This is a genomic window from Fibrobacter sp. UWOV1, from assembly GCF_900142495.1.
Lineage (GTDB): Bacteria > Fibrobacterota > Fibrobacteria > Fibrobacterales > Fibrobacteraceae > Fibrobacter.
The window spans coordinates 54,327-169,669 of sequence record NZ_FRBA01000001.1 but is presented as its reverse complement, the minus strand read 5'-3'; the positions used below and the strand labels follow the sequence as shown (position 1 = coordinate 169,669).

The window sequence follows — 115,343 nt, the reverse complement described above, 5'->3', positions numbered from 1 at the left end:
ACCATGGCTTGTGTTCCTGATGTTCGGTTGCACCCTGGTGGTGTACGTGGCCGGCCGCTTTATTTCGGCTCCGGGGGCTTCTAAACTGCAACGGAATCTGGCACTGGGGGCCGCTATTGCAGTGAACCTCGGGGCGCTTGCTTACTTTAAGTATTACATGTTCGGCATGGGCATCGTGAACGATGTCATTACAAAGCTCGGTTGTGAACCGTTCTCTGTCATGACGGTGCTCTTGCCGGTGGGTATTTCGTTCTATTCGTTCCAGTCCATGAGTTACGCGATTGACGTGTGGCGCGGGACTGCTCCTCCGGTAAAGGACTTTGCGACATTTGCTTGCTACGTGGCCTTGTTCCCGCAGTTGGTGGCGGGCCCGATTGTCCGTTACAATACCGTGGCCGAGGAACTTGCGACCCGTACGCATACGCTCGAAAATTTTGTGCGCGGCATATCGTTTTTCTGTTTTGGCTTTGCCGAAAAGATATTCCTTGCAAACCAGGTGGGCATTATTGCGGACCGCGTGTTTGCGGCCGATGCTCCCGGCGTGCTGAACAGCTGGTGGGGTTCGCTTGCGTACATGTTCCAGATTTACTTTGATTTTTCGGCGTATTCGAACATGGCGATTGGCCTTGGGCTCATGCTCGGGTTCCACTTTCCGCGTAATTTTAACGGCCCGTACCGTTCCAAGAGCATTACCGAGTTCTGGAAGTTCTGGCATATTTCGCTCACGAGCTGGTTCCGCGATTACCTGTACATTCCGCTGGGCGGCAACCGCGTGGGCACAGCCCGCCTGTACTTTAACCTGTTCCTGGTGATGTTCGTGAGCGGTGTGTGGCACGGTGCCAACTGGACGTTTGTTTGCTGGGGCCTGTACCATGCCTTCTTTATGATCGTGGAACGCGCAAACAACAAGAACGCTTTTTATTACAAGGCGCCCAAGCTGGTGCAGGTCCTGATTACGCAGGTGATTGTGCTGTTTGGCTGGGTGCTGTTCCGTGCCGACAGCATTGGCGAGGCCTGGCGCATGTGGAAGAGCATGCTTGGGTTCAATGCGGTGAGTTCTGCCGATGCGATTCTGTCGGCTGAAATCTTTACGCCGACGTGTCTGTTCTTTATGGCTCTTGCGGCCTTGCTTTCGTTCTGGAAGTTCCGTAGCTTTGATTGGTGCAGCAAGGTTTCGCCGGTTCGTATGGCGGTGGCCTTGGCCATCTTTATCGTGGCCATTCTCGCTTTGTTTACACAAAGCTACAATCCGTTCCTTTATTTCCAATTCTAGGATTGCGGCTTTAGAAAAAAGCCTGATTGAAAGTAAAAGAATGTTGTTTGAGTGGGCGGCGGGCTCGGTTTTTTCTAAATTTAGCCCCGATGAATAAAATTATCCGTTCTCTGCTGACTGTTTGTGCATGCTCGTTCTTTTGCTTGACGGGCTGCGATGTTCCATTTTCCAAGGAAGACCCGGTTGTGGTTTCGGTGGGCGAAACCAAACTCCGTCAGGCCGAACTTTACCGTCTTGTCCCTGAATGGGATTACATGACGGACCGCGAAAAGCTGACGTTCCTGGAACATTGGATTGATGAAGAAACCATTTACCAGGAAGCCATGGCCAAGGGCTTCTGGAAGGACCCCGCCGTTCAGGAACAGGTAAGACGTACCGAACGCAAGATCACGGTGGACTATTACTTGCAGACGTTTGCCGACACCATGATGCTTGGCGATACCGAAAAGCTGGATTACTACCATGCCCATCCGGAATTGTTTGTGCGCGGCAGGAACTTGCTGACTGGTGCCGTGATTTACTTTAAGGATTGGCAGATGGCTGAAATGTACTATAAGGGACATAAGAAGCTGACTTATGAAACTTATCCGGCTGCAAGCTGGATGGTGAAGCGCATTGAACGCTTTGATACGGTTGCCGTTAGCCCCGATAGCTGCATTTTGCCGTCGTTTACCGATGTGGAATTCGGCAAGCTTTCGCAGGTTAAGCTTTGCGGTGGCCAGCTCAAGGCTGTCGTTGTGCTGTCGAGACTCGATTCTGCCGATGTGTTGCCCTATGCCGAAGTCGCCGAAGATGTGGCTGCCCGCGCCTGGGTCGAACACCAGAAGACCGTGTTTGCCCGCCTGAAGAAGGAATGGAAGAAGGCACGCCCGATTTTCTCGCAGATGAATGTGTTTAGCGAAAAGGAAAAGTAATGAAGTTTCCTGTTGCAGTGAAACAATTTGTTATTTCGTTGAGTGCGTTAGCCGCATTTGCCATGGCTGAACCCGTGTTGATGGAAGGGGTTGCGGCCGTGGTCGATGGCAAGCCGATTATGCGTTCGGAATTCTTGAACAACTTGTACCGTTTTCAGGAAACGCCCGAAGGTTCTGCGATGTCCGAAGCGGACCAGCGCAAGTATGTGCTTGACCAGATGATTGAAGAAAAGGTCTTGCTGAGCCGCATTGACCGCGATTCTATTGTGATTACCGATGCCGAAGTCGACCAGCGCGTGAACGCCCACTTGTCGCAGCTTGCCGCAAGCCAGAATACGGACCTTGCGACGCTCGAAAAGGCGATTCGTGCCCAGCTCGGCATTAGCATGGCGCAGTACCGCGACCAACTTTCGAAGCAGATTCGCAACCACATTGAAATGGCCCGTGTGCGTCAGCGCCATGTCGGTTCTGTTACGCCGACCAAAAAAGAAGTGGATGCCTTTTTTGCAAATTACAAGGATTCTATTCCGCAGCAGTTCAATTGCGTGCTGTTGAGCCATATTCAGTTGCCGATTGAACCGGATTCCATGATTGTGGATTCGGTAAAACGTATCGCGGATGCCTTGATCGACACCTTGAACCTGGGGATGAGCTTCGAACTGTTGGCGAAGGCCCATTCGCAGGATACTTCTGCTGCCAAGGGTGGTGACTTGGGATATTTTAAGCGTGGACAGCTGGACCCTGCCTTTGAACGTGCCTTGGATTTGCTGAAGAACGGTCAGTATTCTTCTAACCCGGTGAAGACGAAGCTTGGCTGGCATATTGCCCGCGTGCTTGGCCGTAAAGAAGACGGTGTGCGTTCTGCCCAGATTTTGCTTCGCACGATTCCGACGGCGAAGGATTCTGCCGCGGTTCTTGCCCGTGCCGATTCTTTGAGAAAAGCTATCAAGACGACAGAAGGCTTTGCCGCTGCCGCCAAGAAGTTTAGCGAAGACAAGTCCAGCAACTTTGCCGGCGGCCGCCTCGGTTGGTTCCAGCGCAACGAAATGGAACCGGCCTATGTGGAACCAGTTGCGAACTTGAACGTGGGCGAAATTTCGGAACCTGTTCTGATTGATGGCGCCTACCACTTGTTCCGTCTGGATGATTCTCGCCAGATTCGTGATTTGACTCTGGAAGAAGACTACGGTAAGATTGAACAGATGGCTGCAACCCATCTTGAAAATCAGAAGCTCGAAGCGCTGGTAAAGAAGTGGCGTGACGAAGTCCATATCGAAATCCGCATGACGGAATAATAACGTCATTGCGAGCGCAGCGAAGCAATCCATTGTTTAAAAGGCTCTTATGATTCATTTTAACCACGTCACTAAATCTTACGAGGATAACTGGAAGGCTCTTTCCAATGTGACGTTGCGTATTCATAAGGGTGAATTCGTGTTCTTGACGGGGCATTCTGGTGCTGGTAAGTCGACGCTCTTGAAGCTGATTTACATGGACGAACGCCCCGACGAAGAACGTGGCGGCCAGGTGATGGTGAAGTTTACGGGCGACTGCCTGTACGACAGCAAGAATACGCCGGATAGCAAAATCCAGTCGCTTCGCCGCAAGATGGGAATTATTTTCCAGGACTTTAAGTTGTTGCCGGACCGCAATGTTTTCGAGAATGTGGCACTTGCGCTCCGCATTGTGGGTACTCCGAGCAGCAAGATTAATGCGGCTGTGTTCGATGCTTTAGCCCTTGTGGGCATTAGCCAGAAACGCTTTGCCATGCCCTATACGCTTTCGGGCGGTGAACAGCAGCGTGTGGCGATTGCGCGCGCCATGGTGCATAACCCGTACTTGCTGTTGGCGGACGAACCGACCGGTAACCTTGACCCGAAAAACGCCGAAGAAGTCTTCAAGATTTTCAAGGAAATCAATGCCCGCGGAACAACCGTCGTGATGGCGACGCATAACCCGGACTTTTACCTGAATAGCCCCTTCCGCCGCCTGGTTCTTGACCACGGCGAACTCTTGAACAGAGACCTTATTTAGACCTGAACGGTGCGGATTTCGCCTGGCTTTAAATCGCCCAGCGTATACTTGTCGAACTGGATGCGTACGAGGCGCATGACTTCGTAGCCGAGGTGGGCGAGCATGCGGCGGATTTCGCGGTTCTTGCCTTCGGATAACGTAATTTCTAACCAGCAGTTCTTTTCGCCTTCGTTGTGGAGTAGTGCGCGCTCCGCGTGCATGAATTCTTCGCTTTCGCCGAAGACGCGGGGCGGGACGCTGAAGCCGGATTCCATTTTCGTAAGGTCGTCGGCAGTGGGGTGGCCTTTGACCTGCACGCGGTAGATTTTCAAGTGGGATTGCTTGTGGATTCTATCGCCTGCGGCTCCAGAATGACAGCGGGTTTGATTCAGCAGTGTGTCGGCCCATTGCGTGTCGTTCGTAAAAAGCAGCAGGCCTTCGCTGGCAGCGTCGAGGCGGCCTACGGGTGCAATGTGCGGCATAGGCTTGCCGGGAAACATCTTGGCGTACTCTTCGCGGAACAAGTCCATCACGGTCTTGCGGCCCTTCTCGTCGCTTGCGGTGGTGACGATTCCGCGGGGCTTGTTCATGGCGAAGTAGACGAAATCGCTTGCGGTAACGGGCCTGCCGTCTATGAGAATTTCGTCGTTTTCGTAGGCGGGCGTTTCGGGGTCGCGCACAGGCTTGCCTCGGAGAATTACGTGGCCTTCGCGTACCAGCTTTTCGGCTTGGCTGCGGCTACAATAGCCGCGTTTGGAAATCACGCGGGCAACGCCGTGGGCGCCTTGCTTTTGTGGCTTGCGGTTATTGAAAGCCATGGAGCTCCGTGAGCAAGTGGAACAGTTTCTCATTCAATGCGTTGTTGAGCGCGTCTGCCGCGGCGGTGTCTTCGAATCCCATGTCGCGGGCGCGTTCTCCGCAAATGTCAATTCCCAAAATTTTTCTGTTTTCGGCGAGAACTTTGAGTGTCTTGGCGAGTTGTTCAAAGGTGAGTGAACCTTGATCCCAGTTGGTCGCTGCTTCTGCTGTAGAAAGGGCGTCCTTGTCGATAGAAATGTAGACGGGTGTGGAGTGTGATGTGAGATGGACCCTATCGGGGCTAAACCCCTCCAGGGTGACAGCGGATAGTTCGCTTTCGCGGATGAAGGTGACGCGGTTCAGAATTTCGGCGGCGCTTGCCTGCGAAAGGTCTTCGCGGATTTCTTCGACGAGATGGTCGGCGACTCCGGTAACGATGACGTTCTGTACAAATTTATTGTGGTCGAGAACTTCTTTAATCCAGCCTCCGCAACTGAGGATTCCTTCGAAACGAGGCGGTTGCATATCGGGATGGTGGTCAAATACGACAAGGTCGAACGGTTCTTGAACGCGGTCCGTCCAGAGCATACTCATGTAGTGGTAATTGCCGTTATCGAAGAAGTGGATGCCGGGGGTGCTTGTAGCAGAAGTATTCGTAGCGGTTGCGACGGCTTCGTCCATCATCTTGTTGAGGGCATCTTGCGCTTCGTCATCGCAGTAGCAGTCTGTACCTTCAATCTTAGTGCAGTCCAGCCAATGAATGTCGCCGTTAGATGCAGCCAATTCCCGCAGCCCTTGCATGAAGGGCTGCTCGGCGTAAACGCCAGTGAAATCTTGAATGGTGACTATCGGCATCTTGACTCAAATATAAACTTATTTGCCGAAGCGCTTGCAGAAAGTGCAATTCTGACAAAACGGATGGCGTAATTCGTGCTTGTCGAAGCCTTCGCGTAGGTTGCGGGCGAGGGGAGTCTTCAGGATTTCGGCAAGGCTCTGGTCGGCGATGTTCCCGAGGGTGATTTGTCCGCTATAATCTAAGCAGCAGGCTACAACGCGTCCGTCATGGAGAATTGCAACATGGGTGTCGAGTGCGCGGCATGTTCCTTGAATGTAATTTTTTTTAGAATTGTCAATTCTGAATTCCGAATTCTGAATTCTGAGTTGTTCAGGCCATTCAAAGCGGCTGTCCTGGTGCAGGTAGATGCGTCCGGTGACATTGAAACTCTTGTGGCGGCTACAGAAATGACCTAGTTCAACATTGGTGCCGAAAGTCTCGTTCACCTTGGCAAGCATCGTCTCGTTCCAAGAATTGCTGGTTGCATCGCCTACATTCCAGAGCCTCAAATTGATGTACATGTCGGGACGCACTGCATTCGCCATCTTGCAAAAGTCAAGGACGTCTTGCAAGTGTGCGAGTGCCGGTTCCTGCGGCAGTTCCGCATACGCATGCGTCGAAATGTTCACCTGGCGCACGGCGGGGGATTTCAAGAGGCGCTCCGAAACTCGTGCTATGGTGGTGCCGTTGGTGGTCAAGTTCAGCTTGAGCGGAGTTTGCTCTAGTCTTTTGAGGAATAGCCCAAAACCAGGATGCAGCGTAGGTTCGCCCAGCACATGAAAGTAGACGCTTTCGGCAACGGTCGCCGCTTCTGCAATGCAGCGTTCAAATAGCTCCGTGCTCATGAATTCGCGAGGCTTTTTTGATGCGGTATTTTGGGGCGAAATCGTTGATGTCTGCGAAACTGCCTTGCCGCAAGGGCAAAAGCTGCAATTCAAGTTGCATACATCCGTAATTTCGATATAGACCGCGTTCATGATTCTACGTCAACTACTTGAGTCTCAATTTTTTCTGCGCATAGATGCTTTGTCCGCCGTTGCAAACAAAGGCGACTACGCAAACGATAAAGAATGCGGGCAAGGTGTCAAAACCGAAAATTTCTGCGCCGATAAAGATGGGGGCCAAGAGCGTGTTTGTCGCACCACCAAAGACGGCCGCATAACCGAGGGCTGCTGCAAGCGGCAAGGGAACGCCTACCATGGCGGCTACCCAAGTGCCGAATGTAGCCCCGATGGCAAATAACGGTGTGATTTCGCCGCCCTTGAATCCGACTGCAATCGTTGCAATCGTGAGTGCGAATTTCAGAATCCAGTCGCAGGCGAAAACTGTTGCAGCGACTCCCGCGACATTTACATTTGCGGCCTTCGGGTTTGCAAAGCAGAGGTCAATCAGGTTCGTACCGAGGCCTGCATAGCGGCCCTGCCAGAAAAGGAGAAGCAAAAGGCTGAGGGCGATACCTACGAAGGTGATCCGCTTGACTGCATTTGGCAACTTGTTTGCGAAAAGTTTCTTGGCAATCGAAAGCATCTTGGCAAAGCCGCCGCCTACGATACCGAATAAAACACCAAGCAGGGCAAGCTTTAGTACGAATTGAATGTCAAGTCCGTTTTCATTCCACAGGAGTCCGGCGACGTTTGAATCCGGGAAAAGCGTGTGCAAGTCAACGGAGAACTTTTCGAGCCCGAGCATCTCGGAAACCTTGTAGGCGGTAAATGCAGCGGCTGTTGCCGGGAGCAAAGCGGACAGATTCAAGTAGCCCACCAGCAGAACTTCAAGCGCAAGCGCTATGGCGGCAAGCGGTGTCTGGAAAAGTCCTGCAAAACCTGCAGCCATGCCTGCAATGAGCAAAATTTTGCCGGCGTTTTCCATAGGAATTTTTTTGCTGATGTTGTGCCCGAGCGTCGCACCAATCTGCATCGCGACTCCTTCGCGGCCGGCACTACCGCCGAATAAATGCGTAAGCCATGTGCTTACCGCAACCATCGGGATCATGCGCAGCGGAATTTCGTTTTCTTTGCCGTGGGCGACACCGAATACCATGTCCATGCCGCGCTCGGTGCCCTTGCCGAATTTCTTGTAACCAAGTACAATCGCAATACCGATCAAGGCAAGTCCCGGAATCCAGTAAAGCGGATTGGCGTCGCGTACCGCACTGACCGCCAGGAGCACCTGCCCAAAGAAAGCCGTAAGGGCTCCGACAAGAGCGCCCAAGGCGATTGCTGCAATCGTCAAAATCGGGAGTGATAGCCACTTTTGAACAAATGCACTGAATCTAGCCTTCATTTGTTCCTTCGCCATACGCATCATTTGCTCCTTCATTTCGGGCGACATGCCGGCGAATTGTTCCTTGAACTGGTTGTATTTGCCAAAATCTCTGAAATTCATGGATAATCCTTGATTGCGCGGTAAATTTAGAAATTTAGCTTGAAAAGCAGATTTAGTATATTTGAATTATGAAATTAGATTCCCGCGCTAAAAAATCTTTGACAAAAATTTCTTTGGCGATGCTTTCGTCGTCGCTTTTGGTGATAGCACTTTCTTCTTGTGCTTCGAATAAACCGGATGCAAATGTGCCTCAGGCCGAGAATGTGTCTGCAGAGCGCCCGGCGGCATTGCCGCCTCAGCCTTCGACGCCGGTGACCGTGTTCGAAATGAAGTTCATTAGCGCCGATAAGCAGGTGCGCGTGGTTAAAAAGCCTACTCTTGCCGCCCTCGATTTTGCGGCGTATTTCAATAACCCGATTCGTTTGGCGGGCAAAGAAGAAAAACCTGAAAACTATACGGGCAAAATGGCTCAGGCAAAGCTTGCAGAATATCCGTTCCCGATGCTGGAATCCCTTTCGGAATACGAGCCTGCCGCCATTGCGGGCCGCCAGCCGTTGGCATGGGAACCGCTTGCCAAGATTCTTTATGCGCAAACCGGAAACGATTCGCTTTCGCAGTTGTTGAATTCCGTTGAAGCGGTCAAGTGGAATGAACCCGAAGTGTTCCGCGCTTTCCAGACGGTGACTCGCATGTGGGGCGTTCCTCTGAGCGATGGTTCCGTGGACTGGTGGGTCGAGGTGATGCCTGCCCCGTGGACGGGCCGCTCCGTGTTTTACGGAAAGTTGAAGTTTAGCTCTACGGGTGAAACTGCAGAAATCTTGAATTACTATTTGACCGGCGAAATGAACATTGACGATGTCATGAACTGGGCTCGTACTTTGTCATCTTACTGGTATCCGACTTTGAATACAGACTTGGAACCGCATACGGCAGGGGCTCCGTGGGAAGGTGACGCCAATAGGCCTTTTGCCGTGATGCGCGGAAACCCCATGGGGACGCCGATGTGGATCGCTTTTGAAGTGCCTGCATTCCGCTTGAGCGACGAAGCCTTGCGCGCCAAGCGTACGGCGGATTCCTTGGCCGAAGCGGGTGAGGTAGTGCCGGTGAATCGCACGCTCGATACAAGTTCCGCTTTCAGGCTTGAAACGCTAGCATCGCTCGAAGGCTCTTGCCCGGCAAATGATGCTACGAAAAAATTCCGCGATGCCCTTTCAAAAAAACTCAAGAAGCTCCCGAAGGAACAGAATGCCTGGGCTGGTGGCGACATGCTCTGGTTTAGACGCAACGCCAATTACTTGCTTGCAGATAAAATTACCAAGCAGGATTCCTTGCACAATCCGCTCCCGCGCCTGCTGGAACTCAAGAAGTACTTGGATTCCCTGAATGTGCAGCTCTTGGTGGTGCCGGTTCCGGTAAAAGAAGAAATTTATGGAGAACGCCTGGTTGAAGGCACGGCTGCCGACCTTTGCGTGAACCCCGCCGGCCGCGAATTCACTCGCGAAATGCTTGCCGCAGGGCTCGACGTGCTTGACCTTTATCCGGCCTTGATGGCCGCGAAGTCGGGCGATGAACCTCCGCATTACAGCTACCAGCGCTATGATACGCACTGGTCCTTGCCCGGCATGCTTGCCTCCATGGAACTCTTGGCTAGCCGCGTGACGCAGTATTCTTGGTACGCCGAATCGGGAGCACAACCTGGTTCGCTTAACCTGCAAGAAACGAAAACGGTACGTGAAGGCGACCTTGTGGCTCATTTGCCCGATGCTGAAAAGTCAAAGTATGCTGCAGATACTTTGCCTGCAATGAAAATCTTCAAGGGCACTGAAGCCTACAAGGGCGGCAAGAATTCGCCGATTCTCTTGATGGGTGATTCCTTTACGGGAGTGTTTGAATCGGTCGACCAGAAATCGGGCGGCCCGGGCTCGCTGCTGGCTTATGCGACAGGGCTCGACGTGCAGGTGCTTACAAGTTGGGGCGGCGGCCCGGGCGTGTACCACCGCATGATGAAAATGAAGAAGGATATGCAGAGCAAGCGCCTCGTGATTTACATGATGACGGCTCGTGACTTCTGGCAATCGCCCATGGAATGGGATGGTTTATAGACGAAAGAACGGCACTTTGTGCCTACAGACGAAAGACGAGAGAGGATATATTATAAAATGAAAAGTATTTTATTTCTCTCGTCTCTCATCTCTCGTCTCTCGTCTAGGTTCTTCTGGCCGGTGCTGATTGTCGTCTTTGCGGCGTCACTTACGTTGCTGCTTTGGAGCGGGCGAGCCGAGACGATGAATTTTAGGGATGCGGCCTGTACCTTTGAAGACCGCTTGCCGGGATGCCTTGATTCTCTTGAATCGTGGAACGGTGGACTTGCTTATTTCGACAGTTCGCTTGCGATGACTGGTGATACCTTGTGGAGCCTGAAAAGTTTGCTGTGGACTTATTGGGGCCTTGAATTTGCGGGCGCAGGCGATGCGGCCGTTACGGCCGAAGCGATACTCCCATTGCATGTGTTGCAAATGAAAAAGTCCGGCTGCATGGGCCTTTCTTGGCTTGCGATGATGGTTGCCGAGGCGCGAAACTTGCCGCTTTCGGTTATCATGCTCCCAGGGCATGTGTTCTTGCGCTATGGGGCAGACTCTTCGACCGCGATTAATCTGGAGCCAAATCGCGAAGGCTATAGCTATTCAGACCAAGAATACCGTGAAAAATACAAGGCGGGGCCTTGGACGGGGTTGGAATTCAAACCTCTTACGCCCACACAGTTCGTGGGGCTTGCGGCTTTCAATATGGGAAACCTGTACTTGGATAGCGACTTGCGCCGCGCTTTGACCTGGTACCGCATGGCCGAAGAGTTTTTTGCGGAATATCCGGGCATCAAGGCGAACCAGGAAATTGCTAAAAGCCGTTTACCGGACCACCTGTAATCGTGAATTTGGCCCTAAATTGCTATTTTTAGCAAATGCGGGTTATTTTACTTTCTTTAATATCGCTCCTGTTTTTTGCTTGCGCCGATGTGAATCCTACATCCGATTATGTTTATCTTGGAGTTTCAAAAGATAAACTGGACGGCATGATTCGTGTGACGGCTTATAATGCGACAGCGATTCTTGGAACGAACGATACTGCTGCAAAGCTGGAAGAATACCCCCAAATGAAAGTCAAGGTTGACTATTCATTTTCCATGGGCAAGCACGAAGTCACTTGTGGCGAATTCAATAAGTTGATGAAACCTCAGGGACTCAAACTTTCTTGCATAAACAAGAATCTCCCTGCGACAGACATGACATATTACGATGCTGTCTTGTTTGCCAACGAAAAAAGCAAGGCGGAAAATTTCGATACGGTGTATTCGTACTCGAGTAAACAGATCGATAGCGATGGACATTGTACGTTCCTTGAAGGATTTTATTTTCATACCGATGTAGATGGCTATCGTTTGCCGACCGAAGCGGAATGGGTCGTAGTAGCTGGCCGTAACTGGAATCCGCGGGCGAGCTGGAATGCCGAAAATTCGGGAATTCAGCTGCATGAGGTTTGTACTCGAATTTCTGATTCTACGGATTTTTGCGATATGGCGGGCAACGCCATGGAATGGGTCAATGACTGGCTCGGATTCTTTAGGGATACGACCATCTACAATTACACGGGGTCGCCAGATGGCGGCAACATGGGTAAGCGAATCGTGAAGGGCGGTAGCTATCGCCAGCTAGGAAGTGCAATCAATTTGTACAGCCGTACCGACGTGTATACGATTACCTCGTCAACTCGTGCGGAATATGTCGGTTTCCGCTTGGCATTTGGTCAAATTCCTGACGCGGTGTGGATGGACTATGACGGCATTCCCAATTCCAAGCGCGTGATTTCGTTAGTGAACCAGCGCACGTTAAAGAATCATTTGGATGCATATAAGGTTGTCCTTGCATTCCGCAACAACTTGACTGGTAATCTGGCCTACGTGAACTATTCGGACGGCACCATTTATACGGCCGAAATCAAGGATACTTTGGAAGTGTACCATCCGGATGTTTCGCCAAACGGACGTTTTGTCGCCTTCTCTACAGGGCTTGAAGGCGTTTCGGGCAAATCCGAAGTGTATGTCAGAACGCTTTCGCTGGGCTATGTTAAAATATTCAAGCTGAAGGTCGATAACGCATCGATTCCCCGTTGGAGAGTTCTTCCGAATGGCGATACGGTGATTGTCTATGTGACGGATGCCGGCGACAACAGGAATGACGGCTCGTTCAAGCGTTTGGAGACTTGGCAGGTGAAGTTCCAGAAAGAACGGTTCGGTAGACCGCAAAAGCTTTTTAATGGCGCATACCATGACGGAATCAGCGGTGACGAACGCTTGGCCGTGACTGGGGCCAGGCTGCTACGTGCAAAGGTGGCTCAGGGAACCTCGACGTTGGAATCCAAGGCCAGCGATACCGTGTGGTATAATGGCGAGCAGGCTTGCAATGTATCGCTTGCAACCGATGGCTCCAAGAAGACCTTGTTCCTTGATTTTAGCGGAGAAACGGGCCGAAAATTTGTGGGCGAGTCTTACGGCGTTCATGAACGCATTCTGGTCATGGACAGCACGGGTAAACTGATAAGCTCCATAAAGGCGCCTTTGGGCTATTCCTTTGATCATACGGAATGGGTGCGCGGCCGTTCGGACTATGCCGTAGCTACTCTTACGGAAGCAAGCGGAATGCACAGGAAGATCGTGCTCGTCAATATGCAAGACAGCAGCATGACCGATTTGGTCGAAGGCGATGACTTGTGGCAACCGTGCCTCTGGATTCCGGATGCTTTGGATAAATCCAAGTTCGAAGTCGATGGCGATAGCGCGGGCGTCTACATGCATGCCGGCGAAAATTTTGAAGGCATTTTGATGCGCTACAATATGGAATTGATCTGGCGTTACCGCGATACGGCAAATGTCGTGATTGTCGGTTCGTCGCGTCCCTTGCATTCCGTGTCGCCCAGGTACCTGGTTCAGCCGTTCTATGCGATCAATCTCGCCCAGACGCCTAATTCCATATACATGTCGAAGGATTTCTTGGACTTCTACATCTATCCGCATTTCAAAAAGCTGAAATACATTGTGATTTCTCTGGATATCGATTTCTGGTACAAGACGGAAAAAGGCCCCAATAGCGACAATTTCTTCAACGATAATTACAAGAACTATGCCGGGTTCGTGTACGACAAGAATCACAATTACTGGCAAGACGGGTATCCGGAAGGCTTGTTGGAATATACTGAGAATTACATGACGATTGAAGGCGACTACGCCTTCTTGGATGACCGCGGTCGTATGCTTGGAACAGGTTGTAAGCCCTGGAGCAAGAATCCCGATATAGAAATGGATTCCCTTTACTATGACAATCATCCGGAAACGCTTGAGAATTCTATGAAAGTATTCAAGAAAATTCTTGAAAAGGCTGAAGAGAGGGGCGTTAGCGTCGTAGGTGTTATTTTCCCGCAAAATCCGGCATACAGAAAAACGGGTGCATTTGGTCGTTATGGCTTGCGCAGGAGCCGTGCTAAAGAACTCATTGATGACTTGAAGGCTTTGGAAAAAACATATCCGCATTTCAGGCTGCTGGATGAAAACAAGATGGGAAAACATGATTATGACGAATATTCCGCTGCTGATGAAGACCATCTTTGCGCAAGAGCGGCACCCCAAATTACAAAACGGATTGAAGCGGTATTGAAGGAATTGAGGTAAGAAATGTGTCGGATTTTATTGTTGCTGCTGAGTGTCGCTTTTTATGCTTGCTCAAACTCGGAATACATTTATTCGCAGCAAAATGTTGATTCTGCATTTGAATCTGACTCGCTAGATAACATGGTTGCGGTCAAGCATGACAAGAAAGAAGTGATGCTTGGTACCAATGACAGTGTTGCTATGGTTAGTGAACGCCCGCAAATGCAGGTGTCCCTGAATTACGATTTTTCGATAGGCAAGTCCGAGGTGACTTGTGCCGAATTCAATTCGCTCATGAAGTCTTCGAAGATTTCGGTCCCTTGCGAAAAGGATGCTTATCCGGCGACGAATTTGACGTATTACGATGCAGTTCTCTTTGCTAATGCCCGCAGTAAAAAAGAGGGCTTTGATACGGCGTATACCTACAGTAAAGTTGAACTGAATTCTGAAAATCATTGCGTGAATCTAGATGAATTTGTGTTCCACCCCGAGGTAAATGCGTACCGCTTGCCGACCGAGGCGGAATGGGTCTTTGTCGCGAGCCGTTTCTGGAATGCAAAAAATGCCTGGACAGCGGATAATTCGGATTACCAATTGCATCCTGTTTGCTCCAAGACATCGAATGAGCAAATCTGTGACATGCTCGGAAACGCCATGGAATGGATGAATGATTGGCTCGGCAATTTCCGCGATACGGTTGTGACGAACTATGTGGGCGCCCCTGATGGCGGGTCTCTAGGTCAGCGCGTCGTGAAAGGCGGCAGCTACAGGACTCCTGCTGAATCCATTACGCTTTTTGGCCGCGGCGACGTGTATACGGTGACGTCTTCTACCCGTGCAGACTATGTGGGCTTTCGCTTGGCGTTTGGAGCAATTCCAGATGCTGTGTGGATGAATTCCGACGGTAAAGCCGTGAACAGCCGCGTGATTCCGCATGCCAGTTCCTCGACGCTTCGCGATATCTTTGGGACTTACAAGATGAAGCTTGTGTTCCGAAATGATTTGTCGGGGAATCTGTCTTTTGTGGATTATTCTTACGGCACGCCACTTTCGGTGATTGAAATCGAGGATTCCTTGAATGTGTTCCATCCGGATATTTCTCCGGACGGAAAGAAGGTCGCGTTTAGCACCGGGCTTGAGGGCGTTTCTGGCAAGTCGGCTGTTTATGTGCGCAACCTGAATGCCGAAGGTTCTGGTCTTGTCAAGCTGGATGTTGAATCGGCCGCCATTCCGCGCTGGCGAGTGCTTGAAAACGGTGATACGGTCATTGTGTATGTAACCGATGCTGGCAACAATAAAGATGATGCGACCTTCAAGTCGACTTCTACATGGCAGGTGAAATTCTCGAAGGGAAAATTTGGCGAAACGAAAAAGCTCTTTGATGGCGCTTACCATGGTGGCATTTCGGAAGATGAAAAACTGGCTGTAACGGGTGCACGCTTGCTGCGAGCCCGTGTAGGTTCTGAATCTGAATTGTGGTACGATGGCGAACAGGCTTGCAATGCCTCTCTAGCTCAAGATAGCAGCAAACGCACCTTGTTTCTCGATTTTGCCGGCAAGACAGGTCGAAAATTTGTCGGCTCCAAGTACGGGACACATGAACGCATTCTTGTCGTAGATAGTACAGGCAAGTTGATTCAATCGGTGGGAGCTCCGAAGGGATATTCTTTTGACCACAGCGAATGGGTCCCGGGTAACCATAATAAGGCGGTTGCTACGCTTACGAACGCAAACGGTGCCCATACAAAAATCGTTATGGTAGACCTTTCGGACTCTAGCATTGTGGATTTGGCTGAAGGAAATGAACTTTGGCACCCCGCGTTTTGGGTGAATGAGGTCTTTACGGGCTACGATGGTTCGTTGAACTTGGACAGCGCCGGCATTTACTATGACGAAGGCCTTGATGTCGAAACGGAAAAGTACCGAATAAAGATGGAACTCTACTGGAAGAATCTCGATGTAACCGAAGTTCTTTTGGTCGGGAGTTCTAGAATGGAAATGGGGCTTGATCCGGATGCGTACCCGGAATGGAACATGCTGAATACGGCTGTTTCTGGAATTGACGGAAACCGCGATATGTATTTCGTTGAAAATTATGCGTTGAACCATGCCGACAACTTGAAAGCGATTGTGATGTCCCTAGATTTGGACAATTGGAGCGGAAGGGAAGACCACTTGAGTTTGATTCATATGGGTGTTCCCGGTTACGATTACGATGCCCATCACGACTTCTGGAAATCGGGATTGCCCAATGGTTTTGTCGAGGCGGTTGAAAATGCGTACCCGGCAAGTCAGGGCTGGATTCAGCGTTATTCCGCCCGCGGAGGACTTGATGATGAATGCCGCAGTTGGGGTGTTGACGGAACCGACGTGCTGATGGATTCTGTATTCTCGACGCAAGAGGAACGCTATCTGGATGCAAGATTGAACGAACTGGCCGAAATCGTAGATAGTGCGGCCGCCAAGAATATCTATGTTATCGGGATCATTTTCCCGATGGCCCCCCAGTACAAAAAGACGGGAAGCTTTGGTACTTACGGTCTGCAGCGCAGTAAGTATCCCGAAAAAAAGAAAAAGCTGGATGCGCTTGCCAAGGCAAACCGATATTTCATCTTGATGGATGAAAATAAGTTCGGCGATCATGATTATCCCGATCAAATGGCTTTTAACCGTGACCACCTCTGTGTTGCTGGTAAAAAGCAGTTGACAGACCGCCTGGATTCTGTTCTGAAAACATTGAAATGGTAATTGCTGTATTTGTCATTCTGTTCGCGATTTTTCCGCTGACCGATACCGACATCTGGTGGCATTTGGCTTGTGCTCGCGAATGGGTGACTACGTGGACACCTGTCCGCACGCCCGTTGTGAACGTGCATGAATATTTTCAACTGGCGGTAGGCTTTGTCTACGGTTTGGGTGGCGCTCCGCTCTTGGTGGCTTTCAAGGCGATTCTTTGGGGCGTCGTGTTTGCACTTTTCTTGTTGCCTGAAAATCCTAAATGTCATTGCGAGGTCCGAAGGACCGCGGCAATCTCTAGTTGTATGAGGCGGTCTCTAGTTGCAGTTGTTCTGCTTTTTGTATTCCGCTATCATTTTGAAATGCGTCCGGTGCTGTTTTCGCTATTGTTTCTCGGGATTTATTGGAATGTCTTGCCGAGGTTGTTTGCGAACAGTCGCTTGACCCCGGTGAACACGCTTTTTGCGGTTCTTATTCTTGCCATACAGTGGACTTGGTGCAAAACGCAGGGCCTGTACATTTTGGGCCCGCTGTTTGCGGTGCTTGTGTTGACTGCCGGAATTTGGAATTCGCGTAAGTCGGGTGATAAGTTTTCTCGGAAGGCGTTTGCGTTGCGGGGAGCTTTTGTTGTTGCATTGTTTGCGATGCCGTTCTTGCATCGCGAGGGCCTCGCGTTATTCCTGTACCCGTTTGGACTCTTGGACCGTTTGCTTGGACTTTCGCCCTCGGCGGCAATCTTTGCAAGCGAAATCGCCGAGAACCGTTCTCCGTTCACGCTTTTGATGGAGGGGGAGAATACACTGGAATGTGTGCTGATGATTTTGCTCTGCCTAGCAGGAATGGGACTTGCCATTTGGCGCTTGTATAAGAATCGCAGGCCCGGTGTTTTGAATGTCTCTCTCTTGGCGACAGCAATCCTTGTCCTTATTGCCGAACGTAATTTCGTATTGTTCCTGCCGGTACTTTTAGCGACATTGCCTAATTTCCCATTTCACACTCCACATTTCACATCCTGCCGCCTACTGTCTACTGTCTACTTCCTACTTCCTACTTTTTTTATCTTCGGTCTCTGGGTTCGTTCACTTTCTGCTTACGACATCTCCATGGTCGCTTACCAGCGTGTGCCGGTTGATGCGACAGACTGGATGCAGAAACATCCGCATAAGGGTAAGCTTTTTAACGATGATCGTGCCGGCGGTTACCTGGCTTTAATGAACCCGACTGATTCCATCTACATCGATGGCAGGTTTATCCTTAAGACGGCGGATTTCTTTGAACGGTATCTGAATTACGCCAAAGACCCCGCCCTGTTTATGCATGACGCCGATTCCATAGGCATAGACCGCGCCCTATTCCCGCTGCAGTACTATGCCCGCTGGGATACACTTCTGCGTGCTTTGCAGCAAGATTCCCGCTGGCACCTGGCATATCGCGACGAATACTTCGCCGTATTCGATAAAATGATCAAATAGAGCCGAACGGTAATAACTGTGAGCCATAAGCTCCATGCGTTAAGCAGGAGCGATGGCGAGAGTGAGGCGACATCACATTCTTGTTTTGAGATAGAGCCGAACGGTATAAAAAAGGCCCGACCCATAAAAGGCCGGACCCCTTTCTCTCTCGTTTGATTGGATTTACTTAATCTGAATTGCCCGCACCATGTTCGTTCCGTTTCCGCGAACCTTCGCAACGTACATGCCGACAGGGAGTTTGGCGAGCGAAAGCGTGCCACTCACGTTATCGACAGCCATGAGCTTGTTGCCCTTGGTGCTAAAGATTTCGACCGTCATGGGGGAACCTGCAATGTGCAAGGCGTTGCCCGAGAAGGTCACGTTGAAATTCAAATTGGTCTGCATGAAAATGGCGGTGTTGTTGTTGCCATTTTGGTTGTTGTTTTGATTGTTGTTGCCTTGGTTGTTGTTTTCGTTTTGATTCTGATTATTGTTGCCGTCGCCCTGACTTTGATTGTTGTTGCTGTTGGCTGCGCACTTGGTGTAGCTGTCGGGGTTGGTAGAAAGGTAGCCCTTCACCAGGTTACCCGAGGTGGTGTACTGGAGCGAAGTCTTGGTTGAGGATCCTTCAAATGCTGCGGTACCTTCGCTGATCTTGGATGCAGACCAGTTCGCCCAAGAAAGCTGATACTTGTTCACGTATTCCTGCCAGCTTTGGTTGCGGCCTTGATCCGGAGTTCCCTTGCCGTCGGCGTTGCCGGTTCCCCATTCCGAAATAAACACGGAGAGCCCTGCTTTGATAGCCTTTTCGCCTTTGACGCCTTCGCTTTCGCCGCCCCAGCTGTAATTGCCTTCCCAGTTATGGCTGTTGGCGTAGTAGTGCAGGGTGTAAGCGGTGTTTTTCTTGGGGTCGTTTACTTCGTTGCCGATTGCGTCAGACGGATTCTGGTCCCAGGAGGGGTTGCCCACGAGCACCAGGTTGTCGGAATACTGGCGGATCACTTCGATGACTTGGTTTGCGTAGTTCTTGACATCGCTCCAAGGAATCTGCTGCGGTTCGTTGTAGACTTCGAAAATGACGTTGTCGTATTTACCATATGCCTCGGCCATTTCCTTGAAAAAGCCCTTTGCCGCATCGGTCTGCTTGTGGGCTTCGTGGGAATGCCAGTCGATAATCACGTAAATATCGTTCTTGATTGCCGCTTCGACAACCGTCTTCATAAATTGTTTCTGGTTGTTGGGGTCGCTGGCGTAGCCCTTGAGCTGGATTCCGTTCCATTCGCCTTTCCAGTCTTCGTTGCCGGTAGCCATGGCGGCGCGCACGATTTGTATCTTCATGTCGTTCACCATGGTGGAAATGCCTTCTTCGCTCCAGAATTCCAGAGCCTGGGGCATTAAGCTCCAGTAAAGGCTCATGCCGCGCACCTGCACTTCGGCACCGTCCTTGACGCCTTCACAACTGCCGTAAATGCGGCCCTGACCTTGCGAGTTCTTGCCGGTCATCAGCTGACCATACTGGCTGACAGGCCCTACGCGGGTGGGGGTAATGTCTTGGGCGGTGGCAAGCGTTGCGCACAGTGCCAAAGACGACAAAAATGCGGATATGGTTAAAGTTTTCATAGAACATCCCTTTTTTTCCGGAAAATAGGTTTTGGAATACGAAAACGGCGAAAATCGGAACCTTTTTCTGTTTACACCTGTATAATGGGCGAAAATCGCTTTTTTTACAGCTTTTTAGTGTGATTTTAAACACGAAACGCAAAAATAAAAGTTGATTTTTTGCAAAAATCCATTATCTTTGAGGGTAGAGAAAAAAGGAGTATATATATGGGATGTAAAGTTTGGGCCGCGTCCTTGGCGTTGGCGTTTGGTCTTTCGCAGGCGACGGTAAATTTCCCGTTCCCCCAAATGTCCGATTACGGTGGAAATGCAACCTTGCTGAGTGACAAGGCTGCTGCTTCGGAACAGCTGAAAAAGCAGTTCCTGTACTGGAAACAGGCCATGTACAACGAATCGGGCGATATCGCAGGCATACGTTCTGACCCCGGTTCTGATGCGTATTTTTCGGAAGGTGTCGGCTACGGCATGCTTCTGATGGTCTACTTTAGCGACAACACGACGAGCTATCAGGCCGAATTCGACAAAATCTGGAATTTTTACAAAAAGTTCCAGAACGAAAACGGACTCATGATCTGGAAAATCGGTAACCTTTCGGAATCTTGGGATGCGGGCAACGGTGCCGCTCTCGATGGCGATATCGATGCCGCTGCCGCCCTTGTGATGGCGTACTACCAATTTGGCGACGAAAAGTACAAGGAAGATGCCAAGAAACTCATCCAGGCCATGAAAAAGTCCGAGTTTGAAAGCAATGGCTTGCATATGCCTGGCGACAAGTGGGGAGATGCCGCTTATAACCGCAAGAATCCGGGTTACTTCGATCCGGCTTACATGCCCTTGTTTGCCGCAATCGATGAAGAAAATGCCGAATTCTGGAGTAAGACAGCCTACGATGCGAATATGAAGTTGTACGAATCGAGCTCTGACGAAGTCTCGACGGGCCTGGTGGATGACTGGACCGACAAAAACGGCAAGAGCGAAGACGATTATTATAGCTACGATGCCTCGCGCGCCCCGTGGCGTAACGCGAAGGCCGTGTGCTGGCATGGCGACCAGCGTGCGCTCGCCATCGACAAGAAGATGGCGGAGTTCGTGTCTAAGGTGAATGCTTCGGACATGAAGGGCCCCGTGATTCGTTCTTCGGGCAGTCTCGGCAATGACCACAACAGTACATTCGTGACCTCTCTGATGACAGCACTCATCTCTGATGCGAAGTACCAGTCCAAGCTTGACGAATACTGGAAAGAAGCAGTGGCACTCGGCGATGAAAACTACTTTAACCAGTCGCTCAAGCTCTTGAACGGACTCCTGGTTTCGGGCAACATGCCGAACCTCATGAACGCAAATTCCGGCATGACCGGCATCGCGAAGTCCAAAGTTGCAAACGCTCCGGCGGTTTCGCTGCAGGGCCGCACGCTCCAAGTCCGCACCGACGGTGCCGCTCGCGTTGACGTGTTCAATGTGGCGGGCCATGCGGTCAAGACGCAGGCGGGGAGTCAGGCAATGGACCTCCAGGGAATTCCGGCAGGTGTCTATATGGTTCGCATTCAGGCTAAAAATGCGACTGTGATGCAAAAGATTCGCTTGCAATAAAGCGTTCTATTGTGTGTTTTTGCGAAAAACGCAGGTGCCCGCTGGGTGCTTGCGTTTATTTTTTCGTATCTTTAGGGCATGAATAAGTTTGTGAAGTTTTGTGCCTGTGCCGCTTTTGGCGTGACCTCGGTTTTTGCCCAGCAAGGGGCTCCGACGGGTGCCGCCGTTGATCCTACCGCTGACGAACAGAAGGCTCTCGATGCCCTGAAGGGTAAGCTCGAGGGGGCTATTGTGTGGGCCACGAGTCGCGCGAATAGCCATCATGACATTTGGATCATGAACGCAGACGGTACGAACGCCCGTGCCCTTACGCAGGGTGACAATGTAGACTGGTTCCCGCGCATTTCTCCGGATGGCTCGACGGTGCTCTTTAACCGCAGCAAGGGCGGCTGGGTGCCTGAAAACGATGCCAACTACCCGGAAAAGTGGGACTTGTGGATGGTCGACATTTCGGGCGAAAATTCCCTTGGTGTTAATCCACGCAAGGTGGTGGACAATGCGACGTGGGGCACTTGGAGACCCGACGGCAAGTCGATTGTATTTAGCCGCGCAGGCAAAGTGTTTACGATGGACCTCGCCAGCAAAAAAGAGACTCTCGTGCTCGATGGCGAAAAGGCTTTCAACAAGTCCGGCGTGATTCTGCAGGAACCGAACATGAGCCCCGATGGCAAGCACTTGGCCATTACGCTCCGCGGCTCTATGCGCGAAACGGGCGTGTGGGATTTGACTAAGAACGCTTGGACCAAGTCTGGCGACGGTTGCCAGATTGACTGGAACTTTGACGGCAGCAAGCTTTACCGCGTGAACCCGACGGGTAACGGTGGCACGGCTGCTCCGAGTGAAATCCTGTGGTTCAGTGCCAAGGACGGCAAGCAGATTGAGAAGGTGGGCTTCTTCGGTATTCCGAAGAACGTGAAGTTGATGGACCTGCCTGGCCGCCGCAGTCATGAATATTTCCCGCGTCTTTCTCCCGATGGCAAGTGGCTCGTATGGGGTGCAACCGACAAGGGCCACGACCACGACCTGTTCGACTACGAACTCTATATCTGGAAGATTGGCGAACCGGTAGAAACCGCAACGCGCATTACCTATCATAGCGGCAATGACCGCTGGCCGGATATCTGGCTCGGCAAGGTTCCTGTAAAGGAACCTGCAAAGCCTGTTGCTCAGGCTGCCGCGACTGCCGCAAGTGTGCCCGCCGCTGTTGCCGGTGGTGTGAGCGAAGCCAAGATGGATGAACTCATCAAGGCCATCGATCGCTTGACGGACGCCGTAAAGAATTTGGCAAAATAATCTAGTCCTCGCAAAGTTCTTGCCTGCTCGCTATCCGGGAGTTACCGGAACCGCTCGCTTGTCAAGAACATTTTGCTCGGATTATTGCTTGCTGTTGTTATCCGAACGAATCTTAAAGCACATAATGGCAAATGCTCCGGCGACGTTCATGCTCGCCTTGCGGCCAGCCATCGGAATAGTCACCTTCATAGTCGCCTCCGCCATGAGCTCGGGGGCGATTCCTAATTCTTCGTTGCCGAGGATGATGAGGCCTTTTTCGGGCCACTTGACATCGTTGATGCTCGGAATGTCTTCGCCGGTTTCGAGAGCGATAATTTCGTAGCCGTTTTCTTTATGCCACTTGACGCAGTCGAATGGCGATTCCCAACGCTTGATGGGAATCCATTCCTGGCAGCCGCGGGCGGCGCTCTTGACCGTCACGTGGTCGGGCCCGCAGCTGTAGCCGCTGAGGTGGACTCCTTCGAGCCCGAAACAGTCCGTGCTGCGAATGATGGAGCCCACATTGAAGGCGCTGCGCAGGTTATGTACGAGTACGGCGAACGGGAGCGGTGCTTCGTTTGCGACTTCGCGGTCGCCCGGCTCTTGTTCCAGGTAAACATCGCGTTCAAAGCCGAGCCCGGCCCGAGTGCGGAACGTCTTGTACAGGTCGATCATCTGGGCTTGATTTTTTCCGGTAAGGCGCTCGCTTTCGGGGAGCTTCATCCATTCGGCGTAAGTCTCGAATTCACGTTTGGCGCGGGGCACGTCGTCGCCCAGCTGCAAAATGATGACACGCAAAAGTTCGGCCATGCGCTTGGCCTTGGAGGTCTCTTTGGTAGCGAGGAATTTCTTTTCGGAAAACATGGCCATAATGTAGAAAAATGTATATTTACGCCTATGATTCGCTCGTTGTACTTGCTTGCTCTAGGCTTGTTGATCGCTTTGTTTGGGTGTTCGAATTCTGAATATGCTCCCGGTGCGGGCGAAAATGATTATTTAGCGTCCCTCGGGTTAAAAGATTTTGTCGTTATCCGTTCCAAGGGAAAGACCGTAACTCTCGGAACCGACGAAGAATCGGCATCCATCAAAGACCGGCCAAGCATGAAATCGTATTTTGATTACGATTTCCTCATCGGCAAGCATGAAGTTACCTGCAAAGAAATGAAACTGGATTGCGATGATTCCTTGCCTGCGACCGATGTGACTTATTTTGATGCCATTCTCTATGCAAACAAAAAAAGCAAGGCTGAAGGCTTTGATACGGCCTATTCCTATACGAACCTGATGTTTGACGCGAATCATTCATGCATCGGTATCGACGGACTTATTTTCCGCCCCCTTGTAAATGCGTACCGCTTGCCGACCGAGGCTGAATGGATTTATGTGGCGAACATGGGGTGGAAACCGGAGCAGGCTTGGCATAACGGTAATTCCGATTTTAAACTGCATGCGGTCTGCTCGGCATTTACGGACAGAAATGGTGTCTGCGATATGGCGGGGAATGCCATGGAATGGGTGTACGATTTGTGGGTGCCCTTCCATACCGTCGATGTGGTGGACTATGTGGGCGGCAAGGCTAGCGAAGGCGTAGAAGAACGTGTGCTGAAGGGTGGTAGCTACAATAACGACCCGGCGTCGCTTCATGTGTATAACCGTGGCGATGTTTACATGGTGGCCTCTTCGACAAAGGCGAACTATGTCGGATTCCGTTTGGCGTTCGGTGCAATTCCAAACCCGCTTTATCTAGATAAACAGGGCAAGGAAGTTCTGCAGAAATACACCGTGATGGTCAGGACGAATACGGTCAAGCAGTTTATTGACAAGCCGCTTTCTAAAATGGTCTTTAGGGACGATTCTCGTGATGTTTTGGTCTATGTGGATTTTAATGACGCGTCTGCTCCGGTTCTTGAACTGAATACGGGCGTGTCGGCGTATCATCCGGATATTTCGCCCGATGGTAAGTTTGTTGCCTTCTGCACCGGTGTCGAGGGAATTTCTGGCAAGTCAAAGGTCTACGTGACGCGCTTGGACGAAAGCGATTCTTCCTTGATTGAACTTCCGGCAGAATCGGCTGCGATTCCTAGATTCCGAGTCCTGGAAAATGGCGATACGGTGATTGTCTATGTGAACGATGCCGGCAGCAATAAAGAAGAGGATGCCTTTGCCAAACAAGAAACTTGGCAAGTCCGATTCTCGAAAGGCAAGTTCGGGAAACCCGAAAAACTTTTTGACGGCGGGTATCATGGCGGCGTGTCCAAGAACGATCGCTTGGCAGTTTCGGGCGCACGCCTTTTGCGTGCCAATGTGAATGGTCAACCTGAAATCTGGTACAACCAAAATCAGGCCTGTAACGTATCGCTGAGTCAGGGTGGCGAAAACAAGACGCTGTTCCTTGATTTTGGCGGCAAGACGGGGCGCAAGTTCGTGGGAGAGTCTTATGGAACGCATGAACGTGCGCTGATTGCCGATAGCACCGGAAAACTATTGACCTCAGTTGCTTCGCCCGAGGGCTTTAGTTTTGACCATACGGAATGGATTCTTGCTTCCGATTCATTCTTTGTGGCAACGATCACCGACATGAACGGTAGTCATAAAAAAGTCGTGCTGGTTAATTCCTATACGGGAGAAATGCTGTCTCTTGTTGAAGGCGAAGAACTTTGGCATCCTGTATTCTGGGCCCACGATCGCGACAAGAATTCTCGCTGGGATTACGATAGCCTGGGGCTTTACTATTCCGAAAGTGGCCAGGCGACGCATTACCTGACGCAAAAGATGCCTGTGCTGTGGACATTCCGCGATTCAGCCGAGGTCGTGGCCTTAGGCAATTCGCACATGCAGGCTGCGGTGGCGCCGGATTTGTTGAGCATGCCCGCCATTAATCTTTCGACAATTCCTTGCGATATGCACTGCATTGAAAATCTTTATGAAACATATATTTCGACGCATTTTTCGCATTTGAAATATCTTGTTGTAGGCATCGATTTTGACTTGTGGGACGAATACGAACCGGGCGAAAGCATGGCGCTTAATTTTGGCGACGCTCCTGGATTCAGGTATGATTACAACCACGATTACTGGCGTGGCGAAATCGATAGCGCTTTTGTAGAAAGGGCGGTCGAAGTGGCTGAAGCTTATAAGATGCAGTCCGATATTATCGATCCTCGTGGCTGGATGCGTACGGAATGTATTTCGGATTGGGGTAGTGACGGCAAGGAATTTGCAGACGTGGTTGTCGATAGCACTTGGAGCGATGATAGCCGCCGCTATGAATTGAACTATGCCCAGTTGGACAAAATTCTAAAAATTGCTGAACAGCACGACGTGATGGTTATCGGCTTGATTACCCCGGTGAGCCCGTATTACAAAAAGACAGGTAGTTATGGTCGTCACGGAATGCGTCGTTCTGACGCAGAAATCTTGATTGAACGGTTAAAAACGGTTGAGTCGAAAACAAAGAATTTCGTGTTGATGGATGAAAACAAAATGGGCAATCATGATTACTTGGGCGATGTCGCTTATGACTACGATCATTTGTGCTGGACCGGTGCAGAAAAATTGACCGCGCGCCTTGATTCCTTGTTGATTAAGCTAGAGTCTAAAAGATGAAGCTTTTTTACTGCATAATTGCATTGCTTGCTTTGATCAGCATTGAAGGCTGTTCCAATTCGGAATACGTTTCGATTCCGCATGATGAAACCAGTGCCTTAGACTCTTTGGATTTGAAAGATTTTGCTCTCTTGCATTCGAACGGGAAAATCGTGATTCTGGGGACAGATGAATCCTCGGCATCGGTTAAAGATGGCCCGGCGATGAAGGTCTCGTTTGATTACGATTTCATGATAGGTAGGCATGAAGTCACTTGCAATGAAATGGGACTTGATTGCGGTGACTTGCCTGTAACCGATGTCACGTTCTTTGATGCAGTGCTTTATGCCAATAAGCGCAGCAAGGAAGAAGGCTTTGATACGGTTTATACTTATTCAAAAGCTGTGTTTGACGATGACAGCTCTTGTATTGGGCTAGAATCGCTTAAGCCCCATTGGGATATACTCGGGTATCGCTTGCCGACAGAGGCGGAATGGGTCTTTGTGACGACTCGCGGTTGGGAACCGAAGGAGTCCTGGACGAGTGCCAATTCTGACTACCTGTTGCATGATGTTTGTACGTCGTATTACACGCTCGATAGTATTTGCGACATGGCCGGCAATGCCATGGAATGGGTGGGGGACTACCTGGTTTCGTTTACAGAAGAAGAATGGGTAGACTTTGTCGGCGGCGTAAGGGATTACGGCCCCGATGAACGTGTCGTGAAGGGCGGCAGTTTCCGCAACGCTCCTGAAACCATTAAGCCGTACACACGCGGCGATATCTATCTGGTGACGGCTTCGACGAAGGCGGAATATATCGGCTTCCGTCTTGCTTTAGGAACAATTCCTCATGCTTCGCAAATCGGAAATGTGGAGCGCGAAACGGATTCGGACGTTTCGGTGTCGGTGAACTCGAAAAAGTTCAAATCGCTTGCTGCTACGAATAAGGGAAAACTTGTGTTCCGCGAAGATAAAAGCGGCAACCTGTATTATGTAGATTTTAGTAAAAATGAATTGGTCGCCAAAGAATTGAGTGCAAACGTTCCTGCGTATCATCCGGATATATCGCCCGACGGCAAGTGGGTCGCCTTCTGTACAGGGATTGAAGGCGTTGCGGATGGTTCTGAACTTTACGTGCGCAAAATAGATGCGTCCGACAAATCTTTAATCAAGCTGGATGTAAAATCGGCGGTGATTCCGCGCTGGCGTGTGCTTGCTAGTGGCGACACCGTGATTGTCTATGTGACAAGTGCGGCGAATAACAAGAACGACGAATCTTTTGCGCAGACATCGACGTGGCAGGTCAAGTTCTCGAAAGGAAAATTCGGAACGCCCCAGAAACTTTTTGATGGCGCTTATCATGGAGGCGTGTCCGATGACAACCGCTTGACGGTAACGGGGGCGCGGCTCCTGCGAGCCAATCGCAATGGGCATTCTGAAATTTGGTACAATGGTGAACAGGCTTGCAATGTGTCGTTGAACAGGAATAACAAGATGACCTTGTTCCTGGATTTTGGCGGCAAGACGGGGCGCCAGTTTGTCCGCAGCAATTACGAAACGCACAAGAGGATTTTCTTTGCCGACAGTACCGGTAATCTGGTGCGCTCGCTTGAGGCTCCAGAAGGATATACGTTTGATCATCCGGAATGGGTTCCTCTAGTGGATTCCTTGATTGTGGCAACGCTCGTGAATAGCGAAGGCGCTCATCGCAAATTGATTCTTGCAAACGTGTACACGGAGCGCTGGGTCGAACTTGCGCAGGGTACTGAACTTTGGCACCCGGCGCTATGGCTCGATGTCGATGAACGAGTCTTTGTGCCGCCGCTTTTGGATATTGATAGCGCTGGCGTTTACTATACCGATCAAATGGAATCGTATGCGCTCGATTTGCGTGTCAAGATGGAGTGGTTCTGGAAATCCCACGACACCGCGACAGCTGTTGTTCTCGGTTCTTCGAGAGTGCTGTTTGGAATCAATGCTTCGTTTATCCATTCTGAAAGCGTTTTGAACATGGGATTTCCTTCGGGCGATATTCATGCGATTTCATTCTTGACTCTCAACTATGTCTTGAAGCATATGCCGAAATTGAAGTTCGCGGTGCTGGAGTTCTCGCCAGATTTCATGTGGGATAAGGAAGCTCTCTTCTGGTCGCCGGTTTACAAGAAATCGCCTGGCTTTAAATACGACAAGACGCATGATTTCTGGAAGGATTCCATTCCGAAAGGTTTTGTGGAACTTGTAGAAGAATCGTACAAGCCGATTGCAGAACAGACTCAGCCCTACAGTTACGACGAATTCCTGATGCCCTCGAATGGGTGGGGGCGTGCTACGGTTGTGCATGATACGATGAAGTATGAGCTGGATGATGACGATGTGGATTATAACATGGCTTTGTACAAATTTGTCATCAATTCCCTAGTTGAAAAAGGTGCCCAGGTGATATTGGTCGTGCCCCCTCAAAATCCGGGTTACGCCAAGACGGGGGCGTTCGGCATATATGCCGGAAGACGGTCGCATGCAGAGGAATTGCTGAAGCGTGCTGCGAAACTGAATGCAGTCATGATGGACGAAAATAAGATGGGCAAACACGATTATACTTCATCGATGGCGTACAATACAGACCACTTGAGTAGGGAGGGTGCAAAACAACTCTCGGAACGCCTTGATTCGCTGTTTGTAGACCTCCAAAAGTAGATTTTAGAACTTCGTCGGCAGTTGGCTTAACTGATTTGAATGGGCTTGTAAACGCCATAAAATCTAAGTTCTAAGCTCTAAATTCTGTGCACTATTTTCTATCTTTTATCTTACATGCAAGACTATCCGAAGACACGTGTCCTCATCGCAAACGATGATGGAATCCAGAGTGGCTATATGCTCGCTTTGGCGTGTGCGCTTGTTCCTTATGCGGACGTGTGCGTTTTTGCGCCCGAAGTGGAGCAGAGCGGGGTAGGGCACGCCTTTACAGTTCGGCGTGGGCTTTCGGTCAAAAAAGTGGAAATCGCAGAAAATTCGGCCATCGAGGCGTATTCCATGTCGGGAACTCCGGCCGATTGCGTCAAGTTTGCGTTAGGCCATTTTGCTACCCACGGGCTTACTACCGAGGGGGCCGGTCCGGGTGCTTTTGACGTGTGCTTTTCGGGTGTGAATCTCGGCGAAAATTCGGGCGTATCGTCGCTTTATTCGGGCACGGTCGCAGGAGCTCGTGAAGCGGCTCTTTGGGGTGTGCCGGGCATTGCGCTTTCGCTCCGCGGTACAACCGCGAACATGCTCGAAACCGCAAAAGAATTTGCCGTGAAGGTGGTCAAGGATCGCCTGTTCGAGCGGATTCCCGTAGGTGTATTCTGGAACGTGAATTTTCCAAAGGCTACCGCCGAAACCTTCAAGGGGTTCAAGGCAACCAGGATGGCTCTTGGAATGTTTACGGACCACTATTCCCACGAAAATGGACTGTGGCAACTGGATGGCGATAAACTGTGGGACGAACAGCCCAAGGATAGTGACGACTATCTGCTGAATCAGGGCTACGCGACGATAACGCCCCACCGTATCGACCAGACCGACGAAGAAAGTTTAGAAGTAATAAATGAAATGTTAGCGGGAGGTGAATGGTAGATTTGCGCTTTGAGCTATGAGGTCGCTCGTAAACTCGCTTTGAGGTTGTGCTTTGCACTTTGAGCATTCTAACGCCGTAGGCGTGATTAATGAAAGCTCAAAGGCCCCCAACGGGACCGTGCTCATACCTCAGAGGGAACCGTAGGTGACCGACCTCAAACCTTCCTACTGTCTACTTCCTACTGTCTACTAAATATTGAGGAAAAAGAATGTCAGAAGAATTGGTACCAGGTTCGCAAATCAGGTCCTTGATTGAAAAGGACATGCAGGATTGCTACTTGCGCTATTCCATGAGCGTGATTGTGGCTCGTGCACTCCCTGATGCGCGTGACGGCTTTAAGCCGGTGCACCGCCGCGTGATGTACAGTATGCATAAGCTCGGCGTGGTGCCGAACAAGCCGACGGTGAAGTCCGCCCGTATCGTGGGTGACGTGATCGGTAAGTACCACCCGCATGGCGACTCCGCCGTGTACGAAACCTTGGTGCGTATGGCTCAGGACTTCTCGCTGCGCTACCCGCTGGTGTTCGGTCAGGGAAACTTCGGTTCTATCGACGGTGACGGTGCTGCCGCAATGCGTTATACCGAAGCCAAGATGAACAACATGGGTGCGCTCATGTTGGAAGACTTGGAAAAAGATACCGTGGACATGGGCCCGAACTTCGACGAATCTTTGGAAGAACCGAAGGTTTTGCCGTCTGCACTCCCGAACATGCTCGTGAACGGTACTACCGGTATCGCTGTGGGTATGGCGACTTCCATGGCTCCGCACAACCTCCGCGAAATTGCGAACGCCATTCATGCAGTGGCTGAAAATCCGGACATTTCTGGCGAAGACCTTTTGCAGTACGTGTCCGGTCCGGACTTCCCGACCGGCGGCGTGATTTGTGGCCGCGCTGGCATTCGCGATGCTTATTTGACGGGTCATGGCCGCGTGCGTGTGCGTGCCCGTACCGAAATCGATGTCGATAGCCGCGGTAAGCCGCGCATTGTCGTGAGCGAAATTCCTTACATGGTCAACAAGGCCGAACTCTGTAAGAAGATTGCGGAACTCGTGAAAGATAAGCGCGTTGACGGCATTACGGACATTCGTGACGAATCTAGCCGCGAAGGTATGCGCATCGTGATCGAAATGCGCAAGGATGTGGTCGCCGAAGTCGTTTTGAATAATTTGTTCAAAAACACGCAACTGCAGACCACCTTCAGCATTTACAACTTGGCGCTCGTCAATAATCTGCCGAAGCTCCTGACGCTCAAGGACCTTATCCAGGTTTATGTGGATCACCGCTTGGAAGTGATTACACGTTCCACGCAGTTTGACTTGAACAAGGCCGAAGCCCGCTTGCACATTATCGAAGGCCTGCGCATAGCAACGCAGAACATTGACGAAGTGGTGCAGATTATCAAGTCGAGCCCGACGACCGAAGCCGCAAAGACTGCTTTGCAGGACCGCTTCAACCTGGACGACATTCAGTCCCAGGCTATCGTGGACATGCGTCTTGCCCAGCTCACGGGCCTGAACTTGGAAAAGTTGGAAAACGAATACAACGAGCTCGTTGCTACCGTTGCCGACTTGAAGGATATTCTGGAAAAGCGCGAACGCCGCGTGAAGATTATGCTCGACCGTCTCGACGCCATCGTGGACAAGTGTGGCGATGACCGCCGTACTTCTATCGAAGACGCTGTCGACGACTACGATTACGAAGACCTGATTGCCGAAGAAGAACAGGTGATTACGCTCAGCCGCGAAGGCTACATCAAGCGCTTGCCGATCGATACCTTCAAGGCTCAGAACCGTGGCGGCAAGGGCATTATCGGCGCAACTCTCAAGGAAGAAGACAACGTCGAACAGATCTTTACCGCAAGCACGCACAGCTACTTGCTGGTGTTCACGAACAAGGGTCGTGCTTACTGGACCAAGGTTTACCGCTTGCCCGAAGGTACTCGCAACGGCAAGGGCCGCCCGATTATCAACTTCATCGGTCTTACCGAAGGCGAAAAGGTGCAGGCGATTGTGCCGGTGCGTAAGTTCGGTGGCTATTTCTGCCTCGTATTTGCAACCAAGAAGGGTGTCATCAACAAGATGGACCTCACCTTGTTCAGCCGTCCGCGCAAGGCCGGCGTGAATGCCATCAGCTTGGACGAAGACGATGAACTGGTGAAGGTGCAGCTCGTGGGCATGTCTGCCGAAGACTTCAAGGCTAGCCAGGCTGCCGAAGGCGAAGACGCTGATGCCGAAGCCGAAACACAGGCTGCCGAGGCCGCCATCGCCGAGGAATCCGAAGATGCCGAAGATATCGAAGGTCGTCCGATTCCGAAGGACTTGCTGATGCTTGCGACCAAGAACGGTCAGGCCGTGACCTTCCCGATCAGCTGCTTCCGCGCCATGGGCCGCGGCACGCACGGCGTGAAGGGCATTACCTTGGCCGAAGGCGACGAAGTGATTTCTCTGTTGTGGCTCAAGGCCGGCAACAAGATCGTGACCATTACCGAAAACGGCTACGGCAAGCGCAGCGAACCCTCGACCTACCGCATTACCCGTCGCGGAAGCAAGGGCGTGCGCAACCTGAATGTGACCGACAAGGTGGGCGCCGCCGTGTTCGTGGAAAGCGTCGCCGATGACTACGACTTGATCATTACCAGCCGCGAAGGCCAGGTGATTCGTATCAAGGCTGCCGATATCCGCCTCACGGGCCGTAACGCCCAGGGTGTCAAGGCGATTAGCCTGCGCGAAGGCGATGTGGTGCAAGATGCTACCGCACTTCCGAGCGTCGAAGATATCGAACAGGATAGCGCCGAGGCGAAGGAAACCTTCGACAAGGTGGAAGGCGTCGAAGTTGACGACGATTCTGTCGAAAAGATCGAAGACAAGCCGGAACAGCAGATTGGAGTTCCTTCTTCTGACGAAGAATAGCTCCAAATTCCGCTAAATAAAGCCGTTTTCGGCACTTTGTAAATCTTTTGCCGTTGTTTCTAGGAACAACGGCAATTCTTATATATAAAGAATGATTTGTTGAGGCTGGATATATTTTTGAAGCTAGAGGATCTTTTGATAGGAGACTGAAATGAAAACTCTATTCAAATCTGGCGTCAAAGTTGGTTTGGCTTTGACTTTGGGTGTAGCTGGGGCATATGCACAGGATTTCTGTAGCAATGCACAGCATTCTGGCCAAAAAGTAACGATTACTTCGAACCAGACCGGTAAAATCGGCGATATCGGTTACGAACTCTGGGATGAAAACGGTCATGGCGGTAGCGCTACCTTCTATAGTGACGGTTCCATGGACTGCACTATCACAGGTGCCAAGGACTATCTTTGCCGTGCGGGCCTTTCTCTCGGCAGTACTCAGACCTACAAGGAACTTGGCGGCGACATGATTGCCGAATTCAAGCTTGTGAAAAGTGGTGCAAGCAATGTGGGTTACTCCTATATCGGTATCTACGGCTGGATGGAACAAGTTGCTGGTGCTCCGAGCAACCTCGTCGAATACTACGTGATTGACAATACCCTCGCCAATGACATGCCGGGTAGCTGGATTGGTAATGAAAGAAAGGGTACCATTACGGTTGACGGCGGTACCTATACCGTTTATCGCAACACCCGTACCGGTCCGGCTATTAAGACTTCCGGCAACGTGACGTTCTATCAGTATTTTAGCGTCCGTGACAGGCCTCGTGATTGTGGTACCATCAATATTTCCGAACACATGAGACAGTGGGAAAAGATGGGCATGACCATGGGTAAGCTTTATGAAGCCAAGGTGCTTGGTGAAGCCGGTAACGTCAATGGTCAAGTTAATGGAGGCCATATGGACTTCCCGCATGCCAAGGTGTATGTGTCTAAGAGTGGCGCAACGTCTTCTGCTTCTAACCCGACCTCCAGTTCTTCGGGAACCTCTGCTAAGTCTAGCTCTTCTAAGGGTGGCTCAAATGTTTCGGGCACAATTGATGCCTGTAAGGATAAGATGGGCCATGAAGGCAAGGAAACGAGGACCCAGGGCCAGAACAACTCGAGCGTGACGGGTAATGTCGGCAGCTCTCCGTACCACTATGAAATCTGGTACCAGGGCGGCAACAACTCCATGACGTTCTACGACAACGGTACGTACAAGGCCAGTTGGAACGGCACCAACGACTTCCTTGCCCGTGTCGGCTTCAAGTATGACGAAAAATCGACATACAGTGATGTTGGCCCCATCGATGCATACTTCAATTGGAGTAAGCAGGGTAATGCCGGTGGCTACAACTACATCGGTATCTATGGTTGGACGGTTGATCCGCTTGTAGAATACTACATCGTGGACGACTGGTTCAGCGAACCGGGTCCGAACCTCTTGGGTTCCAAGAAGGGCGAGTTCACGGTTGATGGCGCTACCTATGAAGTTTATCAGAACATGCGCTACAACGCCCCCTCTATCAAGGGTGACCAGACCTTCCCGCAGTTCTTCAGCAAGCGTAAGGGAGCTCGTTCTTGCGGCCATATCGATATTACCGCTCACTTCAAGAAGTGGGAAGAACTCGGCATGAAGATGGGTAAGATGTACGAAGCCAAGGTGCTCGTTGAAGCCGGTGGCGGTTCGGGTTCGTTCGACGTCTCCTACTTCAAGATGACCGACAAGAAGCATCCTCTTGAAGTTGCCGTGGAAGAATCCAGCTCTTCTGAAACTCCGAAGTCCAGCTCCAGCAAGGAAGAAAAGAAGTCTAGCTCTAGCAACGGCAACAACCCCACCAGCTCTACTACGGCTCTGTACGCTCAGACTTTGGCTGTCCAGGGCATGAGTGGTACCTTCCAGGTGCTCGATATGCAGGGCCGCTACCTGGGTTCTGTGGAAATGCAGGCCGGCAGCAACATGAAGGATGTGCTGTTCGCCAAGTTCCACAAGCCGGGCGTGTACATGGTCAAGCAGGGTAACTACTTGAACACGGTTAGGGTCAACCGCTAAAAAGTTTCCACAATTTCAAGGAAAATCCTGAAAATTACTCCAAATTTTGTGGAAAAAGGCGCCTCACACATGCTGTGGGGCGTTTTTTGTATTCGGCCGGAATTTTGACGTTTAACCTTGAAAAAGGGCTTTTTTTGTGTAAAAATTGTGAATTCGGTGTTGTTTTTTACAACAACGCCATTTATATGGGCTCTATTCCAAATTAGACCAAATAGATATAACTTTAGGTTAAAGGTTAAACGGGATTTTCTTAAGGAGTATATTATGAAAACCAATCTTTTAGTTAAAACGGGCTTGGTGCTTGCCTTTGGTATGTCCGGAGCGTTTGCTCAGGATTTCTGCAGCAATGCATCTCATTCCGGCCAGAAAGTGACGATTACTTCGAACCAGACTGGTAAAATCGGCGATATCGGTTACGAACTCTGGGACGAAAACGGCCATGGTGGCAGTGCTACGTTCTATAGCGATGGTTCCATGGATTGTTCCATTACGGGAGCCAAGGACTATCTCTGCCGCGCCGGTCTTTCCCTTGGTAGTAACAAGACTTATAAGCAGCTTGATGGCGACATGATTGCCGAATTCAAGCTCGTGAAGTCTCCGGCACAAAATGTGGGTTACTCCTACATTGGTGTGTACGGCTGGATGGAAGGCGTTTCTGGAACGGCCAGCAGATTGGTCGAATACTACGTGATCGATAACACCCTCGCTAACGATATGCCGGGTAGCTGGATCGGTAACGAAAGAAAGGGTACCATTACAGTTGATGGCGGTACTTATACGGTTTACCGCAATACCCGTACGGGTCCGGCTATTAAGAACAGCGGCAACGTGCAGTTCTACCAGTACTTCAGTGTCCGTACTTCTCCGCGTGACTGCGGCTCCATCAATATTTCCGAACACATGAGACAGTGGGAAAAGATGGGCATGGAAATGGGCGTGCTCTATGAAGCCAAGGTGCTTGGTGAAGCGGGCAACGTCAATGGCGAAGTTCGCAATGGCCGTATGGACTTCCCCCATGCTCGCGTTTATGTGGGCGAATATGTTCCGCCTGAACCGCCGAAGCCGATTGAACGCAAGGCGTTTGGTGGTACCCCGGCTTCTATTCCGGGTATTGTCGAAGCTGAAAACTTTGACGAAGGTAACCAGGATTCTACCTATGGCAACTCCAGTGTAAGTTCGAGTGCTGAAGTCGATAAGGATTACCGTGGTTCCGATTACAGCAATATCGGTATTGTGAACAGCGGTACTGGCAAGGCTATCGGTTATACGAGTGCCGACCAGTGGATGGAATATACCGTGAATGTTGCTGAAGATGGTGAATACGATATCGTGGCTTCTGTTTCGAATGGTTCCGGTGCTGGCAAGTTGAACCTCGCTATCGATGGCAAGCAGATTGCTTCGCTCTCCTTCACGGGTACAAGCAACGACTGGGATGCCTATGAAGACGCTACCGGTAAGGCTACGCTTACCAAGGGTCAGCATGTTCTTCGCATCACGATTGCCAACGACAACACCAACGTTGACTACGTGAAGTTCAGCAAGGAAGGTGGTGAACCGCAGGCTATCGCTGCTGACCTCCGCCTGAACGCTACTGGCAAGACCTACCAGGTGTTCGACATGCAGGGTCGCGCTCTCGGCAAGGTTGAAGTTGTCGCCGGCGCATCCATCTCTGACGCTCTCTTTGCTAAGTTCCAGCAGACCGGTGTCTACATGGTGAAGCAGGGTAGCAAGCTGACTCAGGTGCGTGTGACTCGCTAATACTTAACATCCAAATGCTCCTATATTGTGGATGATGAGGAACGTCTCGCGAAAGCGAGACGTTTCTTTATGTAGGCAAAACAATCTTTTTTATATGCGGGAGGGCGGACAGCACTTAGCACTTTTAGTGCTTAGTGCGCATGGTCTTCGTAAGGAGAGACCCCAGCTCGGAGTGGACGCTATGCGTCCGTGGCTGCATTCGGTCATATCGGCAAGTAAACTTGCCGCTGCGACACTCATTTGCGCACTTTTGCGAAGGCTTTCTTGGCCGACACTTTTCAGGACAGGCTTCGGTCAGCATCAGCATTGTTTGCCTACTGTCATGCTGACGAAAGTCAGCATCGGCTTCTCGTATATGCTATATTTAACCCTGAGGTTTTACTATGAAATTCTTTGTGACAGGTGTGGGTGGCCAGCTGGGCCACGATGTAATGAATGAACTTGCAAAGCGCGGCCATACGGGTGTGGGCTCCGATATGGCACCTGCCTACAGCGGTGTGGCTGACGGATCTGCCGTTACAACGATGCCTTATGTGCAGCTCGACATTACGGACTCTGTCGCCGTCGACAAGGCTCTTTTTGAGATCAAGCCCGATGCCGTGATCCACTGTGCCGCATGGACTGCAGTCGACATGGCCGAAGACGATGCCAACGTGGCGAAGGTCCGCGCGGTAAATGCCGGCGGTACGCAGAACATTGCCGATGCCTGCAAGCGCCTGGGCTGCAAGATGACCTATATTAGCACCGACTACGTGTTCAACGGTCAGGGCACGGAACCTTGGCAGCCCGACTGCAAGGATTACAAGCCTCTCAACGTTTATGGCCAGACCAAGCTCGAAGGTGAACTTGCAGTCGCAAATACCCTCAGCAAGTACTTTATTGTGCGAATCGCTTGGGTGTTCGGCCTCAATGGCAAGAATTTTATCAAGACCATGCTGAACGTGGGCAAGAATCACGATACCGTGCGCGTGGTGAATGACCAGATCGGCACGCCCACCTACACGCTGGACCTTTCGCGCCTGCTCGTGGACATGAACGAAACTGAAAAGTACGGCTACTACCACGCCACCAACGAAGGCGGATTCATCAGCTGGTACGACTTTACCTGCGAAATCTACAAACAAGCGGGCCTCTCCACCAAGGTGGTTCCGGTAACTACCGCCGAATATGGCTTAAGCAAGGCTGCGCGCCCGTTTAACAGCCGCCTCGACAAGAGCAAACTTGTTGCAAACGGTTTCAAGCCGCTCCCGACGTGGCAAGACGCCTTGGCCCGTTACCTCAAGGAAATCGGAGAATAATATGGCTGAAAAAGAAACGTACCGCGAAGTCATGCCGGGCGAACTCCCGTGCGAAGTGTCGGAATGCGATGGCGTGATGGTCGTCGACCCCGATAATAGCTACAAGCTGACTTGCGACAAGTGCGGACATATTAAAGAATGAGTAATGATTAATGTGGAATGAGTAATTAATAATTAAACATTTCACATTTCACATTACACATCTCACATCAAGCATGTCCTTGCAGAACTTGAAAATCGAATACCCGGAACTTCCTGTTGTTGAACATCGGGAAGAATTTTTTGAGTTGCTTGAAAAGCACCAGGTGGTGATTGTCAAAGCGGATACTGGGTCCGGTAAGTCGACGCAGTTGCCGAAATTTCTGCTGGAGTGGTATGCTAAAAAAGTAGACTGCAGGAAGTCGGAAGTAGGAAGAGACGTTTCGGAATCTCAGACATCAGAGCGCGAAGCGCGTCCTCAGAACCCCTTTAAAATCGGTGTGACGGAGCCGAGGCGCCTGGCGGCGATTTCTATTGCGGACCGCCTGCGCGAAGAACTCAAGGACGAAACGCTCGTCAGCACCAAGATTCGCTTTTGGGAGCAGGGCCAGAGTGATGCCCCCATCAAGGTCATGACCGACGGTATCCTGTTGCAGGAATTCCGTCGCGATAGACTCTTCCGCCAGTATTCGGCGATTGTGATTGACGAAGCGCATGAACGCTCGCTGAATATCGATATCCTGCTTGGCATTTTCAAGACGGTGCTGAAAGAACGCGCCGACTTCAAGTTGATTGTAGCGTCTGCGACGCTGGATGCCAAGCTTTTCGAAGAATTCTATGACAATAGCTGCGTGATGGAAGCCGAGGGGCGCACGTTCCCGGTGGATGTGGAATATTATTTTAATTCGGAATTCGGAATTCAGAATTCGGAATTGAGAGATGCCAGCGGGAAAGGTGACTCAGGATTATTAGATGAAGCGCGGGATGCGATTCTCGACCTGGAAACTCGCCACCGCGACCATCTGCTTTGTTTTTTGCCGACCGAGCGCGACATTCAGGATTTAGCGGGGGAGCTTGCCCACGAACTGGATTCGGCGAGTTTCGATATCTTGCCGCTTTATGGCCGCATGAGCCCCGATGAACAGCGCCGCATTTTCAAGCATACGGGCAAAACCCGCGTGGTGCTCGCGACAAACATTGCCGAAACTTCCCTCACGATTCCGGGGATTGCCTACGTGGTCGATACGGGCATGGCCCGCATCTCGCGCTACAACGCGCAGTCGCGTATCCAGGGGCTCCCGGTCGAAGAAATTTCAAAAGCGTCTGCGCGGCAGCGCACAGGGCGCGCGGGGCGTGTAAAGCCTGGCGTGTGTATTCGACTTTATTCGCCCGAAGAATTCGAGAAGCGAGACGAGTTTACGGAGCCGGAAATCCGGCGTAGTAATCTCGCGAACGTCGTTTTGCAACTCAGAAGCCTCGGGCTTGAACTCGAAAATTTCCCGTTCCTGCAGTCGCCGCCGCATTCGGCATTCCGCGGCGCGTACAAGACGCTTTTCGAACTCGGCGCGTTGACTGCGGACAATTCCAGCGGCCATGTGACGAAGCTTGGCCGCGAAATGACTCGCTTGCCTATGGATGTGGCGCTTTCGGCGGTGCTTTTGCGGGCCCGAGAAGCGGGCGTCTTGCAGCCGGCGCTCATCGTCTGCTCGGCCCTTAGCATCCAGGACCCGCGCGTGGTGCCGAGCGAAGAGCCGGAGCGCACCCGTATCCGCCAGCTGCATCGCAAGTTTGCGGGGCACAAGAGCGACTTTCTCACCTACATTTGCATGTGGAACGCCTTCTGCGCCGAATGGGACGGAAAATCCTGGAACAAGTTGCGCAAATTCTGCGACAAGTTCAGCTTCCATTTTTTGCGTTGCCGCGAATGGATTGATTTGTACGAGCAATTCGGCCGCATTCTCGACGTGAAATACGAAAACCGCGTCTGCCCGCTCGACAGTTTCCACGCCGACAACTTGCACATCGCGCTCCTTTCGGGATTCCTCGGAGGCATTGCCCGCCGCGATATCGAAAACGGCTGCTACCGACTGGTGAGCGGCCGCGAAACGCATGTGTTCCCCGGCAGCGATTTGTATGGCAAGAGTGTGGAATGGCTCTTTAGCGCCGAAGTCCGCGAAACAAGCCGCATTTTTTTGAACAAGGGTGCCGAAATCAAGCCCGAATGGATTATGCAGGTGGCAGAACCCTTCTGTACCCGCCGCTGGTTTATGCCGACCTGGAATCAGGAACGCGGCTTTGTCGAGGCCGTCGAAGAAGTGAGCTTCAGGGGGCTTGTCATCAGTCGCGGACACCGAGTGGATTACGCCCGCGTGAACCCGGACGAGTGTGCCGAAATTTTCTGGCGCGAGGCCGTGGTGCTTGGACAAATGGCCCGCCCCTTCGCCTTCATGACCCACAACGAGCGCGTGGTCGAAGACCTGCATGGGCTTGAGGCCCGCAAGCGCCAATTCGGGCTTGCTCCCAGCGAAGACGCCCTGGTGGATTACTACGTGCGCATTGCCCCGCGGGTCAATTCCATCAAGACTCTTAAGGATTACATTCGGGAGCACACCGACCAGTTCCTGAAATTTGATGCTAAGTTCTGGCTGGAGCAGTTAGACGAGAGAACGGGCGCAGCCCTACAGACGAGAGACGAGAGAGGTCGAAATACATTGGGCGATTTTTTGACCCGAAACTCGAACCTCAAACCCCATACCTCAAAGGCGCAACGCGCCGACCTCGAGCCCACTCTCGGCGGTTCTATCGAGCAGTTCCGCATTGAAGGACTCGACGGTTCTAGCCGCATGGTTACGGGCGAGATGGTTTTTGACGCGACCAAGGAATACGACGGCATTACTCTCGACTTGCCTTACGACTTGATTCCGCAACTGACTCCTGCGAAACTTGCGTTTTCGATCCACCAGTGGCGCGAGTGGATGATTGAATCCATCGTGCGCGAAATGCCCAAGGCCGCAAAAAAACAGCTCGAAAATCGCCGGACCTTTATCGACGACGCTTTCTGTGATTGTCTGAAGGCCGCTCCGCACAAGTCGCCCATGGTCTCGCTGTACGAGGTATTTGCCGGAATCAAGCAAATCGATTGCGATATTCCGACGGTGACGCCCGAAAAAGAGAACCACCTGCGCCTGCATGCCAAAATCTTTAAGCAAGGCTTTCCGGAAAAATTCGCCGTCGAGCTTAATCCGGAATGGGGTAGTTTCAATTTGTTCGCCGCAGTCCGTCCGATTGTGGTGACCTTCGGTATCGACTTTGCGCTCGGCGGTATGCGCTTCGGTTGGCGCCTCGGCGAATCGGCCCTGATGACCGCTGAAGAATCTGCTTTCTGGCAGGACTTCCGCAAGCGGGTCGAAGGTCCGGCCGAGCCTGATACGCTCGTTACCGATCGCCTGAACCTGCTGGAGACCGGCGGACTTTACGCTGATGGCTTCAAGACGGCCCTCAAGGCTTGGGTGTTAAAATCTCTTGCTGCTGACAATTTGGATGCGAACCGCTGCGTACGCTTTACCGGCCTGGAATTTTCCCGCGGCAAGAAAATCAACGATTTCAAGAATCTCGCGGCGACCTCGCGCAGCGAAGATGACGAGGTGCGCCTCGCCTTGGTGCGTGCCACGTACGAGTCGGCGCTTCTCGGTGCCGAGGCGTTCGTAAAGTATTGGGACGTTCTCCGCGAATTCTCGGTTGCCATGCGCCAGGGCGGCGACCATGCCCGCGACGCCATCGCGGCCCTGAGTGCAAGTCACAATTTCATCGTCAAAATCATCGCGCTTTATTCGCCTGATGGCCCCGAGAACACGCTTTTTGAACGAATTTCAGCGCTTGCTGGCGCGTATGCCTCGCAAATCGGTGCTCCTGATGGCCAGAACAGCCGTATTTCCGTCGTCACGCCTCAGTTTGCGGACCGCCCAGACCTTTCGGTCAAGGCCCTCCGCGAAAAGTTCCGGCCCTACCTCAAGGCCCGCTTCATGAAGGACCACGAGCTCAAAAACGCTCGTGACTTGCTTTCGAAAATGGAGCGCCTCTCGCAAGACGATCCTGAATATCCGGAACTATACTTGCAGGCAAACGCCCTGCTCGAGGGCTTCGAAGTCCTCAAGTTCAAGCGCAAGGGCGACGATTCCGAAGACGTGATTGAAGTCGATGCCCTCGCCAAACTCAAGGGCCGGTTCGGGCGGCTCTAGTGCCCGCGACTTTCTGATTCGATATTTATATTTTAGGCAAAAAGAGGTCCCCGATGCAAATTTCCGAATTCTCGACATGGCTAGACAACCTGCTTGAACCGAAGATGTTCAAGGATTACTGCGTCGACGGTCTTTGCGTCGAAGCATCCGACAAGGTTAGCCGAATCGTTACGGGGGTCTCTTTCCGCGACCGCCTGATCGATGCCGCCATCGAAAACAAGGCCGACTGCATTATCGTGCACCACCCGAATGGATTCTGGAATGGCGAAAATCGCGTGCTCGTGGGCAAGTTCGGCGAACGCATGCGTCGGCTCATGCAGAACGGAATCTCGCTTTACGGCTTTCACTTGCCGCTCGACGGCCACATGGAAGTGGGGAATAACATCTTGATAGCCAACGCTTTCGGACTCCAAAATGTGGAAGGGTTCCTGCGGGAAGGCGAGCGCACCATCGGAGTCGTGGGCGAGTTTTTCGAACCTGTTTCCCGCGAAGCATTTGAAGAACTGGCTCGTGGCGTGTTCGAACATGGCGTGCAACATTCCCTGATGTATGGCAAGCCGTCCATTAAAAAGCTCGCCGTCTGCAGCGGCTCGGCAGGGGCTCCTGCTATTGAAGAGGCAATCGCTCTCGGTTGCGATGCTTTCGTGACCGGCGAAATCAAGGAAGCCGTTCCTATCGCCTGCGAAGAAATGGGTTTCAACCTGCTCAGCTGCGGTCATCACCGTACCGAAATCTTCGGCGTTCGGGCCCTCGCTGCCAAAATCCAGACCGAGCTGGGTATCCCGGCCTCCTTTGTCGACATTGATAATGAAGTGTAAAAACGTCTGTTTTTACACCCCGTGTAAAGTTACTTTTTTATTCCGGAAAAGTCGCTTTTTTGCCGTTTTTAGCCTAAAAATGGCGTTTTTGAAGCACTTTGGCCGTTGAGTGCTTCGCATCACACTATTTTACATTGCCACACAAGACCTTTTTACTATCTTTTCGCCCGTGAATTTTTATAAGACAACCATACACTTCCAGAACTCCTCGAAGTCGATGACCGTCCACATGCCGGTGTTCCTTTTCAAGGCATGGCCCGTGCTTCGGATCTTTGTTGCGATTGGTGTATTGTTGTTTATCGTCCAGATGGTCTCGACCACGATTTACGATGGCATCCTGAACCACCAGTTGAACGAACGCCAGAAACTTGACAAGGAAATGTCCCAGATTCAGGGGACCCTCGACTACCTGTCGAACACCACGGCTTCTTTCTTCTCCGACGAAAACCGCCTTTACGCAAGCTTTGGACTGCCGACCCAGGACAAGGGTTCCCGCGAACTCGGTACCGGAGGTTCTGTAAGCCCGAACTCCCTTTTGCTCCGCAAGACATCTCCGGTTTACGAACGCATGTCCATTTTGAATGAAACTGCCGAACGTATCCAGGGCAAGCTTGCGAACAATGACTCGTCTTTCCGTACCCTGAACAAGTTCATGGACCAGAAGCACTACATGTGGCGCTTTATTCCGTCCATTTCTCCGACAAACGGCCGCTACGCTTCGGCTTTCGGCCCCCGTATCCATCCGGTGACGGGTGAAGTCGGCAAGATGCACCAGGGTGTGGATATCGCAAACGAACGCTGGACCCCGATTTACGCCCCTGCCGATGGCGTGGTGGAAGTCGCCCAGTTGAGTTCGACCTTCGGTAACTATGTAACGATTGACCACGGAAACGGCATCAAGACACGCTACGGTCACATGCAGCTGTCTATTGTGCATCCGGGCCAGTACTTGCACCGCTACCAGGTGATTGGTTATATGGGTAATACCGGCCGCTCCGTGGGTCCGCACCTCCATTACGAGGTCTGGGTCCGCAATAGCCCGGTGAACCCGCTTGCCTATATGTTGCCCAACGAATATACCGTTGACTAACGGTGTCTGGGTAACGTCCTGCTCCTAAAAAATGGCGCCGCTTGTCGGCTAAGGGCAGCAACCCCTAAGGGGGTCTCATGAATCAGAATGCAGTTTTGCGTTTGTACGCGCTTCTTTGGGGCGTGGTATTTTTCGGTTTTGCCCAGGCGGCCGAAACTCCGGATCTCTACTTTACCGAGATTCACCATTGTCCTGCAGAACCTGAACCGGAATGGGTCGAAGTCTACAACGCTTCGGGCGGGCCGCTCGCCTTCGAGGACTACCGCTTTTGCAACCGCACCAAGAACTGGAGCGCCTCTCAGGGCAAGACCCGGACCAAGCGCGACACCCTGGCCGCTTACGAGACCGTCATCTTCACCCGCGATACGCTCCTTTTGCGCGAATACCTCGGGTTCAAGGATGTGCGCCTCATCCAGTACGCCATGGGTTACCTGAACAATACCGCGGGCTCGCTTGTCATTTGCAAGGGCGATACCGTCATAGACAGTGTGGCCTGGGATAAAGGGACGGTCACGTGCCCTTCGGGGTTTAACCCGCAGACGGGCCGGGCCGAGAATACGCCGGGCTACCAGAGTGCACGGGACTCCGACCCGGGCATTCTCTGGGGTGGGTCCACAAACAAAGGCGAGAAAACGCAACCCGGCAGCCAGACTCCTTTTACATTCCGGCTATCGACGCGCGTGGTGCGGGCAAACAAGACTCCACTCCGGGTCTATGTTGAAAGTGAATTCCCGGTCGCACTTCGGCTGCTGGATTCGGCCGGCCGCGAACAGTGGAAAACGACCGTGCCCGCGAATTCCAACGTCTGGGTCAATGTGCCGCTCGACCGCCTTGTGGGTATAGGCGTTGCCTATATCGCGCTTGCCTCGGGTCGCTACGAGCAATTGGTCGGAATCTTGGTGAGGCCGTAGCATGCGTGGGTTGGCATTACTAATAGTGTGTCTCGCGAGCCTTGCCTGTGCCATGGACTTCCCTGGAGAATTTGTCCAAAATCCGGGCGGCTCGCTAGCCCTTTCAGGGCTTCCCGGGTACAAATCGAGCCCGGCAAGAATCGCGGTACCCGGTTTTGGGCTTGCCTATGCGCAAGTGGGCGAGGCCTCCTTGCAGGTGGCGGGTGCCGCAGGCGAACTCGGCCTCCTTCGCGATTACCGGCTGGCATTTTTCAGTTCGTACCTAGAAATGGATTCCCTGTACAGGCAGGTTTATTCCGAATGGAATCTTTCGGTGGCGAAATCCTGGATCGTCGGGGGAGTGGGCTATGGGTTATCCGTCGATTGGATTCCGGGGGACAGGTTTTCTAGGGAAAACTGGACGATGAACCGTTACAAGGCGGGGCTTGCTTTCTTGAAAAATCCGTTGTCGTTTTCGATGATGACGGCCCTTGTCAATCACCGTTCGTTTTATGACTTGGATTATGCGGTCGCTATCCGGTTTCAGGGAGAACGATTCGGGGCGTTTATCGAGTACGACGGGACCTCAATCGATATCGGCCATTCCCTAAACTTTGCGCATGCGTTTGTCCTTTCCGCTTACCGCTTTCCGGAATTTGCGGTGTCCGTTTCGATGGGGCTTACCTTTGGAACGTGGCAATTTTCGGGGGCGTACGGCAATGCCCGCTCTATATGGGATTGGTTTGGCTTTACGGCTGCTAAATCGGTTCGAAAAAAGACTATATTATGAATATGCAGGTTTCTGTAGGTCTTTTAATTGCAGTATCATTTGTCTGTTTCCTGGTAATCACGGCGTTTGTGATTGTCGTCCTTTTAATTAGGGACTTATTGAACAAGCAAAAGATCTATTCCGTTTTTTCGAACTATTTGGGCGATTTTTTGGTAATCGTTTCTAAAGAAGGTCGCGTGATCGATGCAACCCCGACCTATATTTCGGATCCGCTTTACAATTCCATTTTGCGCCAGAAATCCTTCAAGAAGATTTTTTCGGCGGCCGAATACAAGCGATTCCTGGAATACGTCAAAGGCCTGGACGCTTACCCCGATATTCCGTTCGTCTTTTCGCAGGATTCCGGTGACGGCTTGAACTGGTACGAAATCCGCGCCAGCATGCAAAAGCAGGGGGTCGATGTCCATATGGTGCTTTTGCTCAAGAATGTGACGCTGGACGTGGAATCCAGAACCCAGCGAGATGAATTGAAAGAAAAAGTCGATATGCTTTTGCAGAATACAGGCGACTTTTTGTGGTCCATGGATGTCGATACCCGTACATTTACGTTCTTGACCCCGCTAGTCGATGACGAAGGGCGTGCCATTCCGAGAACCCAGGGTGTTCAGGATATTCGCGCGATGATGCCCGAAGACGATTACGCCTTCTTTGACAAGCATTTAAATGCTCGCATTGTGGAATTCCGCGCCAAGGGCCAAAATTTGAGCGAAAATCGCGGAGTGCGTTTGCGCCTGCAAGGCGAAAACGGCAAACTGGACTGGTATGCCTTTTGCGGGCGCCTCTATACCGAAGAAAATGCGAAAATCGTTTTCCGCGGTTTGGCTCGCCGCCTAGACATGCAACTTGAAAATCCGGTCGTCGAAGGGGCTGATATGAGTGAGTCCCTACAGATGTCTGCTCTTGCGTTCCCCGATATTCGCATGTTCTGGATAGATAGAGACTATAAAGTCCGCGGCTGTAACCAGGCTTTTTCGCTCGCGTTCGGAAGTCCCGATCCCGAAAAAATCGAAGGCAAACGGCTGCTCGAGGTGGTGCGTCCGCGTTATTTCTCGCTGTTTCACGGTGTGGTTTCGGAAGTTTTTGAAAAGGGCCTTTCTAAATCCTGGAAGGGCGCTTTCGGTGTAGGCAAACGCCTGCTTTGGTTTAATGCTATACCCCTCAAGCGCGAAGACGGTTTTACCCACTGTGTGCTTGGAGTGTACATGCAATTGGATGAAAACGATTTCAATGTAGCCAATAATTTAACTCTGGAGAAAAAATGAAAAAGTTAATGATGATTGCCGTGGCCTCAATGTTTATTTTCGCAGGCTGTGAAGAAAAGAAAGATGCCGCTGTTGAACAGGCCAAACCGGCTCCGGCTGCGGAACAGCCCGTTGCCAAGAAGGCTCCGGCTCCGTCCGAAGTGGCCGTGCGTGCCGGTGTGCAGTCGGTTGACTGGGACAAGGCTATTGAAATGAATGCCAATGGCGCCATTTATGTGGACGTGCGTAATGCTCCTGAATTGAACGAAGGCTTCGCTCCGCACGCATTGAACATTCCGCTGAGCGAACTCAAGCAGCGCATTGGCGAACTCCCGAAGGACAAGGACTTGCTGATTTACTGCCGTTCCGGTCGTCGTAGCGAAGCCGCTAGCAAGTATCTGATGGACCAGGGCTATACCCGCGTGTATAATGTTATCGGAGGCTTCCTCGCATACCCGAAGAAGTAGGAATAGAACTTAGATCGCTGCTCTGCAGAACTTGGTTCTGCCGACTGCGCTCTGCCTACTGCAAACTCGTATGAACTATCTGCAACTCGCGTTTGAGCAGTCTCTATTTTCGGTCGGAATCAGTCGGCCGAATCCTGCCGTAGGTGCCGTTGTCGTTAAAGACGGAATCGTTGTCGGGAAGGGGCGTACACAGCGCCCGGGGAATGCTCATGCCGAGGTGATGGCGCTGCGTGACGCGGGCGAGCTCGCCCGCGGGGCGGCCATCTATGTAACTCTTGAACCCTGCTGCCATTATGGCCGCACGCCCCCCTGCACAAAGGCAATCATCGAAGCCGGCATCAAGGAAGTCTACTTCGCGCATGCCGACCCGAATCCGGTGGTGCGCGGCAAGAGCCGAAGCATTTTAGAAGAAGCCGGAATCAAGGTCTTCGAAGGTGAGGAGGCTTGCGAGCGTGCGATTGCCGATACCGGCTGGGACGATTCCTGCTCGCATGACGGCTGCAAGGTACTTTCTGGCAATCCGGCTGCTATGGCGGGGGAGCCTGAAACTCGCGCCGAAGCAATCGCCGAAGCCCGCATGCTCTTTCACGAAATCGAACGCTTCTTCGAAGCCTACGATTTCTATGTCCGCAACAAGGCGACCTTTGTCGAAATCAAGTCGGCCATTTCGCAAGAAGGCTACATGGGGGCGGTTGTAGGTGGTGCAAAGGGTTCTGCGCGTAATGCGCCGCTCAAAATCACCGCTCAAGGCGCCAATTGCTGGAACCATGAACTTCGCGCCATGAGCGATGCTATCCTTGTGGGCGCTGGCACCGTACTTGCCGATAATCCCTTGCTCGATGTGCGCCTTGCCCAAGGGAACAATCCCGTCAAAATCATCTGGGCCGGGCATCACGAATTTAGCGCTGATGAAGTAGCGACCCTTCGCGTGTTTCAAGCGCCTGTAGAAGAAGGCAAGGCACCCATTGTCTTTACATGCGTGCCGCAGCCCGCGCTGGATAAATTGAATGCAGGGGAGGCGCCGGCTGCTGGAAATTTCGCAATTGAAGTCGTCGCTTTAAGTAATGCCTCTTTCGTTGCGAACTGGCACGAAATGCATGCGAATCTCTCTGCCCGCGGCATGCACCGCCTCATGGTTGAGCCGGGGGCCCGCCTTGCGGCTGAAATCTTTAAATGCGGTCTCTGGAACCGCCTCGATTTGTGGCAATCCTCAGACCCGGCGGTCGACCGTGCGCTTGAATCCAGCTGCGCCGACGGCTTGACTTATCCGGAATTCCCCACAGCCCTCGTCGCCCGAGAATCCTTTATGCTTGGGCCCGATGTGTTGACCGTGTACTCCCGCTAGCCCGATTGTCATTCCGGGCTTGACCCGGAACCTCCTTTGATGCATGCTAAAAAAGCATTTCGTTCATGAAATGCACTGTTCTCGGTTAGGAGAGGAGATCCCGGCTTTCGCCGGGAAGACAATTAAAGCGCCTGCATCAATCGCTTTTTCGCAGGTCCTTCCGGCAGTTCCAGGAACAATTCCTTCGCAAACGCCTTGGTGAGCATTTCGCGGGCCTTGTCGGCAGGAATTCCGCGGCTCGTTAAATAGAACATCTGATCCTTGTCGAGTTCGCCCACGGTATTGCCGTGCGTACATTCCACGTCATCGTGGTAAATCTTGAGCACCGGCTTCACGGAAACGCTGGGGCCGTCGCTTAAGAGAATCGTGTTCACCAACTGGCTCGAATTCACCTGGCTGCAGTTGTTGCCCACGACCACCTGGCCGTCGTAGCTGGCGTAAGCGTTTTCGTCCAAAATATTGCGCACGAACTGCGTGCTCACTGTGCTGGGAGCGTTGTGCAAAATCGTCAGGCGCTGGTGCTTAGAGGCGTTTCCCTTCAGAATATTCAAACTGCGGTAATCGAAGTTTGCGCCTTCGCCGTTCAGTTCCACGCGGGCGCTGATGCGGCCAATGTCGCTGTCTTGCAAAACGTTTGCGAAATGCACCGTCGAATTTGCGGCCTGCTTGATGTCGAAATGCCTAAAGGTCAGCGGTAAGTCGTTAGCGGGGTTCGCAAAAAAGATTTCGAGCTCGGCGCCTTCGGCAACGTTGATGTCGAATCGTTCGGCGCAAATTTCGTGCATCACCTTGTTGTCAAGGATTTCGATGCTGGCCTTTGCGTTCTTGCCGATGTTCAAAACAGTACGGCCGAAGTCGTTGTTGCACTTGAGCATCGCCATTTCGTTTTCGCCGTCATCAATCGTCTTCACGAGCTCACGGGCGTTGCAGGCTATCGGCAAAAGGGCGGCAAAGTCTTCTTCGTTTGCGAAGTCTTCGTCGCAAGAGCATACGTCTGCGACGCGGCAATCTCCATCCGCGCCCAGTACATTCGGAATCTTGTTGACTGGGAAAAACGTCCACAATTCGTTATTGCGACGCGGCATTCCCAATTGTTTAATGCGGGTAATGGCGTCCATTAGTTTTCCTCGATCCAGTCGTAGCCTTGTTTTTCGAGCTTGAGCGCGAGTTCCGGGCCGCCCGAAAGAATAATCTTGCCGTGGCGGAGCACGTGCACGTAAGTCGGCTTGATGTAGTCCAAAAGCCTCTGGTAATGCGTCACCAGAATAACCGCCTTTTCGGGCGACATAATCTGGTTGATACCGTGAGCCACAATGCGGAGAGCGTCTATGTCGAGGCCCGAGTCCGTTTCGTCGAGGAACGATACCTTCGGGTCCAGAATCGCCATCTGCAGAATTTCGTTGCGCTTCTTTTCGCCGCCGCTAAAGCCGTCGTTCACGCCGCGGTCGCGGTAACGGTCGTCCATTTCGAGCATGGCCATCTTTTCTTCGCAGAGTTTCTTGAAGTCGGCATCGGCGAGCGGTTCAAGACCCAGGTAGGCGCGCTTGGAATTGAGCGCCATCTGCAAGAATTCCACGTTGTTCACGCCCGGAATTTCAGTCGGGTACTGCGTGCTGATGAAGAGTCCCGAATTGGCGCGGTCGCAGATTTCCATCGAGAGCAGGTCCTTGCCGTCGAGAGTCACGGAACCTTCGTTCACGGTGTAAGCGGGGTGGCCTGCGATGACCTTTGAAAGCGTACTCTTACCAGACCCGTTCGGGCCCATGATGGCGTGAACTTCGCCCGGTTTGACTTCCAGGTTGATTCCCTTCAAAATCTGGGTTCCGTCTTCGATACTTGCTTTAAGGTTCTTGATGGACAGCATAATTCCTCTCTTAATCGGTTGCCAAATATAGAAAAATCTCCCCAGTTGAAAAAATGCAAGAAAAAGCTCTATTTTCCGTAAGGTTTAAATAATTTTTCCTATATTTTGTTCAAATCTGAATTTATGCATTTTTTGGAGACTCGGATGGCTGAAAACGAACAGCAGACGATCGTTGTCGGGGCGCAAGCTCAGTCGACCAACAATACAATTACCCTGCTTGAAGCCTTATTTATTCTGTGGAAAAAGCGCTTTACGCTATGTTTGTTCCTGGCAGCAGGTGCTTTAATCGGATTTGTGATAGGTCAGTGGATTCGTCCTCAGTTTACAAGCGATGCCCTGTTGCAGATCGATGTAAAGGGTAACAAGGCCGCAAACCGGGCCATGGGCGAAATGGGAGCCATTCTGGATGTCGCTAGCCCGGCCGATGCCGAAATCGAACTAATCAAGAGCCGCTTGGTACTGAACTACGTGGTCTCCGAAGAACACTTGAATTACTCGGCGACGCCGACGAGTGCCTTGAACCGCCTTTTGCACCGCGAAGGCCGCATGGATCTTGACTACCTCTTTATTCCGGACATGGCCCGCACCGAAAAGTGGAGGGCTGTGGTTACAGGTGACGACACTTACGCAGTGTATAATGAAGACGAAACTAGGCTGGTCGAAGGCAAGGTCGGTCAGATGCTCAAGGTTTTGTATGCGGGCGATACCTTGCAGATTCGTGTAAGCCGCATGCGTGCCACTGTCGGCGAAGAGTTCCGAATCAACATGACGAATCCGTTGATTGCGGTCCGCAGTCTTGCCGCAGGCCTCAAGGTGGCTGAAAAAGGAAAACAGACCGGTGTCATTGGAGTGTCTTTCTCGCACCGCTATGCAGACCGCGCTGCTTCAATCCTGAATACCATTGCCAACACGTATGTTCGCCAGAATGTGGAAATGCGCAGTGCCGAAGCCGAAAAGACTTTGGAATTCCTGGAATCGCAGTTGCCTGGCGTGAAGGCTAAACTAGACAGTTCCGAAAAGGTTTTGGCCGATTATCGCCATAGCATTGGTTCGGTGGACATGACCGGAGAAACCCAAGCTCACTTGAATAAGGAAGTGGACCTGCAACGCCAGTTGCTTCATTTGGAACAGGAACGCCAGCAGGCGACGCGTCTGTTTAAAGAAGAACATCCCTCTGTTCAGACAATTGTAAAGCAGCAGAATCGCTTGCGTGGTGAACTCGCTCGCCTCAAGAAAACGGCTGAATCCATGCCGGTGACGCAGCAAGAAATGATCCGCTTGCAAGAAGAAGTGTCGGTGAACAATGCCCAGTACACGGCAATGCTCAATAACATCCAGCAGTTGCGCGTGGTGCGTGCCGGTGAAGTCGGAAACGTGCGTATTGTGGACTTTGCCCAGGTCGAACCGATCCAGAGCAAGCCTAAGAAGTTCAATATCCTGATTTGCTCTATGGCCGCCGCCTTTATGCTTGGCGTGCTCTGGGTGTTCATGCTCCGCATGATGCACAATGGTGTTCGTAGTTCCCAGGAACTTGAACATGCTACCGAAGTCAGCGTCTTTGCAAAGATTCCGGAATCCAGAAACAGGCTCTTGCGCGACAAACGCCACAAGCTGACTCTAGTCGAAGCGTCGCCGAACGACCAGGCAAGCGAAGCGTTCCGCACCTTGCAGACAGCGGTGGATTTTTCGCTTACCGAAGGTCAAAAGGTGCTCATGATTTGCGGCTTGATGCCGGGTGTGGGTAAGTCCTTTGTGTCCAAGAACTTGGCTGCTGTATACGCCATGAACGGTAAACGTGTGCTGCTGATTGATGCCGACATGCGTAAGGGCGTGATCCGCAGCTCCAAGTATTTGGGACTTGCCGAAGTACTTTCGGGTAAGATTCCTTGGCGTGAAACGGTTGCTGAATCCCGCTGCCAGAACCTTTTCGTGATGGGTTGCGGTAAGCGCCTGATGTCTCCGAGTGAACTCTTGCGTCACGACCTCTTCAAGACCCTGCTTGAAGAAATGAAGTCAGAATATGACATGATTTTGGTGGATACCCCGCCCGTAAGCATGGTGACCGATGCCGAATTGATTTTCCCGCTGGTGGACTTTGCCTTGATGGTGGTTCATTATGGAACAGATTCCGTTGCCCAAATTAAGGAAAACCTTGCCAACCTGCGCCGCTATGCAGACAAGCCCTGCGCATTCGTGATGAACCATTGCGAATACGAACCAGGCCATTATTATGGCTATGGATACTATGGAAAGGGATATTACGGTAAGGGATATTTCAGTAAATCGTAAGAATTTATTATATTTAAACAACAAACTCGTTACCGAAGAAGGAAACAAAACATGAAAAAAATACTTGGGACTGCACTACTGGCAGCTGGAATCAGCTTTGCCCAGATAGGCATGGAGGGCGGCACTGACGGTCTCCATCAGACTAACGCCAAGACCCTTGGCCAATGGAATTTTGCCGTTGGTACCGGTGGTAACATTGCTATTGACGGCTGGGCCCTTGCCCGTGGTGGTAAGTACAGCCAGGGTGGCAAGGACTATACCTTTAACTGGTGGGACTACACTCAGGCTGGTAACTTCTTCGTGAACGCCGGTTTGACCAACTGGATGGACGTGGGCGTGAGCCTGCCGGTTTACTACGAACACGCTAACTCCAATGGCCCTTCTGGTTCCAACAACATGTGGGGCACCAGCCGCGGCGACTTGAACGTGTGGTCCAAGATCCGCCTCCCGCTCGACACCAACAAGTGGTACGGCTTTGCTGCCATGCTCAATATGTATATCCCGACGGGTGAAACCAATGCCGGCGTGCGTCCGCGCCACGCCTGGTACCTGAATAGCAATGGCTATACTCATCCTTATACAGCTGATGACTGGGCCTTCGGTCTCGGCTTGGTCGGTACGGCCGACCTCACCAAGCTCAGCAACCCCAAGCCCTGGCGCTTTAACTTGTTTGCCCAGTACGTTTACCCGCTCGACCTGGACGAAACCCAGGTGCTCGTTTACAGCGCTGGCGTGAACTGGCTCCCGAAGTCCTGGATGGACGTGTTCTTGGAATACTCCGGCGAAGCTCGCTTGCAGACCAAGGGCATGTACAAGTTTGAACCCAGCGAAGATCCTATGATTATTACTCCGGGTCTCCGCTTCCACTTGCCGTACAACATCGATTTCGCAATGGGCCTCGAAGTTGCAGTCCGTGCCTTCAAGAACCCGTTCTACCATGGCTCTGATGAAATGGAAGGCTGCAACGACCGCATGGTCAAGTTCCAGGGTGAAGATAACAAGACCTACGAATACTGCTATGCTCCGACCCCGCTCGTTGCCGGTGCCGCACTCCTCACTTGGTACTTCGGTGCCGACATGTGGCGTGATTCCGATGGCGATGGCGTAAGCAATGCCAATGACAAGTGCAAGCACACCAAGAAGGGCATTAAGGTTGACGCCGAAGGCTGCCCGATGGATAGTGACAAGGACGGCGTCGTAGATTCTTACGACAAGTGCCCGAATACTCCGGAAGGTGTCGCCGTGAATACCGACGGTTGCGCCGACAAGGATTCTGTGATTGTGAATGACGACAACGACCAGGTTGATTCTGCTGCTTTGAACGCTGCTGAACGCGCTCGTCTTGATTCCTTGAACCGTGTCGATACCGACAAGGACGGCATTGCCGATATTAACGACAAGTGCCCGAACACTCCGGATGGCATTGTGGTTGACTCTGTGGGTTGCATGCTCGACTTCGACGTCGACGGCGTGCCCGACAACAAGGACAAGTGCCCGAATACTCCGGAAGGCATCAGTGTCGATAGCACCGGTTGCCCGATGGACTTCGACCACGACGGCGTACCTGACAACAAGGACAAGTGCCCGAATACTGCCATGGGCGTGACGGTTGATTCTACCGGTTGCGCTGCCGATAGCGACCAGGATGGCGTTGCCGACGGTCAGGACAAGTGCCCGGGTACCGTTGCCGGCATGCCGGTTGATTCTGTGGGTTGCGTGCTCGATGGCGACAAGGACGGCGTTCCTGACCCCAAGGACAAGTGCCCGAACACCCTCGAAGGCATTGCCGTTGACACTGTGGGTTGCGCCGTGAACAAGAAGGAAAACCTGGACGAACTCAAGAAGGGTATCCAGTTCCAGACCGGTTCTGCCAAGCTCACCAAGAAGAGCTTCACCACCTTGAACGATATCGCTAACCTGATGCGCAAGGTGAAGTCTGCCAACCTGGAAGTGCAGGGCCACACCGATAACACCGGCTCTGAAACTACGAACCAGAAGCTTTCTGAAAAGCGAGCCAAGGCTGTGGTGGACCACTTGAAGAAGAAGGGTATCGAAGCGGACCGCCTGCGTGCTATCGGTTACGGTTCTGAAATGCCGATCGCCGATAACGAAACGAAGGAAGGCCGCGAAATGAACCGCCGCGTGGAACTCGTTCCGTTCGAAAAGTAATTCGCTGAATTATACAGGGGTCGGCTTTCGCCGACCCCTTTTTTTTACGATACTAATTGTACTGATTGTCACACTGACGAGTCACCCTGATTGTCACCCTGAGGACGCTTAGGGTCAGCATCTTGAAGAAGAACTATGAAGAAGTTTTTATCTGCAGTCTTACTACTCACGTCTTTAGCATTTTCCCAATCCGTCCTCGGCACAGAGCATAACCGCAACCTGCGCACGCTTGATTACCTGCCCATGCTCATGGACTACCACCGCCAGACGGTGGGCGAATCCCGTCAGTTCTTTACTTACCCTCGTCGTAATTACGACTTTGTTAAAAATTTTGCAGATAAAGAAAGTAATGCGCTAGTGTACTATGCTGATTCTTTAGGTGCAGGAAAAGACGCTCATCATTTTGCAATTGCTGCTTCGCCTGTTTTGGGTATGGATTACCGCGGTGGAGAAGCCTTAGGTGATACGATTTGGCCGGGCATTGATGGCGGCCTGTATTTGCGTGGCTATGCAGACTCGCTTGATTTTGATTTGGACGCACGCATTTATGCCGAACAGCATGCGGCGAAAAAGCCCAAGAGCTTTGATGGCGAAGTCTTTGATGTACAAACGGAAAACGGTAACGCCGGTGCCGATTACGTGAGTTATGCGCGTTACCGTGCGCACTTGGGACTGAACTACGCCTGGGCACGAATCTCCTTGGCTCGCGACGTATTGCACTGGGGCCCTGGCTACTACAACAACCTAGCCTTTAACCAGTTTGCTCTTCCGTACAATATGCTTAACCTGGACTTTACCTTTGGTCCGCTTCGCGTGTTTAGCGTGTATGCAGACTTGCGCGTGAATAGCTGGAGCTACAGCAAGGACAACTTGAATGACCGCAACCTGTACGCCCACCGCTATGAACTCGCCTTAGGAAACTTGACCGTAGGCATGAGCGAACTGCAGGTGCTGTACAACGAAAATAAACCATGGCTGTTCGTGCCGGTGGTTCCGCTGTTTATAGAGAAGGGCAATTACACCGAACGCGTGAATAACGGGGCACTCGCTTTTGATATAAATTACCGATTGTTTAATGCGGTGCGCGTGTACGGTGAATTCTTCTTGGACGACATGGAATCGCCGATGGCCGTGTACGAAAACAAATACAGCAACAACCGCTGGGCGGGTATGCTCGGTATGCAGGCCGGTCGCGACTTTAATGTGGGAGGCCATGCGATTGAACTTGGTACGGTTGCTGAAATCGCCCGTGTAGAACCTTACACCTACTGCCATTACGATACGGCGATGGCGCAGATGGCTCATTTGGGAATGCCCCTGGGAAACCCGAACGGCCCCAATAGCTTGGCGATTGATTGGACAATCTATGGCAATCTGGGCCTAAGCGGGCTTTCTAGCTTGTTCGTAGGCGTCCACCACAAGTGGTTGTGGAAGGGTGTTGACGCCGGTAGCGATATTGATGACCCCTACAAGACTCGCCGTAAGCGCTTTATTCATAGCGCCCCCCTGCATTATTCGCTCGCCCCCACCTTGAGCTACCGAGGTGCCCATGTGGCCTTTATGGGGGAATACGGATTTTTTGATGATAAATTCGTAAACTTGCGATTGGTGTTTATGTTCTAAGGTAAGATTATTTTATATTTGGCGTATCAGAAGGGGCATTAGATGTTTAACGAGAAAGTCAAGAATTTGTTCAATAGCTTTAGACTGCGTAAGCGCGTGCTGGCGGCGGTCGACGCCTTTATCGTGGTGGCGGCTGCGCTTTTTGCCAACTGGCCGTTGCCCGCGGTTGCGGAACGAATTAACCGCCCTGAACTCTTGATTATTTCTGTTACTTGTGTTATCGGCTGCTTTGCGGGCTTGCTCTTTTTTGGTGCGTACAATAAGCTGTGGCGTTACTTTAGCAAGCGCGACTACCTGAGCTGCATTAAGGGTGTAGTTGGCGGCATGTTGGTGGCTTACGGTCTGGTGTACTTGTTCCAGCGTCAGGTTTTTGTGGAATTCGCCGTGTTGCATACCTTGGTGGCCATTGTGGGCGTGTGCGCCTTCCGTTATATGTTCCGTGGCACTTTTGTGTCCCTGGTGCGTACGGGTTACAAGGAAGCGAGCCTGGCCAACAAGACCCGCACCATGATTGTGGGGGCTGGTTCTGCCGCCCAGATGTTGATCAAGGAAATCCGCAACAACCAGGCCGACGAAGAAGAAGGCCTTAAGTCTAGCGTGGCGACCCACTTGAATCCGGTTTGCCTGGTTGACGATGACCGCTACAAGATTGGCAAGATGTTCGAAGGAGTGTTGGTGGCTGGTTCCACGACCGACATTCCTAAAATCGTGAGGGAAGAACGCATTGAGCAGATTATTCTTGCTATTCCGAGTTGTCCGCCTAAAGATCGCCAGACGATTTTGGATATTTGCGGTAAAACGGGCGTGCCCGTAAAGGTGTTGCCGTTTATCGGTAGCTTGCTTGATACCTCGAACGTGGGCGATGGTACCACGAGCTACGTGAACCAGATTCGCGATATTAACGTAGAAGACTTGCTGGGCCGCGACCCTATTCGCTTTGACAATAAGGATATTCGCGACTTTATCGAGGGCAAGGTTTGCATGGTCTCGGGTGGTGGCGGCAGTATCGGTAGCGAACTGGTGCGCCAGATTGCGAAGTACAATCCGAAGCAGGTGATTATCGTGGACATTTACGAAAACAATGCCTACGATATTCAGCAGGAATTGCGCATGGAATACGGCGACAAGCTGAACCTGGTGACTTTGATCGCCTCGGTGCGCGACTACTTCCGCATGAACCAGATCTTTAAGAAGTACAAGCCCCAGGTGGTGTTCCACGCGGCGGCCCATAAGCATGTGCCGCTCATGGAAAACAACCCCATGGAAGCCATTAAAAATAACGTCATCGGTACGTTTAACATGGGTACACTCGCGGTTCTGAACGGCGTCAAGAAGTTTGTGATGATCAGTACCGACAAGGCGGTGAACCCCACTAACGTGATGGGTGCCTCTAAGCGCTGCTGCGAAATGATTGTGCAGTTCTTGGCTCAGCAGAAGAGTGGCGATACCGAATTCGTGACGACTCGCTTTGGCAATGTGCTGGGCTCGAACGGTTCCGTGATTCCACTGTTCAAGCGTCAGATTGAACAGGGCAAGCCTGTGACGGTGACTCACCCCGACATTATCCGCTACTTTATGACGATTCCGGAGGCGGTGAGCCTGGTGCTAGAGGCTGCCTCGATTGCTCACGGTGGCGAAATCTTTGTGCTCGATATGGGCCACCCGGTAAAGATCGTGACTTTGGCCGAAAACTTGATCCGCATGTACGGCAAAGTGCCTTACAAGGATGTCCCGATTAAGTTTACGGGGCTGCGCCCGGGCGAAAAGCTGCTTGAAGAGCTGCTTATGAGTGAAGAAGGCCTGCAGAAGACCAAGAACAAGTTGATTTACATCGGCAAGCAGATTGAAATCGACATGGACAAGTTCATTAACCAGCTGTGGAACTTGAAGAACGCCGCCAGTGCCAACGATGACCAGAAGGCCATCAAGGCTCTGCACGAAATCGTGCCTACCTTCACCACTCCTGAAGAATTCAATCGCACCGTCAAAATGCCTGCGGTTTAATTCGCGGCCCATTTCAGAAATTACTTTTAAAGCAAAAGCTCATGATGTTTATCATGAGCTTCTTTCGTATGCGCCGTTGGCGCTACTAGAACTGGAAGTAGATGAAGGGGCAGGAGTCTGCGCTCATGAACTGGTAAATCACGAAGATGATGAACGCGGTGCTTGCGACCATCAGCGGTAGCGGCTGCGACGCGAATGCGATGCGGTAGCGGCTCTTGACCTTCTTGGGAATCCAGTGGATAAGCATGCCCGCGATGAACACGAGAATGATGTTGATGTGTTCCCAGGCTATAGTGCCAAGAGTGCCCCATTTCCAGGCGCAACCCATTTGCTGTACCATGTTCTTGGCGGTATTCCAGGCGACTTCGTTGGCTTCGGCAGGGTCTAGGTTCGAACCTGCGCGGAAGAAGAGTCGCGTAAACGTGATGAAAACGAAGGTTAGCGACACGTTCCAGGCAACATAAATCCAGTGGAAGGTCTTGTCGCTGAACAGGCGGAACACCCATACGGCGTAAATGCCGGTGAAGAGCACGCCGAAGTAGACTGCAGTAATCGCGAAGATGGCGGTGTGCGTCTGTTTGAAGATTATGGCGCTTGCAGCGAACAGGATGAACGAGGCGATGGCGCGGAACTTGAGGCTGCGCTTGCACCAGATTTTGTTGAATACCTGGCCAAAGCCGTTCAGACCACCCCAAATGATAAAGTTCCAGCTGGCACCGTGCCACCAACCGCCCACAATCTGGGTGGCCATGGCGTTCATGTTGGTGGTAATGAACTTGCGCGATTCGGGCCTAAAGTAGGCAACAACGGAAATGTAGGCGAACAGGAGACCAAGCATGACGCCCACGAGCACGCTGCCCGAAAGCATGATTGCCACAAGGCTCAAGAACGCCATCCAGAAGTAGGTGCCGACGGTGGCATTCCTGTTGCCGCCCAGGGGAATGTACAGGTAGTCGCGCCACCAGCTCGAAAGGCTGATGTGCCAGCGACGCCAGAATTCGGTGGGACTGAGTGCCTTGTAGGGGCTGTTGAAGTTCTGCGGCAGGCGGAATCCCATCAGGAGTGCAACGCCAATGGCGATGTCGGTATAGCCCGAGAAGTCGGCATAAACTTGCAGGGAGTATGCAAAGAGCGCAATCAGGTTTTCAAGGCCGGTAAACAGCAGGGGAGTGTCAAAGACTCGGTCCACGAAGTTGGTGGCCAGGTAGTCGCTCAAGATGATCTTTTTGGCGAGGCCGTTCAGGATCCAGAATACGGCGATACCGAAGGTACGGCGGGGCAAGAAATACTTGCGGTAAAGTTGCGGCACGAACTTGTCGGCGCGCACAATCGGGCCAGCCACAAGCTGCGGGAAGAACGTGAGGTAAAAGCCAAAATTTAGGATGTTGTCGACAGCCTTGATTTTACCGCGGTAAATATCGATGCAGTAACTCATTGCCTGGAAGGTGAAGAACGAAATACCCACCGGCAAAATGATGGTGTCGACCAGCGAATGCGTGCCAAACATCTTGTTGCTTGCCGCGGCAAAGAAATTGTACACGTGGAGTTCGATTCCGGTAAAGTCGTAAAGTGCATCCAGGAAGAAGTAAGAGTATTTATAGTAGCAAAGCACTAGCAGGTCGATAATGACCACGATGATCATCCAGAGTTTCTTTTTCCATTGCTCTTCGGCTTTTTCGATCCATTTGCCAATGAAGAAGTTAGCGACCACGCAGAAAATAAGAATGCAGACGTAGCTTCCACTCGTTTTGTAGTAGAAGAACATGCTTGTCGCAAACAAGAAGGCGTTACGCAGCAGGATGCGGTTCTTGATCAGGGTGAGAACGGCGAAAACGCAGGCGAAAAATCCCCAGAAATAGAACTGCGTAAACAGCAGGGGACTGTTCGGGTCAAACGCAAAGGTGCGGGTGAGGAATGGAATCAAATAGTCAAGCATATGCAATTGTCATCCTGAGCGAAGTGAAACGGAGTCGAAGGATCTAATCCATCATTAAGTTTTTCCATTCAGGGTTCATTTTGTTAATCAAATTATTTTTCTTTTCTCTTTTCCAACCTTTTAATTGTTTTTCTCTTGCTATTGCATCTTTTATTTCTGTATATCTTTCAAAATAAACAAGTTTATTGATTTTATATTTCGATGTAAATTCTGCACCATTACCACTAATATGTTCTAATGCACGTCTTTCAATATTATTTGTTACTCCAACATATATTGTTGAATTAGTTTGATTAGACATTATATATGTAAAGTAATCATTTCTCATATTTTTAGATCCTTCGATTACGAACCTTCGGTTCTTCACTCAGGATGACACTGGTGCAAATCCTTATTTTATTTCTTCCTTTCTTTTTTCGGCGGGGAGGTTAGCGATGTGTTCTTGATAGCAGTTGATGATAGCCTTGTAGAACAGATCGCCAAGGAGGTTGTAGCCTGAAAGCTTGAAATGCACTTTGTCGGCTTTGGCGAGGTCGGCTTTCTCCCATTTGGCCATGGAGCCGAGGCCGCCCATAATGCCGAACTTGTCCCAAACGCCAGCTTTGTGCTTTTCGGCCAGGGCGAAGAATGCCTTGCGGGCGACATCGCCGTTCGGGTGCTGCACGAAACGTTTCTTCTTGACCTTGCGATACATGTCGTTGTTGGTCTCGAAAATAATCGCCACATTCGGGTTCACTTTCTTGATGCGGGCAATGAGCTTGTCGTAGTCGTCTTTAAATTGCTTGTCGTTAAACTTTTCCACGTTTGCATCGTTAATGCCGATTGCAAAAATGACGAGGTCGGGCTTGTAGAATGAAAGTTCCTTTTCGAACTGCGGGCAGACTTCTTCAAAGTAGTCGTGAACCTTTGCGCCGTTGATGCCTACGCCCGTGTAGGTAATGCCCGGAGCGTCGGTTTCGGTGAGAATGCCGGTAAGCGTAAAGCGCGGACGAGCGTTCTTCTTGACAGAGTCGGGTACGGCGGCTTGTTCGATGCAATGTTCGTTGGCGTAATTGGTGGCGTCGATTTCGCCCTCGGCGTAATTGACTGCGGGCTTGTTCAGCTTTTCGGCACAGCTACGGGATTTGCTCTTGGCCTCTTCGCGACGCAGGCATGCCGTGTCGAGAACGTCGCATTCACCTTGGAACATGGAATCGCGGGCGACTTCGGGCAAGGCAACGTTGTTCGGAATTTTGGCTGCATCAATCGGCTTCTTTTGGGCGGTATCGCCGGTTGCCTTCTTGATGGAATCTTCTTTGGCGCGGGCGATAGAATCCTGGAAAAGCGAGTCGGTAATGAACTTGGAAATCTCGGCCTGCTTCAAGGAATCGATCCAGCGGAAAGCGATTTGAATGGTGTCAATCGGGCGCGGGCTTGTAAACACGTAGCTCTGGCTTGCGGAATCGAGAATGCCGTAAATGTCGGTCGAATCGACGCGCAGTACAGGAACTACGTCGTTGTTGTCACTGTAACCAAAAAGTCTGAGTTTGGTTTCGCCCCAAATCGGGGTAGAGTTGTACTTGTCGAGGAACAGCGTGATTTCGGAACGCGGGTCGCTGGTGCTCACGGCAATGCCAAGCAGGCCGAGCGGCTTCTTGATTTCACGCTGCACGTTTTTGTTCATGTCCCAGATGCCCTTGTAGGCGCTGGCGTAGCTCGCAGGCGTGTTGGTGCGGGCGGCAGAATATGGAAACACGAACCCGCGGCCGGCAGAGGCACCCGGGTATTCCTTAATGAGGTGCTCGCGAATACGGCCGGAGATTACGTCGGCTTGCAAATGCGAACCGCCCACGTGCAGAATGCGAACCTGCCCGCGGTTTTCGAACACGAGCGTATCCATCTTGTTAAAGAAGGCGTTGAACGAGGCGTTGCCCTTGGGGAATTTGATTACGTTCTGTGTAGTGTCGATAAAGTCGTAGCGAGAAATGTCGATGGAAAAACTGCCGGGAGCTGTCGGCATGTCTTTTGCAAAAGCGGAAAGCGTGAGTAGCGCAATACCAAGGAGTACGTGTTTCACTTTTTCTTCGCTCCTTTGTTTAAATCTTTCGAATCAGCTTTTCTGTTTGCCGGGGCTGCCTTTGCTGCAGAATTTGCCTTTACGGCTTTGTTTGAGCTTGGCTTGGCTGGTTTAACTGCTTGCTTGGCGGTGGGCTTTGGTTTGGCGACAGGCTTGGGGGCAGGCTTGTTTTCGGCGCTCCACTGGTGCAGTTCCTTCAATTTTTCGTCACTGATGTTGTGACGGTCGCGGAACTTGAAGTAGTCGTAGTGCATGCGCAGTGCCGAACAGAACAGGTCTCCCATGTAGGCGGCTCCGCGGCGGGTAAAATGAATGTGGTCCGTGAATCCAAGGGCAGGGTCCTTGTTCACCCACTTGATCATGGCTCCGTTGCCGCCCATCACGCGGTGCATGTCCCAGTAGGCGGCGCCGTTTTCGAGCGCGACTTCACGCAGGGCCTTGATTGTCATCGCAAGGCCAGAATAGGTTTGCCATTGGCCGTCTTTTTGGCGAGCCATATCGGCGGGGCCAATAAACAAGATGTCGGCGTCGGGGTTCGCCTTTTGAATGGCTTGAATCTGGCGTGTGATGATTTTCTTGGTCCATTCAATGTTGCCGGAGTTGATGCTTGGTACCAAGTTTCCGCCGTATTCCATGATGATGAGTTTTACGTTCATGGCCTTGTAAGATTCGGCCAGAAGTTCAGAGTCGATGCGATGGAATATCGTACCTGAAGAACCGCGCATGGCCACGTTGTCGACGGCGACACCGTAAGCACCGTCTGCCGAAATGGCATAGACTTCGGCGTTGCCCGAAAGGTACATCTTGGCAATGGAGGTGGTGTCCTTCAGTTTCCAGGTGAAAACTTTGAGTTTGTTGTAAGTGTCGATAACCGGTTCGCCAGCGTCGACCACTTTGGTAGAGCGCTTTTCTTTCGGAGAGCCGTCTTCTTCTTGACCCACGGTGTCTACGACGGTCTGGTTTACGTTGAGTCTGACCTTGAGGCGAGCGTTCTTGTTTGTGAGGAGGCGAATGGTGCTGTAACCGCCCACATGGCTGAACTGTTTCTTGCGTTCCTTGCGGCGCTGGATGGTAATGGAGGCTTCGCCTTCAAGCTTGGCGAACTGGGCCAAAGGTCCGTAGCGCGTGTGTTCGGCTTCGTCGTCCTTGGGACCAAACAGAATGTAGCGCGAAAGGGCGCCGACGCCTGCATGGCTAGTAGTCATAGACGGCACGGTCATAATGGCGGGCATCATGCCCGGGCCTGCACCACCGAATTCATCTTGCAAGTCCTCGCGAATGGTGGCCGAAATTCGGTCTTCTTCGAGCTGCGAGTCTCCGTAATGCACGACGTGTACAACGTTCGAATCGAGTGAGGCTAGCTCCAGGTGCAAGAAGAATCGGTCAAACCACGTGGCGTCGTTGTTCGGCAAATCAAAGCGCGTTCTTCCCTTTTCAAAAAAGTCCTCATAGAATTTGAGCGAGTCGCTAAAGGCGGCAAACTCTTTGCGTTTGGTTGCTTCCATCATCTCACGGATAGCTTCTTCGGGGTCGCCCTGGGTAGAATCGCTAAGCGAATCGCCGGCGGACTGCTTTACGAAGATTTCGGTGAGCTTCGGGTAGCGGAGCGTTGTGTCGCCAATATGGATTCCGTCATCGGGGTAGATGATGGCGATAAAGCCCAGCACCGCGAACAGGCTGATGATACTTAAGAGGACTTTTAAAGGGGACATCATAGTATAATTATGAATTCGGATTTCGGAATTCTGAATTAATACAATCTTGGCGGAGCCGCCTGATAAGTAATTCCGAACTCTGAATTCTGAATTGGCTAGGCTTTCTTTACCTCGGTGTTGAGTCGTTCTACGATGGCGTCTACGTTTCCTACGAACATTTCGCCGGTGCGCATGTCCTTGTATTCGAATTCACCTTCGGCAGCCTTGGAACCGTCTACGTACACGACGATTTTAGCGCCTTGATAGTTGGCCTGGTCGAGCTGCTTACCCATCTTCATGGCGGCGAGCGGGTGAGCGACCGAGAACGGCTTGGCGTTCGTGTTACCTGCGGCGTTGCGGAATACCTGGGCGGTTTCGAACACCTTCTTCATGTCGTTTGTGAAACTTGCGATGTAGAAGTCGACACTCTGCTTCGGGCTCGGGAGCAACTTGTGTTCGGCGAGGAGGTCTGCGAGCACCACGTCGCCCATACCAAAGCCGACACCCGGGATGCGTTCGCCACCGAGCTTTTCGGTGAGGCTGTCGTAACGGCCGCCGCCAGCGATAGCGCGCATGGATTTGCCCTTGTCAAAGACTTCGAACACGATGCCGGTGTAGTAGGCGAGGCCACGAACGATAGAGAGGTCGAGGTTCACGCATTCGCCGTAACCTGCGGCGGTAAGGGTTGCGAACAGGTCTTCGATTTCTTGGAGAGCGGCAGTCGCATTTTCGCTATGCACCTTGGCCTTGACTTCTTCGATGCTCTTGCAGCTCATGAAGTCGTCAAGTTTTTTCACCTGGTCTTCGGAGAGGCCTGCGTCGGCAAGAGCTTTGGCGAATGCTTCGGGGCCGATTTTTAAGCGGCGGTCAAGCACCGGGTAAACGAGGGAGGGATTCGGGGCGCCGATTTCTTCGAGGTAGGTGGCGAGGAGCTTGCGGCTAGAAACGCCAATCGCAAATTCGCCGTCCTTCAGGCCGAACTTGCGGAGCATCGTGGCGATGGCAGCCATCAGGTCGGCTTCGGCGTAGATGCTTTCGGTACCGATGATGTCCATGTTCAGCTGGAAGAATTCGCGGAGGCGACCCTTCTGTGCCTTTTCGTAACGGAAAAGGCGCGGCATGCTGAACCACTTGAATGGCTTCTTGAGTTCGCGGGCCTTCTGGATTACGAGGCGAGCAAGCGTCGGGGTCATTTCGGGGCGGAGCGCGATTTCGCGGTCGCCCTTGTCTTTAAAGTTGTAAAGCTGGCTTACGATTTCTTCGCCGGACTTGCCTGTATAAAGTTCCAGATGTTCAAACATCGGGCCTTCGTATTCTTCGTAGGCAAAAGATTCGGCGACACTACGCCAGGTGTCAAAAATGTAGTTCTGGATGCGCTCGGCTTCCGGGTAAAAATCGCGTGTGCCCTTAGGCAACTGAGGAATAGAAATGCTCATAGTACGAGCAAATTTAGCAAAAAAAAGCCCCGGACCCGGGGCCACTTCCTACTTCCTACAGTCTACTTCCTACTTAATCTCTATCATCGGGCTCGTTTCGCTGAGCAAGTAGGTCCATTCCTCGCGAATCTTGTTGTATTCAGCCGGGTCGGCGTAGAGTGCGAAGGTGGTCCACTTGATGCTGTTCTTGCCGTCGAAATTCTTCTCGTAGCTCACGTAATCCGGTTCGCGATTAAGCGGCTTCGGACCGGTAATTTTGACTTTCTTGCCGTTAGCTGCCGTAACACTTAATTTGTATGCAAACTGCGTTTCGTGAGGCATGCGAATCGGGTGGTGGCGCTTGGAAACTTTAGGCAGCTTGAACAGGCTGCGTTCCCACACGTTCGGGAAACGCCCCTTGAGTTCGGAGCCGCCCTGGCCGAAGTAGCCCTTGGAGGCGTAAGTCACAATCAGGGCGAGCGGCTTGTTGAATTCGGCGAGATTTTCGATACGGATGTTTCCGATGCTTACGTCGGGGATACCCGAAGCGAGGAAGTCTTCCATCAGCTTTTCCTGTTCCTTGGCGTCGCGACCAAAGAAGCGGTTACGCATGACGCTTGCAAACTTGCCCTGCAGCGAAATCGAGTCGCGGAATTCGCAGGCGCCGTCGTTTCCGATAAACAGGCGGTGTTCAATGCCAATCTGGTGCTCCTGATTGTCTTCCAAAATAGGCGTAGTGACCACGTGGCTGCTGTCGTCGTTGATGACGAGCGCGACTTTGCCTTCCATGTCGAGCGGTACAGGGCGATCGTTGCCGGTCTTGTCGGTGGCGTCGACCCAGCGTTCGGTGATTTGACCCTGCGCCGGAATGTAGAGAATCATGTGGTTGAACTGCTGAATCGTCGGGAGGCCGGCAAAGCCTTCTTCGGTCAGGTGGATGGCCGTGAGGTAGCTCTTGACGCCGATGGATTCAAGCATTTCCTTGAGCAAAAGCGCCATGTCCTTGCAGTCGCCCTGGTGCTTTTTCAGCGTGACTTCGGCTGTTTGCGGAATCAGGCTGTGTCCGCCGAATCGAATGTCGCGGTAGCGAATATCGTGGCGCACAAAGTTCACGATGGCCTTGACGGCGTTGTCGTTTGCCTTGCTACCGCGGACTTCGCGGGCTTTTTCACGCACGCTCACGGCCTGCTTGAACTGGTGCTTGATTAGGTTCTGGTAATCTTCGCCCACGTTCTTCCATTCCTGCTTGCCGGTAAGCATCAGGCCTGCGCCAAAGTCGCGGTACACGGGCATGTAAAGTTCCTTGCGGATAATGACCGGGTTTTCGATCTTCCATTCGATGCCGCCCTTGATGGCCTTCTTTTCGAGCGGGCCGTATTCTTCGGTCACAAAACGGGCGGTGTCGGCGTAAATGCGGAAGCTGGACTGGCCCACAGGAACGTCCTTGCTGCTCACGAAGTCGGTGTAGGGGATCATGCCCTTGTTTTCGATGTTGGTGCGGCTGAACTGCAGGTAAATAAAATCGCCCGGTTCAAGCTCTTGCAGCGGGAAATGCGCCGTCTGCGATTCGTTCTGGCCGCCGATTTCGGTGGCGTAGGTAATGTAGGCTCCGTTCAGGTTCGCCTTCTGCTTCAGGTTCCAGTTGCTGTCGTAGACTTCGAGGGCGTTCAGGTAAATGCGGTCGAATCCCGGCAAGAAGTCGAACGTAAATTCGCGATAAATGGCGGCGCCGCGAATGTCGAGGATTTCCATGAGCATTTCGTCGGTGCGGACCCAGTTCGCGCCCTTTTCGGCTTTCAAGGTCTGCTTGTTGTAATGCACCACGGCGGGGAAATCGCCTTCGGTGCCCTGCTTTTTGGCGCTTTCGCTGAGGAGACCCTTCAGGTTCTTGGTGCGTTCTTCTACCGGTGTAATTGGCTTTTGCAGCGTGCGGTTGTCTGCCTTGCCGAGGAATGCCTTTGTTGCGCTCAAAAAGCTCTTGGCGTCTTCGTTATCGGGCTTTAAGGCGAGCGCCTTGGTGAGCGACTTTTCGGCGTCGCGGTAGTTGCGGCTGTAGAATAGAATCTTGCCCTGCGTGGTCCAAATCTTGTAGTCGTTACGGTCCTTGGCCAAGGTTTCTTCGCTAATGGCGCGGGCTTCTTCGTAGCGGCCAAGGAACATGAGGGCATCCATCAAGGTGCTTCCGAGTTCCACACTCATGCCAAAGCGACGGCGCACCTGGTAAAGAATGTCGACGGCTTCGGCGTACTGGTCAAGGCCCATGTAGGTCTTTGCGAGGTAAACGCCCAGGCGGCTGCTTGGCTGCGTATCGTAAAGGCGTTGCACGACCACCAGCGACTGGTTACGCTGACCGAGTCCCCAGAGGGCGTCGCTCAAGTTGATTACGTATTCCGGATTGTTCGGCGTGTAGCGGAGGGCTGCTTCGGCACATTCGCGGGCGCGGCCGTAGTCGAACAGGGCTTCGTACATTTCGCCCAAAATCGAGAGCAGTTTGCCGTTCTTTTGCACCAGTTCGCGCTGGCTTTCAAAGTGGCTGATGCCCGGGCCGTAAAGTTCCTTCATCTGGTACACGAATCCGCAGTTGATCAGGTAGAGAGGCTCTTCGGGGTCCATGCGGTTCGCGCGTTCAAAGTAGCTGAGCGCCACCAGCGGCTGGTTTTCGAGCAGGCGCAAAATGCCCACCTGGCTCATGATGGCGGCGTTGAACTTGGCGAGTTTCTTGGCCGATTCGGGGTCGGTGGCCGCGTTTTTGGCGGCCGGATTTTCGCCCACGGTCAGGCCATCGATACCGTGTTGCATGACCTTGGCGTATTTCTTCTTGTTCACGCCCTGGGTCCAGGAAACAATTAGGATGCCGCGGCCGTCGTCATAGAAGTAGCGGCCTGTATAGTAGAAGTCGAACTTGTTGACCACGTGAGTCAGGGTAAAGTCTTGCGCGTAGCGGTCGCCGACCTTTTGGCGGTGCATTTCAAGTGTGGGATTGTTGGGGTCGACACCCAGGCGCACGAGCAGCACCTTGAACAAATCCTGCGAATTGACGGCGTCGCTTTCGACCGTTGCGCCGTAAACGAACAGCGAAACGTCTTCGGCCTTGTTGCTGAGCACCAGGTCCGGGTCGTCGTTCTGGCGGGCGATTCCTGTCCAGTGATGCCAGAGGGTGTCCTTGACGGCCCAGGTGTAGCCGAGCGTGGGGGAGTCAAAGCTTTGCACGTTGTTCGGCGAAAGTTCCGGGCCTTCGCTTGCAGCAGTTTCGCGCATGCTGAAGTTCGCGAAGAATTCCTTCCATTCGTTCTTGAGTTCGCCCGGCTGGAGCGGCGTGTCGGTGGCAGAAAGCGTGAGCGTGTACACGCGGCTCCCGGCGCCTGTGACAAAGCCGACGGCCTCGTAGGGGCTGTCGTAGCGTTTGCCTGCAACGTCAAAGAAAACGCCTGTACCGCCGAAATTTTCTTCGGGGTAGGTCTCGGCGAGAGTCGCCTTCTTGCCGCTCGATTCAAAAGCCTGCATTTCCATCTGGGCGCGGTCCATGAGTCGCATGGGTTCGCCCTTGGGGAGTTCGATTTCGACCAGGACCGCGCGGCGTCCCGTGCTCGCGTTGTAAAATTCGTAGGGGACGCCGCTCTCGTGGGCGCCGCCCTCGTCGCCCACGAGAGCCCAGTCGCCTGCGGGCAGCGTAAAGCTGAAACCGTCGCTCCCGATAGCGCCGGGTGCGTTCTTGCGGGTGGAATTCGAGGCGTTGTCAGAAGGAGCGGCCGAGCCTTCGTCAAAATAGTCGTCGGTATAGCTCCCGGAATTAGCTGCTTGCGAACCTTCGGACTGCGGGTCCGATTCGGTCAGCGGCTTTCCGTTACCGGCGCAAGAAATTAAAGATGCAACAAATAACAGCCCAAACAGCGGGGCGCAAAAACTGGGGATATGACCAAATTTTTCAAACAAAGAATTGCTCATGACAACAAAAATAAAAAATCGCGACGTGCAAGCCCCGCCTTTTCGTAGTCCAAAGTGGAATATGACTGTACCCGAGACAAGTAGGGTTTATGATTGTTTTGTATAAATGTGAAGTTTTTTTTACGTTGATTGAGGCCTTCAAACAGGGGTGAAATCAGACTGATTTTTCCAAAGTGGCGTATTAGTGTATAGATAGGGAGAACTCTCTATTCGCTTTTCGGGGGCTGTTCCCCGGTTTAGGAAAAAATAATGGAAAGAAATGAATTTGCTCAATTTCTCGGCAAACTCAAGAAAGCAAACGATAACGGGCAGGACATCGACGCCTTTGTCAAACAATACGAACACAGGAACGTGTATTTCTACAACGACGGGTGCATCAAGAAAATCCTTGCCAATGAAAAGAACTTGATGCTCACGACGGACCTTGTGAATGCAGCACTAGGCTTGATTGGCTCGGACCGCATCGCTAATCCGAAACTCGTGAACCCGTTCATTCCTGGCGAGCTTGGTTACCACAGTGTCGAACCGGACATTTTGCTGACGAACGATCGTGGTGAAAAGAATCCGCGTGACCGCATTTCGATTGAGGTGCAACACGTGGACAATTACTCCTTGTTCAAGGACCGTCTTGTCCTCTACGTGGCGCGCCTTACGAACAATATGGTAAAGCAGGGCGAAGTTCCGCAACTTGAAAACTTGCATGTGGTCAGTTTCCAGTTCTTTGACGCGTTCGCGAAATCGCCAAATTACCGCCATACGGTACAGTTGAGGAATCAGGAGCAGGAAGTCTATTTTGACCGGCAGACCGTGACATTGGTCGAAGTGGCAAAGTTCCTCAAGAACGCAAAGGACTATGTTGGCGACAACTGCCGCTTGGCTCAGTGGCTCCGCGCCATCGACACGTTGAATCGCGAAGCCGATTTCAGTGAATTTGCAAATGATCCCGTGTTCAAGGTCTTGCAAAACGAGGTGAAATTATGTAATTTCAGTTCGAGGTATCTTATGACTGTGGACATGAGCGATTTTGATCGAGCCGTAGCCGAGTATTCAACGAAAATGGATATTGCGAAGAAAATGCTTGAACAGGGAAAACTCTCTGTGACAGAAATTTCTGCAGTTACGGGGCTTCCGGAAGCAAAAATTCGTGACTTGAAATAAACCTTTTAATAAAATGTGGCGGTCGAAAGGCCGCCGATTTCATACACAACTTATTTCTATATTTCTCGTGAATTTATTTGAGGTTCGGAGGTCTTCTGTGAAGATTTTTAAAAGCGTTCTTGCCCTATCTGTACTCCTGACCATGCTTGTCGCATGCGGAGATGATTCTTCCTCTTCAGTGTCCCCTGATTCGGGTGCTTCTATAAGTGACGGCAACGAATTGAGTTCGTCGAACAAAGACGGTTCCTCGTCTTCTCAGAAAGATTCTAAAAAATCCAGTTCTTCTGTAGCGGAAAAGAATTCTTCTAGTTCTGTAAGCGGCAAGAATAGTAGCTCGTCTGTGGTTGAGTCGAGTAGTAGCGAGGAAGAATTTCGAGTGTGTGATGATGGGGATACCCTTTCTAGTGATGAGGCTAGTGGCGTATACTATTACATTTGTAAAGATGGTTGGTGGGCTCTTGATCATGTTCTTGATAGGGATTCCCTTGATTCCCTCGCTGCGATAGAGAAAAAAAAGGAACATCCGAACATGGACAGTCTGTTTGCGGGGTACAATGGGGAGTATTTAGAGTTTGAAGATCCTCGTGATGGCCGCAAGTACAAGTATATTAAGTTCGAAGGGCATTCGGAAGATTTTGATGCTTTTGAGACATTTTATGTAATGGCTGAAAACTTGAATTATGGGAAAATGGTGCCTAGTAGTACGACTAAGTTTGATGACAATGTTACTGAAAAATTGTGCTATGTAGACGATGAATGGTTCTGCGATAACCATTTTGGAGGTCTTTACACATGGGCTGAAGCGATGAACTTGCCCAAGGTTTGCGATTCTGTCGAGGTAAGCAGCAACGATGCGTGCAAGGCTTTTGCTGATTTGGCCGGAAGCGAAGAAAAAATGAGAAAGATCATTTGGCAGGGAATCTGTCCCGATGGCTGGCATGTTATGAATCAACTCGAATGGCTGTTTACTCGTGGCGATTTGCGTTCCAAGATTCTATGGGAAAAGAATGCTGGGCGTAATACTGACGGGTTGGCTGTTATTCCGACGGAAAAAATTCAAACGGGGCAATTTACTGCGTTTTGGATGCCTTACGCTGTGAAAAACAATGTTGCGAAAGCTGCGTATTTTAGCTCGACCTCGAGGCTTGAAGATTTATCTGGAGATGATGTGACTCGAAGAACATTTCGATCGGTCCGATGTGTAATGGATGCGAATAACTCTTTGACGGGAAAATAGTCACTTTATCATAAATTTTAACGAAAAAATTAGGGCGTGAGGGGCATGCCCTAAGGCGGAAGAAAATGTGTTGTCGAGTGAACATTCCGGAACGGCCATGTGAGCGAGACAAGCATATTTCTGGAGCCGTGGGCAATTTTGAAGGCGGAGTGTTTTTTCTCGGATGGGAGAGGAGGTCCCGCATCTACGTGCGGGAAGACAGAGGACAATTCATTCCACATCTCACATTACACACTCTACATTGCTAGCCGGGGGTTTTAGGGGGCGGAGCCACCTAGGCGTGAACTGACCCCAAAAAGTTGGACATTTAAAAATTAGGTTATATTCGCCCTATTTATTCGATATTGAACAGGACTCATCCCGTTTAATCGAGCTTTTATCCGTTCATTGTTGTAATAGTCGATGTATTTCACCAGCTCCTGTTTGAAGTGATTCATGTCCTTGAACCTGTTCGGGTAAAGTAGTTCGGACTTCATTATCCCGAAGAAGTTCTCCATCATGGCATTGTCCAGGCAGTTGCCCTTGCGACTCATGCTTTGTACTATGTTGTGGTCTTTCAGTGACTTTTGGTAGTTGTAGTGCTGGTATTGCCAACCTTGATCCGAGTGCATCAGCAGTTTTTCCCATACACGGTGCTGTTCATACGCCTTGTCCAGCATGTCCATGACCATTTTAAGGTTGGCATGGTCCGATATCGTGTAGCTTACGATTTCGCCATTGTACATATCCAATATTGGAGATAGGAAGCATTTTTCGGTCCCCACGGATATCTGTGTCACGTCCGTAGTCCATTTCTGGTTCGGGCCGGTCGTAGAGAAGTCCCGGTTCACGATGTTCGGTGCAGTCGACCCGACTTGTCCCGCATACGAACGATATTTGTTCTTTCTGCGGACGTTCTTCAGACCAAGGTCTCTCATGATCTTATAGACGGTCTTGTGATTGATCGTAAAGCCTTCTTTTTTCAGCTGCGACGTTATTCGTCTATAACCGTAACGACCGGCATGTTCGGCGTGTATTTCCCTTATGCGTTTTCGGATACCGGAATATCGGTCTATCTGTTTGTTTTTGACGTAGTAATAGAACGTTGAACGGGCCATCCCCTTGATGTCCAACAGGACGTCAAGCCTGTATTCATGCCTTAGCTCGTTGATGGCTTCCGCCCAGTCTCTTGTTTTCGGGCGTATTTTTCCTCGACCAAGGCTTTCACTTTTTTTAACAGCGCATTCTCCGCACGAAGACGATAGACCTCGTCCTCGAGTTTCTCCAACTCGGTCTGAGGCGTTTTCGCAGTCTTCTTCAGCCTTCCCATATCCGCGTCTTCTCGCCTTGCGCCTGTTCACGAACAGTTCCTCGTAACCGCCGTTCCGGAACAAGTGAACCCAGTCTTTCAAGGTCGTTCTGTTGATGTTGTACTTTACGGTTACCTCGGCATAAGATAACGAATTTAGGACTATGTCGTCAACTGCCATTTTTCTCAATTCGTTCGACCCGCGATAGAAATTCTTCCTGGGTTCGCGCATGCAGCCGAGAATGTCATATTCCCTGCATACATGCCTGACATCGCGCCTGTCAAAGTTCGTAAGATGACATATTTCAGTAACCTTCAGTCCATCCTTGTATAGTTTTGTGACCAATTCCCATTTTTTTCGATTGAAAGCCATAAATTCCTCGAAAGTTGTGTCCAACTTTCGGGGGTCACATCAGCGTGGGGGTGACGGAAGACTTGCCCTAGATCCTTCGACGGAGTTTACCCTGAGTTTATCGAAGGGCCTAGGATGACACTGGGGCAAGGCTGCAAGTAGGGGGAAACTTCCCCCTTTACAGACCGCTCGGCTCTATTTTCCATAAGAACCTACGATATCGCCTCGCTTTCGCCAACACGACTCGTTAATACAAGTCGTTTATGGCTCACGAACCACCTATGCCGGTCGGGATAGGTTTGAAAGAGCAAGTTTTTTTACAAAAACCCTAGTCCGTTTAGGTAAATTTTTGTATCTTTCCGCCCAAGAACGCACCACCCTATGGTGGGTAGCAATTTCACAATAAAACAAAAGGATCCAATAATGGCTCTCAAACTCGGTATCAATGGTTTCGGTCGTATCGGCCGTATGGTGTTCCGCGCTGCTGTGGAAAACTTCTCTAACGACATCAAGGTTGTCGGTATCAACGACCTTCTCGACGCTGACTACCTCGCTTACATGCTGAAGTATGACTCCGTCCACGGCGCTTTCAACCACGACATCAAGGTGGAAGGCAACTTCCTCATCGTCGATGGCAACAAGATTCAGATCTTCGCCGAAAAGGATCCGTCCGCAATCACTTGGGGTGCCCTCGATGTTGACGTCGTTGTGGAATCCACCGGCTTCTTCCTGACCGAAGAACTCGCTTCTGCTCACCTCAAGGCTGGTGCCAAGAAGGTCATCATGTCTGCTCCGTCCAAGGATGCAACTCCGATGTTCGTCTATGGTGTTAACCACAAGACCTACGCTGGTCAGAAGATCATCTCCAACGCTTCCTGCACCACCAACTGCCTTGCCCCGATCTCCAAGGTTCTCGATGAAAAGTTCGGCATCGTCCGTGGCCTTATGACCACCGTTCACGCTGCAACTGCTACTCAGAAGACCGTTGACGGCCCGTCCAAGAAGGACTGGCGCGGTGGCCGTGGCATTCTCGAAAACATCATCCCGTCTTCTACGGGTGCTGCTAAGGCCGTGGGTAAGGTTCTCCCGCAGCTCAACGGCAAGCTCACCGGTATGTCTATGCGCGTGCCGACTTCCGACGTGTCCGTTGTTGACCTGACTGTCGAACTCAAGAAGGCTTGCACTTACGAAGAAATCTGCGCCGCCATGAAGGAAGCTTCTGAAGGCGAACTCAAGGGCATCCTCGGTTACACCGACGAAGCCGTTGTTTCTACCGACTTCCGCAACTGCCCGAAGACCTCCATCTTCGACGCCAAGGCCGGTATCCAGCTCGACCCGACCTTCGTTAAGGTTGTGTCCTGGTACGATAACGAATGGGGCTACAGCAACAAGGTTTGCGAAATGGCCCGCGTGATCGCCAAGTAAGATTTCTAGATAGCGTTAGTCGTGCGGACGCCACTTAGTTTTCCGCACTTCCGCTAAGAAACCTTTTAGGAACCCTGCCCAAGCGGCGGGGTTTCTTTTTTTTTGTCCTGACGGACCCCGGCGAGGGATTTTTTTCTAAAAAGTGCCGTAAATACGCCGAGGATTCGTTGTGGTGCAGGCTAAATGACGCAGACTTTGTTGGTTGGCCTGTACTTTCTTGTCTTTTTTGAATAAATTAATGCGAAAAGGACTCGCTTTTTCGCTGCCGTACGGGTTAAATGACGTTGACTCTACAAATTAGCCTGTACTTTTTGGATAAATTAATGTAAAATAGAGGGAAAACGGCATTCTTGTACAGGCTAAAAAGCATGTAACGCATAAAAAAGCCTGTACTGCTCAGGAAAAACCTCCAAAAAATACCTGTGAAATGGATTTTGTACAGGCGAAATGCTAAATGTACCATCATTTAGCCTGTACAGATCAAAAATACACTTGTTGTTGTGCAGAAATCGATGGATTATGCATTTTATATAAACTATATTTGTGGCATGAAAAATAAATTTTTAGCTCTTTTGATTTCGTCGGCGTTTATGTTTGCTGCTTGCGGCGACGATTCCTCTTCTACTTCGGCGGACCCTTCTACCGAAGAATCCTCTTCCTCCATGGAAGAAGGCGATGACTCTTCTTCTTCCGAAAAAGGCGATGCCAAGTCTTCGTCCTCCAAGAAGGGCGACAAGTCCTCGTCCAGTGAAAAGTCTTCGGAGAAGTCTTCTTCTTCGGAAAAATCGTCCGATAAGTCTTCGTCTTCAGCTAAGGAAGATTCCAAGTCGTCTTCTAGCGTAAGTAAAGACAAGTCTTCTTCGAGCGAATCCCCGAAGTCCTCGTCTAGCGAAACGCCGGAATCTTCATCCACTGAAGTTTCGTCTTCTTCTGTAGTAACTCCGGAAGGGGCTCGCGCTGCGAAACTCACCGATTTACAGAAGAACTACGAACTCAAGCTGTTTGACCAGACGGTCTACCTGTCGACCGGCAGCAAGCAGGGCGTTCTGGCCCTCCGCATTCCGGACGAATTGTGGGTGGTCACCTATACGGATTTTGCAGGTGGCGTGGTGAGCTTTAAAAAAGACAAAGCCGGCTTGCAGTATAGTGAAACCGATGCCGTCAAAAAGATTATAGGAAAAATGGAAGCCGGCTTCAAGATTTCGTTTGTCGTCAAAGAAGCCGACAATGCCGATGAAGACGACAAAATTCTGTACTCTGTAGACGGTGGCGATTACAGCGAAGCGATTAAGGCTAGCGTCGCTGTCCAGAAGAGCAAGGTCTCCAAGGCTGAGGCGATTCAGAAGAAAATCTATGAATGTGCCGATGGCGATTCTACGAGGACCTTCAAGTTCTTCGACAGTTCGTATATTTATGAAACGTCGATCGATGGCCAAGTAGTGAACTGGAATGCCGGTCGCTATGATATCCAGCGCAGCACGCTGTTGATGATCCCGCTCTACTATGTGGGGTCTTCGCGTACGATGTTCACCTATTCCGTGGGCACCGACGATGCGATTACGGCGTACAATGGAGAAAAGTTGAATTGTACAGTTGAAGATGTCGAGTACGCTTACGAAGATGCCAAAGATTTTGTCGGCGAATGGGTGGCGACTAGAGACGGTGTCGATTGGACATTTACGTTGAAAGCCGACGGAACCTCGAAACTGGAAGCGTTCGAAGGGACTAAGCAAGTCGAGTTTAAGTCGGGTACCTGGGAAGTTTACGGCTACTATATGGTGATGGACTTCAATATGTTATTGAATCCGGGCAGTACGACAAGCATGTATGGCCAGTTGCAGACCGGAACGGTTGACCGTGAAACGGGCAAGATTAGCGGATTCTCGTTCGTTCATCATGATAAGGGTACGCCGCGCATTCCGACTTCGTTCGAAGCGCCGGAATACGACGATTAAGAATACGACAAGTGATTTAGGGTGAATCCCTGGATAATAAAATGAAGGCCCGCATTTGCGGGCCTCTTTTGTAATTTCGTCTGTTGGGCGAAAGCCCGTTCTAGATTACAGCTTCATATCGGAGAGGCGCGTGTTTTCCACCGCATCAAATTGTACTTTCGCTTCGCTCAAGTACCAAATGCTAGGCTCGGTCATATCCATGCAAGCATGGCTGCGACTCTCGCCTTACGCATTTGTCCTCCTGAATTAAAGTTTCATATCACTTAATCTTGTTTTATCAACTTGTTCAAATTCTTCGATGATTTCTTTGCTGGGGGCCTTGGTGCAGAGGCTTACGATTACGATGGTCGCAAAGCTCAAGACGAAGCCGGGCACGAGTTCGTAGATCTGGAAGATTTCGGCGGAGAAGCCGGAGAGGTAGAACTTCCACACGAAGGTGGTGATGCCGCCCACGAGCATGCCCGCGATGGCGCCCGGAAGCGTGGTACGCTTCCAGAACAGGGCAAGGAGCATAATCGGGCCGAAGGTGGCGCCGAAGCCGCCCCAGGCAAAGCTCACGAGACTCATCACGACATCCAGGAAGCTCTTGCCCTGTTTAGCGCCGTCGGCGCTGGGCGCCCCCTGCATGGCGACAATCACGGCAATCAGCGTAATCACCACGACCACGCCGCGGCTGACCCACATGACTTCCTTGTTGCTCGCGTTCTTGCGGAACAGGTGCTTGTAAAGGTCGTTACTGAAGGCCGAAGCCGAAACCAGCAGCTGCGAGTCGGCGGTACTCATGATGGCGGCAAGGATAGCGGCCATGAGGATGGCGGCGACAGCCGGGTGGCAGAGCGTCTGGCAGAGAACCATGAAGATGCGTTCCGGGTCGGCGACGGTAATGCTGTTCGCTTCTACGTAGTAGCGTCCGAGGATGGCAATCATGATGGCGGCACCGAGGCAGATGGTGACCCAGATCATGGCGACGCGGCGGGAGAACTTGATGTCTTCGGCGTTCTTGATGCTCATGAAACGCACCAGAATATGCGGCATGCCGAAGTAGCCGAGGCCCCAGGCGAGGCTAGAAATCAAGGCGATAAGACCGATGGACTTGCCGGTGGTGGCGTTGGTGAACAGGCTCAACAGGTAGGGGTTCTGCGCGTTCACGGCGTCCATGGTCGCAGCAAAACCGCCCGAACCGGCCATGATAATCGAGGGGATGGCGATGACGGCGATAAGCATCATGGTCGCCTGGATAAAGTCGGTCCAGCACACGGCGAAGAAGCCGCCCATGAAGGTGTAACTCACCACGACGACCGCACCGATGATAAGGCCCGTGGTGTAGTCCATGCCGAAGATGGTGCCGAAGAGCTTCGCGCTAGCCACAAAGCCCGAAACCGTGTAGAACAGGAAGAACGCGAGAATGAAGATGGAGGCGATGACGCGGATGATTCCCTTGTTGTCGCGGAAACGGTTCGCAAAGAAGTCGGGGAGCGTGATGGAGTCGCCGCAGAAGTGGCTGTACTTGCGGAGCCTGCGGCCCACGATTTTCCAGTTGAGGTACGTGCCGATCACGAGACCGATACCGATCCACGCTTCGGAAAACCCGCTCACGAAGATAGCGCCCGGGAGGCCCATCAAAAGCCAGCCGCTCATGTCGGAGGCCTGTGCGGACATCGCCACGACCCACTTGTTCATGCCGCGGTTGCCCAGGTAGTAGGCATTCAGGCTGTTCGCCTTCTTGGAGAAGTAAAAGCCGATGCCAAGCATCATCAGCAGGTATAAAATGAAAACGGTTAAGACCATTTGTCGTCTCCTTTATGTATGCTTTTAAAGATAGAAAAAAAGGGGGGAGGGCTCCCCCTGCTTGCAGCCCCGGCTTATGCGTATGGCCTTCGCGATGTTGTTACCCGCTCAAGGAGCGACCGATCGGCTTTACAGCCTCTCTCTCGCAATCGCCCTCGCTTAACGCTTGGGGCTTATTGCTCACAGACGGAAAATTCCGTGGCTCGTTCGCTTGGTAAATACATTCGCTTCGGCTTGCACGTCATTGCGAGGAGCAAAGCGACGAAGCAATCCATAGCCGGGTCTTCCAGCACCCCCTCGCCTAAGGGCGCTTCGCCCCTTAAAAACCCCGGGCTCAGGGCATTTTAGAAGACTATTTGTTTAATAGTCCTTCGTGCAACGGATAGGTTGATAGCCATACCGTTCTAGACCTTTATCATAATCAATGCCATCATCGTATAACACTACGCCTTTTCCCAAGTCATCACGTTTTTTACTTAATTCAGGCAACCAAATATGAGCACGTTTCGGATATGCATAAAATTTTCCCTGAAATGAATAGCCTGCCGGAAGAAGCGAGAATCCGTAGTAATCACTTCCTCCCCATACAGCTCTCGAATTAATTTTATACCCACCTCCAATAAGGCGCCATTCATCTTCTTCCATGATATGCCATCCCTTCGGGCAAATTCCCTGAATATAATGGTTCCCATTAAAATATGTCGTGTCAAGTTTTTCAACAGCAATAGTATCATATTTTTTAGGGAGATTCATAGCCTCGCTCCATGAATAGAGACCGCCAAAGCCGTTGTCACAGAACCACTCATCATCGTTATAGCAAACTTTTTCTACGAGCGAATCACTGAATTCTGCAGCATTAGCTAAAATTTGCTTTCCGTAATTCAAGTTTTCAGCAAAGAACGTACGCGTTTTGGCAAGTCCATTGTCAATTGTAATCGTTACAACTTTATATTCTTGACCATCGCGTTCATCCACAAACGTTTCATAATCAACATTTGAAGCAAACTGTTTTTCCATATTGGGGTGTGAAATATAGGGCTTTACAGTATCCTGTCCACCAATAGAATCCCTAAGCCAGAAATCATCTCTGCACGTATAGTATTGAGTATATTTTCCACTCATGACTATAGCGGTATCGCCATTGCAGCAGTTTACTGTTAAATTTGCGCTGCCATCCTCATTTCGTCCATTAAATGGGCAACCTTCAGAAGAACTCGACTCATCCTCAGAAGAGCTACTGTTCTTACCGCTCACAGAACTAGAACTCTTCTGCGAATCATTGCCAGACTTCTCAGAGCTAGAGGACTTCGAACTTCCACCGGAAGATGTTCCTTTGTCCGTAACGGAACTCGAGGAGATTGCATCATCGCCACTAGAGGACGAAACTTCAGCAATCGGGTCAGGGTCAGTACTGCTGGAACCGCTGTCGCATGCAGTAAACACAGCAAAGACAAGAGCCATGGCAAGAAGTATGGATTCCCTACGCTTCGCTTCGAGAATGACAGGCCAAGAATGACGCAATGTAAAAATCTTCACAGAAGACCTCCAGATATGAAATCCCACCAAACACTTTTGGGCGAAATATAATAAAACCAATGAAAAAGGCGGTCGTTTGACCGCCTAGAGTTGCATAAGGTTTCGTTAAAGTTTGCGAATAGCTTCTTCTGAAAGACCTGTATTTCGCACGATAATTTCCATAGGGACTCCGTCTTTCAGCAAACCCTTCGCAATTTCTTCTTTTTCTTCGCGCTTTGCTACAGCCCTGTCAAAATCACTCATATCTACATGCATAAGGTACCTCGAACTAAAGTTACACAATTTTACCTCATTTTGCAATACTTTGAACACGGGATCGTTCGCAAATTCGCTAAAATCGGCTTCGCGGTTCAGGGTGTCGATTGCACGGAGCCACTGTGCAAGGCGGCTGTTATCGTTTGCAAAATCCTTGGCTTTTTTCAGGAATTTCGCTACTTCAATCAAGGTTATCGTCTGCTGGTCAAAATAAACGCGCTGTTCTTGATTCTTCAGCTGCACCGTATGGCGGTAATTTGGTGAATCTGCAAAAGCATCGAAGAACTGAAAACTGACCACATTCAAGTTGTCCAACCGATAGGGTTCTCCCTTCTTTACCATACTGCTGGTAAGACGCGACACATAAAGGACCAACCTACCTTTATATAAGTTCCCGCCCACATGCTGCACCTCGATGGAAACACGGTCTCGGGGAACGCCCTCACCGCGGTCGTTCGTTAACATAATGTCCGTTTCGATATTGTGGTACCCGAGTTCTCCCGGAATGAACGGATTTTCAAGCTTGGGGTTCTCGATACGGTCGGACCCAATCAGATTCAGAGCTGCATTTACGAGATCTGTAGTGAGAATCAGGTTTTTCTCGCTTGCTAGAATCTTCTTGATACACCCGTCATTGTAGAAATACACATTCCTATGTTCATATTTTTTGATGAAAGCATCGGTGTCTTGTCCTTTATCGTTAACAATCTTGAGTTCTCCAAGGAATTTGGCGAATTCTTCTCTTTTCATATATTTTCCTGTTTTCGGGAAAGCCTCCCGTGAGCGAACAGAGGGGATCCCTATTCATATATATACACGCTTTTTTCAGGTGTTTGAATACCTTTTTTGATTGTAAAATTTTTCTATTATTTCGCTGTGCAATCGTTTGACGAGATAACATTCAAGGTCATTGCCCGCATCAAGAGCGATTTTCCGGACAAGTTCGGGATTCCGCGGCAGAGCGGGCTCTTGAAGAATTTGCGTTCGACGATTGTCTTTGAGCCGGAATTCAAAAATGCCGACGCTTTGCGTGGGCTGGAAGGCTTTAGCCACTTGTGGCTCTTGTGGATTTTTTCGGAAAACGTGCGCGACACTTGGAAGCCGACGGTACGCCCGCCCCGTCTTGGTGGCAATACGCGGCTGGGTGTGTTTGCGACGCGCAGCAGCTTTAGGCCGAATCCCTTGGCCATGAGCTGCGTCAAAATCGAAAAAATCAACTTGACGGGGGAGAATGCTCCCTCCATTATGGTCAGCGGCGCCGACCTCATGGACGGCACGCCTATCGTAGACATCAAGCCCTACTTGCCCTATGCGGATTCCGTGCCCGAGGCCACAGGCGGTTTTGCCGAGGCGGTGCGCTTTAAAAAGCTCGAAGTCGAATTTGCCGCCGAGGCGCAAGCGGTTTTTGACTGCACCGGATTTGCGCCAGAAAATCTAGCGCCGGAGTTACTTGATGGCGCAGAACTTGCGCCCGATGCCGCCGGTATCCCTGAAGTATCTGGTGCCGCCGGCGTAAAATTCCCCGCAGAAAAAAAGGCAGCTCTTGTGGAGCTGCTTTCCGAAGACCCGCGGCCCGCGTACCAAAGGTCCGCCGACCGCATTTACGGCATCAGGTTCGCCGGCTTCGAAATCAAGTTTCAAGTGCAGGGCGACCACCTGACGGTCGTCGCTATTTTACCATTACAGCCTTAGTGGCCTTGAACCCCTCGCCCTGGGCACTGACTACGTAGCGCCCGGCCGGGAGTCTGTTTGCAAGCACCAGGGTGTTGGTTCCGGTGTAGTTGCCGCTCAAGTCAAGCACTTCCTTGCCGAGGCTAGAGTAAATCTTGACGGTCAGCTGCGTTGCCTTGGCAAGGCTCAACTGCACATTGCCGGCTTTGTTCACCGTAAGCGCCCCGCCCGCAAAGTGGTTTGCCTGCGCAATGCCCGTACCTGCGTCTGACGACGATTCCGGCGAAGAGCCTGCCTCTGACGAAGAAGAAACTCCGTGATGGCTATGGCTGGAGCTGGATTTTGCTTCGCTAGAGCTGGAGGCGACTTCGCTACTGCTGGATTCAGCCACGCTGCTGCTGGATTCGGCGGTTGCGGCGGGCTTGAGCTTGTCGCCCAGGACCTCGATCATCTTTTCGGCATAGCGCTTGCCAAAATCGCGGTATTCCTGCGAGGTGAAGTGCACGTTCTGGCCGTCGCCCAAAGCCTGGTTGAACCCTTCGGAAGACACCACGTAGAAGTTCTTGGACTGCTGCGGGAGTTTCGCGATGTTTTGGTTCGCGCCGGCACTGCTACCGCTGCGCAGCACTTCGCCCGCAAGGAACGGAATGTCATTGCCGAGACCCAGGTCCTTGATGATGTTGTCGTAGACACCCTTGACTTTGGAAGGCCAGCTACCGTCACCGGCATCCGTTTCGCCCTGGTGGAAAATGATACCCTTGATAACGCCTTCTTCCTGGGCCTTTTTGGCCATTTCAATCAAGCGGCCGTAAGGATTTCCACCATAGGTGTTGATTCGCTGGGTCATCCAGCTCTGCTGGCCCTGGGCGTAGCTTTTGTATTGGTCCTTGTCGAACAGCTTGATGCTGCATCCTGCAACAGCCACCACGATGACGCCCACCTTAATCTGGGGATCCGTTTTTTCGACCATGGTACGGCCGAAGTAGTCCGTGGGGCCAAGCTTTGCACCCTGGCAGTGCGCCAGCGGAGGCACGGCAGTAGACCATTTGCCCTTGGTCTTCCCGGAGCAAGAGCCATTGTCGGCCGCCCAGAGAACCTGGAAACGTTCGTCAACCGTCTTGTCTTGTTGTCCGATATCGCCCTGGCCTTCCATATTGGACTGGCCAAAGGCCAAGTAAATATGGAAATTCGGGTCCGGGGCTGCGTTTACTTGAGAAAGAGCCATTGCGAAGGCTGCTCCTAACAGAAATTTTTTCATAATATACTCCAAACAACAGGGAATAATTTCCCTTAAAAATAAAAATAACCCATTATTATGGAGGAAATATAATTGTAAACTTTAATATGTTGTTGATTTTTACAACAAGAATTACTTATATTCAATGAAAAACGAGGAAATTCTATGAAAAAGATGTATTTGGTTCCGTTTGCGCTAGCCGTTTCCATGTTTACGGCTTGCGGTGATTCTTCCAGCGACCCCAAGCCCTCGAAGGCCGAAGAATGCTCCAAGGGCGTGACGGCAGAATGCTTGGTGGGTTCTTGGTCTTTTGTGGGAATTGCCAATGCGAGCAACAACAACGAAATTATCCCTAATTTTGATTATACCACGGGTCCGGGCAAGTTGATTTTTTCCGACGACGGCAAGTTCGAATTTGACCTGCCTTCGGTCAATCTCGGCAACAGCCCGCTTTTGAATCCGCTCGACTATCCGGTTTATGGCGATTGGAAGATTGAGGGTAACGTTGTCAAGCTCCATTCCATGAGTACGGCTTTGTTCAAGACTCGTGTTGAAGTCGCTCCGATTATTACCGTGGAAGCCGCCTCTGTCAAGATGACTTTTGGCCCGGGCTCCCTTTGGCTCATGGAAAACGCGACCGACGAAACGAGCATCAAGGCCAATTCTACCGAAGTCTATACCATTAGCGCCCAATAGTCCCTTTTTGCGGGTTTTGCCTGCAAAATCGATTGAAAAAATCCTCGGCCGAAGCCGAGGATTTTTTGTGTGTATTTGGATTTATGGAGAATCTTTTTACCGAAGCGTAATGACCTTCTGGTTGAGGACCTTGCCGTTTGCCCCTTTCAGGCGAGCCATGTACTTGCCCACGGGGAGCTTGTTTAGGCTGACTGAGCTTCCGTTTTCGAGGCTTGCACTCAGGGCAAGCTTGCCGTTCGCGGCATAGATTTCAACCTTGCTGTCGGTGGGGGCGCTTACACGCAGGTTGCGCTTTTCGAGCTGCATGAAGGTGCTGGCCGTAACGTTTACGCGGTTCAGCTTGGTAATGAAATCCGTGCCTTCGGGAGCGCCTACGATGGTGCCGCGGCCGACGGTGCTCATGTATACGACGCCGAAGGTGTTCATGTCGCCCTGCACGAAGTTGCCGTTACCCGGGCCACCGAACTGGTGCATGTCGTCGTTTACGCGTTCAAAGGTCTTGCACTTGTCGGTGCTGCGGTAAATGCCGATCGGATCGCCGGACTTTGCAGCCCCCCAGATAAAGATGGTTTCGTAATCGCTGCCTTCCTTGGCCTTGCCGATTCCCACGGCGATTGCGGTCGAAGCGCCTTCGCAGTGGTTCCAGCTCTTGCCGCTATCTTCGGTGTAGGCAAGTCCGTTTTCGCTAAAGCCCTTGGGGAGCCAGACTTGGGACTGGTCCACGGGGACCCACAAGTGGCCTTCTCTGCCCGGAACGGTACGGATGAGTCCGCCGCCGTTGTAGTAGACGCCTTCCTGTTCGTTCTGCAGGCGTGCAGCGGCTTCGGCAAAGGTCTTGCCGCCGTCGGTGGACTTGTAAAGGGTGCCCATGCCGCCCATCACGTAGAATACGTCGGGGTTCACGGGGTCTGCGACAATGCGGGAATAGTTGGTCTGGGTACCGGTTTCGACAGCGGTCCAGGTGGCGCCATTGTCGGCTGAACGGTAAACGGTGGCACCCTGGTCGGGGCGGTGCAGCATTACCTTGCCGTCGGCAGAGAGCACGACCAGGCCCTTGGGGCCCTTGAGGGTAGTCTTCACGCTGTCCCAGGTGGCGCCCATGTCGTCACTACGGTACATCACGTTAAAATTCTGGGAGTCGTACTGGCCGTACACGGTAATCACGCCGGTGCGGAGCAAACTTCCGGTGAGCGGGGCGTAACCCATGCTTTCGGTGGTGCCGATAATCGGGGTATGGCGCTTGGTGCTGTTGTTGATGTTGGTATAAGCGGCGCCATCGTAGTCGCCGATGGCAGTCACGAGTGGTCCACCCGGAATGCTCACGATGTCGAGCGGAACCGTTTCTTCGATACCCTTCGACATGAACTTCCACAAGGGAACCTTGGCCGAAATATCTTCGGTCATAAAGATGCCGTTACCGCTGGTGACCCAAGCCTGCTTATTGTTGAACGGGTTGATTTCCAAGGAACCTGCCCAGTGGATGGCGTTGCCCGGAATCCAGGCGGTGCCGTTGGCGTCAATGTTTGGAATATCGTTGTAATGCTGGCCGTGATTCCAGGTCTTGCCACCGTCAGTGGTGGAGTAAATGCGGTCGCCGTAGTTTTCTTTTTCGTCGATCGTGACGTGGCGTCCGGTGTACTTGCCTAGCGTCGAAATCACGATGTGGTTCTTGTCTTTAGGGTCAATTGCCACGCCGCCGTAAGAGCTCTTGTCTTTTTCGTAGCTCTTGGTGGTGCTGCCTTGGTGTTCCACGGAATCGCTCGGGGTGAGGTCGGTCCAGGTGCCACCTGCAATATTGTACTTATAGAAACCGCCGCTTGCAATATTGTACGGGCCTGGGCCGTCGGCAAAGGTCACGTACATGTCTCCGTCTACGATTTTGGCGCGGTGGGGCATCAGGCCCGTGGGAACCCCCTTGATGGTTTCCCAGGTGGCGCCGCCGTCGTGGCTCACCTGCAGGTTGTCCTTGGTTTCAGATGTGCCTATGTAGATTGTCGCGGTGCTGCCGTCAGCGAGCTTACCCTGTGCCGGGTCAAACATCACGAAGCTCACGCCGTTCACTCCGTTCAGGCTAGATTCGGTGGCGCTCGAAAGGGCGACCTTGTAAAGGCTGGTCCAGGTTTTACCGTAGTCGGTACTCTTGTACACGCCCTTGGTGCGGCTGCCGCAAAGAACGATGTTGCCCTTGTTCGGGTCTACGGCCAGCTTTTCGCCGGTCTGGCGGCCCATGCCGTTGCCGTGGGCGAGCATTTCCACGTAGCTCGTGTCCCAAGTGGTGCCGTAATCTTCGCTGCGGAGCACGGCGGTACGGCCCTTGCTAAAGTAACCTGTACCGGCCAGCACGTAAATGCGCTTGGGGTCGTTCGGGTCGAGTGCAAAAGCTTCGGTGCCGTAAAGGCCCTTGTCGTTTTCCGAGATGAAGTCCATCAACGGAATCCAGGTCTTCTTTTCAAAGTCAAAACGGTAAATTCCGCCCACGTCGGTGCGGGCGTATAACAGATTTTCGGCCTTGGGGTGGAAAATCACGGCAGAAACGAATCCGCCGCCGTCAAAACGGACGTTGCCCCAGTTGTATTTTTCGGCATTTGCCGCGGTCGCGAGCATTCCCATGCCCAAAGCGACTGTCAAAACCTTCATTTTACCAAACATGCCATCTCCATTGCATTGTTCCGGATACAATCCGGGCTTGTTTTTCAGAAAATACCTAAAAAACAGAAAAAGCGACTAAAAAAGCCGCTTTGTATCTATAAATATGTTTATGAATTCTCAACAAGGGCCTTAAAACCCTTAAATCGTGCCCGAAGAGCCGCCCTTGATGGGCACGTAGCGCACCTCGTTCTTGTCGTTGATAATGACAGCGACGCCTGCGAGGTAGCTGAGCCACTTACGGGAGGTCGGTTCGTGCAGCTTGAGGTCGATCTGCTTTTGGGTGGCAAATGCGGTCAAGGGCATCAAGACCTGGTCATGTGAGGCAATCACCGTGTACTTGGGCATGGCCGCATAATCCTTGATCACGTAGGTGTTCAGAAGTTCCATGCTGCGTTCTTCCAAGTCGTAGAACACGTCGGCGTATTGACCTTCGTAGACCCATGCCGCGTAAATGACATTCACGTTCTTGATAGAATCCCTCTTCATGACGGTATCGCGGAGCTCCTTGTCCTTCAAGTACCAGCCGTCAGCCAGCTGCTTGATTGTGTCGGCAGCGAAATTCACGACGGAAGAGTCCGGCAGCATCTGCGACTGGCCGCGACCGATTGCAATGTTCAATGCAGTCTGGTAAGTGCGTACGAATCCGGAATGGATAAACTTGAACTCCGTGGGGCCGACCAGCTTGGCGCCCATTTCCTGGGCTTCGAGTGCGCCGTCTTCGGTCAGCGGGGATTCGGAACCGATACCGGCTTCGCGTTCACCATGACGCACGAGGAACACGACTTTTTCGTTGCACTGGATATTCCGGTAGACTTCGCCCACATCTGCGAATTCGTTCATCGGGAAAGCTTTCGGCTGCGGTAAAATACCTTCGCAGGGGTCCGAAGCGACAGGCTGGGTCACGGAAGTGTCAACCGGCGGCTGGGTGGCCGTATCGGCGGGCGTAGCAGTCGTGTCGGTCGGGTCCGTGGGCTGAGGCGTGACAGCGGAAGTCGTGTCACTAGGGTTCTGTTGGGTCGCGGGGTCCGAAGGATTCTGGGCCGGATCCGTCTGCGTTTGGGCCGGATCTGTCGTCTGAGTCGGATCCGTCGGGGAAACCTCGGGTGTCGCAGGCGAGCTGGAAGAATCCGAAGAACAGGCTGTCAAAGAAACGGCAGAAAGGGCTGCCGCCGTTGCTAAAGCGAGTAGAAATTTCTTTTTCATATTCATAATATACAATAATTATGCTATGCAGAATGTAAATTTTAGAACTTAGAACTTAGAACTTAGAACTTAGAACTTAGAACTTAGAACTTAGAACTTAGAACTTAGAACTTAGAACTTAGAACTTAGAACTTAGAACTTAGAACTTAGAACTTAGAACTTAGAACACTCTCTTCTCTCTAAGCTCTACCAACTAAGTTCTACCAACTAACCTCTACTACTATACGCTTTCTCCGCCTGCTCGTTACGGCGCTTGAGTTCTTTATTCAGCGGCCAGTAAATGGCGGCAAACAGAATATAACCGCATAAAAGCACAATCCAGTGGTTGAGTCCGAGACCGATTTCGATATAGCGCATTTCGATGAACATGATCGGCCCCGCAATCAAAAACAGCGGAAGTTGCCTGCACTGGTCGCCAAGCGAATAGCGGCTCTCGTAGCTCACGATAGAATTCATCATCGGAAAACTCGTGCAAAAGCCGCCCATCAGGCGCTTGATGAGCATGAGTCCGCCTACGACGCCTGCGATGGCGGGCGCCTTGATGTAAATGGGGAGCGGAGTCTTGTAGCGCACGCCCGATTTGTAGCTCTGCTTCTGGAATATGATAACGCCCACGATAAAATCGAACGCGCAGGCGCCCAGGAAGGCGGCTTCGGTGTCGGGAACGCGCGGCATCAAAAAGGTGCCGAGCGCCACAAAGAAGGCGAGCCCCGCGATAATGCTCGGGACAATCGGGACTTTAACTTTATAATGCAGAATGCGCACGATATGCACGTACAGAAAACACATGAATCCCGAAATCGCATTCGCCGTACCCATCGGGAGTCCGACAGCGATGTAGGCGAACCCGCAAGGTATTGGAATAGTCGCCGTGACGGCTTTTAACTGCGGGTCCTTCAAGTAGGCGCTTAGGGTTCCGAGCGCCGTGACCATGAAAATCAGCAGCCAGTCGTAAAAGGAGAAATGTAGGTTCAATACATCAAGCACGTTTTAATTCGGAATGCGGATTTCTGATTTCAGAGTTGTATTTTGAGCTTATAAATTAGAAATAATTCTGAATTCCGAATTCTGAAATCTGAATTAAGTTCTCGCTTTCTTCATTTTCTGCTTGTTCAGGTACATGTCTTCGTCGGCGCGCTTGCTCACGGAATCAACTGTGTCGCCGCTCTTGTATTCCGCCAAGCCTATGGCGACGGAGTATCGGTCCCAGGGTTCCCTGGAATAGTCGTTTTCGGTTTCGAAGAATTTCTGGTTAGCAACTTCGATAAGTTCGTGGCGGTGCTCGTAGTCGTCGTTCTTGAGAATCACGATGAATTCGTCGCCGCCTATGCGGAATACCGGAGAATGCCTGAAGATGGTGCAGACAATATGGCATGCCCCTGCAATGTAGAGGTTGCCGTTGGCGTGGCCATAGCTGTCGTTGATGACTTTCAGGTTGTTCAAGTCGATCATGGCGAAGCCAAATTCTTTCACGAGATTTTCTTTTAAGTCCTTTTCGAGAGTCCGTACCGAATCGTCGTAGGCGATTTTGGAACCCACATGGGTCAAGGCATCCTTGTAAGCGAGTATGGTCATGTTGGCCGCTTCTTCTTGCGCGGATTTTGCCGTTTCTTCGGCTTCCAAGATGTCTTCTACGTAGTTCCTCATGTCCTTAGACATTTGGGTGATGGCGATAGAAAGGAATTCCACTTCGTTACGCGTATTGATTTCTGGAGCATCGAAGACGAGGTGCTTTGGATCTTTCTTTTTGCTGCGGCTTTTTTCGGCGAATTTGTGGACGCTCTTTTCGAGAGCAATGATGGGCCCAGTCACGTTTTTGTGCAACCAGAAGATAAGGATTGCTGCAAACAGAATGCCTGTTCCAAGGGTCAAAAGGATACTGTAGAGGACAGACTTGTGCAGAGTGTTGCGGAGGGCCTCGATGGAAATATCTGCACATAAGAGACCGAAGTGGACTCCCGTGGAATTGATCAGGGGTTTGCAACCGGTATAGGCGACGCCCCATTCGGAGGTCTCTTCGAAAAATGTAATTTTATCTTCTGCAATTGCAACGGAGAATTTATTCAGTTCTTCTTCAGGATAGGCGTCGCTTGTTTCGAGAAGTTCCATATCCTGTTCACCTCGGGCGCGTTCTGCTTCGTTTGTTGCCGAACAGATATTCACCATCAGTTTGTCGCGGACAAAGGCGGAGTATAGGTAGAACAGGTTGAACTCGTCAACGAGATTGTTGAGCGTTTCCTGGACTTGGTGGTATTTTTCGCTCTTTTCTCCCGTAATGACGCACTGATACAGATCGTCCAGGTCGATACGCTTTGTGATGTGGTTTAAAATAGAACCCAGTTTTTCATCGTAGCGGGAATAGAGAGTCTTTGAGTAGGTATAATAAGCCTGTGCAGAAAACAGAATACACATGAATGCGATGAATGCTGCGCATCCTATAAATAAACTTCGGTGTATAGGTTTCTTTTTGTCTGCCATTGTATTTACCACAAGAGAAAGTAACTTTTTTTCTGAACAGAGAATATTCCAATTTGGAACGTTTTTGGTAAAAAACGGCTTGTATTTTAGCGGAACCTACGGGGAAGGTGTTTTCCTTCGGCAATCCAGCCACTGTATTCGGCTGCGGCGGTGTACATGACGTCGGTCGAAGAGTTGAGGGCGGTTTCAAGGCTATCTTGGACTGCGCCAATGATAAAGCCTACGGCCACGACCTGCATGGCGACGTCGTTTGAAATGCCGAGGAACGAACAGGCCATGGGAATCAGGAACAGAGAACCGCCTGCAATACCGCTTGCGCCGCAAGCTCCGATACTGGCGATAATGCATAGCATCAGGGCGGTCGGAAAACTGACTGAAATGCCTAGTGTGTGCGCGGCAGCCAAGGTCATAATGGCGATCGTGATGGCGGCCCCGTTCATGTTGATGGTGGCACCAAGCGGAATCGAGACGGAATAGAATTCGCGGTCGAGCTTGAGCTTTTCGCATACGTCCATGTTCACGGGAATGTTCGCTGCCGAGCTTCGCGTAAAGAGGGCGGTAATGCCGCTTTCTTTAAGGCAGTAAATCACAAGCGGATAGGGGTCTTGCTTGATGGCGGAGCTCACAATCAGCGGTGCGATAACGAAAGTCGTAAAGATCATGGCACCGGCAAGGACCGCGATCAGTAAACCATAGGTCTTGAAGATTCCGATACCATTGGTGGCGATGGAAGAATGGATCAGGCCGATGATACCGAAAGGAGCCAAGTTAATGAGCCAGTGGACAATGGCCGTGACAGACTTGGTAATGTCTTGCAGGAGTTCCTTGGTAGAATCGCTGGCGTGAATCTTGATTGCAAAACCGAAAACGATTGCCCACACGAGAATACCGATATAGTTTGCCTCGGTAATGGCTTCGAAGGGGTTCGAAACCGCACGGATAAGCAAGTTGTTCAGAATTTCGCCGATGCCTTTGGGCAGAATGGCGGAGGTGGTCGCTTCTTGTGCCAATTGCAGGTTCTGCGGGAACAAGAAACTTGCGCCGACTGCGACAATGGAGGCGAGTACGGTGCTGACCATGTAATAGGCGAAAGCCTTTCCGAAACGTCGGTCAAGCGAGGTCTTGCCTGTAGAAAGCGAGTTTACAATCAATACGAACACGAGAATCGGGGCGATGCCTTTCATGGCGCCAACGAACAGGACGCCCAGTTCGCCGATCCATTTTTGTCCGGGGAGGAAAATTCCGAGGAGGGTGCCAATTACGATGGCAATGCAGATACGGTAGTTTAGCTTAACGCCGTTGTATTTATCAAGAATCTTTTTGAACATATCATCCCTTTGATTCGAACAGATAAATTAACCCTATGGCACAAATATAAAGAAAAAAAAGGGACTTGTGATAAAAATAACAGAAAAAATCCGTGTAATAAATGTATTTTAAGCGTTAGGGACAGGGTATTTTGTATGGAACCGCTGCAATACACATCGCTTGCGCATCTGTTTTTTGCAAACTGCGATAGAGAAAATTTCGCAGGGTGGTCCCATCGTAAACATGGAAAATGGATCAACTTTACTGGCCGACGCCTCCGTCGAGAGACCCAATACCTGGCGCTTGCCTTTAGGGCACGTGGACTTGTTGCGGGTAAAAGTATCGGCGTTGTTGCTGAAAGCAGCCCCGAATGGATTATGGCCGATGTGGCGGCGCAGCTGAACCAGGCGAAGGTGGTGCCCCTTTTCCCGAATATTTCGGCCGAAAATTTCAACTACCAATGCGATGATGCTTCGGTGCAGGTTCTTGTGCTGAACATGCTTTCGGACTTGAATCCAGCAATTGGCGCCTTGATGCCGCGGTTCAATGCAGTCATCTGCATCGATAAAAAGTCCGAACTCCCGCCGAATGGAGTCTACTGGGAAGATCTTGTGAAAGAAGGCGAGAAGCTGTCGAGGATGCCGGAATCTTCGCTCTGGCTTAACCAGCAGATGCATTCCCTGAATCCGGACGACGTGTTCTCGATTCTATACACGAGTGGCTCTACGGGAGTCCCGAAAGGCGTTGAACTGACTCACCGCAACATGCTTTCGCAAATCCAGGTTATCAAGCGGGATTTCTTGCGGTTGAGCCGAGAAACGGACCGCGGATTGGTCATACTGCCAGTGGCGCATGCCTTTGAACGCATGACGGTTTACTTTTATACTTTGTGCGGAATCAAGGTTTACTTTGCCGATTCACCGCAGCACACCGCCGAAATCATTCGTGAAATTCGTCCGACGGTCATGACAGTGGTGCCGCGTATTTTGGAACGGCTTTACGAAAGCATGACGGTGGCGGGCGAAAAAAACCACGGCATCCAGAAGTTTGTATACGAGCACGCGATTGCCTATGCCAAAAGGCATAACCCTCTTGAAAAGCACGGAATTTTTGCGAAGTTCTACGACAAGTTTGTTTATCGCAGAATGCGCGAGGCCATGGGCGGTAAATTCCGTATGGTGATTTCGGGCGGGGGAGCCCTGAACAAGTCTATTTGCAGGTTCCTGCTGAATGTGGGCATTAATGTGACCGAGGGTTACGGGCTTACGGAATGTTCGCCGGTGGTGAGTGTGAACAAACTTGGTGCGGCGCGGCCGGGGAGTGTCGGGCTTCCGCTGACACATTTGCAGGTGAAAATTGGCGAACATAGCGAGGTTCTTGTTAAAGGTGAAAGCGTGTTCAAGGGGTATCGCAATAGGCCCGATTTGAACAAGGATATCTTTACTGAAGATGGATTCTTTAAGACTGGCGATCAAGGCTATTTTGACCGCGACGGTTATTTGTATTTGACAGGCCGCCTCAAGGAACTTTTAAAAACGAGTACGGGCAAGTACGTGAGCCCGAATCCGATTGAATTGGAGCTTGGCCGCCACATTCTGGTAGAACAAGCGCTCGTGATTGCAAATAATCGTAAGTTTGCGTCGGCACTCCTTTTTTTGAATCCGGTGAATGCAAAACGATTCTTACAGCGCACTGGCAAAGATTTTAGCGTCGAAAAAGCGCTTAAGTCCAAGCGTATCTTTGAATCAATTAACCGCCATGTCGAGCGAGTTAATAGCAAATTGAATCATTGGGAACAAATTCGCAAGTGGATTTTAATCGGTGACGAACTCACTGTAGAATCTGGGCTTTTGACGCCCACATTAAAAATTCGGCGCACCGTCGCTGAAGCTCGGTACGCCGAAGAAATCGAGAAGATGTATCAACAGTAGAAAGTTAGAAGTAGGAAGTCGAAAGTTGAATAATCGCTGCGAAGCAGCCTAACCAAAACTTCCTACCGTCTACTGCCTACTTCCCACTAGAAATGGATGACTCTAACCTTGATGACTTTGTCGAGCTTGCCGAGTTTTTCAATGATAGAATCATCGACCTTGCTTTCCACGTCAACGAGGTTGTAGCCGATCTTGCCGTTGCTCTTGTTAGAGAAGCTGGCGATGTTCACGCCTTCGGCACCGAATACCTTCGTGATTTCGGAAATCATATTCGGAACGTCCTGGTTGATGACTACGACGCGGCTCTTGACGCCGGCATGCGGGTGATCGACGAGGGCCGGGAAGTTCACGGAATTGCGGACGCAACCGAATTCGATGTAGTCCTTCAGTTCTTCGACGGCCATCACGGCGCAGTTTTCTTCGGCTTCTTCGGTAGAGGCGCCGAGGTGCGGGAAGCAGGTCACCTTGTCGTTCTTGATGAGGTCTGCAGTCGGGAAGTCGCAGAGGTAACCCTGGAGGGAACCCGAAGCGAGCATTTCGTTGACCGGATCCATTTCGACAATGCCACCGCGAGCAAAGTTCATGATGTAGCTACCCTTGAACTGAGCGAGGTTCTTGCGGTTGAGCAAGTTCTCGGTAACGCCCTTGATGAACGGAACGTGCACGGTGAGGAAGTCAGACTTCGCAATCACGGTGTCGAGGTCGGCGATTTCCACCTTGTTGGAAAGTTCGTGCATGTTGGCGGCGTTCGGATACGGTTCGTAAGCGATGACGCGCATGTTCTTCCAACGGGCATAGTTAGCGACGAGCACGCCGATCTTGCCGAGGCCGATTACGCCGAGAGTCTTGCCAGCGAGTTCCATGCCGGCGAACTTCTTCTTTCCGCTTTCGACAGTCTTGGCAAGGTCCGGGTCGGTGGTGTCGAGGTTCTTGACCCATGCGGCAGCCTTGTCCACGTTACGGACGGCCATGCCGAGCACGGTCATCACGAGTTCGGCAACGGCGTTGGCGTTTGCACCCGGGGTATTGAACACGCAAATACCCTTTGCAGAAGCCTTGTCGATGGTGATGTTGTTCACGCCGGCGCCGGCGCGGGCGACAGCCAGCAGGCCGTCAAAGTTGTCGGTATCAACCTGGGCGGAACGCACCAAGATGGCATCCGGATTTTCGACAGAGTCAGAAACCTGGTAGAACGAGCCAAACAGGCTCAAGCCTTTCTTGGAAATGTTGTTCATCGTCTTAATAGTTGCCATTGTATTGTCCTTTGTTTAAGTTAAAACTTAGTTGGAAGTAGGAAGTTAGAAGTAGGAAGTTGAATAATCGCGGCTTCGCCGCCAAATTTATTCTGTCTACTTCCTACTGTCTACCGTCTACTAAATCAAGGTTCCTGCCACCTGCCTCTTTCCTTGATCAAATTCACGAGTTCCTCGATGGCGTCTTCTTCGGGGATGTTCTTCTTGACCGCCGTCTTGCCTTCGAACAGCGTAATGCGGCCGGGGCCACCGCCCACGTAGCCGAAGTCGGCGTCGGCCATTTCGCCCGGGCCGTTCACGATGCAGCCCATGATGCCAATCGAAATGTCGGAGAGGTGTCCGAAGCGGGCCTTAATCTTGCCCATGACCTGCTGAATATCGTAGAGGGTGCGGCCGCAGCTCGGGCAGCTGATGAAGTTCGTCTTGCTGCGGCGGCAGTAGGCGGCTTGCAGGATGTCGAACGCCAGGAGCACGCAATCCTTCGCGCCCTTGTAGCCGTCAATCACGACGGCATCGCCAAGACCGTCGGTCACCAGGCTTCCGATATCGGCAGACACGCGGAGGGTTTCTTTTTCGGTGTCACCGATTTTGGCGTAAAGCAGAATGGGGTCTTGGCGACCCGCAGCTTCGAGAGCAGCGGCAAGGGCGCGCACGCCAGAAACCATCTCGGCTCCGGTGTAGCAGAACACGGAACCTGCGGGCACGCTCGCCGGATTCGCGGCGAACCCCGCGATATCTATCGCGTCCTTGAACTGCACCACGGGGGCGGCATCCAGGCTCGGCAGGGCAAATTCCGCGTTGCGGCGTTCGCCGGTAAGAGCAATCGCGTCGGCCTTCACGCCGACCTTCACCGGACTACCTCCGCCAATATCCACGCCTGCAACCTTCACGACAGAAGTCGCGCGGCGTTCGTAGTGGTACGGGTCTTTTTCAAGCACCGGCACGTTGTAGGCGGTCGGTGCAGCTGGCAACGCGCAGGCCTTGATAAGTTCCTGTGCCACAGGGACTTCGGCCACTGGATCTTCGGTGAGCGATACGCGGATGGTGTCTGCAAGACCGTCGAGCAGGAGTGCGCCGATGCCCGCGGCCGACTTGAGTCGTCCGTCGGCACCCGCGCCCGCTTCCGTCACGCCCACATGGAACGGGTACGGCTTGAAGCCTTCCTGCTTGATACGGGCGGCGAGCATGCGGTAGGCGGCAATCGCCACGCGCGGGTTGCTGCTCTTGAGGCTCAAAACAACCTGGTCGAAATGTTCGGCTTCGCACACGGCCAGGTATTCCATGGCGCTTTCCACCATGCCTTCCACCGTGTCGCCGTAGCGGTAAATCATGCGGGCTGCAAGCGAACCGTGGTTTACGCCGATGCGGATGGCGCGTCCCAGGCGCTTGGCCTCTTGCACGAACGGCGTAAAGGCTTCTGCGACCTTTTCCTTGCCTTCGTCGAACGACTTGTCCGTCTGCTGGTCGAGTGTCAAAATGCCAGTGTCTACAAAGTTACCCGGATTGATGCGGACCTTCTCGACCCACTTGAGGGCTTCGAAAGCGGCCTTCGGCTGGAAGTGGATATCGGCAGATACCGGAACGGTGCAGCCGGCGGCACGCACCTGCTTCATCACTTCTTCAAGAGCGGCTGCATCTGCAAATGTCGGAGCGGTAATGCGAACCAGTCCACACCCTACCTTGGCGAGCGCTAAAGTTTCCGCCACCGTTTTCTCCACGTCTTTCGGCTTGGTGGTGGTCATGGACTGAACTAAAATGGGGGCATTGCCCCCGATAAGTGCGCCGCCAACGCGGACTTGTACAGTTTCCCTGCGGACTGCATTAAAGCGGTCGGCTATATAGGGGAATTCGCTAAACTTCGTCATGCGCCCAAAGATAGCATTTTTTTGCCGTTTAGGCTTCGTCTTCGCTCAAGCTTTGATAATAATCTTCAAGTTTTTTGCGGCAGGCGATAAAGCAGTCCTTTAGAGCCGGGTCAAACTGCGTACCCATGCCTTCGATAATAATATCGTAGGCTTCGTTGAACGACATTTCGGCCTTGTAGCAACGCTTGGAAACCAGTGCGTCGTATACGTCGGCAATGGCCATGATGCGGGCTTCGAACGGAATTTCGTTCCCTTTGAGTTTCTTGGGGTAACCGAATCCATCGAAACGTTCGTGGTGGTAGCGGGCGACGTTCTTTGCGATTCTCACGAAGTCCGGAGATTCCACAGACGTGAGCAGGTTTTCGACAATCATGGCGCCCTTTTCGGGGTGTTCCTTCATTTCTTCGTATTCCTGCGGCGTAAAGCGGCCGGGCTTTCTTAGAATGCGGTCATCGATAGCGATTTTTCCGATATCATGCATCGGAGCTGCCGACACCAGGCTGTCGTAGAAAAATTCGGATTGGCCAAGCGTAGGGTCCTTGCGCAGGTATTCGACCAGAATTTGCACCACGCGGCTTGTTCGCTTGATATGGCTACCAGTGTTACTGTCGCGGCTTTCAACCATGTGGGCCATACCCACGACCATCTGTTCCTGAATTGAACGAATCTGCGTGTCGTTTTCCTTGAGCATCAGTTCAAGGCGAACGTTGTTCGTACCCAACATGTTGATGTAATTGTGCATGCTGGTTTCGTCTTCGATTCGGAACATGTTGATTTTTTCACTGCCCGAAAGAGGAAGTTGTCTAAGCAAAATCTTGTAGTATTTGCCGTCTTGTTCGAATTTCTTTTCGATTGTCACGTCGCCCTGTTTCAGTTCCTTGTTCCAGGCAATCAGCAAATGGTTCAGTTCGGAATTGTCGGGGGTGGAGTGGTCAATACGACAATTTTTTAGGGCCGGGAAGGTTTCATAAGCAACTGCGTTACAACCGAGGAAGCTATTGTTCGAAGATATGAGAACATAGCTGTCGGCGTTCTGGGTTTCCAGCACTTGCGAAATAATCTGTTCCACATCGTAACGTTGGACCCTAAAGCAAATGTACAAGATGGCAAACTGGTCGAACACGTACACTGCGGGCATGACCAAAGTGTCGGATCCAATCACGCGCGAAATAAAGAACGAAAGAATGGATACCGCCTCGATCGAAGACAGTGCCACCAGGCTCTTGAAGGAAACGCTTTTCTTCTTGACAAAGGCGTAAATAATGAGGCTTACGTTGATAATGACAAAGCCGACCATCACATAATTGAAGATGTCGTGTCCGATTGCGTATTCGGCGACAAAGTTTCCGACGCCGTTTGTCTGAACATAGGTGATGGTCTTGTAATAGAATCCGTTGAATCCGACTGTCATCGAAAGAGCCAAGATGACAAAGACAATCAACAGGAGTATGTCGTAGCTCCATGCTGGGAATTTAATCTTGCAAATAGAAAGGCATGCCTTGAAGGTAAGGATAGGCAGGAACATCGACCCGAGATAGATCATTTTGTTCGAAAGAATGGCTTCGTCTACATTGGTCGAAAAGGCGAGCAGAAGGTGACCTAAGCAGGCGACAAAGGAGCAGAAAAAAAGCAGCGGATACGGACCGGTCTGTTTCGGGTTGACACGATATTGCAGACAAAAGTTGATTGCCGCGACAACAGTTAAAAAAGTCAAAAAAATAATGACCATACAATTCCCATCAATTTTAGTGCAAAACAACCCGAATTAAATATAAATTAAAATTTACTCGCACGGGTGGTTGTCTAAAAAAATCCGTCAAAAAAGCGTGTAAAAGATACAGCCGCCAATCTTTTGATTGACGACTGCAATAATCTGTATTACAGAATTTGTTCTGAATTAGGCTTCAGCCGGTGCTTCGGGTGCAGCCGGAGCTTCTGCAACAGGAACTTCAGCGGCCGGTGCTTCGGCAACGGGCTTCGGAGGGAGCAAAGCCTTCATAGAAAGCTTCACCTTGCCCTTCGGGTCAACACCGAGGCAGAGCACTTCGACTTCGTCACCGACGTGAACGACGTCTTCGACCTTATCGACGCGGTGGTCGGCAAGTTCGGAGATGTGCACAAGACCGTCGCGACCAGGCAAGATTTCGACGAACGCGCCAAACGGCTGAATCGTCTTGACCTTGCCCTTGTACTTGCGGCCCGGTTCGGGTTCGGCAGTGAGTTCCTCGATCATGCGGCGGCAGACTGCTGCGGCCTTGCCACTGGGAGCGGCAATGTCGATGTTGCCATCGTCGTCGATGTTGATCGTGCAACCCGTCTGAGACTGCATGCCCTTGATCACGGAGCCACCGGAACCGATGACGTCGCGAATCTTGTTGGTGGGGATGCGCATCTTGATCATGGTCGGAGCCTTCTCGGAGACGTGCGGGCGCGGAGCGGCGAGGCCGAGTTCAGCCATCTTGCCGAGGATGTGCAGACGGCCTTGGCGTGCCTGTTCCAGGGCTTCGCGCATGAGTTCCGGAGTAATGCCGCGGATCTTGATATCCATCTGGAAGGCAGTGATACCTTCGGCAGTACCCGTCACCTTGAAGTCCATATCGCCGAGGTGGTCTTCCGTACCGGTGATGTCGGTCAAGATCTTAATCTTGCCGCCTTCCTTCACAGAACCCTTTTCGGAGATGAGGCCCATGGCGACACCTGCGACCGGAGCCTTGATAGGAACGCCAGCGTCCATCAAGCTGAGGCAGCCACCGCAAACAGAGGCCATGGAAGAAGAACCGTTGGATTCCTGAATTTCGGAAACCACGCGGATGGTGTACGGGAAGTCTTCCGGCAGCGGAAGAACTGCAGCGAGAGAGCGTTCGGCGAGGTGGCCGTGACCGATTTCGCGGCGGCTCATGCCGAGGCGCTTGCATTCACCCACGCAGTACGGCGGGAAGTTGTAATGCAGCATGTAGCTCTTGGAGCCTTCGCCCTGCAGGCTTTCGTAGCGCTGTTCGTCGGCCTTGGAGCCGAGCGTGCAGACCACAAGACCCTGGGTTTCGCCACGCTGGAAGATCGCAGAACCGTGAGCGCTCGGGAGAACGCCGAGTTCGATTTCGATCGGGCGGACTTCGGTCGTAGTACGGCCGTCGAGGCGCACGTCTTCGTTCAAGATCATTTCGCGCATGGCAGTGCGTTCGTAGTCGCTGAAGATTGCCTTGGCGTCTGCAACGAGAGCAGGATCCTGTTCTTCGTCCTTGCCGATGATGGCGAGAATGCGTTCGTCTTCGAGCATCTTCGCGCAGAGGTCTGCCATAGCCGGATAGAAGTCGGTCTTCACCATGTTGGAGTGGACGTCCTTGTTCAGTTCGTCCCACACGACTTCCTTCACTGTGGCGAGAAGCTTTTCGTGGGCTTCGCCAACGTGCTGCGGCTTCAGTTCCATCTTGGGCTTAGCGCAGCGGTCCACCAGTTCCTGTTGGGCCTTGCACATGAGCTTGATGGCTTCGTGACCGGCGAGAATTGCGTTGATCATCGTGTCTTCGGACACTTCGTAGGCACCGCCTTCCACCATGCAGACGGAATCTTCGGTACCGGCGACCACCAGGTCCAGATCGGCGCAGGCCATCTGTTCGTAGGTGGGCATCACGATGTTCTGACCATCGACCACGGCCACGCGTACGGCGGCAACCTGCTGTTCGAAGGGCAGTTCAGAAAGACCGATAGAAAGGGATGCTGCAGACACGCCGAGCACATCGGGTGCGAACTTGCGGTCAGCAGAAAGAACCTGCACGATCACCTGGACTTCGCGCGTGAAGTTCTCGGGGAACATGGGGCGAATCGGGCGGTCAATAATACGTGCAGAAAGCGTTTCTTCGTCAGAGGGACGACCGGCTTCGCGCTTGCTGTAGCCGCCCGGGAGGCGACCAGCGGCGTAAGCCTTTTCGCGGTATTCCACAGTGAGGGGGAAGAAGTCGCCTTCTTTTTCTTCGCCGTAGCAGACAGTGGAAAGCACGAATGCATCGCCCATCTTGGCGACTGCAGCACCGCGAGCCTGCTTGGCGATACGGCCTGTTTCAAACGTGATCACACGGCCGTCAGGGAGCGTAACAGACACTTCCTTCGGGTCGAGCATCTTGCCGTATTTTTGATGGTATGCGTCAATAGACATAAATTTCTCCAGTCTGAAGAATTAGCCGCGCAGACCGAGTTCCTTGATCAAGGCACGCTGGGCGATAATGTCCTTTTCGCCGTAGTACTTGAGGAGGTTCTTGCGCTTAGAAACCATCATGGACAGACCGCGCAGGGAGTGGAAGTCCTTCTTGTGGGTCTTAGCATGTTCGGTGAGGTTCTTGATCTTCTCGGTGAGGAGAGCGATCTGAACGCGGACGTTACCGGTGTCCTTTTCGTTTGCTCCGAACTTAGCGGTGATTTCTGCAGCCTTTTCTTTAGTGATAGTAGCCATTATAGCCATTCCTTTTTTGTTGTTTTTTGCGGTCACCACCGTGGTGACCTTTTTCATTACATGTTTTTGTCCGAGTTTCCCTGCTCTTGCACCAGTGGAATTGGCGAATCTGGTCACAGGACCCAGGCAAAAATGCAATTTGAGGGTATATATAGAAAATTCGGAATTCGGAGTTCGGAATTCGGAGGTGAAAGTATCGCGAAAAAGGCGAAAAAAGAGGAAAACGTGGTGAAAAAGGCAAAAAATAGATGAAAAGCGACTTCTAGCAAGATTTGGGCTTCTTTTCTATATTTGGGGGCCGTGGAAAGAAAAGACAATAATTACCTGTTTGATTCCGGGAATCTCTCGGAAGGGGCGCTTGCCAAGAAGCACCGCCTTGAAAACGATCCGAGTTCCCGTACTAATATAATGGATTATCTGCCCGGCATGGAAGTCATCCAGTCGGACATTGCCGACAAGGTGCTCTCCGAGTCCGAAAATTTCGATTATTCTAAATACACAGGCAAGGACGTGAAGCGCGCGCTGGAACACGAACGCTGCACGCTCGAAGATTTTAAGGCGCTTCTTTCTCCGGCGGCCGCTCCGTATCTGGAACAGATGGCCGCGAAGGCAAAAATCGAGACCAGCAAGCATTTCGGCAACAATGTCTACTTCTTCACGCCGCTCTACATCGCGAACTACTGCGAAAACTACTGCGTCTATTGCGGGTTCAACTGCTACAACCACATCAAGCGCATGCAGCTCACCATGGAGCAGATCGAGCACGAGATGAAGGTGATTGCTGACAGCGGCATGGAAGAAATCTTGATTCTCACGGGCGAAAGCCGCGCCAAAAGCAGCGTGGAATACATCGGCGAAGCCTGCAAGCTGGCCCGCAAGTATTTCCGCATGGTGGGCATCGAAGTCTACCCGGTCAACGTGGACGAATACCGCTACCTGCACGGATGCGGCGTGGACTACGTGACGGTTTTCCAGGAAACTTACGACAAGGTGCGTTTTGAACAACTTCACCTGATGGGCCACAAGCGCGTATTCCCGTACCGCTTCGACTCCCAGGAACGGGCCCTGATGGCGGGCATGCGCGGGGTGGCATTCTCCGCACTCCTCGGCCTTTCGGACTTCCGCCGCGATGCGCTTGCTTCGGCGCTCCATGTGTATTACTTACAAAAGAAGTATCCGCATGCTGAGATGAGCTTGAGTTGCCCGAGACTGCGCCCGATTATCAATAATGACAAGATTGACCCGCTGGATGTTCACGAAAAAGAACTCTGCCAGGTGCTTTGCGCTTACCGCATCTTCTTGCCGTACGTGGGCATTACGGTCTCGAGCCGCGAAAGCAAGGAATTCCGCAACGGCATCGTGAAAATCTGTGCGACGAAAGTTTCCGCCGGCGTTTCTACGGGCATCGGCGACCACGAGAGCAAGTACAGCGGTCACGATGACGGGGAAGGCGGCGACGAGCAGTTCGAAATCAACGACGGACGCAGTTTTAACGCCATGTACAGCGACATCTCGGGCGAAGGCCTGCAGCCAGTATTGAATGATTACTTGTATGTATAACGGTTAGTACCGGTATTCTGCGCAACCTATGTCGCCATAGGTCGAGAAGCAGACTCCGTTATCTGACATGATGGCGCCGCCTTTTTTATTTGATTTTTTGCGCATTTTGGCGCCGGCAGGAAGAAGTGCGACTTCTACAGAATGGCTGCTTTCATCTCCGCCTGTCCACTGAAAATTCAATGTTAGACGATAATTGGTTTTATTAGAACCTTGACTTGTTATATTCTTCAAGTCGTCGTTCTTTCCTCTATTCAACAGTTTGCTCATGAATATGGGATTTTTGGGGGTGGTTCGGTATTGAGTTTGCCCATTATCATCGGTATAGGAATATGCGCGGTATGTTTCGCCATCTTTATTCAAACTGCCTTTGACGGTACCATTTCTTAATGCGACAATATCTGCAACTCCTTCAAATCCGGCATCTCTCAAAGCATCGTACCACACTCCGGTGCTTCCAATAATTTTGCTCATTTCCGAGCCACTATTAATACTAGGATGGTTATGCTGAATATTTTGTTCCCTGTTCGGATGCATCTCTATAACGAACAAGTCTAAGCCGCTTTCACTTGCAAGTTTGTCTTTTAATTTTTTGAGATTGTCGTTCGCTTTGTCGCCTTTAGTGACAAAGTCGCTTTGGTACAAGGCGACCTCACTTTCTATTAGGGCCCTGTTCAAGGCATCGCGCAGATAGTACAATTTCATCATATCTGCTTTTTCTTTGACTCGTTCGGTGTACCCCAAAAGCTTAGGTGCGCCAATTCCGGCGATTACCCCTAGTACCACAATGACCACCATGATTTCAATCATGGTAAAACCATGTTTCAGATGGAATTTTCCCTTCATATGCCAAAATATAGCTGTTTTTCTATTTTTGGCACTAAATTTTTGCATTATGTTGACTTCTCTCGCTCTTATTTTCTTGTTAGGGTTACTTTTAGGCTCGATTTTCGTCAAGCTGAAGCTCCCCAGCATTCTCGGGATGATTCTGACGGGGATTATTCTCGGTCCCCATGCGCTGAACTTGCTTCGGCCTGCCTTTTTGGATATTTCGGCTGACTTGAGGCAGCTAGCGCTGGTGATTATCCTGACGCGTGCGGGATTGACCCTTGATATGCGGGAATTCAAGCGGATTGGCCGCGCCGCCCTGCTAATGTGCTTTGTGCCCGCTTCGATTGAAATTGTGGGTGTCATTTTGCTTGCGCCGCCACTGATGGGGGTGACTTATTGGGAGGCGGCCCTGATGGGTTCTACGATTGCGGCGGTTTCGCCTGCGGTGGTGGTGCCTCGCATGCTCAAGATGCGTGAAGAGAATCGCGGCGTCAAACGGGGGATCCCCCAGATGCTTCTGGCGGGAGCTTCCTTGGACGATGTTTATGTGCTGGTGACTTTTGCGGCGTTCCTGGCGCTTTTGAAGGGGGAATCCGTTTCGGCGACGAGTTTTCTTTCGGTGCCGGTGTCCATAACCCTCGGGGCCGCGGTGGGGGTGGCCTGCGGGTATGCCCTGGTGTGGTTCTTTAAGCATAAGCACATGCGCGATACGGTGAAGGTGCTGATTATCTTGAGTTTCGCCTTCTTGCTGAACGAACTGGAACATGATATTAGCGATGTGGTGCCGTTCAGCGGCATGATTGCGGTGGTCGCCATTGCGGCCTGCATTTACGGCAAGCATCCGGAACTTGCCAAACGCATTAGCGGCAAGTTCACCAAGTTCTGGGTCGCGGCCGAAATTATCTTGTTTGTGCTGGTGGGTAGCACTTTGGATGTGGCTTATGCGTTTACGGCGGGAATCGGCGCGATTTTCGTGGTGCTCGGGGCCATGTTCTTTAGAATGGCGGGCGTGGCCATTTGTATGTGGCGCACTCCGTTGAATTACAAGGAACGCCTGTTCTGCATGCTGGCCTACGTGCCGAAGGCGACGGTGCAGGCGGCCATCGGTGGCGTGCCTTTGAGCTTTGGTTTGGCTTGCGGCAACAACGTGCTCACGCTTGCGGCGGTGGCGATTATGGTGACGGCCCCGCTCGGAGCCATCTTTATAGATAAAACCTATAGGCGGCTGGTGCCGGTGGATCCGGTAGAGAATGGCTAAGCGAAAATTGGCTAGGTGAAACTGGCTAGGCGAGCTCGTTGACGGCTTCGAGGTATTCTTCGAAGGTCCTGGATTTCTCGATTTTCTTGCGGGTCTTTTTCGGAAGTTCCGCATACGTCCAGAAGGGGCGGATTTTATCCAGAATTTGGGCGTTGCCTTGCAAGCGGCGGGCGTAGTCGGCCGCGACGTCGGCGTGGATTTTGAGCAAGGTTTCTATTGCGGTGCCGCAGGGGAGTCCGGCGTACTGGGCGGCGAGAACCGGGTTTGCGAGGAGGCCCCTGCCGATCATGATTCCGGCAATCTTCGGGTAGCGGCTTTCGATGAATTTCATTTGTTCTAGGTCGGTGATGTCGCCGTTAAAAATCAGCGGATGCTTGCATTCGCTGTAGAATTTGTCGAAAGTCTCGAAATCTAGCGCGCCCTTATACTGCTGGATTCCGACCCGCGGGTGCAGGGTAATGTGGGCGAGGGGCGCATCATTTAAAAGCGGTAGCAACTGCAGGCATTCATCCGGGGAATTGAGCCCGAGACGCATCTTGATGCTGAACTTGGGGCTTTCGCAGGCTGCTTGGCTCGATGGGCTTAATTTGTTTATGGCGTCGAGAATTTCGCGGACTTTTTCGGGGTGGGGGAGAATTCCGGAACCGCGGCCCGACTTGGTCTGCATAGGGTAGGGGCAGCCCATGTTGATATCGATTTCCTTGAAGCCAAGTTCCGTGACGGCCTTGGTCAAGGTGTTGAATTCCTCGACATCGCGTACGATAATCTGGGGTACTAGGTGGTAAGGGTGCTCGGCCTGCAAATCGCGGAGGTCCTTGGTGCGGACTTCGCCTTTTTCTAACCTAAGAAACGGTGTGTAATAGGTATGGATTCCAGGGGCAAACTTGCTGTGGGCTAGTCGGTAAGCCGATTCGGTAAACCCTTGGAGCGGGGCAAAGTGAATAGGGAGCATGGTTGCGAACGATGCTTTTTACGAGCAGCGAAGCACCTGACCCGGGCGAATGGTGTTGCCCTTGATGCCGTTCAACTGCTTGAGTCGCGTTACAGAAATTCCGTACTTGCGAGCGATTTTTCCGAGACAGTCACCACGGCGCACCTTGTAGTAGCGGTGCTTGGAAAGTTCCTTCTGGTATTCATCTTCGACGGCCAGCAACTGCTGCGGTTCAAGCGTAATGAGGGTGCTCTGGAACGTGCCTTCTTCGAAGTTAAAGATAGAGGACGGATCGATGTAGTTGCCGTGGTACTTCATTTCGAAGTGCAGGTGTGCACCGAAGGAACGGCCTGTGTTACCGCCTACGCCGATCGTATCGCCGGCTTGTAGGGTGTCGCCGACGTTCACTTTCCAGCTGGCAAGATGGGCGTAGAGCGTGGTGAGCCCGTTGCCGTGGTCTAGAATCACGTACTTGCCGTAGCCTTTGCGGCGGCCTTGGTTGCGGACCTTGGTGACAACACCAGTAAAGGCGGCCACGATGGTGCGGTCTTCGCCGTGGCAGAGTCCCATGTCGACACCGCGGTGCATGCGGTACGTACGAATGCCATAAGGTGCCGAAATGCGGCGGCTTGCCGTGGGCACAAAGGCGGTGGTCATGTCAAGCGTCAACTTGGGGAGCGTCTCGAGCGATGCGGAATCGCCTTCGGCCATGTCGGCGGCGAGTTCGGCGTCCGCTTCTTCCTGGCTCATTTCGGATTCGCCGTCGGAATCTTCGCCGTCGGCCTCTTCTATGCCAGAGTCGGCGGCGGTGACATCGTTGGCGGCGATTTCGGAATTGCCAGCGTCGGCTTCGTCAATGATATCGTTGCCTGTAAATTCGCTTTCCGTTTCGGGTTGCGCAATCTGGTTTTCTTGGGGGGCCGGATCGTTTTCGAGCGCCTTTTGGGCGACATTCTTATCTACGGCACAGGCAGAAAAAAGTAAAGCAAACAGCAGTAGGGAGCCAAACAGTCTCATAAGTGTTTTTGCAATATAGTATAATTCTATAGAATCTGAAACTTTTATTTTCCTTGCACCGACCGCAGTGTAAACACTAGTATACGTACATTGCGCTTTTTGACAATTTATGGCCTGTTGATGTTGTAAAATTTTCTATCTTTGCCGCCGTCAGGGCCTATCATCCAGGTAGGTTCCTAGTCCGGCACGCCAAAGCGCCTGCCGATAAAGGATTATATAATGGCAAAGAAAGTTCAGGATGCCCTCAAGGACATCATCTCCCTCTGCAAGCGCCGCGGTTTCATTTTCCCCGGCTCCGAAATTTATGACGGCCTCGCCAATACTTGGGACTACGGTCCGTATGGCGTGGAACTGAAGCGCAACATCAAGAACCTCTGGTGGAAGAAGTTCGTGACCAGCCGCCAGGATGTGCTCGGTCTCGACAGCTCTATTCTCTTGAACCCCCGCGTTTGGAAGGCCTCTGGCCACGTGGGCAACTTCTCTGACCCGCTGGTCGACTGCCTCGCTTGCCACGAACGTTTCCGTGCTGACCAACTCTTGGAAGACAAGCTCGGCGAAGGCTGCTGCGCCGGCAAGAACTTTGACGAAGTCCACCAGATGATGATGGACAACAAGATTGAATGCCCGACCTGCGGCAAGACCGACTGGACCAAGCCCCGCGCATTCAACCTGATGTTCCAGACCGAAATCGGCGTGATTGAAGGCGAAGGCAACAAGGTGTACCTCCGTCCGGAAACCGCTCAGGGTATCTTCGTTGACTTCAAGAACATTGTCGATAACGTCCGCCCGCGCATTCCGTTCGGTGTGGGCCAGATCGGTAAGTCCTTCCGTAACGAAATCACTCCGGGTAACTTCATCTTCCGTACCCGCGAATTCGAACAGATGGAACTTGAATTCTTCTGCGAACCGGGCACCGAACTTGACTGGTACAACTTCTGGCGCAAGTACTGCTTCGACTGGCTCGTGAACGACCTCGGCGTGAACAAGGAAAAGCTCCGCCTTCGCGAACATGCCAAGGAAGAACTTTCTCACTACTCCAACGGTACCACCGACGTCGAATACGAATTCCCGTTCGGTTGGGGCGAACTCTGGGGTATCGCTTCTCGTACGAACTACGACCTGACGCAGCACCAGAACGAATCCAAGGTCAAGCAGGAATACATTGACCCGGTGCAGAACAAGCGCTACATCCCGTACGTGGTGGAACCGTCCCTCGGTGTGGAACGTTTGCTCCTCGTGCTCCTCTGCGACGCCTACGACGTGGAAAAGCTCGAAAACGACGAACGTACCGTGCTCCACTTCGACCCGAAGATTGCTCCGGTGAAGGTTGCCGTGCTCCCGCTGGTGAAGAAGGGCCAGGTGAAGGCCAAGGCCGAAGAACTCTACCAGAAGCTCCTGAACCGCTGGAACGTGGAATACGACGAAACGCAGTCCATCGGTAAGCGCTACCGCCGTCAGGATGAACTCGGCACGCCGTTCTGCGTGACCGTCGACTTCGACACCGTGGGCGAGGGTGAATCCGATCCGGCCAAGCTGGGCTACGTGACTGTTCGCGAACGCGACTCCATGAAGCAGGAATTGGTGAAGATCGACGAACTCGAGGCTTACCTGTCCGCAAAGCTCGGCTGCTAAGCGGCTGCGCCGCGATGTGAAGTGTGAAATGTGAAGTGTGTAATGATTAATTACACACCACACACTACACACTTCACACTAAAAAGGGCCCGGAAACGGGTTCCCTTTTTTTTACGTTTTAAAAGATGCTTTCGAAATTATATTTATTAAAATGAAAAAAGTATATGCCAATTCACATAGTGATAATGTGGTTCTTGGTTTTACAATGAGGTGCGATAATGAATAAAAAAATCATGGGTCTCGCCATATTGGCTGTTTTGATTCTTGCATGCGATGATTCGTCGAATGCAGATAACGCTGCTTCCGAGTCTGGATTGGTTGATACCGATATTTCAAAAACGCACGGTGCTGGTACTGTGGTTGATACTGCATTACCGGCATGTGAAAATAAATCGCAAGATTCATTGAACGATGTGTCTTCTGAATCCTGGATGCCTCTTGATACAGTTGCATGGCAATCATCGGATACCGTGTGCTTTTATAATGAATTCCCATATAAGGATACCATTTGCTGCTTTGGAGAACGTGGAACGTGGCTACAACGCGATGAAGATGGAAAATATATCAATGTGAGCGGGGATTATGGCGTTGGTTTTGATTCCGACACACTTGCAGCCACAGTGGCGCCTTCCTCGGTTAATAAATGCTTGGCGACTATTGGCGAAGAACGGTACCAGGGCGTTAAAATTGGATCGCAGGTTTGGCTCTCGGAAAACGCAAGAGGAAAGGGGCGTTGCCTGAATGACGATGAGGAAAATTGCAAGTTGTTCGGAACGCTGATGCCTTACGACAAGGCAAAGGAAGCTTGTTCTGGGGAGTATCGTTTGCCCTCCTCGAATGATGTCAGTCAGCTGCTTTTCTCTGTGGGAATGGTAAGGGAAAGAGCGTTCACCAAGGATGTGTGCGGAGAACTTCCTAGTGAAACGAGCTATGTCAATGTTCCTTTGTTCGCGGAGTCGCGAGATTCCTTGAACGCTATAGATGCGTACGGGTTCTCCTTCCTGATGGGTGGTGGAATATACGAAAAGAATTTTGACGGGTCGAAACTTGTCTATTCATCGGCTAGGACATGCTTCTTCTTGCTGTCCGATGAAAAATCTGATTATCTAGAAGCATTTTGCTATGATGTTAATGAGAAAAAAGCGTATGTTGCACACCTAGGAAAGGATGCCGAAGTATATGCGCGCTGCATTATGAAATAATGTGTGAATTTTTTTGATTCATGAATATGAAAAGGAACCCATTGGGGTTCCTTTTTAAAATTTGTTAAAGTCTCCGATTTTGTCGGAGATTTTTTTTACTTCTTGAACTTCTTCAGAATCGCTTCGGCCTTGCTGAACTGCTGCTTCACGGATTTGGGACCCGTGCCGCCTTCGATGTTACGGCGGGACACGCTGTATTCGAAGGTGAGTGTCTTCTTCATCTGCTTCACGTTCGGAACGCCGGCGCTTGCCCAGGCCTCGTCGGAGAGGTCCGTGAATTCGAGGCCCTGGCGGGCGGCTTCGCCGACCAGGCTACCGACCACGTGGTGGGCATCGCGGAACGGCACGCCGGATTCGACGAGAAGATCGGCGAGGTCGGTAGCCAGCAGCGCCGGCAGCATCTTCGCGTGCATCTTGTCGAAATTGAAACGAGCGCTTTCCAAGGCTTCCTTCATCACGCGGAGAATCACCTTCACGTTATGGACGGAGTCGAAAACCGGTTCTTTATCTTCTTGCAGGTCGCGGCTGTAGCTGAGCGGCGCCCCCTTCACCAACGTGTAGAGGGCGCTGAAGTTACCGAGCATGCGGCCGGACTTTCCGCGGATAAGTTCCATGGAATCCGGATTCTTCTTCTGCGGCATCATCGAGGAACCGCTAGAGAAGGCGTCGTGCAGGGTGAGGTAGCCGAATTCGCTGGTGCTCCAGTTCACGAAGTCTTCAGCGTAGCGGCTCATGGTGTTTGCGATAATGGCGAGGTCTGCTTCGAATTCAAGCATCATGTCGCGATGGCTTACGGCGTCGATGCTGTTCGGGCTAACACCGTTGAATCCGAGTTCCTTTGCGACGAGGGCGCGGTGGTACGGGAATGCAGAACCGGCCATGGCGCCGCTACCCAGCGGAAGTTCGCTGTGCAGTTCCAGGAAGTTGTCGAGGCGCTTCACGTCGCGGCTCACGGCAAAGAACATGCTCATCAGGTAATGGCTGAAGTAAATCGGCTGAGCCTGCTGCAAGTGGGTGTAGCCCGGCATCATCTTGCCGAAGTATTTCTTGGCGAGGTCGAGCACCGTTTCCATCAAAGAAACTTCGAGGGCGCGGATTTCGGTGGCGCGGTGACGCATGTAGAGCTTGAAGTCCGTGCAGACCTGGTCGTTACGGCTACGGCCCGTGTGAATCTTCTTGCCGAGGGCACCGATGCGTTCGGTGAGCACGCGTTCTACGGCCATATGGATGTCTTCATCCGATTCTTGCCAAAGGTTCTTGCCGGCCTTGTAATCCTTGAGGATGCTGGCGAGTCCGTCGCAAATTTTCTTGTAGTCGGCCTTGCTGAGCACGCCGGATTCCACCAGGCCCTTGCCGTGGCCAATGCTGCCTTCGATGTCTTCTTCGATGAGTTCGGCGTCGAATTGCAGGCTGAAGCTCAGGTCCACCATGCTCTGGGCCATGCCGCTAGCGAAGCGGCCGGTCCACATGTTGGTCTGGGTGCCTTTCTTGGCAGAAGATGTTTTGCCGGAATTCGTTTTCACGTTGCTCTTGTTTTGTGCCATTTGCAAATCCTTTTGTTTTTTTGCGCGTGCAAATATAAAATTTTCTAAGCTCAACCAACTAAGCTCTAAGTTCTGTTTCTACATCAAAGCGTACTTGAGCAAGAATATCGCGGTGAGCACAATCATGACCCAGTGGACATTCTTGATCTTGCCGGTGAGAGCGTTTATTAAGGTGTAAGAAATCACGCCGAACATGATGCCGTCCGAAATGGAATAGGTGAGCGGCATGGCAATCATGCAGATAAAGGCGGGAATCGATTCTCTCGGGTTTGTCCAGTCAATTTTGGCGATGGAGGTCATCATGAAGTAGGCGACCATGGTGAGCGCGGGGGCTGTTGCAAAACCCGGAATCGCCATGAAGACTGGCGCAAAAAGGAGCGAAAGCAAGAAGAATAATGCGACCGAGACGGCGGTAAGGCCCGTCTTTCCACCGTAGGTGACGCCGGCGGCGCTTTCCACGTAAGTGGTCGTAGTCGATGTTCCGCAAAGGGCGCCGATCGAGGTGGCGATTGCGTCGCAGATAAGCGCCTGAGAAATGCGGGGGAGCTTGCCGTCTTCTTTCAGGAACCCGCCACGGAACGAAACTCCAATCAGAGTGCCCAGCGTATCGAACAGGTCTACAAAGAAGAAAGCGAAAATCACGACAAAGAAGTCAAGCGACTTGATGAGCGAAAATCCTTGGCCGACAATAGCATCGCCTCGGGTGAGAGTCCAGGATTCCGGATGGAAAAGCGCTCCGCAGGTGATTCCGAATTCGCGGAAGGAACGGTCCAAAGTCTGCAGGTAATCGCCGAACTGCGGAATTACGGAATGAAATCCGGCTTCGGGATTCGGAACGTAGATGCCTGCAAATTCGGTGACAATGCCGAGCAGCCAGGTCGCAAAAATTCCAAGCAGGATGGCGCCGCGGATTCCTTTAATCAAGAAGGCCGAGGTAATGATAATGCCCCCCAGGGTAAGAATCGCCCAGATGCCGCTTGTGTGCATGTCGACAGAATGAAAATTGATGAGGCCTACGATGGTGGAGTTGTTGGCGACCACGATTTTACCGCCCTGCAAGGCGATAAAGGCGATGAATATGCCGATGCCGACCGCAACGCCCGATTTGAGCGAAAGGGGAATGCTGTTAAAGAGTTTTTCGCGGACAGAGACGACAGAAAGTATCAAGAATAGGATGCCTTCGACAAAGACGGCTAACAAGGCGAATTGCCAGCTGTAGCCCATGCTCAGCACCACGGTGTAGGCAAAGAAGGCGTTTATGCCAAGGCCAGGGGCAAGTGCAAAGGGGTATTTCGCGACAAAGCCCATGAGGGCAGAACCGACGGCGGCCGCGATGACGGTGGCGATGAAGACGCCGCCCTTGGGCATTCCTGCGGCCGAAAGAATTTCGGGGTTCACCGCCAGAATGTAGGCCATGGTCATGAAAGTCATGAGACCAGCGAAAAATTCGGTGTGGATGTTGGTCTGGTTGTCACTCAACTTGAAGAATTTGTCGAGAAAGAAAAATTCTTTCTTGAGTTCACGATCGGCCTTGTACATGAATGTCTTTTTCTTGTTCTCTTGCATTTTCCCTTCCGTCATTCCCGCAAAAGAGGAAATCTGTTTTTAAATTAATAATCCACAGTCTACTTCCTACTTCCTACTTCCTACTGCCTACTGTCTACTGTCTACTGTCTACTGTCTACTGCCTACTCAAAATTCCTTCTACAGTCGCGATAATTTTGTCCCTTTCGCCGCACCAGTCGGGGGCGATGAGCATGTCGCTCGGGCTTTCGCCGCTAAAGCGCTCGATGGCGGTTTCAAAGCCGATAATCTTGATCATCTCGGCGACCGCTTCGCAGTATTCTTCAAAAGTCAGGAGCTTGATTTCGCCATTGGCGTAATCCTGCGCCATGACGGTGCCCGCCACGATGTGCAGCGGGTGAATCTTGACCGCGGCGAGTTTCAAGCCGCGCACCACTTGGGCGGTATGCTTGAAATCTTCCATGGTTTCGCCGGGGAGCCCTACGATCACGTGCGTGGTAACGGTGAGTCCTGCCGCCTGACAGCGCTTGACGGCATCGGTAAATTCGGCGAGGGTATGCCTGCGGTTGATGGCGGCGAGCGTCAAGTCGTTTGCGGTTTGCAGGCCGATTTCTACGATAATCGGTTTCTTGTGATTAAGTTCGGCGAGATAGGCGACCTTCTCGTCTTCGAGGCAGTCTGGGCGCGTGCCTATGGCGAGGCCTGCAATTTCCTTGTGCTTGATAATCGGGTCGATGATTCCGCGTAGGTGCTCCAGCGGCGCATGCGTATTCGTGTACGGCTGCAAGTAAGCCAAAATGCCTGCATTCGGGTACTTTTCACGGAGGCGCGGCACGAACTTGTCGAGCTGTTCCTGAATCGATACCTTCGCCTGGTCGAATACCGGACTGAAACTCCTGTTATTGCAATAGCTGCAACCCGAAAAACTCTTGGTGCCATCCAGGTTCGGGCAACTCATGCCGCCATTCAGCGGGAGTTTGCGCACCTTCAGGTAATTCGGGAAAACCTTCAGCAGTAAGTCTCGGTATGGAGTGTAATGCATGCGAAATAATATAGTATTTAGTGGATAACAAACATAAGACGGTCGGCTGTAGACTGTGATTGTAAGTATTAAAAAGCAAACCGAATGTAAACTTAAATTATATTTAGTCACTATGATGTATAGGTTTCTTTTTGTCTTTTTGATGTCGCTTTTTGTGTCGCAAGTTTTTGCGGCAAATTCAAACGATTCGACTGGTACAACTCCGACGAAATCTTCGCATGCAGAAAAGGGCGGGCTCCTAGCCAATCTTCATGCCGTTCAAGAAGACGAAGCGATTCACCGTGGAAACTTCCTGACGGGTGCCACCCTGTTTTTGCTGCAGGGCGAATCTGACGAAGATGCCCTGAATATCATTTTTGGCGATATTTACAAGGCCGAGGGGTACACTTTTACGGCCGAAGGTTTTGGCGGTTATTTTATCCGTGATGCAATCGCGATCGGTGCCCGAGTGGGGTATAGCCGGACCTTTGTGGATATCGATTTTTCCATTCTCGAAGATATTGCCGATGTCAAGGAACATCGCAAGTACGTGAGCAACGGATTCTTTGTACAACCCTTCTTGAAAAATTACTTGAAAGTTTTTGATTCCAGAACGGTCTATTTCTTTAACGAGACCTCACTCAAGGTGGAATATTCTTATGGCATATCGCAAACCGACGATGGCGAAGAATTGTCCAAGACGAAAAACCACGGCTGGACATTCAACTTCGGAATCAATCCGGGCTTGAGCATTATGGTGCTGGACCGCTTGGCCTTTGAAACCTCGGTGGGCCTTTTGGGCTTGAGTTCTTCGTTCATGGAAATCGAAGAAAACGGGGAATCCCGTAGCGAGGTGCTGTACAATATCGTGAATTTCAAGATCAACTTGCTGGCCTTGGACTTTTCGTTGGTCTATTTCTTTTAACAAGTGGGGAGTGCTAATATGAAAAAGTGGAGTTTCCTTGCTTTGATGATGCTTCTTGGCGCATGTACCGCCGATTACGATACGTTTGACACTTCGGATTATCGCGAACTCAAAGAAATTGCCGTCGCCGAACAAGACGGCTCGCCGGCGATTTATTCGGAGCAACACCGCATCGAATTTGACTTGGTCGAAGTTCCCGACTCGCTTGATACATGGGAATCGGTGACACTTGAAGAACTCGATATGAGCCATTTTGCAACGCTTCATTTGGTGGCGGGCGATATTGATGATTTCCCGACGGATTCTGCGGGGCTCGATTCGCTTGCCAAGAAGGTGAAGTATTCCAAAGAGACTATTGAATCGGGCAAAACGATCCAAATTCCTTCTAGCCATGTGCTTTATGTGGTGGTGGTTTCTGAAAGCGGTAAAAAGTCCGTTTGGCAGTTGAAATTCAATATCCCGAATGTGGAGCCTGAAAGTGGTTCTGAATCCAGTAGTTCCTCGGCCAAGTCCAACAGTTCTGCAGAAAGTAAATCGAGCAGTTCCGAAAAGAGCGACAAGTCCAGCAGCTCGGAGTCCAAGGAAACTTCTAGCA

The 115,343-nt window shown here is 51.7% G+C and carries 78 protein-coding genes and 1 pseudogene (2 of these 79 cut by a window edge); 44 read left to right on the top strand and 35 right to left on the bottom strand.

Features of this window, described 5'->3' with window-relative positions:
- The 4 genes from BUC02_RS00700 to ftsE form a co-directional block, all read left to right on the top strand.
- A protein-coding gene (locus tag BUC02_RS00700; RefSeq protein WP_073317310.1) for an MBOAT family O-acyltransferase crosses the window boundary here: on the top strand, positions 1 to 1,273 show its 3' portion. It extends 146 nt beyond the left edge of the window; the window shows 1,273 of its 1,419 coding nt (coding positions 147–1,419); the start codon falls outside the window, past its left edge; its stop codon occupies positions 1,271 to 1,273.
- Positions 1,274 to 1,362: 89 nt separating this feature from the next.
- Positions 1,363 to 2,187: a hypothetical protein gene (locus BUC02_RS00695; protein WP_073317306.1), complete on the top strand. Its 825-nt coding sequence runs from the start codon at positions 1,363 to 1,365 to the stop codon at positions 2,185 to 2,187.
- On the top strand, positions 2,187 to 3,482 hold the full coding sequence (locus tag BUC02_RS00690; RefSeq protein ID WP_073317302.1) for a peptidylprolyl isomerase: 1,296 nt from the start codon (positions 2,187 to 2,189) through the stop codon (positions 3,480 to 3,482). Before BUC02_RS00695 ends, BUC02_RS00690 begins: the two co-directional genes overlap by 1 nt.
- Before the next feature lie 49 nt (positions 3,483 to 3,531).
- A complete protein-coding gene (gene ftsE, locus BUC02_RS00685) occupies positions 3,532 to 4,221 on the top strand; it encodes a cell division ATP-binding protein FtsE (protein WP_073317299.1) in 690 nt (229 codons plus the stop codon).
- On the opposite strand, the gene BUC02_RS00680 is transcribed toward ftsE, so the two are convergent.
- The 4 genes from BUC02_RS00680 to BUC02_RS00665 are packed head-to-tail and all read right to left on the bottom strand — an operon-like array spanning position 4,218 to position 8,116.
- Positions 4,218 to 5,018 carry a pseudouridine synthase gene (locus tag BUC02_RS00680; protein ID WP_073317296.1) on the bottom strand — a complete coding sequence of 267 codons (801 nt, stop codon included), beginning with the start codon at positions 5,016 to 5,018 and terminating at the stop codon, positions 4,218 to 4,220. The genes ftsE and BUC02_RS00680 overlap by 4 nt on opposite strands.
- Positions 5,005 to 5,853 (bottom strand): arginase family protein, encoded by an 849-nt coding sequence (locus BUC02_RS00675; RefSeq protein WP_073317293.1) that lies wholly within the window; start codon positions 5,851 to 5,853, stop codon positions 5,005 to 5,007. Before BUC02_RS00675 ends, BUC02_RS00680 begins: the two co-directional genes overlap by 14 nt.
- A gap of 18 nt (positions 5,854 to 5,871) precedes the next feature.
- Entirely contained in the window at positions 5,872 to 6,810 is a 939-nt protein-coding gene (locus BUC02_RS00670) for a radical SAM/SPASM domain-containing protein (protein ID WP_073317289.1), read from the bottom strand.
- A 13-nt stretch (positions 6,811 to 6,823) separates the two neighbouring features.
- Complete coding sequence (locus BUC02_RS00665; RefSeq protein WP_073318831.1) at positions 6,824 to 8,116, bottom strand: chloride channel protein; 1,293 nt, start codon at positions 8,114 to 8,116, stop codon at positions 6,824 to 6,826.
- 170 nt (positions 8,117 to 8,286) lie between these two features.
- Here BUC02_RS00665 and BUC02_RS00660 point away from each other — a divergent pair, with 170 nt between their 5' ends.
- The 5 genes from BUC02_RS00660 to BUC02_RS00640 are packed head-to-tail and all read left to right on the top strand — an operon-like array spanning position 8,287 to position 18,064.
- Positions 8,287 to 10,260 (top strand): alginate O-acetyltransferase AlgX-related protein, encoded by a 1,974-nt coding sequence (locus BUC02_RS00660; RefSeq protein WP_073317286.1) that lies wholly within the window; start codon positions 8,287 to 8,289, stop codon positions 10,258 to 10,260.
- Positions 10,261 to 10,317: 57 nt separating this feature from the next.
- Positions 10,318 to 11,082 carry a transglutaminase family protein gene (locus BUC02_RS00655; protein ID WP_073317283.1) on the top strand — a complete coding sequence of 255 codons (765 nt, stop codon included), beginning with the start codon at positions 10,318 to 10,320 and terminating at the stop codon, positions 11,080 to 11,082.
- Between the two features lie 35 nt (positions 11,083 to 11,117).
- Positions 11,118 to 13,877, top strand: coding sequence for a TIGR02171 family lipoprotein (locus BUC02_RS00650; protein WP_073317280.1), 2,760 nt, complete (start codon positions 11,118 to 11,120; stop codon positions 13,875 to 13,877).
- Positions 13,878 to 13,880: 3 nt separating this feature from the next.
- Positions 13,881 to 16,604 carry a TIGR02171 family lipoprotein gene (locus BUC02_RS00645; RefSeq protein WP_073317277.1) on the top strand — a complete coding sequence of 908 codons (2,724 nt, stop codon included), beginning with the start codon at positions 13,881 to 13,883 and terminating at the stop codon, positions 16,602 to 16,604.
- The gene (locus BUC02_RS00640; RefSeq protein WP_073317274.1) at positions 16,598 to 18,064 is read left to right on the top strand and encodes a hypothetical protein; all 1,467 of its coding nucleotides are present in this window, start codon (positions 16,598 to 16,600) and stop codon (positions 18,062 to 18,064) included. Before BUC02_RS00645 ends, BUC02_RS00640 begins: the two co-directional genes overlap by 7 nt.
- Before the next feature lie 162 nt (positions 18,065 to 18,226).
- Here BUC02_RS00640 and BUC02_RS00635 read toward each other — a convergent pair whose 3' ends face one another.
- Positions 18,227 to 19,663, bottom strand: a complete 1,437-nt coding sequence (locus BUC02_RS00635) for a glycoside hydrolase family 5 protein (RefSeq protein WP_083564325.1) — start codon at positions 19,661 to 19,663, stop codon at positions 18,227 to 18,229.
- Positions 19,664 to 19,870: 207 nt separating this feature from the next.
- Here BUC02_RS00635 and BUC02_RS00630 point away from each other — a divergent pair, with 207 nt between their 5' ends.
- Positions 19,871 to 21,253 (top strand): glycosyl hydrolase family 8, encoded by a 1,383-nt coding sequence (locus BUC02_RS00630; protein ID WP_073317268.1) that lies wholly within the window; start codon positions 19,871 to 19,873, stop codon positions 21,251 to 21,253.
- A gap of 78 nt (positions 21,254 to 21,331) precedes the next feature.
- A complete protein-coding gene (locus tag BUC02_RS00625) occupies positions 21,332 to 22,546 on the top strand; it encodes a TolB-like translocation protein (RefSeq protein ID WP_073317264.1) in 1,215 nt (404 codons plus the stop codon).
- 81 nt (positions 22,547 to 22,627) lie between these two features.
- On the opposite strand, the gene BUC02_RS00620 is transcribed toward BUC02_RS00625, so the two are convergent.
- A complete protein-coding gene (locus BUC02_RS00620; protein ID WP_073054733.1) occupies positions 22,628 to 23,389 on the bottom strand; it encodes a TrmH family RNA methyltransferase in 762 nt (253 codons plus the stop codon).
- Between the two features lie 33 nt (positions 23,390 to 23,422).
- Between BUC02_RS00620 and BUC02_RS00615 the strand changes: the two genes are divergently transcribed.
- From BUC02_RS00615 to BUC02_RS00535, 16 genes and pseudogenes are all read left to right on the top strand, one after another.
- On the top strand, positions 23,423 to 26,131 hold the full coding sequence (locus BUC02_RS00615; protein WP_073317261.1) for a TIGR02171 family lipoprotein: 2,709 nt from the start codon (positions 23,423 to 23,425) through the stop codon (positions 26,129 to 26,131).
- Positions 26,128 to 28,806: a TIGR02171 family lipoprotein gene (locus BUC02_RS00610; protein WP_073317258.1), complete on the top strand. Its 2,679-nt coding sequence runs from the start codon at positions 26,128 to 26,130 to the stop codon at positions 28,804 to 28,806. The genes BUC02_RS00615 and BUC02_RS00610 overlap by 4 nt, the downstream gene beginning before the upstream one ends.
- A gap of 114 nt (positions 28,807 to 28,920) precedes the next feature.
- A complete protein-coding gene (surE, locus tag BUC02_RS00605; RefSeq protein WP_073317255.1) occupies positions 28,921 to 29,724 on the top strand; it encodes a 5'/3'-nucleotidase SurE in 804 nt (267 codons plus the stop codon).
- 209 nt (positions 29,725 to 29,933) lie between these two features.
- Positions 29,934 to 32,636 carry a DNA gyrase subunit A gene (gene gyrA / locus BUC02_RS00600; protein WP_073317252.1) on the top strand — a complete coding sequence of 901 codons (2,703 nt, stop codon included), beginning with the start codon at positions 29,934 to 29,936 and terminating at the stop codon, positions 32,634 to 32,636.
- Between the two features lie 151 nt (positions 32,637 to 32,787).
- Positions 32,788 to 34,665, top strand: coding sequence for a glycoside hydrolase family 11 protein (locus tag BUC02_RS00595; protein ID WP_073317249.1), 1,878 nt, complete (start codon positions 32,788 to 32,790; stop codon positions 34,663 to 34,665).
- 264 nt (positions 34,666 to 34,929) lie between these two features.
- Positions 34,930 to 36,195 (top strand): annotated as a pseudogene (locus BUC02_RS16685) (glycoside hydrolase family 11 protein); the annotation flags it as partial.
- 611 nt (positions 36,196 to 36,806) lie between these two features.
- On the top strand, positions 36,807 to 37,721 hold the full coding sequence (gene rfbD / locus BUC02_RS00575) for a dTDP-4-dehydrorhamnose reductase (RefSeq protein WP_073317243.1): 915 nt from the start codon (positions 36,807 to 36,809) through the stop codon (positions 37,719 to 37,721).
- Position 37,722: 1 nt separating this feature from the next.
- Entirely contained in the window at positions 37,723 to 37,863 is a 141-nt protein-coding gene (locus BUC02_RS16060; protein ID WP_175549771.1) for a hypothetical protein, read from the top strand.
- Positions 37,864 to 37,936: 73 nt separating this feature from the next.
- Positions 37,937 to 41,938, top strand: coding sequence for a DUF3418 domain-containing protein (locus tag BUC02_RS00570; RefSeq protein ID WP_073317240.1), 4,002 nt, complete (start codon positions 37,937 to 37,939; stop codon positions 41,936 to 41,938).
- Positions 41,939 to 41,991: 53 nt separating this feature from the next.
- Positions 41,992 to 42,756, top strand: a complete 765-nt coding sequence (locus tag BUC02_RS00565; RefSeq protein WP_073317237.1) for a Nif3-like dinuclear metal center hexameric protein — start codon at positions 41,992 to 41,994, stop codon at positions 42,754 to 42,756.
- A 169-nt stretch (positions 42,757 to 42,925) separates the two neighbouring features.
- Complete coding sequence (locus tag BUC02_RS00560) at positions 42,926 to 43,846, top strand: M23 family metallopeptidase (protein ID WP_073318828.1); 921 nt, start codon at positions 42,926 to 42,928, stop codon at positions 43,844 to 43,846.
- 77 nt (positions 43,847 to 43,923) lie between these two features.
- Positions 43,924 to 44,757 (top strand): lamin tail domain-containing protein, encoded by an 834-nt coding sequence (locus tag BUC02_RS00555; RefSeq protein ID WP_073317234.1) that lies wholly within the window; start codon positions 43,924 to 43,926, stop codon positions 44,755 to 44,757.
- Positions 44,758 to 44,809: 52 nt separating this feature from the next.
- On the top strand, positions 44,810 to 45,526 hold the full coding sequence (locus BUC02_RS00550; RefSeq protein ID WP_139260929.1) for a hypothetical protein: 717 nt from the start codon (positions 44,810 to 44,812) through the stop codon (positions 45,524 to 45,526).
- Between the two features lie 149 nt (positions 45,527 to 45,675).
- Positions 45,676 to 46,788, top strand: coding sequence for a PAS domain-containing protein (locus tag BUC02_RS00545; RefSeq protein ID WP_217653053.1), 1,113 nt, complete (start codon positions 45,676 to 45,678; stop codon positions 46,786 to 46,788).
- Positions 46,785 to 47,234, top strand: a complete 450-nt coding sequence (locus BUC02_RS00540) for a rhodanese-like domain-containing protein (RefSeq protein ID WP_073317225.1) — start codon at positions 46,785 to 46,787, stop codon at positions 47,232 to 47,234. Before BUC02_RS00545 ends, BUC02_RS00540 begins: the two co-directional genes overlap by 4 nt.
- Before the next feature lie 70 nt (positions 47,235 to 47,304).
- Positions 47,305 to 48,579, top strand: a complete 1,275-nt coding sequence (locus tag BUC02_RS00535; RefSeq protein WP_073317222.1) for a bifunctional diaminohydroxyphosphoribosylaminopyrimidine deaminase/5-amino-6-(5-phosphoribosylamino)uracil reductase — start codon at positions 47,305 to 47,307, stop codon at positions 48,577 to 48,579.
- A gap of 122 nt (positions 48,580 to 48,701) precedes the next feature.
- Here the strand turns inward: BUC02_RS00535 and BUC02_RS00530 are convergent, their stop codons facing one another.
- Positions 48,702 to 49,697 carry a SufD family Fe-S cluster assembly protein gene (locus BUC02_RS00530; RefSeq protein ID WP_073317219.1) on the bottom strand — a complete coding sequence of 332 codons (996 nt, stop codon included), beginning with the start codon at positions 49,695 to 49,697 and terminating at the stop codon, positions 48,702 to 48,704.
- Positions 49,697 to 50,443, bottom strand: a complete 747-nt coding sequence (sufC, locus tag BUC02_RS00525; protein WP_073317216.1) for a Fe-S cluster assembly ATPase SufC — start codon at positions 50,441 to 50,443, stop codon at positions 49,697 to 49,699. The genes BUC02_RS00530 and sufC overlap by 1 nt, the downstream gene beginning before the upstream one ends.
- Before the next feature lie 144 nt (positions 50,444 to 50,587).
- Between sufC and BUC02_RS00520 the strand changes: the two genes are divergently transcribed.
- The 4 genes from BUC02_RS00520 to BUC02_RS00505 all read left to right on the top strand — a co-directional run bounded on the left by BUC02_RS00520 (position 50,588) and on the right by BUC02_RS00505 (position 58,528).
- Positions 50,588 to 52,732: a polysaccharide biosynthesis tyrosine autokinase gene (locus BUC02_RS00520; protein ID WP_073317213.1), complete on the top strand. Its 2,145-nt coding sequence runs from the start codon at positions 50,588 to 50,590 to the stop codon at positions 52,730 to 52,732.
- 51 nt (positions 52,733 to 52,783) lie between these two features.
- The gene (locus BUC02_RS00515; RefSeq protein WP_073317210.1) at positions 52,784 to 54,901 is read left to right on the top strand and encodes an OmpA family protein; all 2,118 of its coding nucleotides are present in this window, start codon (positions 52,784 to 52,786) and stop codon (positions 54,899 to 54,901) included.
- Between the two features lie 135 nt (positions 54,902 to 55,036).
- Positions 55,037 to 56,524, top strand: a complete 1,488-nt coding sequence (locus BUC02_RS00510) for a hypothetical protein (RefSeq protein WP_073317206.1) — start codon at positions 55,037 to 55,039, stop codon at positions 56,522 to 56,524.
- A 42-nt stretch (positions 56,525 to 56,566) separates the two neighbouring features.
- Positions 56,567 to 58,528: a polysaccharide biosynthesis protein gene (locus BUC02_RS00505; RefSeq protein ID WP_073317203.1), complete on the top strand. Its 1,962-nt coding sequence runs from the start codon at positions 56,567 to 56,569 to the stop codon at positions 58,526 to 58,528.
- Between the two features lie 85 nt (positions 58,529 to 58,613).
- Here the strand turns inward: BUC02_RS00505 and BUC02_RS00500 are convergent, their stop codons facing one another.
- The 6 genes from BUC02_RS00500 to BUC02_RS00475 form a co-directional block, all read right to left on the bottom strand.
- Positions 58,614 to 60,464, bottom strand: coding sequence for an MBOAT family O-acyltransferase (locus BUC02_RS00500; RefSeq protein WP_073317200.1), 1,851 nt, complete (start codon positions 60,462 to 60,464; stop codon positions 58,614 to 58,616).
- Positions 60,465 to 60,507: 43 nt separating this feature from the next.
- Complete coding sequence (locus BUC02_RS00495; RefSeq protein ID WP_073317197.1) at positions 60,508 to 60,792, bottom strand: GIY-YIG nuclease family protein; 285 nt, start codon at positions 60,790 to 60,792, stop codon at positions 60,508 to 60,510.
- 63 nt (positions 60,793 to 60,855) lie between these two features.
- The gene (locus BUC02_RS00490; protein ID WP_073317193.1) at positions 60,856 to 62,520 is read right to left on the bottom strand and encodes a GDSL-type esterase/lipase family protein; all 1,665 of its coding nucleotides are present in this window, start codon (positions 62,518 to 62,520) and stop codon (positions 60,856 to 60,858) included.
- The gene (locus BUC02_RS00485; RefSeq protein WP_073317191.1) at positions 62,517 to 64,235 is read right to left on the bottom strand and encodes an SGNH/GDSL hydrolase family protein; all 1,719 of its coding nucleotides are present in this window, start codon (positions 64,233 to 64,235) and stop codon (positions 62,517 to 62,519) included. The genes BUC02_RS00490 and BUC02_RS00485 overlap by 4 nt, the downstream gene beginning before the upstream one ends.
- A gap of 95 nt (positions 64,236 to 64,330) precedes the next feature.
- The gene (gene hisS, locus BUC02_RS00480; RefSeq protein WP_073317188.1) at positions 64,331 to 65,650 is read right to left on the bottom strand and encodes a histidine--tRNA ligase; all 1,320 of its coding nucleotides are present in this window, start codon (positions 65,648 to 65,650) and stop codon (positions 64,331 to 64,333) included.
- 69 nt (positions 65,651 to 65,719) lie between these two features.
- The gene (locus BUC02_RS00475; RefSeq protein WP_254794032.1) at positions 65,720 to 69,562 is read right to left on the bottom strand and encodes a DUF3857 domain-containing protein; all 3,843 of its coding nucleotides are present in this window, start codon (positions 69,560 to 69,562) and stop codon (positions 65,720 to 65,722) included.
- Between the two features lie 261 nt (positions 69,563 to 69,823).
- Here BUC02_RS00475 and BUC02_RS00470 point away from each other — a divergent pair, with 261 nt between their 5' ends.
- Both BUC02_RS00470 and BUC02_RS00465 read left to right on the top strand, forming a co-directional pair.
- Entirely contained in the window at positions 69,824 to 70,732 is a 909-nt protein-coding gene (locus BUC02_RS00470; protein ID WP_073317182.1) for a PD-(D/E)XK nuclease family transposase, read from the top strand.
- Positions 70,733 to 70,829: 97 nt separating this feature from the next.
- The gene (locus BUC02_RS00465) at positions 70,830 to 71,969 is read left to right on the top strand and encodes an FISUMP domain-containing protein (RefSeq protein ID WP_175549770.1); all 1,140 of its coding nucleotides are present in this window, start codon (positions 70,830 to 70,832) and stop codon (positions 71,967 to 71,969) included.
- A 314-nt stretch (positions 71,970 to 72,283) separates the two neighbouring features.
- Here BUC02_RS00465 and BUC02_RS15775 read toward each other — a convergent pair whose 3' ends face one another.
- On the bottom strand, positions 72,284 to 73,630 hold the full coding sequence (locus BUC02_RS15775) for an IS3 family transposase (protein ID WP_139260925.1): 1,347 nt from the start codon (positions 73,628 to 73,630) through the stop codon (positions 72,284 to 72,286).
- 402 nt (positions 73,631 to 74,032) lie between these two features.
- Here BUC02_RS15775 and gap point away from each other — a divergent pair, with 402 nt between their 5' ends.
- Together gap and BUC02_RS00445 are read left to right on the top strand one after the other, a co-directional pair.
- Complete coding sequence (gene gap, locus BUC02_RS00450; RefSeq protein ID WP_073054604.1) at positions 74,033 to 75,034, top strand: type I glyceraldehyde-3-phosphate dehydrogenase; 1,002 nt, start codon at positions 74,033 to 74,035, stop codon at positions 75,032 to 75,034.
- 548 nt (positions 75,035 to 75,582) lie between these two features.
- Entirely contained in the window at positions 75,583 to 76,989 is a 1,407-nt protein-coding gene (locus tag BUC02_RS00445) for a hypothetical protein (RefSeq protein WP_254794031.1), read from the top strand.
- Positions 76,990 to 77,235: 246 nt separating this feature from the next.
- On the opposite strand, the gene putP is transcribed toward BUC02_RS00445, so the two are convergent.
- The 3 genes from putP to BUC02_RS00430 all read right to left on the bottom strand — a co-directional run bounded on the left by putP (position 77,236) and on the right by BUC02_RS00430 (position 81,318).
- On the bottom strand, positions 77,236 to 78,777 hold the full coding sequence (putP, locus tag BUC02_RS00440) for a sodium/proline symporter PutP (protein ID WP_073317172.1): 1,542 nt from the start codon (positions 78,775 to 78,777) through the stop codon (positions 77,236 to 77,238).
- Between the two features lie 360 nt (positions 78,778 to 79,137).
- Complete coding sequence (locus tag BUC02_RS15595; protein WP_083564322.1) at positions 79,138 to 80,313, bottom strand: FISUMP domain-containing protein; 1,176 nt, start codon at positions 80,311 to 80,313, stop codon at positions 79,138 to 79,140.
- Positions 80,314 to 80,418: 105 nt separating this feature from the next.
- A complete protein-coding gene (locus BUC02_RS00430) occupies positions 80,419 to 81,318 on the bottom strand; it encodes a PD-(D/E)XK nuclease family transposase (protein ID WP_073317166.1) in 900 nt (299 codons plus the stop codon).
- 96 nt (positions 81,319 to 81,414) lie between these two features.
- Between BUC02_RS00430 and tsaA the strand changes: the two genes are divergently transcribed.
- Positions 81,415 to 82,260, top strand: coding sequence for a tRNA (N6-threonylcarbamoyladenosine(37)-N6)-methyltransferase TrmO (gene tsaA, locus BUC02_RS16380; protein WP_217653052.1), 846 nt, complete (start codon positions 81,415 to 81,417; stop codon positions 82,258 to 82,260).
- Here the strand turns inward: tsaA and BUC02_RS00420 are convergent.
- On the bottom strand, positions 82,238 to 83,497 hold the full coding sequence (locus BUC02_RS00420; protein WP_073317163.1) for a sialate O-acetylesterase: 1,260 nt from the start codon (positions 83,495 to 83,497) through the stop codon (positions 82,238 to 82,240). The two genes, tsaA and BUC02_RS00420, sit on opposite strands and share 23 nt — an antisense overlap.
- A 144-nt stretch (positions 83,498 to 83,641) precedes the next feature.
- On the opposite strand from BUC02_RS00420, the gene BUC02_RS00415 reads away from it, so the two are divergent.
- Entirely contained in the window at positions 83,642 to 84,172 is a 531-nt protein-coding gene (locus tag BUC02_RS00415; protein ID WP_073317160.1) for a hypothetical protein, read from the top strand.
- A 96-nt stretch (positions 84,173 to 84,268) separates the two neighbouring features.
- On the opposite strand, the gene BUC02_RS00410 is transcribed toward BUC02_RS00415, so the two are convergent.
- The 5 genes from BUC02_RS00410 to sstT form a co-directional block, all read right to left on the bottom strand.
- Positions 84,269 to 86,821 carry a VPS10 domain-containing protein gene (locus BUC02_RS00410; protein WP_073317157.1) on the bottom strand — a complete coding sequence of 851 codons (2,553 nt, stop codon included), beginning with the start codon at positions 86,819 to 86,821 and terminating at the stop codon, positions 84,269 to 84,271.
- A gap of 138 nt (positions 86,822 to 86,959) precedes the next feature.
- On the bottom strand, positions 86,960 to 88,024 hold the full coding sequence (locus tag BUC02_RS00405) for a histidine phosphatase family protein (protein ID WP_175549769.1): 1,065 nt from the start codon (positions 88,022 to 88,024) through the stop codon (positions 86,960 to 86,962).
- A gap of 207 nt (positions 88,025 to 88,231) precedes the next feature.
- A complete protein-coding gene (locus BUC02_RS00400; RefSeq protein WP_249269017.1) occupies positions 88,232 to 88,999 on the bottom strand; it encodes a hypothetical protein in 768 nt (255 codons plus the stop codon).
- 105 nt (positions 89,000 to 89,104) lie between these two features.
- A complete protein-coding gene (locus BUC02_RS00395) occupies positions 89,105 to 90,436 on the bottom strand; it encodes a GGDEF domain-containing protein (RefSeq protein WP_249269018.1) in 1,332 nt (443 codons plus the stop codon).
- Positions 90,437 to 90,588: 152 nt separating this feature from the next.
- Positions 90,589 to 91,830, bottom strand: a complete 1,242-nt coding sequence (gene sstT / locus BUC02_RS00390; protein ID WP_073317145.1) for a serine/threonine transporter SstT — start codon at positions 91,828 to 91,830, stop codon at positions 90,589 to 90,591.
- Between the two features lie 135 nt (positions 91,831 to 91,965).
- Between sstT and BUC02_RS00385 the strand changes: the two genes are divergently transcribed.
- Positions 91,966 to 93,741 carry an AMP-dependent synthetase/ligase gene (locus BUC02_RS00385; RefSeq protein WP_073317142.1) on the top strand — a complete coding sequence of 592 codons (1,776 nt, stop codon included), beginning with the start codon at positions 91,966 to 91,968 and terminating at the stop codon, positions 93,739 to 93,741.
- 86 nt (positions 93,742 to 93,827) lie between these two features.
- Here the strand turns inward: BUC02_RS00385 and BUC02_RS00380 are convergent, their stop codons facing one another.
- The 5 genes from BUC02_RS00380 to rpsO all read right to left on the bottom strand — a co-directional run bounded on the left by BUC02_RS00380 (position 93,828) and on the right by rpsO (position 101,306).
- On the bottom strand, positions 93,828 to 94,994 hold the full coding sequence (locus BUC02_RS00380; RefSeq protein ID WP_073317139.1) for a phosphoglycerate dehydrogenase: 1,167 nt from the start codon (positions 94,992 to 94,994) through the stop codon (positions 93,828 to 93,830).
- A 125-nt stretch (positions 94,995 to 95,119) separates the two neighbouring features.
- On the bottom strand, positions 95,120 to 96,859 hold the full coding sequence (gene ispG, locus BUC02_RS00375; RefSeq protein ID WP_073317136.1) for a (E)-4-hydroxy-3-methylbut-2-enyl-diphosphate synthase: 1,740 nt from the start codon (positions 96,857 to 96,859) through the stop codon (positions 95,120 to 95,122).
- Between the two features lie 28 nt (positions 96,860 to 96,887).
- Positions 96,888 to 98,588, bottom strand: a complete 1,701-nt coding sequence (locus BUC02_RS00370; protein ID WP_073317133.1) for an HD domain-containing phosphohydrolase — start codon at positions 98,586 to 98,588, stop codon at positions 96,888 to 96,890.
- 168 nt (positions 98,589 to 98,756) lie between these two features.
- Entirely contained in the window at positions 98,757 to 100,976 is a 2,220-nt protein-coding gene (pnp, locus tag BUC02_RS00365) for a polyribonucleotide nucleotidyltransferase (protein WP_371340933.1), read from the bottom strand.
- 57 nt (positions 100,977 to 101,033) lie between these two features.
- Positions 101,034 to 101,306, bottom strand: coding sequence for a 30S ribosomal protein S15 (gene rpsO / locus BUC02_RS00360; protein WP_072978575.1), 273 nt, complete (start codon positions 101,304 to 101,306; stop codon positions 101,034 to 101,036).
- Between the two features lie 300 nt (positions 101,307 to 101,606).
- Between rpsO and thiH the strand changes: the two genes are divergently transcribed.
- Positions 101,607 to 102,866 carry a 2-iminoacetate synthase ThiH gene (gene thiH, locus BUC02_RS00355; RefSeq protein WP_073318821.1) on the top strand — a complete coding sequence of 420 codons (1,260 nt, stop codon included), beginning with the start codon at positions 101,607 to 101,609 and terminating at the stop codon, positions 102,864 to 102,866.
- Positions 102,867 to 102,869: 3 nt separating this feature from the next.
- Here thiH and BUC02_RS00350 read toward each other — a convergent pair whose 3' ends face one another.
- Complete coding sequence (locus tag BUC02_RS00350; protein WP_175549768.1) at positions 102,870 to 103,757, bottom strand: type II secretion system protein; 888 nt, start codon at positions 103,755 to 103,757, stop codon at positions 102,870 to 102,872.
- 1 nt (position 103,758) lies between these two features.
- On the opposite strand from BUC02_RS00350, the gene BUC02_RS00345 reads away from it, so the two are divergent.
- Complete coding sequence (locus tag BUC02_RS00345) at positions 103,759 to 104,952, top strand: cation:proton antiporter (protein WP_073317127.1); 1,194 nt, start codon at positions 103,759 to 103,761, stop codon at positions 104,950 to 104,952.
- A 25-nt stretch (positions 104,953 to 104,977) separates the two neighbouring features.
- Here the strand turns inward: BUC02_RS00345 and BUC02_RS00340 are convergent, their stop codons facing one another.
- The gene (locus BUC02_RS00340) at positions 104,978 to 105,904 is read right to left on the bottom strand and encodes a tRNA-dihydrouridine synthase family protein (protein ID WP_073317124.1); all 927 of its coding nucleotides are present in this window, start codon (positions 105,902 to 105,904) and stop codon (positions 104,978 to 104,980) included.
- 18 nt (positions 105,905 to 105,922) lie between these two features.
- Positions 105,923 to 106,900 carry a peptidoglycan DD-metalloendopeptidase family protein gene (locus tag BUC02_RS00335; protein WP_083564320.1) on the bottom strand — a complete coding sequence of 326 codons (978 nt, stop codon included), beginning with the start codon at positions 106,898 to 106,900 and terminating at the stop codon, positions 105,923 to 105,925.
- Positions 106,901 to 107,119: 219 nt separating this feature from the next.
- Between BUC02_RS00335 and BUC02_RS00330 the strand changes: the two genes are divergently transcribed.
- Positions 107,120 to 108,532, top strand: a complete 1,413-nt coding sequence (locus BUC02_RS00330) for a glycine--tRNA ligase (RefSeq protein WP_073317121.1) — start codon at positions 107,120 to 107,122, stop codon at positions 108,530 to 108,532.
- 218 nt (positions 108,533 to 108,750) lie between these two features.
- The gene (locus tag BUC02_RS00325) at positions 108,751 to 109,734 is read left to right on the top strand and encodes an FISUMP domain-containing protein (protein WP_073317118.1); all 984 of its coding nucleotides are present in this window, start codon (positions 108,751 to 108,753) and stop codon (positions 109,732 to 109,734) included.
- A gap of 95 nt (positions 109,735 to 109,829) precedes the next feature.
- Here BUC02_RS00325 and argH read toward each other — a convergent pair whose 3' ends face one another.
- The 3 genes from argH to BUC02_RS00310 form a co-directional block, all read right to left on the bottom strand.
- On the bottom strand, positions 109,830 to 111,278 hold the full coding sequence (gene argH / locus BUC02_RS00320; RefSeq protein WP_083564319.1) for an argininosuccinate lyase: 1,449 nt from the start codon (positions 111,276 to 111,278) through the stop codon (positions 109,830 to 109,832).
- Between the two features lie 78 nt (positions 111,279 to 111,356).
- The gene (locus BUC02_RS00315) at positions 111,357 to 112,859 is read right to left on the bottom strand and encodes an NCS2 family permease (RefSeq protein ID WP_217653051.1); all 1,503 of its coding nucleotides are present in this window, start codon (positions 112,857 to 112,859) and stop codon (positions 111,357 to 111,359) included.
- 100 nt (positions 112,860 to 112,959) lie between these two features.
- Positions 112,960 to 113,844: a tRNA modification radical SAM protein MnmL/YtqA gene (locus tag BUC02_RS00310; RefSeq protein ID WP_073317115.1), complete on the bottom strand. Its 885-nt coding sequence runs from the start codon at positions 113,842 to 113,844 to the stop codon at positions 112,960 to 112,962.
- 112 nt (positions 113,845 to 113,956) lie between these two features.
- Between BUC02_RS00310 and BUC02_RS00305 the strand changes: the two genes are divergently transcribed.
- Positions 113,957 to 114,748: a hypothetical protein gene (locus BUC02_RS00305; RefSeq protein ID WP_073317112.1), complete on the top strand. Its 792-nt coding sequence runs from the start codon at positions 113,957 to 113,959 to the stop codon at positions 114,746 to 114,748.
- 18 nt (positions 114,749 to 114,766) lie between these two features.
- Positions 114,767 to 115,343, top strand: partial view of a PCMD domain-containing protein gene (locus BUC02_RS00300; RefSeq protein WP_083564318.1) — the 5' end (the start) only. The gene runs 1,079 nt beyond the window's last position; the window shows 577 of its 1,656 coding nt (coding positions 1–577); the start codon lies at positions 114,767 to 114,769; the stop codon falls past the right edge of the window.

Coding starts and splice junctions, on each gene's coding strand:
- BUC02_RS00530 (WP_073317219.1), bottom strand. CDS start 49,697: ATGGACGCCATTACCCGCATTAAACAATTGGGAATGCCGCGTCGCAAT.
- BUC02_RS00420 (WP_073317163.1), bottom strand. CDS start 83,497: ATGAAAAAATTTCTGTTAGGAGCAGCCTTCGCAATGGCTCTTTCTCAA.
- BUC02_RS00540 (WP_073317225.1), top strand. CDS start 46,785: ATGAAAAAGTTAATGATGATTGCCGTGGCCTCAATGTTTATTTTCGCA.
- sufC (WP_073317216.1), bottom strand. CDS start 50,443: ATGCTGTCCATCAAGAACCTTAAAGCAAGTATCGAAGACGGAACCCAG.
- pnp (WP_371340933.1), bottom strand. CDS start 100,976: ATGCTCGACCCGAAGGAAGTGTCTGTTACGCTCCCTGACGGCCGTGTG.
- BUC02_RS00655 (WP_073317283.1), top strand. CDS start 10,318: ATGAAAAGTATTTTATTTCTCTCGTCTCTCATCTCTCGTCTCTCGTCT.
- BUC02_RS00310 (WP_073317115.1), bottom strand. CDS start 113,844: ATGCATTACACTCCATACCGAGACTTACTGCTGAAGGTTTTCCCGAAT.
- BUC02_RS00410 (WP_073317157.1), bottom strand. CDS start 86,821: ATGTTTGGTAAAATGAAGGTTTTGACAGTCGCTTTGGGCATGGGAATG.
- BUC02_RS00520 (WP_073317213.1), top strand. CDS start 50,588: ATGGCTGAAAACGAACAGCAGACGATCGTTGTCGGGGCGCAAGCTCAG.
- BUC02_RS00535 (WP_073317222.1), top strand. CDS start 47,305: ATGAACTATCTGCAACTCGCGTTTGAGCAGTCTCTATTTTCGGTCGGA.
- BUC02_RS00515 (WP_073317210.1), top strand. CDS start 52,784: ATGAAAAAAATACTTGGGACTGCACTACTGGCAGCTGGAATCAGCTTT.
- BUC02_RS00660 (WP_073317286.1), top strand. CDS start 8,287: ATGAAATTAGATTCCCGCGCTAAAAAATCTTTGACAAAAATTTCTTTG.
- BUC02_RS00370 (WP_073317133.1), bottom strand. CDS start 98,588: ATGGTCATTATTTTTTTGACTTTTTTAACTGTTGTCGCGGCAATCAAC.
- BUC02_RS00670 (WP_073317289.1), bottom strand. CDS start 6,810: ATGAACGCGGTCTATATCGAAATTACGGATGTATGCAACTTGAATTGC.
- BUC02_RS00645 (WP_073317277.1), top strand. CDS start 13,881: ATGTGTCGGATTTTATTGTTGCTGCTGAGTGTCGCTTTTTATGCTTGC.
- BUC02_RS00625 (WP_073317264.1), top strand. CDS start 21,332: ATGAATAAGTTTGTGAAGTTTTGTGCCTGTGCCGCTTTTGGCGTGACC.
- BUC02_RS00510 (WP_073317206.1), top strand. CDS start 55,037: ATGAAGAAGTTTTTATCTGCAGTCTTACTACTCACGTCTTTAGCATTT.
- BUC02_RS00610 (WP_073317258.1), top strand. CDS start 26,128: ATGAAGCTTTTTTACTGCATAATTGCATTGCTTGCTTTGATCAGCATT.
- BUC02_RS00505 (WP_073317203.1), top strand. CDS start 56,567: ATGTTTAACGAGAAAGTCAAGAATTTGTTCAATAGCTTTAGACTGCGT.
- BUC02_RS00405 (WP_175549769.1), bottom strand. CDS start 88,024: ATGAAAAAGAAATTTCTACTCGCTTTAGCAACGGCGGCAGCCCTTTCT.
- sstT (WP_073317145.1), bottom strand. CDS start 91,830: ATGTTCAAAAAGATTCTTGATAAATACAACGGCGTTAAGCTAAACTAC.
- BUC02_RS00570 (WP_073317240.1), top strand. CDS start 37,937: ATGTCCTTGCAGAACTTGAAAATCGAATACCCGGAACTTCCTGTTGTT.
- BUC02_RS00325 (WP_073317118.1), top strand. CDS start 108,751: ATGAATAAAAAAATCATGGGTCTCGCCATATTGGCTGTTTTGATTCTT.
- BUC02_RS00345 (WP_073317127.1), top strand. CDS start 103,759: ATGTTGACTTCTCTCGCTCTTATTTTCTTGTTAGGGTTACTTTTAGGC.
- BUC02_RS00675 (WP_073317293.1), bottom strand. CDS start 5,853: ATGCCGATAGTCACCATTCAAGATTTCACTGGCGTTTACGCCGAGCAG.
- BUC02_RS00550 (WP_139260929.1), top strand. CDS start 44,810: ATGGACTTCCCTGGAGAATTTGTCCAAAATCCGGGCGGCTCGCTAGCC.
- BUC02_RS00485 (WP_073317191.1), bottom strand. CDS start 64,235: ATGATGTCCCCTTTAAAAGTCCTCTTAAGTATCATCAGCCTGTTCGCG.
- BUC02_RS00635 (WP_083564325.1), bottom strand. CDS start 19,663: ATGAAAACTTTAACCATATCCGCATTTTTGTCGTCTTTGGCACTGTGC.
- BUC02_RS00640 (WP_073317274.1), top strand. CDS start 16,598: ATGGTAATTGCTGTATTTGTCATTCTGTTCGCGATTTTTCCGCTGACC.
- hisS (WP_073317188.1), bottom strand. CDS start 65,650: ATGAGCATTTCTATTCCTCAGTTGCCTAAGGGCACACGCGATTTTTAC.
- BUC02_RS00650 (WP_073317280.1), top strand. CDS start 11,118: ATGCGGGTTATTTTACTTTCTTTAATATCGCTCCTGTTTTTTGCTTGC.
- BUC02_RS00555 (WP_073317234.1), top strand. CDS start 43,924: ATGAATCAGAATGCAGTTTTGCGTTTGTACGCGCTTCTTTGGGGCGTG.
- rfbD (WP_073317243.1), top strand. CDS start 36,807: ATGAAATTCTTTGTGACAGGTGTGGGTGGCCAGCTGGGCCACGATGTA.
- BUC02_RS00565 (WP_073317237.1), top strand. CDS start 41,992: ATGCAAATTTCCGAATTCTCGACATGGCTAGACAACCTGCTTGAACCG.
- BUC02_RS00695 (WP_073317306.1), top strand. CDS start 1,363: ATGAATAAAATTATCCGTTCTCTGCTGACTGTTTGTGCATGCTCGTTC.
- BUC02_RS00335 (WP_083564320.1), bottom strand. CDS start 106,900: ATGAGACTGTTTGGCTCCCTACTGCTGTTTGCTTTACTTTTTTCTGCC.
- gyrA (WP_073317252.1), top strand. CDS start 29,934: ATGTCAGAAGAATTGGTACCAGGTTCGCAAATCAGGTCCTTGATTGAA.
- argH (WP_083564319.1), bottom strand. CDS start 111,278: ATGGCACAAAACAAGAGCAACGTGAAAACGAATTCCGGCAAAACATCT.
- BUC02_RS00680 (WP_073317296.1), bottom strand. CDS start 5,018: ATGGCTTTCAATAACCGCAAGCCACAAAAGCAAGGCGCCCACGGCGTT.
- BUC02_RS00395 (WP_249269018.1), bottom strand. CDS start 90,436: ATGTGTATTCTGTTTTCTGCACAGGCTTATTATACCTACTCAAAGACT.
- BUC02_RS00690 (WP_073317302.1), top strand. CDS start 2,187: ATGAAGTTTCCTGTTGCAGTGAAACAATTTGTTATTTCGTTGAGTGCG.
- rpsO (WP_072978575.1), bottom strand. CDS start 101,306: ATGGCTACTATCACTAAAGAAAAGGCTGCAGAAATCACCGCTAAGTTC.
- BUC02_RS00380 (WP_073317139.1), bottom strand. CDS start 94,994: ATGGCAACTATTAAGACGATGAACAACATTTCCAAGAAAGGCTTGAGC.
- BUC02_RS00615 (WP_073317261.1), top strand. CDS start 23,423: ATGATTCGCTCGTTGTACTTGCTTGCTCTAGGCTTGTTGATCGCTTTG.
- BUC02_RS15775 (WP_139260925.1), bottom strand. CDS start 73,630: ATGGCTTTCAATCGAAAAAAATGGGAATTGGTCACAAAACTATACAAG.
- BUC02_RS00665 (WP_073318831.1), bottom strand. CDS start 8,116: ATGAAGGCTAGATTCAGTGCATTTGTTCAAAAGTGGCTATCACTCCCG.
- BUC02_RS00445 (WP_254794031.1), top strand. CDS start 75,583: ATGAAAAATAAATTTTTAGCTCTTTTGATTTCGTCGGCGTTTATGTTT.
- ispG (WP_073317136.1), bottom strand. CDS start 96,859: ATGACGAAGTTTAGCGAATTCCCCTATATAGCCGACCGCTTTAATGCA.
- gap (WP_073054604.1), top strand. CDS start 74,033: ATGGCTCTCAAACTCGGTATCAATGGTTTCGGTCGTATCGGCCGTATG.
- surE (WP_073317255.1), top strand. CDS start 28,921: ATGCAAGACTATCCGAAGACACGTGTCCTCATCGCAAACGATGATGGA.
- BUC02_RS16060 (WP_175549771.1), top strand. CDS start 37,723: ATGGCTGAAAAAGAAACGTACCGCGAAGTCATGCCGGGCGAACTCCCG.
- BUC02_RS00430 (WP_073317166.1), bottom strand. CDS start 81,318: ATGAAAAGAGAAGAATTCGCCAAATTCCTTGGAGAACTCAAGATTGTT.
- BUC02_RS00385 (WP_073317142.1), top strand. CDS start 91,966: ATGGAACCGCTGCAATACACATCGCTTGCGCATCTGTTTTTTGCAAAC.
- ftsE (WP_073317299.1), top strand. CDS start 3,532: ATGATTCATTTTAACCACGTCACTAAATCTTACGAGGATAACTGGAAG.
- BUC02_RS00305 (WP_073317112.1), top strand. CDS start 113,957: ATGATGTATAGGTTTCTTTTTGTCTTTTTGATGTCGCTTTTTGTGTCG.
- BUC02_RS00470 (WP_073317182.1), top strand. CDS start 69,824: ATGGAAAGAAATGAATTTGCTCAATTTCTCGGCAAACTCAAGAAAGCA.
- BUC02_RS00595 (WP_073317249.1), top strand. CDS start 32,788: ATGAAAACTCTATTCAAATCTGGCGTCAAAGTTGGTTTGGCTTTGACT.
- BUC02_RS00415 (WP_073317160.1), top strand. CDS start 83,642: ATGAAAAAGATGTATTTGGTTCCGTTTGCGCTAGCCGTTTCCATGTTT.
- putP (WP_073317172.1), bottom strand. CDS start 78,777: ATGGTCTTAACCGTTTTCATTTTATACCTGCTGATGATGCTTGGCATC.
- BUC02_RS00350 (WP_175549768.1), bottom strand. CDS start 103,757: ATGCAAAAATTTAGTGCCAAAAATAGAAAAACAGCTATATTTTGGCAT.
- BUC02_RS00315 (WP_217653051.1), bottom strand. CDS start 112,859: ATGACGGAAGGGAAAATGCAAGAGAACAAGAAAAAGACATTCATGTAC.
- BUC02_RS00630 (WP_073317268.1), top strand. CDS start 19,871: ATGGGATGTAAAGTTTGGGCCGCGTCCTTGGCGTTGGCGTTTGGTCTT.
- BUC02_RS00330 (WP_073317121.1), top strand. CDS start 107,120: ATGGCAAAGAAAGTTCAGGATGCCCTCAAGGACATCATCTCCCTCTGC.
- BUC02_RS00500 (WP_073317200.1), bottom strand. CDS start 60,464: ATGCTTGACTATTTGATTCCATTCCTCACCCGCACCTTTGCGTTTGAC.
- BUC02_RS00620 (WP_073054733.1), bottom strand. CDS start 23,389: ATGTTTTCCGAAAAGAAATTCCTCGCTACCAAAGAGACCTCCAAGGCC.
- BUC02_RS00495 (WP_073317197.1), bottom strand. CDS start 60,792: ATGAGAAATGATTACTTTACATATATAATGTCTAATCAAACTAATTCA.
- BUC02_RS00340 (WP_073317124.1), bottom strand. CDS start 105,904: ATGCTCCCTATTCACTTTGCCCCGCTCCAAGGGTTTACCGAATCGGCT.